Below are 115,343 nucleotides of genomic sequence, written 5' to 3' on the forward strand. Positions count from 1 at the left end.
AGGAGATCGTGAACGCGGTATCGTAATGAGCTTTCGTCACCACCGGCAGCCGAACGACTGCCTGGCCCACCGGTAGTTCCAAAATGGCCTCGACAACCATCACAACGGACATGGCGATCGCGACGAGACCAAAATCCGCCGGCGACAAAAGACGTCCAAGAACCACGATTGTTGCGAGATCAAGACAACGCGCGACCAATTTCGACGCAATGAGAACCGTCGCCCCGGCGGCGGTGCGACCACTTACCTTGTGAGGAGAAGCGTCCAATACTTGAATTTCCTTAATCGCAAGGCCGACGGCAAAACCCATGAGAGAACTTGAGCGAAGTCAATATCGACGCCGCCCGAGTGATTGGGCTCAATAAGCGCGCCTGTCGACACTTGAGTAGTTATCCTTGTCGCCCGTTGGTCGCGCGGCGTCACGCCACATTGCATCGCGCGCCAATGGCGAGGTGCTGATTCGTGCCCGCTCGCTCGGTCCGGGATCCTCTTCCGCCATTATCGACGTGCCGGCCGGTTCCGCGATGACCGGTCGCGGCCTTACCACGGAGAAGGGCCTTTCGAAGACAATGCGGTTAATCCCAACTGGCAACGCGCTGCTTTTGCGTACAACGTGGTATCCAGGAATGGCCAGCGGCATTGGTTCACCCATCCCAGGAGTTTGAACGCCGGAAGACACCGTTGGCACCACAGACGGGGCACGAACCGAAGTTTAACAGCCAGTGTAGCGAGAATCTGGCGCTTCGCGCAACGCACGCAAGTAAGCCAGGCCGTATTCGATAAGTTCATTGGCATCGCTCTTCCCGGCTGATGAAAGCGTTCCGATATAATTGGCAATTTTCGCTCTAATTTCTTCTCGACTCTTATTATCCAAAATAGCGCCAATTTCCGTAGAATTCATAATTCGATCAATAATTTGGTCCATTGAATTGCTCCAAACTAAATCCCACGTTTACAGCGTACCATTTTTATGCATTAAATGTGCCGGTTTTTCGTTCGGTTCAGCGGACCGGTGCGTGCGAATTATAAGTTCGTTTTTTATGCCGTTGTTGACCAATTCCTGATATTTTACACGGGACGAAGCTCTCGACCTGATCAAGTTCATGCATTGTTACGGAAGTGCTGCTTCGCGGCGCCAGCGATTTTGCCGGTCGTCTAGGCTGCCTCTCCATTAAATTGGCAAGCTTCCATGGAACGGCTTTTTGAAGAGACGGTGTTGGTGCTAGGCGGCGCGGGCTTCATCGGCCAGATGCTCGTCCCATATCTCCTCGCGGCGGGTTATCGTGTTCGCGTTATGGTGCGCGGACCGGCGGCGGCGCTAGCCTCCATTCAGAACGATCGTCTGGAAATCGTCCGCGGCGATATCCTCAACGAAACGGACCTCGAGGCAGCCTTTCGCAACGTCGCCTCCGTTGTCCATCTCGCCCATGTCTGGGGTTCGACTTGGAATGAATTTTGGCGCAACAACGTCGAGCCGACGCGCAAGATCGGAGAACTCTGCATCGTTCACAACGTGAGGCGGCTGGTCTTCGCCGGCACCATCGATTCCTACTATGCGGGCTCCAATGCAGGAACAATCACGGAGAAGACGCCGTTCGACCGCAATCTCAAGCGGCGCAACTACTACGCGCGTTCGAAGGCTGCGGCTGAGCAGATCCTCACCGAAATGTACAAGCAGCAGCAATTGCCGCTGGTCATCGTCCGCCCCGGCATTGTGATCGGTCCAGGAGGGACTCCTTTTCACGGAGCTGTCGGGCGCTTCTCGGGCGACCTTTGTGAGGTGTGGGGAGAAGGGACCAATGCCTTGCCACTCGTCCTGGTGTCAGACGTCGCTGCCGCAATGGTGCGCGCGCTTCAAGTCGACGGCATCGAAGGCGAATCCTTCAACCTCATCGATCGTCCCCTGCTGACGGCGCGCGACTATCTGGACGAACTGCAAAAGCAGACAGGCAAACCCCTCAAAGTCGTCCATCGCCCGATATGGAAATTCTTCCTCGCCGACCTGATCAAATGGTTCGTGAAGGCCGCGACCCGTCATTCCGATCGTGCGCGCATGCCATACTATTATGACTGGGAAAGCCGCACCCAGAAAGCGGCTTTCAATTCCGACCATGCGCGCGTCCGACTGGGGTGGCAGCCCGCATCAAACCGGCAGCGTCTCGTCGATGAAGGGATCGGCAGCGCGGTTCGATACTGGCGATCATCGCCGCGACGCGGGGCCGGAACAAGGATCGAGAACCTGGAAACCCGACCGGCCGGCTCGCTGTTCGAGGCGGATGTCGCGATCATCGGCGGTGGCGCGGCCGGTTTGACCATCGCCCGCGAATTCATGAACACCGGGGTGGATGTCCTCATTCTTGAGAGCGGTCTCGATGGCGAGAGTCCCGTCCATGCCGAACTCGATCGCCTTGAATGGCTGAACGATCCGAAACGGGAGGCATCCTTAAACTTCCGCAGAACGTTTCATCAGAAAAGCATGCCCTGGTTCGATCCGGACGTTCAGCCCTATGGCGTTCGCTGCCGGGGGCTCGGCGGCTCGACGGCCTGTTGGGGCGGAAAATCGGCGACCTTCGACGATATCGATTTTGCCAAGCGCGACTGGGTGCCGAATTCGGGCTGGCCGTTCAGCCGAGCGAGCCTCGAGCCGTATATCGAACGCGCGGCCGAGGTCCTGAACCTCGGCCCCAACATATACGATGAAAAACTGTGGCCGCTGATCGGCAAGAACATCAAAAGGCCGCGGCTGGACAGCACGAAGCTGCGGTCGTTTTTCTGGCAGTTTGCCCGCTCGCGCCTGGTCGCCGTCTCGGTCATGAATCTGGCCAACGAATTCAGAGCGCAGCGCGCCGACAACGTCCGCACGCTGATCAACGCCACGGTCGTGCATGTCGACACCAATACGGAAGGGGACAGGGTCACGGGTCTCGAAATCAGCACGATCGACGGTGCGAAGTCGCATGTGAGGGCGAAGGTTTTTGTCCTCGCGGCGGGCGGCATTGAAAATGCGCGCATCCTGCTGAATTCCAACCGACAGCAGAAGAACGGTCTCGGCAACACTTACGACAATGTCGGCCGATATCTGATGGATCATCCCGGCGGGCGCATCGGCTATTTCAAGAAAAGCGATGTCAAGCGCGCCAGGTACCTCGGCTTCTACTCGATCGTTCCGAAAAACGACAGCATCATGTATATGCACGGCCTGGCTCTCTCCCCGGCCGTCCAGGCCCGGATGAAGCTGCTCAATACCGCCGTGTACGTGCTGCCGGAAATTTCCCCGCGGGATCCGTTCGGGGCCGTCAAACGTCTCTTGACGTTCCAGACCACAAATCTCGGCGGCGACCTCTGGCTCCTGGTCTGCAGCTTGCCGCTTCTCGCCAAGGGATTCGCCATCAAACTGTTTTACAGTCCGGTCTTCCCGGAGCGTCTGAAGCGGAAAACTGTCAACCTGCTGATGGCAATCAATCCCGGCTTCGTTGTCCGCGAGTTTCTGAGCATGCGCGTGCCGCATCGGCTGGACCGGATGGGCGTCCATGTCATCGTTGAACAGCCGCCGGACCGCGAAAATTGTCTCGTCCTCTCCGAAAGCACGGATGCCCTCGGAATGCGGCGCGTCACCGCGCATTGGCGGATTTCAGCGAATGAGCGCCGCAGCGTGGCGGCGATCGGGCAGTTCCTTCATGATGAGTTGCCGAAAGCCGGCATGCCTGCGCCGGCTATCGACGAATGGATCATGCAGGATCGGCCGGACGATGCCGTGCTGGTCGACATGGCGCACATCTTCGGAACGACCCGCATGTCTGATGACCCGCGAACCGGGGTCGTCGACAGCCAGGGCAAGGTCCACGGTGTTGGCAATCTGTTCGTCGCCGGCAGCTCGATTTTTCCGACGAGCGGTCATGCTAACCCGACGCTCATGATATTGTCCCTTGCCATCCGGCAGGCCGACGAAATCAAGCGGCGGTTCTTCGCGGACACCTATTGTGGCGCTGAGCAACCGCAAGATTTGAGGAAGGCGTTCTCATCGGTAGAATAACCGCCGCTTGGGTGCTCGCGGGAACCCTTTGGCGTTGGAATTCATTGTTTCGGAGCAAGGAGGCTTCAATGCGATCAATCTCTCTTTCTGTCGCGGCGTCGCTCGCACTCGTTTCCTCGGTGGCGTTCGCGCAGCAAACGCCGCCTGACACTGGCGCACCGCCGCCAGCCATGATGCCGCCAACCGCCGGTGCTGCGCCCCAAGTCGGAGGTCCGCTGATTTCGGAGTCGGACACTGGCTTGAACAAGGTTGCCGCAGACGGCGTTTCGACACAGTCCGTAAGAGCCGTTGGCTGCAGCGTCGCGGCCAGGGAGACTGACGGAACGACTACCTGCATCGGAATTCCGGGGCCGGTTGGGAGCCTAAGAGCAAAAGCCAGTGTTGCTCGGTAACCAATGGACTTTCGACAGGAATTCGTTGACGGCTTCAACGTTCCTGACGGACCGGAAGGGCGCGTCAGCCGAGAGTTGCGGAACGTCCTCTTCGGGCATGGAAACAACGGCAAGCGATCTTTTTGATGGGTGTTTGGAACCTTGCGCGGTTGTCCGCGTTCCCGTTGGGAGATCTCACCCTAGTCAATTCGCTTCGGTCCTCATGTCCACACCAAGATGTCCTCACTGCGATCGGCCGATGTCGCTCGCACCGCAATCCCTCCGGCCGATCTTCGGCGATATTTGCGCATTCGAGTGCTCGCCTTGCGACCATACTCTCCTGCTAAAAGTCCCGCTCGATCCGACACAGCATGCAGGACAGATTTCATTACAAGACAATTACCCCGACAAGCGGTCTTGATTTAAACCCTTTGCTGTCCCGGGGGAGTCACTTTCTTCGCAAAAGTGTCATCAGACGCACCGGAACGCTATTGCATGGGCAACGGATCGCGCAGGAGTGCGCACAGCGCCACCGTCATTTCCACTGTGATGATCCATTCGTCGCTTGGCGTTTGCCCCGCTATGCGCCAAGTGCCGTCTTCGACTCTGCTGAAAGTGCGTCAACCTGGAAGCACTAAGGTTGCTTCATATTGACTTCCAACGCCGTAAACGGCGTAAATGAGTGTCCCAATCAGCTCGTAGCCGCGACATCTATTGTTACCATCACCAGCTCCGCACTTTTTCTGGAGGTGATCGTATGTATGAATTTGAGTGGCACAAGACCCATGGCGACCAAACGATCGCCTCCGCCAACGTTATTGTCCCGCTTCTAAAATCGATCATTGATGTTAGTTCTGTATTGGACGTCGGTTGCGGGGATGGGCGTTGGCTTGCTTGTTTCGAGTCATCCGGCGTGCGCTCAATTTGCGGGGTTGACGGCGCATGGACTGACCAAAGCCGCCTTTTGATCCCCCAGCGTTGTTTTACGGTGCAAGACCTGGCGAAGCCTTTTGATCTCGGCCAACGGTTCGACGTCGCCATAAGCCTCGAGGTCGCAGAGCATGTCGCCTCGGAATATTCCATCCAGTTCATCGAGAATTTGACAAAGCACAGTGACGTAGTTTTGTTCGGCGCGGCAATCCCTTTTCAAGGAGGTTTCAGACACATCAATGAGCGCTGGCAGTCATATTGGGTAAGTCTGTTCGATTCCCAAGGGTACCATTGCTTTGATCCGTTTAGATCGCAAATTTGGCAAAGACAGGATGTCTCCGTGTGGTACAGACAGAACATGCTATTGTACGTGAGACGCGAACGGCACGATCTGACATCGCGCATAAAAAGCCATCTGAATTTGAATCACATTGCGGAGATGCCGATCGATGTCGTCCATCCGGAACGATATGAGGCCATCGCCTCTTACTCGCAAATAGCCTTCAGACCCCTTATGCGGAAGCTACCGAAATTAGCTGCGAAAAAGCTTGCGGATGTAATAAATCGCAGAATTTAGGGATCTCATCAGTTTTGCCGGCGTCTTCGATCGGAAAGAAGCCCGGATCAGTGTTCTTGACGCCTTGCGACGGCTATCAACGGCGGATTCAAGGTTCGGATTTAGACGCCGGGCTTTCCTGCGGACCAGGATCGTCCTCGGCAAGACTGAAATAGTGTTGCGCCCGCTCTACGATCGTCTCCAACGCTTGACCGGCCTTGTCCCGATCAGCTCTGCCGAACCGAACACCACGGACGGCCCAGTTCGCGTCGAGACGCGACTTGGGGGTTTCACGCTTGATGACCACGCCCGCGAAAGCCTCGCAACCGAGGTCGGCCTTCTTGACAGCCTCTGTGATTGCGGACTGCAAAAGATCGCGCGAAACCGAACTTCGGTCATCGGGCGGTTTCCCGCGTTGCCATATGTTCATACGTCACACCCGAAATATATCGTTACAATTATATGCGAAAATCTCCATAAAATCTAGGTTAGAGCGCTGTCAATTCGTGCGTTCCGATGGGAAGCTTAGTTTAAATTTTGGTTAATACCGTATTCTTCCGGCTTTTCTTGGGCCTTCGGACCGTCGAGCCGCTCGCAATGTTGCATTCATCGGTCTACCAACGCGCTGCTGCGATAAGGTGCCGCATTTCTACGACCCCGCGGCCGAACAGATTGATCGCGGCGATGCCGTCGGCATGATTGCGGAGGAACGTCTTCCACCCTTGGGACGCCGGACCTCTCCGCTTGGCCATATATTTAGCCACGCTCGTCTGTCCGATCGCGATGTCGAGCTTGAGTAGCTCTCCATGGATCCGTGGCGCTCCCCAAAGTGGGTTGGCGGTGCTCATCTCGCGGATCAGTCTGCGTATTTCCAGCGGAACTGGCGGCCGACCACCACGAGGTCGCGACTTCGAGCGCCAGTGCAAACTCCAGTGCAAACGGAAACCCGCACGGTGCCATCTGATTACGGTCCCCGGGCCTAACAATCGCAAGCGCATCAAGAACACGAGGGAAGGCGATAGAGACCAACGAACACCAATCGGTCGATGGCCCAAAAGTGTGTTTCTTGGGGGCAGTTCGTCGCAGAACAATGATCTGTTGCAGCAACGTTAAAATCTCTGCCTCGAGCGCTGCCCGCGGCCGAAAACAGATCGACAACCGCCCAGCGCCCAGAGTGCAGTTGGCCAAGATAATAGTCGAGCGGTGGCGGAATATCGAAATTGTCTTGCTGCCAACCCGTCACGCGTGAACACCTGCGACGGACTGCATCACATCATGGATGCGGATGCGCAGGTCTTATCGGGTTCTGCTTTGCCCCAACAGAACAGCGCCGATACTACCCAGGGTCGCTAGACCCTAAAGGAAGTCGAACTGGGCACCGCATCAGTTTCCCGCCGCTTCGCTACGTTCGCTTCAGCAAGTTTTTTGATGTTCACCACGCCACAGCCCTTCATGATGTTATACTTCATGTCTGAAATCGGAGGCTGCCATGTTGAATTGGCGTTATCTCATGCTTGCCATCGCATTTGCCCTTGTCAACACCGCTTCGTCGACAGACGCCGCGCGGGCTGACGAGAGTGGCTTGTTCAGTCCCGGATTTCCACCGTGGCCGACGCCGCCGAACGCATCCTCATGGTGCCATCGTGTGTGGCAATGCGACCGCCACGGCTGTGCTTGGCAGGGGCTTTGTCCGCCGCAGACTTTCGCCACCTCGTACATTTGGCAGGTCCAGGATCATTGGCCGGCGCAAGCTCTCGCAGGCTACGATGATGCCTGGTGCCGCATCTACGGACCGCGCACTTCGCCCGATTATCGGCAATGCCGCGTGAACAACTATTACACGCGCCTGTTAGTCCCCATTCGGGCGACCAAGTAGAGTCTACTCGTCGCGGCGGCGCGATTTGGATGACATCCTTTCAAGGATCAATTGGCGTGCTGCGATCGGATCCCATCAACCAACGAGTTTGAGAACGATGATTGGGCGCTGGCTACCTGTCGGCATTTGCACAGTTTTGGCACCTTGTTCGGCGATGGCCGCCAACGGCATTCCCGAAAATGCCGCGAACGGTGATCCTTGTGGCGGCATTCGGCCTTGCGATCTTGGCGGAAACTTCCCATCGACGAGATGCTGAAGCAAAAGCCCTACCCGATACGGGGTGTTTGTGAGTCGCGCTGCTTTTGGCAAGCGGTGGTGACCAATTCGCGCTTTTATCCAGACGCAGTCATCGACATCCATGCCCCCGTCAATGCAAGCACCGGCCAGCTCAACCGATTGGCGGCCGATATCCTCATTTCGGAGACGAAATCACCCGGCGTCCAGCACTATCTCAAGGACAGCGGGGCTGGCTATCGCGTCTCATTCACCCGATTGACCGGGCAAGATCTCATCAACATGGGCGTGCCCGCCTGTCGCTAGTAAAGCATTGCGCTCGAGCAAAAAAGGCGTGGAAGAAGCCGTTCGGCAACTTCCCCGCCGGTCCACGGGGTTCAGGGTCACCAGAAGAAAGTAGTTCCGGCCACAATCGCGCTGTTGTGGATTCTTTGACCGATCTGGTTTTCGGCTGTCGTGTAGACGTACTCAGCCTGCAGGTTGACCCACTTCGTCAGCTTGTAGCGGGCGAAGCCGATCCAGGACGAGTTGTCTTTGACGAGGCAACTTGTCCCTGCCGATGTGTTTGGCGGCATTGGTGAACCTAGCGGGCCTGTTGATGTGCATTGCTCGAACACGAAGGTGTTGTCGACTGCATTGGCCGTTTCTAAGCGGCTCACGCCCCAGCTGCCGCCAACAGTGAGAACGTTGTTAAACGTATAGGCAGCCTGCAAGTATCCGCCGTCGGACCTGCGAGCATCGCCAAATGCATCGATTCCGTTGAAGAAGAGACCCGTGGTGCCGACGGCTTTGCCGGTGTAGCCGTAGGCGACGAAATTCCATCCCCACAGGTCGAGCATGGCGAACCCGTCCACGGCCCAAGAGTCGACGACAGCATTGGGATTCAATACTGGTGAAGCTAAACCCGAACCAGTTACGACGGGATTCAACACACAAAGTCCGCCAGACAAGTTGGCACCCGTGCAGTCAGCCAGCTGCCTCTGCCAAAGCCCGCTGGTTGAAAGAGTCAGCTTGGTATCAGGCGAAAAGGCGTTCACGTATGACAGCTTGCCCTGGACCATAGGCGCATCATGTCCGGTGAACAGCGCGTTGGTCGTCGGGTCGCCGCTCGAGGCGCTCACGAGGCAGGGGACGGCGGTGCAGCCGGAGCCTGTTGCCGTAACCGCCGCAAAAAATGGGTTCGTGGCGTGTGTGTCTAATGGCGTCATCACACTAACATAGCCCGTGAACCCGCCGATGGTCGGACTTTTGTAGGTGATCTGAGGAATCCAATCGGCGTAGATATAGCCAAGTCCGATCCGGCCAAGCGAGGTGTTGCTGGGCGCGGCGTTGTCTGGCACCGACCCAACGCCGAACAGAGTAAGATCGTTGAGGATGGCATCGGAAGCGAAGAGGCCGATGTCGCGACCGACCTTGACCGTGCCCCAGGTGGGGGTCCCAATCGTGCCATAGAACTGGCGAAAGTCGATGCCCGGGGTACCGAGACCGATCGGCGAGCCGCTGCTGTTGGCATTTGCGGCCTGGGGAAACACATCGTTGCCGGCGGTATAAACACCCAAATAGGCGCCGATATCCATGCCCGCTTGATGGGTGGCAAGGCTGAGTTGAATTGAACTCGGCAACAAGCCGGCCCGGATGGCAGCGGCGTTATGTGGATCGGCGTTGGCCAAGCCGCCCGTGATAGTCGGCGCAGCAGGGTTCTTGTCCGGGAAATTTTCTACACCGAAGAAGTCGAGGTCGCCCTTGGTGCAGATATCCACTTCACCGACGCGAATGCCGATGCAATTAGGAAGAACGGTCACGTATTCGACCGGAGACTTGAGCGCTTTCGTCGGTACCGCTTCGTCGGCCGCGCTCAACGTCATTGCGCGCGTTTGGGCCTCCGTCAGAGTATTGTTCGACGCCGGCTGGCCATTGGCTTGCGCCACCGCATTGCGACCGGTCGCAGGCTTGGGCGCGGCTTCCACTGCGCGGAGCTTCGCCTCCGCTTCGCGAGCCTTAGCTTCCGCTTCGCGGGCTCTTGTTTCCGCGGCCTGCAGTTTTTGAGCGCTATTTTTCGCTTCGACCTGTTGGCGCGCTTTGATATTATCGTATTCCGAGGGAGTGATAGCTCCCTTCGCCTTCAGCAGATCGAGCAGAGCGTTCGTGGTTTCGTCCGCTCTAGCGTGCGACCATGCCAACGTCAGCGCAGAAAACGCACATACTGCGCATAAACGGTTGATGGTACTTGCCATCTGCTGCGGGAAGTTCATAGCCCCTCCCAAGAAAACCGTTTTGATTTGAGTATCACAGCGCCGTCGCGAGCTATCGGACAGGCGCTCGACTCGAACCGGCAATATTAACAACGCGGAACGCCAAAGCGGGGGCGGCTTCCAGCAGCGTGTCACAGCCCAAGCAGGACGAGAGATGCGTTGATTGCTCTCTGCCCAATTCCCCGACTTCCGAAAAAGATGCCAGCGCTCACCCGTGCTGACACCTCTAGAGGCCCAGAAGCCAGCGGTGATGGTAACCTGACTCCGCGGAGCTCGCATCAGAAATGAAAGGTGTCAACATATTTCTGGGCATCGTGTGACTCAAAAGACACAAAGCTTTATTTATTTGATCAAGCGTTTGGCGGAATGGATCGCAAACCAGATGACAGAAGCCTGCGGATGGGAACAGCTTCCCCGCTATCTGGATCCGCGATCGGGATGGCGCGTATGGTGAAGTTTTCATCCGGCGGATTCGATCAATGGGCATTCGCGATCAGCCGACATCGCCGCGTTCCCCATGGCAAAACGGATACGCCGAACGCCTGATCGGTTCGATCCGACGGGAATGCCTTGACCACGTTGTCGTGCTCGGCGAGGCGGTGTTGTGCCTGTCGACAATCAAATCCGGACATATTGGTGGTGCAGCCCGCCGAGAATTGGGCGGCAAAGAAGATCCAAGATTGCCTGAAGCGGGTTGGGCATCGGTACACATCCAGCGAACGTGGTGGGCCCGGCAGGACTCGAACCTGCAACCAGACCGTTATGAGCGGCCGGCTCTAACCATTGAGCTACAGGCCCCGCCGGAACTGGCGCGCAAGCGCCAGGCAACGGTGCCGACACCCCTTACAATGCGGCTCGCGATCCGGCAATGCCGGGCTGCCGATCGGTAATTCGACGTTAGTGGACGTTAGTCATCGTCATTCCGGGATGGTCCGAAGGACCAGACCTCAGATGCGCAATTGCGCATCGGGGAATCTCGAGATTCCGGGTTCGCGCTTCGCGCGCCCCGGAATGACATATCAAAGCAACGCTCACTCCACCGACACCCCGGCAAACTCCACCACCTTGCGCCACTTGTCGGTTTCGTCGGAAATCAGCTTGCCGAACTCGGCCGGCGTCATCGGCTTCGGGATGCCGCCGGCATCGGTCAGCCGCGCGACCAGCTTGGGATCCTTCAGCGCCTCGCCGACCGCCTTGTTGAGGATATCGACGATCTCGGGCGGCGTGCCCCTGGGCGCGGAGATGCCGTAGAACCCGACCGACTCGAATCCCGGCACGGTCTCGGCGATGGCGGGGACATCCGGGACTCCGGGCCAGCGCTGCGGCGAGGTGACGCCGAGCGCGCGCACGGTGCCGGCGCGCGACTGTTCCAGCGCCGACGGCAAATTGTCGAAGATCAGCTGCACCTTGTTGGAAATGATGTCGGGAAAGGCGATCGCCGATCCGCGATAGGGCACGTGCACCATCTCGCATTTGGTCATTGCCTTGAACAATTCGCCGGACATGTGCACCGAGGTGCCGTAGCCCGACGAGGCATAGGAAACCTTGCCCGGATTGGCCTTGCAGTAGTCGATGAACTCCTGGACGGTTTTGACCGGCATGGCGTTCGACACCACGAGCATGTTGGTCAGCTGCATGATGCTGGCGACCGGCACAGTGTCGCGCATGAAATCATAGGACAAATGCTTGTAGAGCGAGGTCGAGATCGCGTTGTTGGGCGCGACGAACAGCAGCGTGTAACCGTCCGGCGGCGAATTGATTGCGGCTCCCGCGGCGATATTGCCGCCGGAGCCGGCGCGATTTTCCACCACGAACTGCTGGCCGAAATGCTCCGACAGCCACTGGCTCATGATCCGCGCCACGATATCGACCGGGCCGCCGGCGGCGAAACCGATCAGCCACCGCACCGGGCGGTTCGGATAATCGGCCGCCGATGACGGCGCGATGCCGGCCATAAGGCCCAGAAGGCAGACCAGCCCCGTTATCGCCGCGCGCCCTAATCCAGTCATGAAACGCTTCCTCCAAAATGTTTTTTTGAGCCCGTTCGCACATGCTTTCATACAAATCGGAATTTGCCTACATTGCCGTTTGCCGACTATCTTCCCCTGGTCCGCACGTCAGTTGCTTGAGGGCAGTCAATGAATATCGCTCGGGTCGTTTGCGCCGGCGTCCTGTTGCTGGCGGGCAGCGCTGCGGCGCAACAGGGAGGCGAGGCCATTCAAAAGACCACGATTAAGCTGGGCACGGCGACGCCGGGCGGCGGTTTCCCGCTCTACGGCAACAACTTTGCCGAAATCATGAATGCGGCCGATCCGACGCTTCTGATCGAGCCGCGCAACACCAAGGGCAGCAACGAGAATATTCCGCTGCTGGAGAAGGGCGAGCTCGATATCGGCCTGGTCGCGGGCGAGCCTTCTTACGAAGCCTTCATGGGGATCGGGCGGCCTCGCACCAACGTCAAGATCCTGACCGCGATCTATTCGAACCCGGGCATGTTCGTGGTGCGCGCGGACAGCCCGTACAAGACCATTCGCGATCTCGTCGGCAAGCCGATCGCGTTCGGTGCGAAGGGATCCGGTCTTCCGATCCTGTCACGCTACATGCTGGATGGGCTCGGACTAAAGCAGGACGAGGATTTCAAGGCGATCTATCTCGACCATGCCGGTGACGGCCCGGCGATGGTGCTCGATGGGCGCGTAGCCGCGCTGTGGGGCGCCGGCATCGGCTGGCCCGGATTTGGGGCCGTGGCGGCAAGCCCCGGCGGCGCCCGGTTTATCGCGCCCGACGCCGACGAGATCGCGTACATCAGGGCCAAACATGCGTTTCTCAAGCCGCTGACCGTGCCGGCCGGCAGCTATCCCGGCCAGAACAGTCCGATCAATTCGGTCGGCTCATGGAGTTTTGTACTGGCGCGCGCGAGTTTGCCCGACGACGTCGCTTACCGGCTGGCGCGCACGCTGCATGGCGCCGAAACCGCGCTGTGTGCCAAACTCGCGCAGGCCTGCGAGACCACCGCCGCGAACACGGTCGCCGCGGCGCCGAGCCTCGATCTGATCCATCCCGGCGTGCTCAGGTATCTGCGGGAGATTGGGGTGGTGAAGTAAAGAGGCGAATAGCGAGTAGCGAGTAGAAAATGATTCGCTATTCGCCACTCGCCATTCGCTCACTTCACTTCTTCACCATCGGACACGCCGGATCGGGCGGGCCGAACGCGTCCTCGCCCGGAATCTTCGCGAGGACCTTGTAATAGTCCCACGGATATTTGGACTCTTCCGGCTTCTTGACCTCGACCAGCATGAGGTCGTGAACCATCAGATTGTCCTCGCGCAGTCTGCCGTTGCGGGCAAAGAAATCCTCGATCGGCTTCTCGCGCATCTTCGCCGCCACCTTGAGCGGCTCGTCGGTGCCGCTGTCCTTGACGGCGTTGAGGTAGTGCACGACCGAGGAATAGACGCCGGCCTGCCACATCGTCGGCATCCGGTTCATCTTGGCGAAGTAACGCTTCGACCATTCGCGGGTCTTGTCGTCCATGTCCCAGTAGAACGAGGTCGTCAGCATCAGGCCCTGCGCGGCCGGAAGACCGAGCGAATGAATATCGGTGATCAGCGCCAGCAGCGCGGCCATCTGCTGGCCACCCTTCAAGACGCCGAATTCGCCGGCGGTCTTGATCTCGTTGATGTTGTTGGGCGGGCCACCGGCGATGCCGATGATCTTGGCCTTGGAGGCCTGGGCCTGCAGGATGAACGACGACAAATCGGGGGTGGCGAACGGCGGCCGCACCGCGCCGATCACCTTGCCGCCGTTCTTGAGGATCACGGCGGAGGCGTCTTTTTCCAGCGAGTGGCCGAACGCATAGTCGTCGGTGATGAAGAACCAGCTGTCGCCGCCGCGCTTGACCACCTCCTGTGCGGTGCCGACCGCGAGCGCGCGGGTGTCGAACACCCACTGGATCGCATAGGGCGAACAGAACTTGCCGTGGAAATCGGCTGCCCCGGTCGAATGCGCGATGAACATCTTCTTCTTTTCGTTGGCGATGTTCTGCACCGCGAGCCCGACCGCCGATACCGGCACGTCGACGATCAGGTCGACCTGTTCGGTGTCGTACCAGCGCCGCGCGATGCCGGCGCCGATATCGGGCTTGTCCTGATGGTCGCCGACGATCACGCTGATCGGCTTGCCCAGCACCTTGCCGCCGAAATCGTCCACCGCCATTTGCGCGGCGGTCACCGAGCCCTGGCCGGTGGGCGTCGACGCCGGCCCGTTCATGTCGGTGAGAACGCCGATCTTGACCATGTCGTCGGAGATTTGGGCCAGGGCGGCCGGCGACGACAGCATCGCGGCCGCGAACGCCCCGAGCACGGATATGGTTCTGGCTGAAATCACAGATGTCCTCCCATTGCGATCAGGCGCATTGGCCGTATTGCTTGGCCGGGAGCTTAGCTCAGCCGGCCGCTGTTCTTGCAATTATCTAGAGCCGCCGTCAAACCAAGCCGATCAAGCCGCGAACCGGATTTGGCCGGCGGGCGCCGGATCGTAACCGCTGAGCTCGGCGGCGCGCTGCTTCAGTCGTTTCTGCCCCAGAAAGCCGACCAGCGCCTGAATCGACGGCTTGAAATAGCTGCGCTGCCGCATCAGCAGATCGAAGTTCTCCGACAGCAGCGGTACAAAATCGAGCCCCGCCGACTTGGCCGCGGCACGGGTGGCGATGCCGCAGTCGGCGTTGCCGGCGCGGATCGTGGCTGCCAGATCGGGACCGGTGAGGCAGGGCGGATCGAGCCGGCGCAGTTCCTTATGACCGGCGCCGGCGCGCGCCAGCAACACTTCGAGCAGCATCTGCGCCCCGGCGCCGGGCTGCCTGACCGCCATCTGTGCGCCGGACGCAAGAACGTCGGCCATGCTGTGCAGTTGTTTCGGATTGCCGGGGGGCAGCAGAAGGCCCTGTTCGCGCCGCGCCAGTCCGACCAGCACGGCGTCATGCAGTCCCGGTGTGGCACGTACGGCCGAGACATTGGCGTCGGAGGCCGAATCGGCCTCGCTGTGGAAATGGACGGCCGCAGCGATCACCTCGCCCTGTCGCAGGCGCTCGACGCCGCGCGCGGTGCCTTCGGTCAGCGACGCGAGACCGGAGCCGGATTCGCGCAAGGCCCATTCCAGCAGATCGTCCTGGCTGCCGCCGACGATGGGCGGAGGGTCCGCAGCAACCATGCCGGCCGGCCGCACCAGCCCTGAAAGTATCCAGAGATCCAGCTCGTGACGTGGAAACAGCCACTTGCCGGCCACCTTGCTGCAGGGGATCGCGCCTGATGTCACCAGTTCATAGAGCTTGCGCTCGCCAAGCCGCACATAATCAGCAGCCTCGCTGGTGGTCAAAAACTCCATCTGCATTTGTATGCATATTTTTATGCTTGTATTCAATCAATTGACAGTTGTGTAATTCTTGCCGCACCAAGCGGGCGGAGGCGGAGATGTCGAGCCAACTCAGCGCCTGGCAACTGATCATCACTGGCGATGCCGCGCTGTTTGCGATCGTGGGGCTTTCGCTAGCGGTCAGCCTTTCCGCGGTCGCGCTGGCCGCCATCGCAGGCATGCCGCTCGGTGCGCTGCTGGCGCTGACCCGGTTTCCCGGGCGGTCGGTTTTGGTGGTGCTGCTCAATGCCTTGATGGGATTGCCGCCGGTGGTGGTTGGACTGGCGGTTTATCTTTTGCTGTCGCGGTCCGGGCCGCTCGGGGAACTCGGCATTCTGTTCACGCCATCGGCGATGGTGATCGCCCAGACCATCCTGATCGTCCCGATCATCGCGGCGCTGACGCGACAGACCGTCGAAGACCTCTGGGCCGAGTATCGCGACGAACTGACCGCGATGGATGTCGGTCCGGCCAGCCGGATGATGACGCTGCTGTGGGATGCGCGCTACAGCCTGGTCACGGCGCTGCTGGCGGGCTTTGGTCGCGCCGCGGCCGAGGTCGGCGCGGTCATGATCGTCGGCGGCAATATCGACGGCTTTACCCGCACCATGACCACGGCGATCTCGCTGGAGACCTCCAAGGGCAATCTGCCGCTGGCGATGGGACTGGGGCTCATTCTTGTCGCGATCGTGCTTGCGATCAACGCCGCCGCATGGGGCACCCGGGTCTGGTCCGAGCGGCACGCGGGCTGACGATGCGCGCACCCATCAGCGATCTTCCTTTGGTTCTCGATCAGGTCTCGTTGCAGGCGGGCGCCACCACGATTCTCAACCGTCTGAGCCTGACGATAACGCCCGGCGCGCCGACGCTGATCGTCGGGCCGAACGGCGCCGGGAAGACCAACCTGCTGCGGGTGTGCATGGGGCTCGCGGCGCCATCGAGCGGGCGCGTGACCTGGGGCGGCCGGGCCGACCGCGCACCGCTGCGCCGCGCGATCCTGTTTCAGCGTCCGGTGATGTTGCGCAGGACCGCCGCCGCCAACGTCGCATACGCGCTGGCGCAGGCCGGTATTCCGCGCAACCGGCGCGCGCAGCGTATCGCCGGATTGCTTGAGAGCGTTGGCCTTGCCGATCTGGCGCAGCGGCCGGCGCGACGGCTTTCGGGCGGCGAACAGCAGCGGCTGGCGCTGGCGCGCGCTCTGGCACGCGATCCGGAAATCCTGCTGCTCGACGAGCCCACCGCCAATCTCGATCCCGCGGCGACCCGCAGCGTCGAAGAGATCGTGCTGGCGGCGGCGCAGTCCGGCATCAAGATCGTGATGGCCTCGCACGATCTCGGCCAGCTCCGCCGGCTCGCGGGAGATGTGATTTTTCTGGTCCGCGGCGCGCTGTGCGAGCAGGGCGCCGCGGCGGATTTTCTCGACCACCCAGCGACACCGGAAGCCGCCGCCTTTGTGCGCGGCGATCTCGTGATTTGAATCGACAGGAGAGCACCATGCCGAACCGTTTGTTGTCCGTGGTAATGGCGCTTTGCCTCGGCGCCATCGCCGGTTACGCGCCTGCGATGGCGCAGGACCGATCGATCGTGGTGGCGTCGACGACATCGACGCAGGATTCCGGGCTGTTCGGCTATCTGTTGCCGATCTTCAAGGCCAAAACCGGCATCGACGTGAAGGTGATCGCGCAAGGCACCGGCCAGGCGCTCGACACCGCGCGGCGGGGCGACGCCGACGTCGTGTTCGTCCACGCCAAGGCGCAGGAAGAAAAATTCCTCGCCGAGGGTTTTGGCGTCAAGCGTTTCGACGTGATGTACAACGATTTTGTCCTTCTCGGACCGAAGGGCGATCCGGCCGGCATCAAGGGCAAGGACATCGAGACTGCCCTGCAGACGATAAAAGCCAAGGCGGCACCATTCGTCTCGCGCGGCGACCGGTCGGGCACGCATTCGGCGGAACTCGCGCTATGGAAACAGGCCGGCATCGATATATCGGCCAGCAAAGGTCCCTGGTATCGCGAGATCGGGCAGGGCATGGGAGCGGCGCTCAACACCGCGGGCGCGATGAACGCCTACGTCCTGTCCGACCGCGGTACCTGGATATCGTTCAAGAACCGCCGCGATCTCGACATCATCGTCGAGGGCGACAAGCGGCTGTTCAATCAATACGGCGTCATGCTGGTGAACCCGGAAAAATTTCCGTCCGTCAAGAAAGAACTCGGCCAGACCTTCGTCGACTGGCTGATCTGCGGGGAAGGCCAGGCTGTGATCGCCGGCTACAAGATCGACGGCCAGCAGCTGTTCTTTCCAAATGCGGAAAAGAAGGCGAGTTGAGCGAGGCTTGAGATCCAGCCCGGACGCTAAACTTGAGGCGCGTACCTAAATCAAGTTGAGTGGTACGGCTTCGATGTCCGATATGCCCCGACAGCGACCCATATTTGCAGCGCAGCGTAATGTAGCGATGTGCCGGAAGCGGATATCGCCGTCCAACCCGATCATGGGTGGATGCAGCGATGAGCAACCAACGGTCTAAGCCGACGAGAATGCGCCCTGTGGTAAGGGCCACGATACGATTTGGAGGATGGATCAAGTGTCAGAATTGCTGACATGCCTCAGCAAAGGCGTTCTCGGCGCTTTCGAATGCCGATTGGGAAAATGCATAGCCGGCCTCAAAAAATCGGTCTAGTCTGGCCGACGCTCGGTCGAAATTCGATACTGACCTGGAGCTAAATCATGATGAAAACGTTATTCGCAACCGCTGCTACGACCGCGGTAGAATTTGCGATCGCGCAAGCGGCGTTGAGACCACCCGGCGACATCAAGACCGGCATCATGAACTTGGAAACGTCGTGCAAACCGGAAGCGGAGAACCTTTTTCAACCACGAGATGCTGTTCCAGCACACTCCCGCTGAATACCTCGGCTTCGCCGACTGGAGCCCACTTCAATACGTTACCACGTTTGACATCGTTGCATGCGGACTGCCAGCGGCCTGTCGAGAAGAAACAGGATGGAACTTGTCCAACTTCAATGGAGAAACGGCGATGAGTAACAACTTGAGAAGCACATGCGACGGAATTTTGCAGAAGGTCGCAACCGTTAAGGACCGTGTTCCGGGCGTGGTGGCGATGATCACGGACCGCTCGGCCAACATCTACGAAGGCGTTGCCGGCGAGCGTATGCTTGGCGCCGGTCAGGCAATGACGACCGACACCGTCTTCGCCATCTTCTCGACGACAAAGGCAATCACCGGAACGGCGGTCCTGCAATGCGTCGAGGACGGCAAGCTCGACCTGGATGCGCCGGCCAAAACCTACGTCCCCGACATCGGCAAGCTCGAGGTGCTCGACGGGTTCGACGCCGACGGCAAGCCGAAGCTGCGGGCGCCGAAGCGCGACATCACTACCCGCATGTTGATGCTGCACACCGCCGGCCTCGGCTACGACTTCTTCAACGCCAATTACCTGCGCATGGCGCAGGAACACGGCCAGCCAAGCGTGATCACTTGCTCGAAGGCATCACTGCAGACGCCGCTCCTGTTCGACCCCGGCGACAAATGGGAATATGGCAGTAACATCGACTGGTGCGGCCAGATCGTCGAGAGCATCCGCGGCCAGCGCCTCGGCGAGGTGATGGCGGAGCGGATCTTTGCGCCGCTCGGCATGGAGGACATCACCTTTTCGCTGACCCCCTCGATGCGCGCCCGCCTCGCCGTCATCCACCAGCGCGAAAGCGATGGCTCGCTGACCCCGCTTCCCGATCTGCAATTACCTCCTGATCCGGAAGTGCACATGGGCGGCCACGGACTCTACGCCTCGATCGGCGAATACATGAAGTTCATCCGCATGTGGCTGAACGACGGTGCCGGGCTGGGCGGCCGCGTGCTCAAGAAAGAGACAGTCGAGGCCGCTGTCCGCAACGGCTTGCGAGCGGACCAGGCGGTCACGATGCTGCCCGGTGTCATTGCGACCCTTTCGAACGATGCCGAGTTCTTCCCCGGCCTGAAGAAATCCTGGAGCTACACCTTCATGGTCAACGACGAGGATGCGCCGACGGGCCGGCCCGCCGGAGCGATCGGCTGGGCCGGGCTCGCCAATACGTTCTTCTGGATCGACCGAAAGAACGGGTTCGGCGGGTATTGGGCGACCCAGATCCTGCCGTTTGGCGACCCGACTTCGTTCGGCGGCTACGTGGATTTCGAGACGGCCGCCTATGCGACCGGTGAGGCACGCGCGGCAGCGTAGTGCTGGCGAGCGATGCGGTGATGCGCTTTGCGATGCTAACGGCAGAGATCGACTTCTCTGCCGTTTGCGCCGGCTGACTGGCGCTGGCGCAGCCGCGCCCGGCGCAAAACCGGATTGGCAAGACAATTGAACCGAAGATGCACGGAGAATTTCACAACGGGAGGAATGTCATGACGAATGTGCAAGTTCAGTCGCAAGGCTCTGGCGGGAAACCCGACTTCGACGCGGTCATCATCGGCGCCGGCTTCTCGGGCATGTACATGCTGCATTCGCTGCGCGACAAGCTCGAATTGAACGTCACCGTGTTCGAGGCCGGCGATGGCGTCGGCGGCACCTGGTACTGGAATCGCTATCCCGGCGCGCGCTGCGACTCCGACAGCTACATCTACTGTTACACCTTCGACAAGAACCTGCTGCAGGAATGGAGCTGGTCCGAGCGCTATCCGGAGCAGGACGAAATTCTGCGCTACCTCGAGCATTGCGCCGAGCGCTTCGACCTCAAGCCCGACATCCAGTTCGGCAAGCGCGTTGTCGAGGCCGTCTTCGACGACGAGAGCGAGCTCTGGACGGTGCGCACCGACAAAGGCGACGTCGTCACAGCGCGCTACGTCATCAGCGCGGTCGGCGCCCTGTCGACCGCCAACATGCCGCCGATCAAGGGGCTGAGTTCGTTTGCGGGCAAGCTTTACCACACCAGCCAATGGCCGCACGACGGCGTTGACTTCACCGCCAAGCGTGTCGGCGTCATCGGCACAGGCGCCACGGCGGTGCAGGCGATCCCGGAGATCGCGCAACAGGCCAAGCACCTCACGGTGTTCCAGCGCACGCCCAACTTCTGCGTACCTGCGCGCAACGGGCGTGTCGATCCCGAGTTGACCAGGGCGCGCAAGGCCGATTACGACGGAGTCCGCAAGCGCATCAAGGACTCGTTCTTCGGCTTCGATCTGAACTTCATACCGAAGGCGGTGCTCGAGACGACGCCCGAGGAACGCGAGCAGGAGTTCGACAAGATGTGGGACGCCGGCGGCTTCTCCTTCTGGCTCGCCAACTACCAGGACATGTTTTTCTCCAAGGAGGCAAACGATGTCATTGCCGACTACCTCAAGCGCAAGATCCGCTCCATCGTCAACGACCCCGTGACCGCCGAGAAGCTGATCCCCAAGACTTACCCCTATGGCACCAAGCGCCAGCCACTGGACACCAACTACTTTGAGACCTTCAACAAGAAGAACGTGGAGCTCGTGGATGCGACCGCCGACGGCCCGATCGAGGAGATCACGCCGAACGGCATTCGCGCCGGCGGCAGGGAGTACCCGCTCGACATTATCGTCGTCGCCACCGGCTTCGACGCGCTGACCGGCCCGCTGAAGAAGCTTGGCATCAGGGGGCGCGGAGGCCGGGCGCTGGCGCAGGAGTGGGAGGACGGCCCGCAGACCTATCTCGGCCTGGCTATCGCCGGGTACCCGAACCTGTTTACGATCACCGGCCCGCAGAGCCCCTCGGTGCTGTCGAATATGCCGGTATCGATCGAACAGCACGTCGAGTGGATCACCGAATGCATCGCCCACATGCGAAGAAACAAGCTTGCAACGATCGAGGCGAGCCCGCAGGCGCAGGACGCGTGGGGCGCCCATGTCGCCGAGGTCGTGAACGCGACGCTGATGCCGGTTGCCAATTCCTGGTACATGGGAGCCAACATCGCCGGCAAGGCGCGCCGCTTCCTGCCCTACCTCGGCCCGGAAGGGGTCGGCGGATACCGCCGGAAGTGCGCCGAGGTCGCCGAGAAGGGCTACGAGGGCTTCGTGTTCGCAAGCCGAGGTCAAGGCGGGACCGTGCACACAATTGCGGCCGAATAAACCTGGCGAGCCGTGACCGGGAGCCGCGTCCAATGTCGCTGCTCCCGGCATGGCAGTCGCCGAAAAAGCTCGGGCACACGTCGAGGACTTTGCGGGAAGCTCCTTGCGCGCCCTGCTGCGACTCAATCTAACTGCGTTGAAGCGCAACCATCTTGTGTTTCTTCGATTTCGCCACGCTGTGATCGTGCCGCGCAGCCAGCCGGTTGCGCTTCTTCATATGCGATTCCGCATGTTGAACTTTTGTCCCGCGCTGGTGAGCGGCATATTCTTTGCCGTCGATCGGTGCCAGATGCGGCGGATCTCTGTCGAGATACGGTCGCCCGATTCCAAACTCCGTTCCGTGCGCATCGATCCATTTCCACAAGCTTTCAGTGGAGACCCATCGCCGTGCCCGTGTCGCGCCATTGACGCTCACGACATCGGCCGCAAGGCCGTGGCCATAGCCGCCGCGGAAGCTCCCGCCATGGTATGACCTGTCAGTCGCCGCCTTCAGGCCGCTTGCGATCGATTGACGGTAGTCATCGCGGAACGCGCTGGTTATGCCAGGCGACAGCCCCGCCTGCTCCGCCGCGTGAAGCGTATGGAAGAGCTTCAGCTTGAAGCTCCGATCCATGCCTCCGATCACGTAGTCCATCATCGGCATGCCGGCTTTTTCCGCCGCCTTCGAATCCTTCCACGTGAAGTCCTCATCGACGAGCCTGGTAAAGCTTTTGGTGACAGTCACCTTTTTGCGCCTCTTCTTGACCGTCACTCTCCTCCGCTCCTCCACCTTGATGGTGTCCTCCTTGGGCGTCCGTTGGTAGATCGCCCACAGGTATCGGTCGATGCAGATCTCCGCTACCAGGCACTCGTCGAGAATTTCGACAGAGTCCAGAGTATCCTTGACGTCGTTTGGCACCGCGTCAGATGGGTTCGCTGTCGCCGCCTGCACGGGCGGTGGATCGGCCGGCAGCATCTGCGACGGATCGGGCAACGCGGCCTCGACGATCGATTCAGGCTCATATGAGGCCGCCATCTTGCCGGTAGCCATTCCCGTCACCGATTCGGCGGCCGTTGCCACATCGGTGTTGGCGACAGCGGCGCTGCCCACTGCGGTTGCCTGTGGTGGACCCGCGAGCTCGGCGTTGGCGGTGAGAGATTTTGCGCGGTCCTCGATTGGCACTGCACCGGTGTTCTCGATGCCGGCCGAACCGAAGCCAGCAAGCCAGGCGACGATCCACCCCGCGAGACCGAGCGTTCCGCACAACGCCAGCGCCACTGTCGCAGATCGCCGCGGGTTCATGATCCCGTCGCCTCCAAAAGCTCCACCTGAGCCATGCTGCACAGCCAGGCACGCGACAGCCTGATTTTTCGGATCAAGATATGTCCGCGGAATGGCGCAAACTTCAGGTCATCAATTTTTCCAAAGAGTGTTGCCCGAATGCAACGTGGCGCCGGCAAGCAATTGTTGTGGCCGATTGTCTTCTTCCAGCAAATGACCTCGCAATTGTGAATACGGTCCCATTTTCGACCAACTGCGACCAGATTTGAAGCAGAGGTTGTAGTCGGCAACGCCGCGTTTTTTGATTCGACCTCGCATGCAACTCTGCATGAGGTGCTGAATGAGGAAGCAAACTTTATTAATAACTTTCGCCGCTTTTATGCTTTCTGCAGGGATCGCACACGCTCAGTTTCTGTCGTGGCCCCAAGACAGGTCTTCGTGGGGCGATCACGCTCCATTCGAGCAGAAGCACGAACACAGGCACACAAAATCTGAATTGCCGAAGAACGCGCGGCCCGAGGACCGTCCGAAGGGCCCGCTCCAGATCATCATCTCGATCGCAGACCAACGGGTCTCGCTTTTTGACAACGGGGCTCTGATCGCACGCTCTTCGGTGTCCACGGGAGTTCAGGGGCATCCTACGCCCCTCGGTGTGTTCAGCGTGATCAGCAAACAACGATGGCACCGTTCAAATATTTATAGCGCTGCCCCCATGCCCTACATGCAGCGCATCACCTGGTCAGGGATAGCATTGCATGCCGGTGTCGTGCCTGGGCATCCGGCGTCACACGGCTGCATCCGTTTGAAAAATGACTTTGCCGTTCGACTCTGGCATCTCACGAAGCGCGGCACGCGCGTGATCATTGCACGCGACGAGGTCCAGCCGGTCGAGATAACCAATCCGCACCTTTTTGAGCCGAAAGCCGTGTCCGGTTCGCCGGAGTTTCAGACCGCCACCGTCGCGGGCAAGAGCATTGGTACAGCCGCGAGTACAGCCGCGGCAACGAATGGATCAGCAGTGTCCAACGCGGAGACTCCGGAAACCACTAGTCTCCCGGTTCCAGGCTCGGCTCCTGCTGGAGGCGCACCTAAAAAGATGGTTCCGATCTCCGTCTTCGTGAGTCGTAAGTTGAGCAAGCTCTTCGTGCGCCAGGGCTTCACGCCGTTGTTCGATGTCCCGGTCGAGATCGAAAATCCGGAGGAGCCGCTGGGAACGCACGTGTTTACCGCAATGGAATTCCAGAACGGGGCTGCGGCCATTCGCTGGACTGTCGTGTCGATCCCGGAGGAATTTCCTCGCATGTCCAGGGCTGCCACGAAAGAGCGCGCAGCGCCCGCGAAGCGAACCGCTCTATCGGTACCGTCGCCCGATAAAGCCAACGCTGCCCTCGACCGCATCGAAATACCCCAGGATACGGTTGAGAGGATCTCGGAACTACTGACGCCGGCCTCTTCATTGATTATTTCCGACAACGCACTTAGCAACGAGACTGGAAACGACACGGATTTCATCGTGGTAACGCATTGATGCGTCGCCGCATCTCACCAACACGCGATGCCGCTACGCAAGTCCGCGCTTTTCTTTCACGGGTTTCACCGACCTCGAACCGACATCGCTGACTTGGCTCGCTACTTCCGAAAAGTGCCAGAAGCAGAATCATGGCAGCGACGAATTCGCTGTTCGATAACTTCGTCGGCGAGAGCGAGTTTATCCGGAATTTGCAGGCCGAGCGTGGTGGCAGTCCGCAGGTTTATGACGAGATCTTTGCTTCAGATCCAAATCGGGCTTATCTGCCTCGGTCAGGGTCTTTGCGGCGAACGTTCGGATTTTGCCCGGAAGTATGTCTGAGCCCATTGAAATCAAATGAGACAGACCTGTGACGGGAGTTTTCCTCGCCCGCAGCAGTGGCTAAGAAGGCCCTCATGATCCCCTCCCAGCGCCTGCCGGCTTCGCTTACGCCGCTCGACGTGGCGCTCGCCGCGTTGCTGCATCGTCTTGAGCCGGTCGCGCCAAAAGCGCTTCCGCTTGCCGACGCGCTGGGCTGCGTCGCCGCCGATATGCCTCGACCTGGCGCGTTTCCGCCGCGCGACATCGCCGCCGCCGATGGCTGGGCGCTGCGCGCCGGCGACCTCGTCGGCGCGTCGTCCTATACGCCGCTGCCATTGGCCAAGCCGCCGGTCTGGGTCGAAGCCGGCGATCCCATGCCGGAGGCGTGCGATTGCGTCATCGATGCCGATTCGGTCGATCAGAGCGGCCCGATGGTTCAGGTGCTGGCGGAGGCGGTACCGGGGCAGGGCGTTCGCCGGACCGGCGGCGACATCGCGCAAGCAGGTTCCGTGATCACCCCCGGGCGCCGCGTTGGTCCGCTCGATCTCCTGATCGCGCGCACAACGGGTTTGGAGAAACTGAACGTCCGCCGCCCGCGCCTGCGCGTCGTCAATATTCCCGCGGCCACAGGCAACGCGGCGACGGCGCAGCTGATTGCGGAAAATGCGCGCGCTGCCGGCGCTGATGTTGTCCGCACCGAGGCTGCAGGGCGCGATGCGGCCTCGATCGCCGGGGCGATCGACCCCGGCGCGTGCGACGTGCTGGTCACGACGGGCGGCAGCGGTATCGGCCGCACCGACGCGGTGATCGCCGCCTTGGCGCAGCGCGGCGAGGTTGTCGCGCACGGCATTGCGCTGCAGCCGGGCCGGACTTCCGCCGTCGGCAGGATCGGAGCCATTCCCGTCATTGCGCTGCCGGGCGCGCCGGATCAGGCGCTGGCGGCGTGGTGGACGCTGGTGCTTCCCGTGCTCGACCGATTGTCCGGGCTTCGGCCGCGGCGGGTGGTCACCCGGCCGCTGGCGCGCAAGATTGCCTCAACGGTCGGCATCGCCGAAATCGTCCTGCTCGAAAAAACCGAAGACGCCTGGATGCCGCTCGCGGTCGGTGACCTCTCGCTCGAGGCCATCGCCCGCGCCGATGCATGGCTGGCAGTATCAGGCGGCTCCGAGGGGTTTGCGGCGGGCGCGCCGGCCGGTGCCTATATGCTGCGGGACTGATATGGGTTCCGACATGACCAATGTGCCCGTGCCGAAAGACCGCGACGGCGTCGATCAGGACCAGTTCCTGACCATCCTGTCGCGCGAAGATGCGCTTGAGCGGTTCGAAGCCGCGCTGTTTCCGCGCCCGATCCCGAGCGAGCCGCGGCCGGTCGCCGACGTACTCGGCTGCGCGCTTGCCGTGGATATCGTGGCCCCGATCGACGTGCCGCCGTTCGATCGATCCAATGTCGACGGCTTTGCGGTGCGCTCGGCCGATCTCGCGCGGGCGAGTGAAGCGGCGCCGGTCCGCGTCATCTTGAACGACGAAGTAATCGCGTGCGGCACCGCGCCGACGCGGCCGGTGCTGTCGGGAACGGCCACGTCGATCGCGACCGGCGGTCCGGTGCCGCGCGGCGCCGATGCCATCGTCATGGTCGAGCATACCCAGCCTGCTGGCCTCCGCGCGATCGAGATCAGACGGGCCGCCTCGCCGGGACAATTCATCTCCTATGCCGGCTCCGACATCGCGCGCGGCGAGGCGCTGCTGCGCGCCGGCACCCTGATCGGATCGCGCGAGATCGGCATGCTCGCGGCCTCCGGCATCGCGCAGGTTTCGGTCGCGCGCCGGCCACGGGTCGCTGTCATCTCCACCGGCGACGAACTGGTGCAGCCGGGCGGCCCGCTGCGGCCGGCCGCGATCTACGACACCAACGGCGCCATCGTCACCGCCGCGGTGAGCGAGAATGGCGGCGATGCGATGTTTTTCGGTGCCATTGCCGACGACGAGGAAAAACTCGAAGCCGCGATGCGCAAGGCGCTGGAAACCAGCGACATGCTGGTGCTGTCCGGCGGCACCTCGAAGGGCGCCGGCGACGTCTCCCATCGCATCATCGCGCGGCTGGGAAAACCCGGCATCATCGCCCATGGTGTGGCGCTGAAACCGGGCAAGCCGCTGTGTCTCGCGGTCTGCGACGGCAAGCCGGTGGTGATCCTGCCGGGATTTCCGACCTCGGCGATGTTCACCTTCCACGACATGATCGTGCCGGTGCTGCGCCGCATGGCTGGCCTGCCGCCGCGCTCCGATGCCAAGGTGATGGCAAGAGTTCCGGTGCGGATTGCTTCCGAACTCGGCCGCACCGAATTCGTCATGGTCTCGCTGGTCGAAGGCGACGACGGCTTGATCGCCTATCCCTCCGGCAAGGGCTCCGGCGCCATCACCTCCTTCGCGCAGGCCGACGGTTTTTTGAAAATCGATGCGCTGGCCGATCAGATGCCTGTTGGCACCGAGGCCGAGGTGACGCTGTTCACGCCGCATGTGCGGGTGCCCGATCTCGTGATCGTCGGCAGCCACTGCACCGGGCTTGATCTCGTGACCGCGCCGCTTTCGCGCGCCGGTCTCTCGGTGCGTTCGATTGCGGTGGGAAGTCTGGGCGGTCTCGCTGCAGCCAAGCGCGGCGAGTGCGATTTCGCGCCGATCCATCTGTTCGACGAGGCGAGCGAGACCTACAACACGCCGTTTCTCGCCGACGGACTTGAATTGATTGCGGGCTGGCGGCGGATGCAGGGCATCGTGTTTCGCTCGGGCGACAAGCGGTTCGAAGGGTTGAGCGCGCAAGGCGCGGTGCGCGCGGCGCTCGCCGATCCCACCTGTATCATGGTCAACCGCAACCAGGGCGCGGGCACACGCATCCTGATCGATCGGCTGCTCGGCGGGGCGCGTCCCGACGGCTACTGGAACCAGCCGAAGTCGCACAACGCGGTCGCCGCGGCGATCGCGCAGCACCGCGCCGACTGGGGCATGACGATCGCGCCGGTCGCGCATGCGGCCGGGCTCGGATTCATTCCGCTGGCGGAAGAGCATTATGACTTCGCGCTGGTGACGGCGCGTAAAAATCGCCCCGCGGTGCAGGCGTTTCTGGAGGCGCTGGCGTCCGAGGAAAGCCGCGCGGCGCTGGAAGCGGCGGGGTTTCGGAAGGCGTAACGATTTCTCTCAACGAGTCGTCCCCGCGAAAACGGGGGGCCCATTACAACCGTCGTAAGTGATAGCAAAAGGCGACTGCTACAGCGTTTCACCGAAGGGGCACGGCGTATGGGTCCCTGCGTTCGCAGGGACGACAGCGGAAATGGAGCCCAATCAAATGAACGCCAGACCGCCATTCAACACAATCGTCTGTCCGGTCATGTAGTCGTTGCCGAGCACCATCAGCACCGCCTGCGCCACCTCGTCGGGATGCCCGAGGCGGCCAACCGGAATGTTGCGCGCGAGATCGGAACGGCCGCGCATCATGTCGGTTTCGATCAGCGAGGGCGCCACCGCGTTGACCGTGATGCCTTCCTTGACCAGCCGCGCCGCGTAGCCGCGGGTCAATCCTTCCATGCCGGCTTTGGACGCATTGTAGTGCACGCCGATCGCGCCGGCGCCGCGCGCCGCGCCGGACGAGATGTTGACGATGCGGCCCCATTTTTTGGCGCGCATCGCGGGCACGACGGCCTGCGTGCAGAGAAAAGCCGATTTGAGGTTGACCGCAATGGTCTGATCGAAGTCAGCTTCGGTGAGATCGTCGATGCCGCGCACGATCGCCATGCCGGCATTGTTGATCAGGATATCGATCGGACCGAGGGCCGCTACGGTGTGATCGACCAGTTTTGCGACGGCGGCCGCTTGCGCGACGTCGGCGGCGATGGCGATCGCGCGGCCACCCAACTCCTTGATCCCGGCGACGACCGCATCGGCTTCACCGGCGCGTTCCCGATAGTTGACCGCGACCGCGGCGCCCGCCTCGGCGAGTGCGATGGCAATCGCCGCTCCGATGCCGCGCGATGCGCCTGTTACCAGAGCGGTGTGGCCGTTCAGATTAGGCTTGATGGGGATGATCGAAAGTCCTTGCTCGCGATGAAAACTACCCCCCGTCCAGCGCCGCCAGCCGCTCGGCCGCGGCGATGTCGTCCATGGTGTTGGCGTTGAAGAACGGATCGAGCTGCTCGACCGGCCACTCCACGGTGGCGAGAGGGTAGCGCGCGGTCCAGCGATCGATCTTTCTGATGTCTTCGACCACCAGCGCGTGGCGAAGTTGTTCGCGCAAGGCCACGCTCCATAGTCCGATCACCGGATGCGACTGTCCGTCGGAGGCGGCGACCGCGAGCTGCGCGTTCTCCTCCGCGCGGGCGCGATGCAGCCGTGCGACGAGATCGCGCGGCAGGAACGGGCAGTCTGCCGCGGCGCTCAGAATAAATTCAACACCGGGCCGGTTGGCCGCGGCCCAGTCGAGTGCCGCCAAAATGCCGGCGAGCGGACCCGGGAAATTCTCCACGGTGTCGGGGATCACCGGCAGTCCAAAACCTGCGAAGCGCGCGGGATCGCCATTGGCGTTGAGGATCAGCCCGTCGCATTGCGGCTCCAGCCGCGCGATCACGCGGGCGAGGATGGTGCGGCCGCCGATCTGACGCATCGGCTTGTCGCCGCCGCCCATCCGCCGCGCCAGCCCGCCGGCGAGCAGCACGCCGGGTGTCGCCGGCGCGTCACTTGACGTCGCCGGCGCGTCGCTTGACGTCGCCCGATTTTCATTCGTCACGGTCGCCGCCCTTGCGCTTGTGCCGCGCGGATTCTTCCTCGACGAAAGCGAGGTTCTGGTCGTAGACAATACGCTCCTGGCCCGACAGCGCGATGAACCGTTTGCCGCGTGCGCGCCCGATCAGGGTCAATCCGACCTGCCGCGCCAGATCGACGCCCCAGGCGGTGAAGCCGGAGCGCGACACCAGGATCGGGATTCCCATCCGCACCGTCTTGATGATCATCTCGGAGGTCAGCCGCCCGGTGGTGTATAAAATCTTGTCGGCGGGATCGACGCCGTGGCGATAGATCCAGCCTGCGATCTTGTCGACAGCGTTGTGGCGGCCGACGTCTTCGGTGTAGCAGACCGGCGTTCCCTGCTTGCACAATACGCAGCCGTGGATGGCGCCGGCCTCGAGATAGAGTGAGGGCATGGTGTTGATCGCATGCGTCATCTGGTAGAGCCAGGACGTCCGCAGTTCCGCCTTGGGAAGTGCCACGTTTTCGACCGCCTCCAGGAGATCGCCGAACGTGGTGCCTTGCGCGCAGCCCGATGTCTGCGTGCGCTTCTTTAGTTTCGCTTCGAAATTGGTGTGGTGCTCGGTGCGCACCACCACCACCTGGAGATCGTCGTCATATTCGACCTCGGTGACGACGTCGTCGTATTTCAGCATGTTCTGGTTGAGCAGATAGCCGAGCGCCAGATATTCCGGATAATCGCCGATCGTCATCATGGTGACGATCTCCTGCGCGTTCAGGTACAACGTCAGCGGCCGCTCGACGGGGACGTTGATTTCGACGGTGGCCCCGGTCTGATCGGTGCCGGCGACGCGTTCGGTCAGCCGCGGATCCCCGGGATTCGGAACGATCAGTGGGACGGGTGCTTTGTCGATCTTCATCATAGGTTACAGGGTAGCATGACATCTCCCGTTGCCCGATATAAAGCACCTCAGGACAAAGCATAGCCCGGTTCCGCCGGCGGCTCGGAGAAATCGATGAAAGTGATTGGCCTCGCCGGGTGGAGCGGCGCCGGCAAGACCACGCTGCTTTCGCGGGTCATCCCGTATTTTATCAAGCAGGGCCTTCGCGTGTCCGTGATCAAGCACGCCCATCACGAATTCGACGTCGACGTGCCGGGCAAGGATTCCTGGGTGCACCGTCAGTCGGGTGCGGCGGAAGTCCTGGTGTCTTCCGCCCGGCGATGGGCCCTGATGCATGAATTGCGCGGCGCCGCCGAGCCGCGGCTGCCGGAATTGCTGACGAAGATGTCGCGGGTCGATTTGGTCGTCGTCGAAGGCTTCAAGCGCGCGCCGCACCGCAAGATCGAGGTGCATCGCGCCGCCAACGGCAAGCCAATGCTGTTCCCGGACGATCCCGGCATTGCCGGCATCGCCACCGATACGGCGGTTGAAACCACCCTGCCGGTCGCCCATCTCGATGACATCCCGGCCATCGCGGCTATGATGCAGGGGGCGGCGATCCCAGTCGAAGACGTGCTGGCGCAAGGCGTCCCCGAAACCTGAGAGCCAAAATGGCGCAATTGTCCGACGATTGCTTTGCCTTCGGCGGGCCGATGATGTCGGTCGATGAGGCCGTAAGGATCATCGCCGCGCGGGTGACGGCGGTACGTGAGGTCGAGACCGTCCCGCTTAACCAGGCCGACGGCCGCATCCTCGCTTCCGATATTTCCGCGCCATTGCCGCTGCCGCCCTTCACCAATTCCGCCGTCGACGGTTATGCGGTGCGCGGCGGCGATCTTCCGCATCAGGAGGAAGCGGCATTTCCCGTGACCGGGCGCGTCCAGGCCGGCGCATCGGCGCAAGCGCCGGCCAAGCCAGGCCACGCCACGCGGATTTTCACCGGCGCGCCGATGCCCGATGGCGCCGACACCGTGTTCATGCAGGAAGATGTCCGTATCGACGGAGACGGCCGGGTCGTCCTCCCGGCCGGTCTGAAACCCGGCGCCAATGTGCGCCCCGCAGGCGAGGATATTCCGATCGGGTCTTCGGCGCTGGCCGCCGGCCGGCGGCTGCGGCCGCAGGATGTCGGGCTGATGGCCGCCTTCGGCCTGACCGATGTCGGGGTGATCAGGCGCATCCGGGTCGCGGTGTTTTCCACCGGCAATGAACTGGTATCGCCGGGGGCACCGCGCGCCGCGGCGCAACAGTTCGACTCCAACCGCTTCATGCTGATGGCGATGCTGGGCCGGCTCGGCTGCGCGGTCAGCGATCTCGGTATTGTCGGCGACGACCGCGCGTCGCTGGCATCAGGCCTGAAGCAGGTCGCTGGCACCCATGACCTGATCCTGACCACCGGCGGCGTATCGACCGGCGAAGAGGACCACGTCAAGGCCAGTGTCGAAAGCGCAGGCTCCCTGGTGCTGTGGCGGATGGCGATCAAGCCCGGGCGTCCCGTCGCCATGGGCATTGTCGACGGCACGCCGTTCATCGGACTGCCGGGCAATCCGGTGGCGAGTTTTGTCACCTTCGTCCATGTGGTGCGCCCGACCGTGCTGGCGCTGGCGGGCGCCGCGCCCCAGCCGCTGGTTCCGATGCCGGTCCGCGCCGCCTTCAGCTACAAGAAGAAAATCGCCCGCCGCGAATATGTCCGGGTCACGCTGCGCAAAGCGCCCGACGGCGTGCTCGAAGCGACGAAATTTCCGCGCGAGGGGGCGGGACTGCTGTCGTCGCTGGTCGACACCGACGGGCTGGTGGAACTCGGCGAAACAATCACGCGGGTCGAGCCTGGCCAGACCGTTGGGTTTTTGTCCTATGCGAGCCTGACCTGATCCTCGCCGCAACAGGCGATGTCCGTTGACGATGCCGGCCCGCTTCGCCATGTAGGTGCGCATGACCACGACCAGGCTCGATCTCACCGGACTTAAATGTCCGTTGCCGGCATTGAAAACACGCAAGGCGCTGAAGGCGTTGCAGCCGGGCGATCTCCTGGAGGTGCACTGCACCGATCCCCTGTCGGTGATCGACATCCCCAATTTGATCCGGGAAACCGGCGATAAGGTCGAGATTACCGAACGTGCGGAACGGCAGATCGTGTTCTTGATTGAAAAAGCGAATGGCCTGATAGAAAAGCCGAATGACGTGTCGCCTGGCGCCACGAGGCCGTAGCTTCCTGCAGTCGAGCCGCCGAAACTCCTGACATCGCTACCATTTGCCTATCGACACCGACCCCGGCTTCTGTCCCAATTGTCATTCTCTGCGGGGGCGGGGCAGATTCGTGCCGGTATCATGGCGCGCAATCCTGGGCAGAGAATTCTGGGCGCCCGGACGGGCCAGGGCGAACCGCATATTCCGTCCCCTCAGGTGTTGAATTTTCGACTGCGCTCCGCGATCCCGGCGCATCTCGGAATGGTGCGGAGCAGCAAGGCCCATGCTTGCACGCCGTGGCAGAACTTAAGATAACGGGATCGTGGACGGCAGACATGCCCGGCAAGGGTGGCTGTAGGGGAGGAAACGATGGCGACAATTGAACGCGCAGGAACGATGACCGGCGCCGGCGCGGGAATTCTCGACCGCGAGCACACCATTGCAAAGGCCGGCTTCAACCGGTGGCTGGTGCCGCCGGCGGCGCTCTGCATTCATCTGTGCATCGGCATGGCCTACGGCTTCAGCGTGTTCTGGCTGCCGCTGTCGCGCGCGATCGGGCTGACGGCGTCGAAGGCCTGCCCCGACATGTCGCTGATGCAGGAACTCTTCACCACCACCTGCGACTGGCGCGTCGCCAGCCTCGGCTGGATGTTTACGCTGTTCTTCGTCCTGCTCGGCGTGTCCGCCGCGATCTGGGGTGGCTGGCTCGAGCGCGTCGGGCCGCGCAAGGCCGGCGTCGTTGCGGCGCTGTGCTGGGGCGGCGGCCTGATCATCGGTGCGTTCGGCGTTTACGTCCATCAGCTCTGGATCATGTGGCTCGGTGCCGGCGTCATCGGCGGCGTCGGTCTCGGCCTCGGTTACATTTCCCCGGTTTCGACGCTGATTAAATGGTTCCCGGACCACCGCGGCATGGCGACCGGATTTGCCATCGCCGGTTTCGGTGGCGGCGCCATGATCGGCGCGCCGCTGGCGAATTTGCTGATCAACTACTTCAAGACCTCGACCTCGGTCGGTGTCTGGGAAACCTTCGCCACCATGGGTGTGATCTATTTCGTCTTCATGATGATCGGCGCGTTCGCCTATCGCGTGTCGCCGGCCGGCTGGCGTCCCGACGGCTGGACTCCGCCGAGCGAAAAAAAGACGATGATCTCCGAACATCACGTGCATCTCGACAACGCGCACAAGACGCCGCAGTTCTGGCTGATCTGGTGGGTGCTGTGTTTGAACGTGTCGGCCGGCATCGGGGTGATCGGCATGGCCTCGCCGATGCTGCAGGAAATATTCGCCGGCAAGCTGATCGGATTGCCCGATTTGAGCTTCAGCCAGCTTTCTGCTGAACAGAAAACCATCATCGCGGGGATTGCGGCCGGCTTCGCCGGCCTGATCTCGCTGTTCAACATCGGCGGCCGGGTGTTCTGGGCGTCGCTGTCGGACTATATCGGCCGCAAGAACACCTATTACTGTTTTTTCCTGCTCGGCATCGCGCTCTACGCGCTGGCGCCGACGTTCGCGGCGATCGGAAGCAAGGTTCTGTTCGTGCTCGCTTTCGGCATCATCCTGTCGATGTATGGCGGCGGCTTCGCGACGGTGCCGGCCTATCTCGCCGACATGTTCGGAACGCAGTTCGTGGGCGCCATTCACGGGCGGCTGCTCACCGCGTGGTCGACCGCCGGCATCATCGGCCCGGTGGTGGTGAACTATCTCCGCGAGTTCCAGCTCGCCGCCGGGGTGCCGCGCGACCACCTCTATGACACCACCATGTACATCCTGTGCGCCATGCTGATCGCTGGCCTGATCTGCAACTACATGATCAAGCCCGTCGACCCCAAATGGCACATGAGTGCTGACGAGGTCGCCAAGCTGCAGGCGGCGAGCGCGACGAGCGCGGCCGGCGTGCAGCAAGGGTCGTTCGGCATCGGCAGGGGCGGATTCGATGGCAAAGCCGCGCTGTTCTGGGCCTTTGTCGGCATCCCGCTGGCCTGGGGTGTGTACAAGACGCTGGAAAGCGCGATCAAGATCTTCTGACCGCCGCCTCACCGCCGCGGGACGTTCAAGTCGCGTCCCGCGGACACCGTTTTTGCCAACCAATCAACGAAAAAGAGCAGGGGATTTTGATGCGTCGCACCAGTGTTTGTCTCGCCGCCATGCTGCTTGTCGCGGGCGCCCTCCATACGGCTTCGGCCCAGACGACGGCTCCGGCAGCCACTCCGGCTCCGTCAGCTGCTCCGGCTCCAGCCCCCGCGAAACCCTCGAGGATGAAACTGACGGTTGAACGCCTCAAGGAGATGCGTACGAAATGGAAGGCGAACAAGCCCAAGCTCATGGCCTGTCGCAAAGAGGTGAAGGCGAAGGGACTGGCCGGCGACGACCGCTGGTTCTACATCGAAGACTGCATGGACAAGACCTGAGACCATGGTCGGCTGATCCGTGGCTATCGAGGGGCATGACAGCCATGGCTGCGTGCCCCTTAAATCATTCTGTGGGCGACATTATTTCTCTTGGCATGTGGCATGCCAAGAACTAGAGTCGTGCGCACCGACGGTGAGAACGAGACGTTTCAATGAGTCATGATGTGCAACAGGTCCGCTCGTTCGAACACCCGGGCGAAGGGCGAAAGCGCGCCAAATCCACGCCCAAGGGACGCCAGGTCGATCCGACCGCTGCGCACGAGATTGAAGTTCTGCTTGGCGACCGGCCGCGGCGGCGCGACCTCCTGATCGAGCATCTGCATCTGATCCAGGACACCTACCGGCAGATTTCCGCGGCCCACCTCGCCGCCCTCGCCGACGAGATGAAGCTGTCGTTCGCGGAAGTATTCGAGACCGCGACCTTCTACGCGCATTTCGACGTGGTGAAGGAAGGCGAGGCCAATATCCCGCCGCTGACCATTCGGGTCTGCGATTCCCTGACCTGCGCGATGCTGGGTGCGGAAAAACTGCTGCAGGACTTGCAGACCGAAGCCGGCCCCGGCATTCGCGTGGTGCGCGCGCCCTGCGTCGGCCGCTGCGATACCGCGCCCGCGGCCGAGGTCGGTCATCACTTTGTCGATCACGCCAGCGTGGCCAGCGTGCTGGCGGCGGCGAAGGGCGGCGACACCCACGCGCACCTGCCCGACTACATCGATTACGACGCCTATGTCGCCGGCGGCGGCTATGCGCTGTTGAAGCGCCTGCGTTCGGGCGCATTGCCCAGGGAAGACCTGCTCAAGGCGCTCGACGATGCGTCCTTGCGCGGTCTCGGCGGCGCCGGGTTTCCGACGGGACGAAAGTGGCGCGCGGTGCTCGGCGAGGCCGGGCCTCGGCTGATGGCGATCAACGGCGACGAGGGCGAGCCCGGCACGTTCAAGGATCGCTATTATCTCGAAACCGATCCGCATCGCTTTATCGAGGGCATGCTGATCGGCGCCCATGTCGTGGAAGCGCCCGACATCTACATCTACATCCGCGACGAATATCCGGCCTCGCGCGAAATTCTCAACCGTGAGATCGCAAAGCTGCCGCCGGGAGGTCCGGTGCTGCACATGCGCCGCGGCGCCGGCGCCTATATCTGCGGCGAGGAATCCTCGCTGCTGGAAAGCATCGAAGGCAAGCGCGGGCTGCCGCGGCACAAGCCGCCATACCCGTTCCAGGTCGGGCTGTTCGGATTGCCGACGCTGATCAACAATATCGAAACCCTGTGGTGGGTGCGCGACATCGTCGAAAAAGGCGCGGACTGGTGGAAAAGCCAGGGCCGCAACGACCGCCACGGCCTGCGCAGCTTTTCGGTGTCGGGGCGGGTCAAGAACCCCGGCATGAAGCTGGCGCCATCCGGCGTCACGGTGCGTGAATTGATCGACGAGTTCTGCGGCGGGATGGCCGACGGGCACACGTTCCACGCCTATCTGCCCGGCGGCGCCTCCGGCGGTATCCTGCCGGCCGCGATGGACAATATTCCGCTCGATTTCGGCACGCTGGAAAAATACGGTTGCTTCATCGGTTCCGCCGCCGTCATGATCCTGTCCGAGCAGGACAGCGTCAAAGCTGCAGCGCTGAACCTGATGCGTTTCTTCGAGGACGAAAGCTGCGGCCAGTGCACGCCCTGCCGGGTCGGCACCCAGAAGGCCGCGTTGCTGATGGAAAAACCGGTGTGGAACCGCGAATTGCTCGACGAATTGAGCCAGGCGATGCGCGATGCCTCGATCTGCGGTCTCGGCCAGGCGGCCTCGAATCCGCTGACCACAGTGATTAAATATTTTCCGGAAGAATTCGTGCCGAAAGAGGCCGCGGAATGACAAAAATCCAGTTCGAACTCGACGGCAAACAGGTCGAGGCCATCGACGGCGAGACCATCTGGCAGGTGGCCAAGCGCCAGGGCCGCGAAATTCCGCATCTGTGCTATTCGCCGGAACCGGATTACCGGCCCGACGGCAATTGCCGCGCCTGCATGGTGGAAGTCGAGGGCGAACGCGTGCTGGCGGCTTCCTGCAAGCGCACGCCGAGCGTCGGCATGAAGGTCAAGTCGGCCAGTCCGCGCGCGGTCGCGGCGCAGAAGATGGTGATGGAGCTTCTGGTCGCCGATCAGCCGGCGCGCGAAACCTCGCACGATCCCGATTCGAAATTCTGGCACTGGGCCGAAAAGGTCGAGGTGACCGAAAGCCGGTTTCCGGCGGCCGAGCGCTGGCACGGCGACGCCAGCCATCCGGCGATGCGGGTCAATCTCGATTCCTGCATCCAGTGCGGCCTGTGTGTGCGCGCCTGCCGCGAGGTCCAGGTCAACGACGTCATCGGCATGGCCTATCGCAACCACGATTCCAAGATCGTATTCGATTTCGACGATCCGATGGGTGAATCGACCTGCGTGGCCTGCGGTGAATGCGTGCAGGCCTGCCCGACCGGCGCGTTGATGCCGGCGGTGATGCTCGATGAGAACCAGACCCGCGTCACCTATCCGGACCGGAAGGTCGACTCGCTGTGCCCGTTCTGCGGCGTCGGCTGCCAGGTGACGTATCAGGTCAAGGACGAGAAGGTGATCTATGCCGAAGGCCGCGACGGCCCGGCCAACCACAACCGGCTCTGCGTCAAGGGCCGCTTCGGCTTCGATTACATCCATCATCCGCATCGCCTGACCAAGCCGCTGGTGCGGCTGCCGAACGCGAAGAAGGACGCCAACGACCAGGTCGATCCGGCCAATCCCTTCACGCATTTCCGCGAAGCTTCCTGGGAAGAGGCGCTCGATATCGCGGCTAAAGGCCTCGTCAAGATCCGTGACGAGAAGGGCGTGAAAGCGCTCGCCGGCTTCGGCTCGGCCAAGGGATCGAACGAGGAAGCCTATCTGTTTCAGAAGCTGGTACGCACCGGCTTCGGCTCCAACAATGTCGATCACTGCACGCGGCTGTGCCACGCCTCCTCGGTGGCGGCGCTGATGGAAGGCCTCAACTCCGGCGCGGTATCGGCGCCGTTCGCCGCCGCGATGGACGCCGAAGTCATCATCGTGATCGGCGCCAATCCGACCGTCAATCATCCGGTCGCCGCGACCTTCATCAAGAACGCCGCGAAGAAGGGCGCCAAGCTGATCGTGATCGATCCGCGCCGGCAGTCGCTGTCGCGTCACGCCCACCTGAATTTGCAGTTCAAGCCAGGCAGCGACGTCGCGATGCTGAACGCGATGATCAACACCATCATCACCGAAGGCCTCACCGACGAACAATATATCGCCGGCTATACCGAGGGTTTCGACGATCTGAAGGCGCGCATCAAGGAATTCACGCCGGAGAAAATGGAGCCGATCTGCGGCATTCCGGCCGAGACCTTGCGCGAAGTGGCGCGGCTGTATGCGCGCTCGCGGGCCTCGATCATCTTCTGGGGCATGGGCATCAGCCAGCATGTGCACGGCACCGACAACGCGCGCTGCCTGATCGCGCTGGCGCTGATCACCGGACAGGTCGGCCGTCCCGGTACCGGCCTGCATCCGCTGCGCGGACAGAACAACGTGCAAGGCGCCTCCGACGCCGGACTGATTCCGATGTTCCTGCCGGACTATCAGCCGGTCGGGCGCACCGACCTGCGCGAGCCGTTCGAGCATCTCTGGCATTACGACCTCGATCCGGTTCGCGGTCTCACCGTGGTCGAGATCATCAACGCGATCCATGCCGGCGAGATCAACGGCATGTATATCGAGGGCGAAAATCCCGCGATGTCGGACCCCGATCTGCAGCACGCCCGCGAGGCGCTGGCGATGCTCGATCATCTCGTGGTGCAGGACCTGTTCGTCACCGAGACCGCGTTTCATGCCGACGTGATCCTGCCGGCTTCGGCGTTCGCGGAGAAATCCGGCACCTTCACCAATACCGACCGCCGCGTGCAATTGGCGCGCGAGGTGATCAAGCCGCCCGGCGATGCGCGCCAGGATCTGTGGATCATCCAGGAAATCGCCAAACGCATGGGGCTCGACTGGCGCTACGACGGCCCCGCCGACGTCTTCGCCGAAATGACCGAGGTGATGCCGTCGCTGAAGAACATCACCTGGGAGCGGCTGGTGCGCGAGGGTGCGGTGACCTATCCGGTCGACGACCCGCATCAGCCCGGCAACGAGATCATCTTTACGACGGGATATCCGACCGAGAGTGGCCGCGGCAAGATCGTGCCGGCGCATGTAGTGCCGCCGGACGAATTGCCCGACGACGACTATCCGATGGTGCTCTCCACCGGCCGCGTGCTGGAGCATTGGCACACCGGCTCGATGACGCGACGTTCCATGGTGCTCGACCAGATCGAGCCCGAGGCGGTGGCGTTCATGTCGCCAAAGGACATGCGGCGGATGAGCGTGCGTCCGGGCGATTTCGTCCGGTTGGAGACGCGCCGCGGCGCGGTCGAGATCAAGGTGCGCTCCGATCGCGACGTCCCGGAGAACATGGTGTTCATGCCGTTCTGCTACGCGGAAGCCGCGGCCAATTTGTTGACCAATCCGGCGCTCGATCCCTTCGGCAAGATTCCCGAATTCAAGTTCTGCGCGGTCAAGGCCGAAAAAGTGGAGCAGCGCGTCGCGGCGGAGTAGGCAGTGCTAAAACCACGGCTCCTCATAGATCGGTTCGCCATCGACCAATAGCCGCTTGATGGCGGCGCGCCCTGACGGCAGGATTGCCGCGACAACCGTCAACTTGCGTTGGTTGCGGGCCTGTTCAAGCTTCCGGCCCTCGCCTTCGGGAACGAAATAGCTTTCAAGATTATAGCGAACCTGCAGCTGATCGCAGAAGGCGCGCCCACGTGAGCCGCAGGTGGCACCGGACACGACTCGCCCGCGGATCAACACATCGGGACTTGCGACCGCCACGGCATCGGCATGTACCGAGACCGCTTCGTAGAGTCCGTCGCGATTGGGCGCGAGCTTGACGAACACCATGGGGTTGCGTGTGCCGGTGGGCTGGTTCAGGAGCGAACCTGCCGGCAATCGCGAGATGTCGTAGCCGAGGACAACATAGTCACCGCGCAGGAGATCGCGCGGATCAACCGGACGGGTCTGCAGGGTTACTTCGGTGCCGTCGCGCAGGACCTGGATTCGATCGATGATCATCAGGGTCAGCAGCGCGACCTGAACAAGGGCGGTGACGCCGAACAGCACGATTTTCGGGATGTGTGCCAAAAGTTCAGCGAGGGATGTGGTGGAGGTTTTAATCATTCGCGGGTTCTCGGCAGTAAGCGATTGAGCACCAGAGAAAGTGCAATAGCGACGGCGCCGGCCACGGCGAGGAACATTGAGCGATGCAGCAGCGAGCCCTTCACCGCCCATGTGATTGCCGCAATGACACCGGCGATCCCGAGCCAGCCGGCGACGATCCGCGGGCGTGCACTATCAAGCATGCCGGAGACGACAAGGCAGAGCATGGCGCAGAGTTCGAAGGCGTAGGCGAGCCATGGCTCCCCCGCTTGTGGTGGCGTCGATACCGCCGCTGCAAGAAGGACGAGCCCAATCGCAATTCCAGCAAAGGCTGCGCCGGCCCGGCGCGTCGTCGCGGCGACCGCAAAGGCAAAGATCGCTCCCGCGACGCCGCATGAAATCGCCCAAAGCGGCTGGCTTACGGCCCCCGTGTGGATACGGAAGAGGTCGTTAGCCGTTGCCACCTCCAGGGTGGCGACGCCGGCTAGCGAAAAGGCGCCGTAGATTGACAGGACGGCGCCTGCGGAAGACGCCCTCTGCCACGGCGCCGCGGCAAGCGCGAGTCCTGCACCGAACAGCAAGGCTGCACCGTCGTCGAGAACGAATGGCGGTTCGAGTCCGACCGCGAGCGCCGTAGCGATCCACCACGGAAGCGCGGCCAGCGCGACGAGGTGGGCCGCCACGCGCGAGTTCCAGGCTAGCGCAAGGCCGGTGGCAATGAGCCAGATCGCCACGAACGAAAAATGCGGGACGTCACGAATTTCAACGACGCGCATACTGCTCCATATGCTTGCGGCGACCAGCGCAACCGCGAGCGCACCGCGCGAGCCGGTAAGCGCTGCCGCGGCGAGTGCGCCCATCGTCCACAGCAGCATACCGCCTGCAAAGTCCCCACCCAGGTGATACATCTGGCCGACCAGGGCGATCCCGGCGCCAAAGATGATCGAGCCCACGGCTGTGCAAAGGTCGGCGAGGACCGGCCGACCCGCACGGCCGAACCAGGCACCGAGGCCATGGGCACCAACGATACCGGCAAGCAGAATTGCCAAGCGCGCCAGGCGTGCCAGTTCCGTCCAATGGGCAGCGACGAAAGCCAGGAACGCAGCCGCAATCAGCAGGCCGCCGACGATGGCTACCACCACAGGGATTTTGATGCCGGGACCGAGTGGCGGAAGCGCAACGCGGATGGTGGCGAGGGCCGCAGGCGTAATCACGCCATCGGCCTCCCATTGCGCAAGATCAGCTTCGAGGCGCTGCCGATAGGCTCGGTCAAACATCGTCGTGATTCACTGGCGCATGCACCGGCCGGTGGCGTCAAGGTAGGGCAAGCGGCGCGCGACACCCAGGCGCGGCGCCCCCAGCTTCAAAAACAGTTTCCGACGCAGCATTGTGGTCCCTCGCTTGTTAAACAGCCTATCACCGTGCCGGTTGTATTGGAACAACGTTGCTATCTTTTGATGCGAGGCCTCATCCGGCTGCAAACCCGCCGCGGCGCGGTCGAGATCAAGGTGCGCAGCGATCGCGACGTGCCGGAGAACATGGTGTTGATGCCGTTCTGCTACGCGGAAGCCGCGGCCAATTTGTTGACCAATCCGGCGCTCGATCCCTTCGGCAAGATTCCCGAATTCAAGTTCTGCGCGGTCCGCGCCGAGATGCGCCGAGACGCGCAGCGCGGCGGAGTGAACGGATACCGACCGTGCAGCCGCGGCGATCACGCTTCGAGCAAGATGGTATTGGATTGAATCGGTCTGGACACTTGGGTTCACCTCTCCCCAGCGGGGAGAGGTCGATTTGCGCAGCAAATCGGGTGAGGGGGGTGCTGCATCAACGATAGACCGTAACCCCTCACCCGGCGCTACGCGCCGACCTCTCCCGATGGGAGAGGTAAAGTTTCCGTTGCGTCGTAGCTCAATCTAACCTCATCTCATCGCGCCTCGGCGTCAGCCGGGCGTGGCGGCAGCCTGCGGCGCGATCTTGGCCTGCGCAATAATTCCTTCGAGCCGCGCGATGTTTTCCAGCAGGCGCTGGCTGGTCAGGACCAGGAAGTAATAGCCGAACTGCGGGTTCTGAAAGTAGATTTCGAGCAGCTTTTCGTAAGTGATGGTCAGCACATGGCCGGCCTCGATGCATTCGATCGTCGCGGTCCGGCGGTTATCGGGGGTGAGAAACCCGAGTTCACCCATCAGACGTCCCGGCGGAAGTTCGACGCCGATTTCCTTCACCAGGAATTTTCCGGTGACAGTCAGCAGCATTTCGTTCGCGGCATCGTCCTTCCTGAACAGGATATCGCCCTTGCGATATTTTCGCTCGGTCATGAACGGTTTGAGCCATTCCATCGAGGTGTCGCCCTGCGTGGCGCCGCGCGCCTTTTTGACGAGAACGAGCATTTGGCGGAGGCGAAAAGCATTGATGGGGACCATCAGGAGATACAAGAGAAAGGTCGTGACGGTTCCGCTGAGCGCGCCGAAGCCGGCGAAGAATACGCAACCGATCATGTTGGCGACGCGCAGCGGCACCATCGTTTGCGTCAGCAGCGTGGCGACGAAGAAGATCGCCCCGACCAGGGCGAACATGTTGGCAAGCGTGATATTGTGCAGGACAATTTCCAGAAGACGGTTGGCTAGTGCGTCATAGGTGATGTTGTTGGGGTCGAGGCCCAGTTGAACCAGAATTTTTGCGAATCTGAGGTTGTCCGCGGCGGTGTTGAGAATGCGGTCTAGCGTGGTGGACAGGTCTGCGCTGCTCATCGGATCCCCCCAAGCGCCTCGGCGAAACAGGACGCGCGCTCACCTCCCGCCATCCGGGCCGCGCAGAATCGCCATTCAGAACCGTCTGGATACCCGATCCTGCACCCGGCGTGTGTCAATAATTCAAGCGCGACAGGTAAATTGTGGCCTTGAGGGCGATGATGGCGGCGAACACGCCCCCTGCCGCCAGGACGGTAAGGGCGCAGATACAGAAGCGTTTGATGGTCGCCAGGTGCGCTTTTGCGGCAGCCGTCCCGACGGTATCCAGCCTGCCCGATGAATCGGCAGCCTGCTCGAGCGGCCCCCGGGGGTGCGTCAGCATGGTCATGGTCGAAATCCTCGCTCAGAGAAGCCGAGCGGTGTCTGTTGCTGCCGTTGTGCGGCCGCTTCGATTCAAAAGGCGTGAAATCGATTCAAAAGGCGTGAAAATCGCCCAGCCGGCGTTTGACCGCTTGCCTCATTCTGGCGATGAGGGCGGCTATTCGCCGCCGAGGACGCTTCGTAAGCCGCAGCATGGATACGAGGTGCACGGCAAACGGATTACCCTTGTTTTCCAGGTCGAGTTCGATCCGACCGTGCGGATAGATCGTTGCGCATCCAGCCGGCCGGCTATTCCGTCTTGCAAACGATACCGCGGAGTTCTCGAGCAGGAAAATTCCGCCGATCTGTCCCTTGACGTCACGGGCGACCCAGAAGCCTTCCTTGTTGCGGCCGATGAAAAATGCCGGGATCGCGTCATTGACGATACCGGGATCGAGCGGCTGAAATTGAGCGGTGACGGTTGCGGGCCCCTCGGGTGCGGTTGGGGGCTGGTCGGGCGGCAACATGCCGGAGCGCTGGCCGTCCTGATCGATCGCAGCGGTCGAACGTCCCGGCGCCTGCCGTCGTGAAAGATCCGGGCTTGTGAGCTGCATGGCGATCATTGCGCGTTGACCGATGACGGGTCCGGGCGTGGCCACGGCGGCCTCCCGAATCCAATGCGCATGATGTGCCGACGATGCCATAGGAATGCGAGAGGGATCGGCGCTGCGTCGCATAGGAGAGATATAAAGACGCGGGCAGAAGCGATGCCGCCGCCTCCGGGTCTGGAGCGGCGTTTATAGCGTGGCTATGAGACAGCGCAGCCGACCGCCTCGATTTCCTATGCACCCGTCCGCATCTTCGGACCAACGGCTCGCACGATGAGCTGCGGTGGAGAATCGAAGATGGCTCATTTCCTGACAGGCGATGAAAAAGATCCCGAACTGATCTACGACGATGATTATCGGTCGTATCTGATGGCGCGAAACCGCTCATCGGGCGGCTACCGGTTCGGCAGAACGCTAGGAAAGCACGTTAGCGTCCACGCGCGTACCGCCGTAAGCCGCGTCAACGGCTTCCTGAAGAACATGATCGAGGCCATCGCCAGTGCAAAATTGCGCCGGATGGAGCGCGAACTCGAGCTTCGCGGTGTTCGCTACGATCGGCCCGATGACGGCCGGACGGCGCGCACGTCCGAGCCGACAGAGCGTTAGCGCCAGCCCATTCCAACTTTTTCCGGGGGAGCACCACATGTCACGGCTTTCGCTCGCCGCATCCATTCTCCTTTCTGTTCTCCGCGGCGCCGCCAGCGCCGTGGTGACGTTTCTGGGCCCATCCTGGGACGGGCCGGTCAGGAAATACCGGCCGGAGCGATATTATATGCGTGGTCCCGGACCGAAGTGGCGCGAGAAGCACCGTTTTGACGGCGCTTCCGCGAAGGGCACGTGAGACGGCGATACCATCAGGCGCAGCCCGCGTATTAGCGGATTAATGATTGCGTCGCGACGAAAGCCCTTTCCACAAGTCATTGACGCGTTTGACCGGTCTCCTGATCGGGACGACCGCCGGTCGGTCCGCTTCAATGGCTGCCGCGAAGACGCGTTTGAGACGGTCGTCGTCAATTCGCGCCAGATATTGCCGCAAGACAGCAGAACCAGGCTCGCCCGGCCGCAGGATTGCAGCGCAAAGCTCCGCACTGGTTGTGCGAAAGAAGCTGAAATCCGGGTTGCCGTGCTGCCGTGGATCAAGCCTGTCGATTTCACCGGCGATTCTGAACACGGCCAATCGGTCGGCATTGTCCAGCGTCACGGCGAACCGCAGTATAGCCAGCTGCCAGGCACGCAGCGTTTTAGCGTGCCACTCCATCCCTTGAACGTTCGAATTCATCGACAATGACGCTTCTACGACGTTGCGGCCGAAACCTCGGGCAGGCGAGGCCCGTGACGACGTTCGATCGGGCAGGCGAGATCTTCATCATCGCCAATCTCCGCGATCGCGTCGGCGACTTCTCTTTTCGCCAGCTCGTCCAATTCGACGATCGGCAGGCGGGTGTCCGGGCGCATCAAGCCGAGCAGGCCCAGGGCATATTTCAGCGCCGCCGGGCTCTCTCTGACGAGCGAGGCCGTCAGCGGCGCCAGCCTGCTTTGCAAATAGCGCGCGGACGGCAACCGTCCCTTCCGGCAATTCAAGTAAACCGCCTGACACAGTCGTGGCGCGACGTTCGACACCAGGGATATCGAGCCATCCCCGCCACCCGCAACAAACGCCAGCGCGGTGGCGTCGTCGCCGGACAACAGTCGAAATCCCGTCGGCAGCCGCTGCCGCAAGCGCGCAAGACGCGCGATGTCGCCGGTTCCATCCCGCAACCCGATGAACTGCCTCGATTCCGCCAGCCCTGCGAGCGTGTCGTCGGATAATTCGCGGATCGTCCGGGAGGGAATGTCATGCAGGATGATGGGCAGCGCGGTCGAGATGGCGATTGCCCGAAAGTGCGCATGAATGCCGGCCTGCATCGGCTTGTTGTAGTAAGGCACCACCGAAAGCACCGCATCGGCGCCGGCTGCTTCGGCGCGCTGCGTCAATTCGATAGCCTGGCTGGTTGAATTCGATCCCGCTCCGGCGATGACGCGGATGCGGCCTCGCGCCACCTCGACGGCCGCGCGGATGATGCTGTCCTGGTCTTCGGGCGTTAGCGTAGAGGCCTCGCCGGCCGTTTCGCAGACCACGATCGCCGGGACATCAGCTTTGATCTGGCGTTCGCAAAGTCTTGCGAAGGCCGCCAGATCGACCGCGCCCCTTTCATCGAAAGGCGTGGGAAGATCGGGTATGCAGCCTGCCAGCCAGGCGGCGGGGTTTGCATTGTCCGGCATCGGATTTCAGGCCGCGATTTCCATTGGGGCGAAGCCTTGCCGAACCGCTGACAGCACGAGGCCTTCCTGGCATCTGGCCCCCGCCTCGATCCGGAAGCCCATCTGCTCCAGCTTCGCGCGAATTCTGAGGCTGAAGCAGCCCTCGCGGGAGTCGATCAACACCGCAATGGCCGCGCTGGCGTTGAGGTACTGCGATATTTCGGCAAGCGCAGCCTCAATGGCCTGAATGGAATTCTGACCTGTGATCAGGCCGACCGCGTGCTGCCCCTTTGGGATACGGCATGTTGCCGTGGTGGCTACCCGCATGAACCCGCGCCGTCGCAGCGCAAGATAGAGATCCAGGCTGCCGTTGCCGGCGACGATGGTGCGACGCAGGCTGGACAGGCGCGTGAGCTCGATCATGGTATCGATGACCTGCTCCCGGTTTGAAACGGAATGAGGTTGAAGCATTTTGCTCTCCTTGCGTGGCGCCCGCTCGGTGTGTCACGCGACACGCCGGGCAGGGCGGTCGGCGACAACGGTTTCGAGTTCGGAGGAGGGGAGCTTGCCGCCCATGTCGAGTTCGATTTCGCGCGCCAGCTCGACGATTGTTTCGGGGTGACGGCCGTTCTCGAACAGCGCGTATTTGACGGCTTGCGCGCGATTGACGAACAGGCCGCCGTAAAGGCCGTTCTGTTCTTGGGCGACCCAGTCGCCGCGGCTGTTCTTGCCGATAAAGACGATGTTAGATGCTGAACTGCACGATGGAGGTTCGACGAGCTTCACGGTGGTATTCCTTCTGATGACGGGCAAGGCCGCCTTGAGGCGGCCTCACGCACGCGCCCAATATCTTCGCGGCCGGGTATGAATTCGAGGGAGACGGTGCGGCGATCTCATAGGCGCGGTATAAGATCGCGCGGTTTTAGACCGGGACGGTCTGGCTGACAGCGCCGACCAGGGCGTACACGGTCGCGTACGCCACGGTTTCATCCCAGTAATTGAGAACTCCGCCGAACGGCGACTCGCGCCGGATGGAGCCCATGACTGCGCTGAAAATGATGGACATCCATAGCAGCATGGCAAGGCTTCGGCCGAAGCCGATGCCACCGAAGGTCGCGAAGGCAACGAGGACGAGCATTCGCAGGCAGAAGCGAACCAGCATCTGGCTCGATCCCAGTTCTCGCGGCAGATTCGGGGGGTGCGCCAACATTCGAAATTCTGACGATCGCTCGTTCGTGGCGTTACGCGAAATTGTCGCAGCAGAGCGGCTGGTAGAGCGCCTTGACGTCGCGCCGCACGCTGGGAACGCTCGGTCGGCTTGACGGCGCATCGAGCTGCTGGGCGTCGACGAACGCGGTCAAAACGGCCAGCGCCAGATCCGCATGATGGGCTTCGATCGACTGATCGAGCCAGTCGGGAAGCTCGCGCTCGCGCGACAATGCGCAATACCACTCGCCCTCGTCATAGGCGATGCGGCGAACCTGCCAGAGCGGCAGTTCAAGGTCGATCAGCGCCAGCGCGGCATCGGTCCAGGCCTCGGATTTCAGCAATCGTTCGATCCGCGCCGTCTTCTCGCTCTGCCCCATTGACGGAAAGCGCCGGCAAGCCTCGCCGAGAATCTCCGACATCAGCTCGGCCGTCGCGGTATCCGCGTCGCGCAGCCGGTCGTTGAGTTCGCCGGGATAGCGATGTTTGGAAAGGAAGGGCATGGCGGTATCCCACATCAGGCACGGCCGCGATCGGCGGCTGCATCGCGCAAGATGGTCAAAACGCCATTTGAAAACGAGATGGGGCGGCCCCCAAAGATATAGGGATTTCATAAGTACCGGCGGGTGGGCCTGTCCGCTGCCTCCCAGTCCTCCCGGCGGCCTTTATGAGATTCCTATAACATTGTCGTTACTCCCGCCTCGAAAACCTATGCGCCGGGTGGCACTTCATATCCGCCAAAGCGAGCAGGTCCCTCTCGCTCCCCAGATTACTGCGCATTAGGAGCATCTCATGCTGGACGTCTTCATGGTGGCCCTCGCGTTGGCCTTCTTCGCGGCGGCGATCGGCTACACCTACGCCTGCGAACGGCTTTAATTTTTGGCGCGTTTTCTTCCTCACCCGTTCCCACCCCGCATCAGTTGCGGGGCAGGCTTCGTTCGAAAGCTCTCCAGAGGACAACGACCATGATCTTCGATTATTCGCTCGCCGGTCTCGTCTCGTTAGGCCTGCTGTTTTACCTGACCTACGCCCTGCTGCGGCCCGAGCGATTTTAACACCGAAACCACCGCCCCGGATTTTTAACCGGGGCGGTAATCCGTTCTCGCAAGAGACACCGTGCAAACTTAGGGCACACGACCATGACCGCCATCGGCTGGATTCAAATCATTCTGTACTGCGCGATCATCGTCGCGCTGGTCAAACCGCTCGGCGGGTACATGACCCGCGTCTTCAGCGGCGAGCGCACATTCCTGTCGCCGGTGCTGCGGCCGGTCGAGGTCGGCGTGTACTGGATCGGCGGCGTCGACGAGCGGCGCGAGCAGCATTGGCTTACCTATGCGGTCGCGATGCTGCTGTTCCATGTCGGCGGCTTCCTGATCATTTACGGATTGATGCGGCTGCAGGCGGTATTGCCGTTCAATCCCGCGGACCAATCCGCGGTCGCGCCGGACTTGTCCTTCAACACCGCGATCAGCTTCATCACCAATACCAACTGGCAGAACTACGGCGGCGAGAGCACGCTGTCGTACCTCGTGCAGATGCTGGGACTGACGCATCAGAACTTCCTGTCGGCGGCGACCGGCATCGCGCTCGCGGTGGCGCTGATCCGCGGCTTCTCCCGTTCCTCGATGCGTACCATCGGCAATTTCTGGGTCGATGTCACCCGCTGCACTCTCTATGTGCTGCTGCCGATCTGCGTGGTCTACGCGCTGTTCCTGGTCTGGCAGGGCATTCCGCAGACGCTCGGCGCCTATGTCGACGCCACCACGCTGGAAGGCGCCAAGCAAACCATCGCGGTCGGGCCGGTGGCCTCGCAGGTCGCCATCAAAATGCTCGGCACCAATGGCGGCGGCTTCTTCAATGCCAACGCCGCGCATCCGTTCGAAAACCCGACCGCGCTGTCGAACTTCGTCCAGATGATCTCGATCTTCGCGCTCGGCGCGGCGCTGACCAACGTGTTCGGCCGCATGGTCGGCAACCAGCGCCAGGGCTGGGCGATCCTGGGCGTGATGGGCGTGCTGTTCCTCGCCGGCGTCATCGTCACCTATTGGGCGGAAGCCGACGGTACCACCGCGCTCCATGCGCTGGGACTGTCCGGTGGCAATATGGAAGGCAAGGAAGTCCGCTTCGGCATTGTTGCCTCTTCGCTGTTCGCGGTCATCACCACGGCGGCATCCTGCGGCGCGGTCAACGCCATGCATGACAGCTTCACCGCGCTCGGCGGCATGATTCCCCTGATCAACATGCAACTCGGCGAAATCATCGTCGGCGGCGTCGGCGCCGGCCTCTACGGCATGCTGCTGTTCGTCGTGCTGGCGATCTTCGTCGCCGGCCTGATGGTCGGCCGCACCCCGGAATATGTCGGCAAGAAGATCGAGGCCCGCGAGGTCAAGATGGCGATGCTGGCGATTCTCATCCTGCCGCTGAGCTATCTCGGCTGGACCGCGGTCGCCGTTGTGCTGCCGTCGGCGGTGGCATCGATGGCCAATGCCGGCCCGCACGGATTCACCGAAGTGCTCTATGCCTATACCTCGGCGACCGGCAATAACGGCTCGGCCTTCGCCGGCCTCTCCGGCAACACCTTCTTCTACAACCTGACGCTGGCGAGTTCGATGTTCATCGGCCGCTTCTTCATGATCGTGCCGGCCATGGCGCTTGCCGGTTCGCTGGCCGGGAAGAAATTGCATCCCGCGTCGGCGGGTACGTTCCCGACCACGGGCGGCCTGTTCGTCGGCCTCGTCGTCGGCGTGATTCTGATCATTGGCGGTCTCACCTTCTTCCCGGCGCTCGCGCTCGGGCCGATCGTCGAGCACCTCGCCATGACCACCAACACTCTGTTCTGATCGCTCTCACATTTCGGAGTTACGTTCATGGAAACGTCGAAACTGCAAAAACGGGCCCCGGTATCGACCATGCTCGATCCGAAGATTGTGATGCCCGCCATCGCTTCCTCCTTCGTCAAGCTCGATCCGCGGCAGATGATCAAGAACCCCGTGATGTTCGTGGTCGAGGTCGTGGCCGCGCTGACCACGGTGATCTTCCTGCGTGAACTGGTAACCGGCGCCGAGAGCCTCGGCTTCACTTTCCAGATCATCGTGTGGCTGTGGTTCACGGTGCTGTTCGCCAACTTCGCCGAAGCCGTCGCCGAAGGCCGCGGCAAGGCCCAGGCCGAGTCGCTGCGGAAGACCCGCACCGAGAGCCAGGCCAAGCTGCTGGCGGGTTCCGACAACACCTATCGGCTGGTTTCCGGCACCAGCCTCAAGGTCGGCGACGTCGTTCTGGTCGAAGCCGGCGACAACATTCCGTCCGACGGCGAGGTGATCGAAGGCGTCGCTTCGGTGAACGAAGCCGCGATAACAGGCGAATCCGCGCCCGTGATCCGTGAATCCGGCGGCGACCGCTCGGCAGTCACCGGCGGCACCCAGGTGCTGTCCGACTGGATCCGGGTCCGGATCACCGCGGCGCAGGGATCGACCTTCATCGACCGCATGATCAAGCTGGTCGAAGGCGCCGAGCGGCAGAAGACGCCGAACGAGATCGCGCTCAACATCCTGCTCGCCGGCCTAACAATCATCTTCGTGTTCGCAACGGTGACGATCCCGAGCTATGCCTCCTACGCCGGCGGTTCGATCTCCGTCGTCGTTCTGGTGGCGCTGTTCGTGACGCTGATCCCGACCACCATCGGCGCGCTGCTGTCGGCGATCGGCATCGCCGGCATGGACCGGCTGGTGCGCTTCAACGTGCTGGCGATGTCGGGCCGCGCGGTCGAGGCCGCCGGCGACGTCGATACGCTCTTGCTCGACAAGACCGGCACCATCACGCTCGGCAACCGGCAGGCGACCGAGTTTCGTCCGGTCCGCGGCGTAACCGAGCAGGAACTTGCCGATGCGGCGCAACTGGCCTCACTGGCCGACGAGACCCCCGAAGGGCGTTCGATCGTCGTGCTGGCGAAGGAGAAATACGGCATCCGCGGCCGCGACATGGCCGAACTCAACGCCACCTTCATTCCGTTCACCGCGCAAACCCGCATGAGCGGCGTCGACGCCGGCGCCTCGTCGGTCCGCAAGGGCGCGGTCGATGCGATCCTCAACTACATCGGCGGCGGCACGTCGCAAACCATGGCTTCCGGAAACACCGTCCGGGCGATTCAGTCCTCGGTCAATTCCGACGTCGCCCGCGAGATCCAGGCGATCGCCGACGAAATCGCCAAGGCCGGCGGGACGCCTCTGGCCGTTGCCAAGGACAGCCGTCTGCTGGGCATCGTCCACCTGAAGGACATCGTCAAGGGCGGCATCCGCGAACGCTTCGCCGAATTGCGCCGCATGGGCATCCGCACCGTGATGATCACCGGCGACAATCCGATGACCGCGGCGGCGATTGCCGCCGAAGCCGGCGTCGATGATTTTCTCGCCCAGGCGACGCCCGAGGACAAATTGAAGCTGATCCGCGACGAGCAGGCCAAGGGCAAATTGGTGGCGATGTGCGGCGACGGCACCAACGACGCGCCGGCGCTGGCCCAGGCGGACGTCGGCGTCGCCATGAACACCGGCACGCAGGCGGCACGCGAGGCCGGCAACATGGTCGATCTCGACTCCAATCCGACCAAGCTGATCGAGGTGGTGGAGATCGGCAAGCAGCTGTTGATGACCCGCGGCGCGCTGACCACGTTCTCGATCGCCAACGACGTCGCGAAATATTTTGCGATCATTCCCGCGATGTTTCTGGCCTTCTACCCGCAGCTCGCCGTGCTCAACGTCATGCATCTGGCGAGCCCGCAAAGCGCCATCCTGTCGGCCATCATCTTCAACGCCCTGATCATCATCGCGCTGATTCCGCTGGCCTTGAAGGGCGTGGCGTATCGGGCGATCGGCGCCGGCGCGCTGTTACAGCGCAACCTGATGATCTACGGCGTCGGCGGCATCATCATTCCGTTCATCGGCATCAAGGCGATCGACCTCGTCGTCAATGCCTTGAACCTGGTTTAACCCCCTGGCGTCATTGCGAGGAGCGAAGCGACGAAGCAATCCACATTTCCCCGGCAGCCATGGATTGCTTCGCTTCGCTCGCAATGACGAAAATACTGGAGACCTGACATGTTGAAAGAAATTCGCCCCGCGATCCTCGTCCTTGTCGTGCTCACCTTGATCACCGGCCTGGCCTATCCGCTCGCGATGACCGCGATCGCGGGCGTGATCTTCCCGAAGCAGGCGCAGGGAAGCCTGATCGAAAGGGATGGCAAGGTGGTCGGCTCCGCTCTGATCGGGCAGGAGTTCAAGGACGACAAATACTTCCATGGCCGCCCCTCCGCGACCACGGCGCCGGACCCCGCGGATGCCACCAAGACCGTTCCGGCGCCGTACAATGCGGCCAATTCCGGCGGCTCCAACCTCGGCCCGACCAGCAAGGCCCTCAATGACCGGGTCAAGGAAGACGTCGACAAGCTGAAAGCCGAGAATCCCTCCGCGCCGGTCCCGATCGATCTCGTGACCACGTCCGGCAGCGGCCTCGACCCGGATATCTCGCCGGAGGCCGCGCTATTCCAGGTGCCCCGCGTCGCCAAGGCCCGCAATATGCCGGAAGATCGCGTTCGAGAGCTGGTCACGGAGAACACGGCAGGCCGGCTTGCCGGATTGTTCGGCGAACCCCGGGTCAACGTCCTGGAGCTCAATCTGGCTTTGGACCGTGCCGCATCGAAGTGAGCCCCGCTAGGCTTCGCGCGGCCTGAGGACTATATTTGTCATATGGAGCACCAGCGCCGCGACCCCCAGAAAAGACCCTCGCCGGATGCGTTACTGGAAGCCGCCCGGCGAGAGAACGATCAATCCGGCCGGCTCAAGATATTCGTCGGTGCCGCGCCCGGCGTCGGCAAGACCTACGAGATGCTGCAAAATGCCCATGCCAAACTGAAGGCCGGCGCCGATGTGGTGGTGGGCGCGGTTGAGACCCACGGCCGGGCCGAGACCGAGGCGCTGCTGCAAGGCCTCGAGGTTCTCCCGCGCAAACGGATTATCTACAGGGATCAGACCATCGAGGAGATGGATCTCGACGCGCTGATCGCACGCCATCCGCAGATCGCGCTGGTCGATGAACTGGCGCACACCAACGCGCCGGGCAGCCGCCATCCAAAGCGGTATCTCGACGTCGAGGAACTGCTGTCCCGCGGCATCGACGTCTACACCGCGGTCAATATCCAGCATATCGAAAGCCTCAACGACGTGGTCGCCCAGATCACGCATGTGCGGGTGCGCGAGACCGTGCCGGACTCGGTGTTCGACCGCGCCGATGCCATCGAACTGATCGACCTGACGCCGGACGACCTGATCCAGCGGCTGAAAGAGGGCAAGGTCTACGTCCCCAAACAGGCCGAGCGCGCGCTCGAGCATTATTTCTCGCCAGGAAATCTGACGGCGCTGCGCGAGCTGGCGTTGCGGCGGACCGCCGAGCGCGTCGACGAACAGCTTTTAACCCACATGCAGGCCAACGCGATCGCCGGTCCCTGGGCCGCGGGCGAGCGCATCCTGGTTTGCCTCAGCGAGGATCGGCGCGCGGCGGGGCTGGTGCGCTATACCAAGCGGCTGGCGGACCGCCTGCACGCGCCGTGGACCGCGATCGCCATAGAGACGCGGCGGAGCCTGCAATTGAGCGAAGAGGAACGCGACCGGCTTGCCGACACGCTGCGGCTGGCGGAAGCGCTGGGCGGCGAGGCGCTGACCATTCCCGGTGTCGGACGCCGTATTGCCGATGATCTGATCGGTTTTGCCCAAGCCAACAACGTGACCCAGATCATCATCGGCAAGTCGGCCCGTTCCTGGTGGTTCGAGATCATGCGCGGCTCGGTCGTGCACGATCTGGTGCGGCGGGCCGGCAATATCAGCGTTAATGTCATCGCCGGCGAGGAACTCGCAGCGGGGCCCGTTCCAAAGAAGACGGTGCGCACTGCCGAACGACCGGAGCCGTTCGACGCGCGGCCCTATCTGATGGCGCTTGTGATCGTCGCCATCGGCCTCGGGGCCGCCAGACTGATTCAGCCCGTGTTCGGGATCGAGAATGTCGATCTGGTATTCCTCACGGCGGTGGTGAGCGTGGCCGTGCGTTTCGGGCTGTGGCCTTCGTTGCTGGCGAGCGTCGCTGCGTCGCTGTCCTACAACTTCTTCTTTTTGCCGCCGGTTTACACCTTCACGATCACCGACCCGACCAACGTTGCCGCCTTCTTCTTCTTCATGCTGATCGCGATCCTGGTTTCCAATGTCGCGGCGCGCGTGCGCACCCAGGCCGTCTCCGCGATCGGCAGGGTGCGGACCACGGAATTGCTTTACGCCTTCAGCCGCAAGCTCGCCGGCACCGCGACGCTGGACGACGTGTTGTGGGCGACCGCCTACCAGACGGCGTTGATGCTGAGGGTGAGAGTGGTGCTGCTGTTGTCCGAGGACGGTGTCCTGACCGTGAAAGCGGGCTACCCGCCCGAGGACGAACTGGACAAGGCCGATCTGGCCGCCGCGAACTGGGCGTGGAATAACGATCGCCCGGCCGGGCGTGGTTCGGAGACGCTGCCGGGCGCCAAGCGTCTATTCCTTCCGATGCGAACCGGCCGCGGGCCGATCGGCGTCATCGGCATCGACGATGACAGAACCGGGCCGCTGCTCACCCCGGATCAGCGCCGGCTGCTCGACGCCCTGATGGATCAGGGCGCACTGGCGATCGAGCGGGTGCTGCTAGTCGAGGACATGGATCGCGTCAAGCGCACCATGGAGTCGGATCGGTTGCGTTCGGCGCTCCTGACCTCGATCTCGCACGATCTCAAGACGCCGCTGGCGTCGGTTCTCGGCGCCGCCAGCACCATGCGGGATCTTTCCAGCGGACTGTCTGACGCCGAAAAGCGGGATCTGCTGGCCACCGTGATCGACGAGTCCGAGCGGCTCAACCGCTTCATCGCCAACCTGCTCGACATGACCAAGCTGGAATCCGGCGCCATCGTGCCGAATACCGCGCGGCACGATATCAGCGAGATCGTCGGCAGCGTATTGCGGCGCGCCAGCAAGATCCTCGCCCATCACAAGGTTTCGCTCGAACTCGCCGCCGATCTGCCGATGCTGGAACTCGATGCCGTGCTGTTCGAGCAGGTGCTTTTTAATCTCTTGGACAACGCGGCGAAATATGCCCCCGCCGATACCACGATATCGATCCGGAGCATGCGGGACAGGGATCATGTCACCTTGCAGATCATCGACGAAGGCGACGGCATTCCACGATCCGAGCTGGACAGTATATTCGACAAATTCTATCGCGCGCAAAAGGGCGATCATGTCCGCCCCGGCACCGGCCTCGGGCTTGCGATTTCCCGCGGCTTTGTCGAAGCGATGCGCGGCACGATCACAGCCGCCAACCGCATCGATCGAAGCGGCGCCGTGCTGACCATCCGGTTGCCGATTCCCGAAGCCACCGCCGCGCTGGATACCGCCGCATGAGTGCCGCCCCTATCAAGGTACTCGTGATCGACGACGAGCCGCCGATCCGCAAGCTGCTGCGGATGGGATTGAGCACGCAGGGTTACGAGATCCTGGAAGCCTCCAACGGCAAGATGGCGCTCGAACTGCTGGCCCAGAATCCCGCGCTCATCGTTCTCGACCTCGGCCTGCCGGATATCCAGGGCCATGAGCTGCTGCGCATGATCCGCGGGCGCAATGACGGCGTCCCCATCGTGGTGCTGTCGAGCCGCGGCGATGAGGCCGGCAAGGTCCAGGCGCTCGATCTCGGCGCCGACGATTACCTGACCAAACCGTTCGGGATGGACGAACTGCTCGCCCGCATGCGCGCGGCGCTGCGGCATCAATTGCAGGTCCATGGCGAGCGTCCGGTGTTTAGATCCGGCGATCTCTCGGTCGATCTGGTGCGCCGCATCGTCAAGGTCGGCGACAAGGATGTCAGGCTGTCGCCCAAGGAATACGAATTGCTGCGCGTGCTGGTGCAGCACGCCGGCAAGGTGCTGACCCACCGGTTTCTCCTGAAGGAGCTGTGGGATGAACTGACCGACGCGCAATATCTGCGGGTCTATGTGCGCCAGCTCCGGCAGAAGATCGAAGCCGATCCCGAGCGCCCGCAATTCGTCCTCACGGAAACCGGGATCGGCTACCGGCTGCGCGCCCCGGATTAAATCTCCAACCGCCGTGCCGGATGAGATATCAATGCTGCTAACGATGCGGTCTGCTGGAGCGACCATGAAAATTGCCGATCTGCTGTCGCCGGCCGACGTCATGATCGACGTGCGGGCCTCGAACAAGCGGCTATTGTTGCAGGAACTCGCGGCCAAAGCCGCGGCCAGTCTCGGCCTGGCGGGCGATCTGGTCGCGTCCTGCCTTCTCAAGCGGGAAGACCTGGGGTCGACGGGAATCGGCCGTGGCGTCGCCATTCCCCATGCCCGGCTGCCGGATCTGCAGCGGCCTTACGGGTTGCTGGCGAAACTGAAGAACCCGATCGAATTCGACGCCATCGACGGGCAACCGGTGGACATCGTATTTGTTCTGTTGCTGCCAGCTTCGGACGAGAGTGGGCAGATCGGGGCGCTGGCGCTGGTGGCCCGGACGTTGCGACCGCCGGAGAATCTCGTCCGATTGCGCGGCGCAAGGAATTCGTCCGAGCTTTATTCGGCGGTCGCCTGACCGCCGGGAATCTCAAGAGCCGATCGGCGGCGAGAAACCCAAAACGGGAACCATCTCCCTCCGCGAAGATTATTTTCCCGCAACCGGGAGAAAAATCATGGCACGGAAATATTCAAAGAAAGCATCTGCCAAGGTCGGACGCGCGATGAAGAAGCGCAAGGCCGGGACTCTGAAGAGCGGACGGTCCGGCAAGAAGGTCAAGAGCCGCAAGCAGGCGATCGCCATCGGCCTTTCCGAGGCGCGAGCGGAAGGCCAGAAGGTGCCGAAGAAGGCCGCGAAGAAACGGAAGACGGCGAAGAAGCGGAAAGCGAAGAAGTAGCGGCTGCGTCTACACAGCACCATGCGTCGTCCCTGCTTTCGCATCGGTTTCGCGGGGACGACAGCGAAAATTATCGCGCAAATCCGTCGAGTGACGAATCGCCTCGATCGCCGCCCGGTTGTGGGCGCGGTTAAACCGGGCGGCCTGTTCGCAGCGGGATTGCGAACGGCGCAGAGCTTTGCGATCGGGCGCGCACCCCGCTATCCCGCTTGCGCCAAACGGCGAATTTATTGAGCCGGCCAGGTCAGCTGATTTGCTCAGCTGATTTGCCCGACGGGCTCCGGCCCAGGAAGTCTGTCCAGCCCCCTTTGAAAAAATATTCTGTTTTTCCGAAGACCCAAATCAGTTGTATGTCTGTTGCCGTCCCGTCCCACTCAGAGGGGCGGCTCGCGACGTCACGGACGCGGGGCGGGATGCGGTGGACGCGGCGGCGCGCTTGACGGGCGTTGCTTGCAGCGGACGGCGAAGACGTGTGGTCCTGACACCCCGACGCTGGTGTCAAGTTGGCGGAGGTAACTCCGCAAACGACGGTGGCAAGAAAGCCGATCACCGGGGAGAGCACGGTATAAGCCGTAAACCATTGCGTGCGGGAATGTCGGGTGATTTCCGATGGCTCGCTGTGAATACTCGTGTGCATACTTACTACCAATAGTGCACACGAGGCTGCGGGTGCATCGGGCGCCCGGCATTCCCCACGCCCTCTGTTTTCAGGGCGGACGTTTTTGGCAAACCTCGGACGCATCGCGCCGCGAGATCGCGGTGGTGTGTCTGGCATTCGCCGTCATTGCGAGCGAAGCGAAGCAATCCACTCTTTCTTTCTTGCTTTACTATGGATTGCTTCGCTTCGCTCGCAATGACGGTCTTACAATCATTTGCGCCTTGGATGTTTGAGAAATTGAATCCGATATCGGCGGTGCAAAAAGCCGGGCGGCCTTCACCTCTCCCCTTGTGGGAGAGGCATAGGCCGCGTTCGCGGCCGTTTTTCGAAGAGAACGCCGAAGCTATGCTTCGGCTATGTCGCATCGTCAGATGCGATCCGGGTGAGGGGTTACGGACTATCGATAGACCGCAACCCCTCACCCCAACCCTCTCCCGCAAGGGGAGAGGGAGCTCACCGCCGTTGCCGGGACATAATGCGTCACTTCAGCTCGATTGGTTTAGCCTCTCGCAGACCTGTCTTTCACCCCGCCTTGCGCGCCCGCGCATTCGACCGATGTGCTTTCTTCGCCGGGCGATGCGCGGCTCGGCGGGCCGGGGCCGATCGCTTGGCCGGCGCCCTGCCTTTCAGGCTTTGCTTGAGCGCGTCCATCAGGCTGATGACGTTGTCCGGCCGCTCTTCAGGCTCGACGGCCTTGACCGGCTTGCCGGCGGCCTTGCGCCTGACCAGGGTCTTCAGCGCATCCTCGTACTGGTCCTTGAACTTACCGGGATCGAAATGCGCCGCCTTGGAATCCAGAATGTGGCTGGCGAGTTCGACCATGTCTTTCGAGATCTTCGGGTTCTTGATGTCGTCGAAATATTCGTCTTCGTCGCGCACCTCATACGGATATCGCAGCGTGATGCCGAGCAGGCCCTTGCCCAGGGGCTCGATCGCAATGATATGCTCGCGGTTGGTGAGAACGATGCGCGCCAGCGCGACGCGATCCTTATCCTTCATGGCGTCGCGGATCACGGCGAAGGCGGCGATGCCGGCCTTGCCGTCGGGCGCGATGTAATAGGGGTGATTGATGTAGCGCTTGTCGATTTCATCCCTGGGCACGAAGCCGTCGATGTCGATGGTGTGGTTGCTTTCGATCTGGACGGCTTCCAGCTCCTCCTTGTCGACCTCGACATACTCGCCCTTTTTCAACTCGTAGCCGCGGCCCTTCTGGTCGCTTTCGACCACGTCGCCGGTCTCGGCATCGACCATCTGCTGCTTCAGCCGGTTGCCGGTTTCCTTGTTGATCATGTGGAAGCGGGTTTTGTCGACGGACGTCGAGGCCGGATAGAGCAGCACCGGGCATGACACGAGGGAAAGCTTCAGGGACCCTTTCCAATAGGCGCGGACGGCCATTACAATCTCCGGCTCGTTATGGGTAAATGAATTCGGGAACTTTCAACGGCCGCCGGGGGTTTTGGTTCCGGACCGTTGCTGTCGCGCGAAGCGGCGTTTCATTCGTGGGATTTGACCGTGTCTCTTAGAAACCTTTCCACCTACCGGAAAAAACGCGATTTCGAAAAGACCGCGGAGCCGAGCGGCGAGGTGGCGGTGGCACCTTCGAAGCAGCGGCGGTTCGTGATCCAGAAGCACGACGCCACCCGGCTGCACTACGATCTCAGGCTGGAATTCGACGGCGTCTTCAAATCCTGGGCGGTCACCAAGGGGCCGTCGCTCGATCCGCACGACAAGCGGCTGGCGGTGGAGGTGGAGGATCATCCGCTCGATTACGGCGATTTCGAAGGCACCATTCCAAAGGGTCAGTATGGCGGCGGCACCGTGCAGCTGTGGGACCGTGGCACCTGGGAATCGGAATCCGGCAGCCCGGAACAGGGCTTCAAGAAGGGTGATCTGAAATTCACTCTGTACGGCGACAAGCTGCATGGCAGCTGGGTGCTGGTGCGCATGCGCCATGACCGCACCGGCGGCAAGCGCACCAACTGGCTTTTGATCAAGCATCGCGACGATTTCGCCAGGGAAGGCAAGGCCAACAACGTCCTTGATGCCGACGAATCCGTTGCTTCGGGCCGGACCATGGCCGAGATCGCCGCCGGCAAGGGCAAAGCGCCAAAGCCGTTCATGACGGCGAAGTCCGGCCTTGCCAAGCCTGACGCGGTGTGGAATTCGAACCGCGGCGATGCCGCGGAGGCGCGGGCCGAAAACAAGAAAGCCGCGTCGCGCCCTATGCCGCCGCGGGCTTCCGCAAAGGCGGCCAAGGGCAAGAAGGTCGCGGCGATGCCGGATTTCGTTGCGCCTGAACTCTGCATCTCGGTCGATCGTCCGCCTATCGGGGAGGGATGGTGCCATGAGATCAAGTTCGACGGCTACCGGGTGCAATTGCGCGTCGAGGACGGCGAGGCCACGCTGAAGACCCGCAAAGGGCTGGACTGGACCGACAAGTTCCAGGCCATCGCCAAGGAGGCAAGCGCGCTGCCGGATGCCCTGATCGACGGCGAGATCGTTGCGCTCGACCATAACGGCGCGCCGGACTTTTCAACCCTGCAGGCCGCGCTTTCCGACGGCAAGACCGACGGTCTGATCTTCTACGCCTTCGATCTGCTGTTCGCCGACAAAGAGGATATTCGCCGCGTGCCGCTCGGCGAACGCAAAGCGCGACTGAAAAAGTTGCTGGAGGCGCGCTCCAAGGCCAAAGCCCGATTGATCCGCTATGTCGAGCATTTCGAAACCGGCGGCGACGCCGTCTTGCAATCGGCGTGCAAGCTGGCGCTGGAAGGCATCGTGTCGAAAAAGCTCAGCGCGCCCTATCGTTCGGGCCGGTCGGAAAACTGGACCAAGGCCAAATGCCGCGCCGGGCATGAGGTGGTGCTGGGCGGGTGGAAAACCACCAACGGAAAATTCCGCTCGCTGATGGCGGGCGTCCATCGCGGCGATCACCTGGCCTTTGTCGGCATGGTCGGCACTGGCTTCGGGCAGGACAAGGTCAGGCGTATCATGCCGGCGCTGAAGGCGGCCGCGTCGGACAAAAGCCCGTTCGGCGGCAAGGACGCGCCGCGCAAGACCCGCGACGTGCACTGGCTCAAGCCCGAACTGGTCGCCGAGATCGAATTCGCCGGCTTTACCGACGGCGGGAATATTCGGCAGGCTGCGTTCAAGGGCCTGCGCCAGGACAAGCCGGCCGATGAGGTGAAAGCGGAAGAACCGGCCATGACAGGGATCGCCAAACCCGCTGCGAAGACCGCGGCGAAATCCGCCAAGACGAAAGCCGGCACTTCGGGCAAGACGCCTGCGAAACCGGCGGCGAATAAATCCGCCGAGGTGATGGGCGTGATTATCTCAAAGCCCGACAAGGAGCTGTGGCCCGACGCCGGTGACGGCGAGGGCGTGACAAAACTCGATCTTGCGCGCTATTTCGAGGCGGTGGGCGGCTGGATGATCGGCCATTTGAAGGGGCGGCCGTGCTCGGTGGTCCGCGCGCCCGACGGTATCGGCGGCGAGACTTTCTTTCAACGCCACGCGATGCCCGGCACCTCGAACCTGCTGGAACTGGTCAAGGTTTCCGGCGACCGCAAGCCTTATCTGCAGATCGATCGCGTCGAGGGCCTGGCGGCGGTGGCGCAGATCGGCGGCCTCGAACTGCATCCCTGGAATTGCGCGCCGGATGCGCCTGATATCCCGGGGCGGCTGGTGTTCGATCTCGACCCGGCGCCGGAGGTTGAATTTTCGGATGTCATCGAGGCCGCCAAAGACATGCGGCAACGCCTCGCCGATGTCGGCCTGGAAAGTTTCTGCAAGACCACGGGCGGCAAGGGACTCCACGTGGTGACGCCGCTGCTCTATGGCGCCAAGGACAAGATGACGTGGAAAGAAGCAAAGGCTTTCGCGCAAGGCGTTTGCCAGTGGATGGCCAATGAGGACCCCGAGCGCTATCTGCTCAACATGTCGAAGAAGCTGCGCAAGGGAAAGATCTTCCTCGATTATCTGCGCAACGACCGCATGGCGACCGCGGTCGCGGTGCTGTCGCCGCGGGCGCGCGAAGGCGCGACCGTCTCGATGCCGCTGACCTGGGCGCAGGTGCGCGGCGATCTCGATCCCAAACGCTATACGGTTCGCACCGTGCCGGCGCTGCTCGCCAGGACCAAGGCGTGGGAGGGCTATGATGACGCGGCGTCTTCGATCAAGGCCGCGATCAGGAAATTGGCGACACGCAAGTGATGCCGGTGATCATCACGAGACGGAAGCCGTCATACTCCGCGAAAGCGGAGTATCCAGTGCTCCAGAGGAGTTGCGATTTAAAATCGGCGCCGCGGAGTACTGGATCACCCGCTTGCGGGTGATGACGACATTAACTGGGACTTCTAATAAGACGCCGAAACTTACAGCCTCCCGAGCAAAAGCAGAATCAACAGAATGACGATGACCAGGCCGAGGCCACCGCCGCCGTAATATCCGGTGCCATAGAACGGACCGCCGCCGACGCCGCTGAAGCCGCCGAGCAAGGCAATAACGAGAATAATGAGAATGATAGTTCCGATAGACATGTATCGTCTCCTCCAGCCCGGCAGTGGGCACCTGCTGCTCTGCCTTCAGCCGAAAAAACAAACCGGAACCGATAAGGTTCCATTTTTGCAACCATAAATTACCGCGCCCTTCCTTTTCGATAGTGTGGAATTACATGTGCTTGGGTCAGCTTGAGGATTCCGCAAATGTCAGCACCGCTTGTCGTTTCGATTCCGCATCGCCTGGGCCGCGAGGAAGCAACGCGTCGCCTCAAGGCAGGACTGACCCGCGCCGCCTCCAGCATCCCGGTGCTGAAAGTCGACGAGGAGCGATGGGACGAGAACCGCATGATCTTTCGCGTTCGCGCGCTCGGGCAGGCGGCGTCCGGTCATCTCGACGTCGCGGACGATCACGTCCGGCTGGAAGTGACGCTGCCCTGGCTGCTGCAGCGCTTCGCGCAAGCCGCCCAGCTCGCGATCCGCAATCGTGGCCATCTGCTGCTGAGCAAGAAGGGCTGACAAGAATTCATCGATATTGCCGCGCAGCACAGAGCTGTATTGCCCTGCAACAACAACACTATGAAAAACCCGGCCGCCGCCGTCCGGACGTCGATCCCGGGTGGCCTTTGTTTTCAAGCGCGCTTCAGGCCGGGGCTGCGTTTGCGCGCGCGCCTCGCGGTACCTACGAAGCTCGCCTTCAACACCGCGGTGGGCAGATGCTGAAACAAAGCGGACAGCGGCACTTCGGTTGCACCTCTTTCGCCGCTGATGCCCGCGACGGAATAGCCTTTCAGGTTGAGCGTGCCTTCAAAAACTTCTGCGCGCGGCCAGGCCCGCCCGCCTTGCGACAATGGCGCGAAGGATTTCGCAACGGCGATGATCGCTGCGTCGCGGCCGCGGCGCCGCGCGAAGGCGATGACATGGTCGCGGTGCGGGCCGCTAACCTGCAGCGGCTCGTAATAGCCGTGCGCGAACACCTCGGCCAATTCGGTGCGAACCTTGAGCAGATCTCTGGTCCAGGCCAATTTCAAATGGCCATTGCACCAGTTCTGCGCCAGGCATTCCCAATCCGGCGTTTGCAGCGATGCCAGCACGGCGGCGCGTTCGGCAAAATCCACCGGGCGCCGGTTATCGGGATCGACCAGCGACAAATCCCAGAATTCCGTTCCCTGATAGAAGTCGGGCACGCCGGGCATGGTGGCCTTCAACGTGATCTGGCTGAGCGAATTCAGCGCCCCCAGCAGCGAGACGCGACGCGCCAGATTTTCCAGCGAATTAAGAAATTCGGCGGAGGCCGAGCGGTCCAGGATCCGCGCCAGGAACGTCCGCAGACCCGCCTCATAGGCTTCGTTGGGATTGAGCCAGCTGGTTTCCTGCTTGCCCTCGCGCGCCGCCTTCAGCGCGTAGGCCTGCAACCGCTCCAGCAACGAATCGTCCTGCCCTTCTGCGGGCCAGGCGCCAAGCAGCGCCTGATACAGCATGTATTCGAACGCCGCCGACGGTGCGCGCATCTCACCCTCGATGACGAGATGCGGCGCGTTCAGGATTTTCCACCGGGCAACCGCACTGGTCCATTCGCCGGGAATTTCGCTCAGCGCCATCAAACGCGCACGCGCGTCCTCGCCGCGCTTGGTGTCGTGCGTCGCCGTCGCCGTCATGCCGTGCGGCCACTCTTTGGCGCGAATGGTCATGGCTTCATGGAAGGCATCGATGGAAAGCGCTCTGGCTGCGGGATCGCCGCCGACCTCGTTGAGCGCCAGCAGGCGGTGGTAGCGATAGAAGGTCGTATCCTCCAGCGACTTCGCCATCATCGGTCCGGTGAACTGCTGCACCTTCATTGCGAAACGGCGCACGCGGGGCGCGCTGTGCGCAGGACCGCCTGGCTTGATCAGGTCCATGGTCAGGGTGTCGCGGAGAAAGTCGAAGATGCCCTCGTCGGCGGCGAACCAGTCTGCGCGCGCCTTTTCGATCGTCTCCGAGATCAGCGCGCGGTCGTGCTCGGTCGGACCCGCCGCGGTCAAATAGGTGCGGTAGACCGGAAAATGCAGGATATAGAGTTCGAGCGCCTGCCGCAGGCTGTCTGCGGAAAAGTCGCGGGTGGTGTAATGCCCCCCGGCGATACGCGCGAGCAGGCGCGCCAACACCGTGAACTCGCTGGTCAGCAAGGTCTCGAGCACCCTGCGCTTGGCCTGTTTCAGGACCGGCTCGAGTTTCGGCGACGTATTGCTGATCTGGCGCCACACTTCGTCGAGCGGCTCAAGGCCTTTGCCGTCGACCAGCGCCTGGGTAATGGTGTTCAGCCATTCATAGCCGGTGGTGCCGTGGACGCCCGCGAAGGAATGCAGCTTTTCGCCTTCGCCGAGAATTTTTTCGATCAACATGTAGAACGGCGTGGCGTCCGTTCCCTTCGCGTCCCGAATCAAGCGGCGCAGGCGATGAAAATATTGCGCGGGATCGCGCAGGCCGTCGATATGATCGAGCCGCAGGCCCTCCAGTTTGCCTTCCGTGATCAGTTTCCTGACCAGGCGGTGGATGGCCTCGAAAGTGCCGGCATCCTCGACCCGCAATCCGGCCAGGGTATTGACGTCGAAAAAGCGCCGGTAGTTGATGTCGCTGGAAGCCAATCGCCAATGCCCGAGCCTGTAGTGCTGGCGCTCGAGCAGATGATGCAGCGCCAGGATCTGCGCCGGGCGATCCGGTCCGGCCCGATAGGCGTCGAGCCCGCGCGCGATGATCTCGGCGCTTCCGGCGATGTCTCGCAGTTCCGTCTTGAACGCGGGCGCTTCATTGCGATTGGGATGTCGCAATCCCCTTTGGCGCGAGGCGAGGTCGAGAATGCGTTTTCCTGTCGCGCTGCCTTCAGCCCCGGCTTCTCTGACGATCGCGCGCAGGATTTCGCTGTAGCGCTCGGGTGCGATCGGCAGGCGATGTTCGAAGTACCAGGCAGAAAAACTTCCCTCATCCGCATCGTAGCGAAGTTCGATATCGCCCTTTTCCAGAGCTTCGCCGTAGGACGAACCGATGATCGGCAGCAGCACGCCGCTACGCGTCCGGTACGGCAACAGTTCCCAGTCGATGTCGAACGACACCGCGTGCGACGAGGCCGGACCCCATTCCAGCACATCGAGCCACCACGGATTGTCGGCGAAATGCACGCCGACATGGTTGGGAACGAAATCGAGGATCAGGCCCAGATCGTGCGCCTTCAGCGCGGCGCTCAATCGCTCGAAGCCGTCTTCGCCGCCGAGCTCCGGATTGAGCCTGGTGTGATCGACGATGTCGTAACCGTGGGTGCTGCCCTTGCGCGCCTTCATGAAGGGCGATGCATAGAGGTGCGTGACGCCCAGCGCCTTCAAATAGGGGACTATCGCAGCGGCGGCGTCGAAATCGAAATTGGCCGTCAGTTGCACGCGGTAGGTCGCGATCGGAATGGCCGGCGGCATCAGCGGGTGTCCAGACGCCAGAACACCGACCATGCCGGAATCGTCTCGTCCGGCGTGCCGCCCCAGATGGGAGTGCCGGCCGTTTCCCCTGACTTATGGGCGATCTCGCTGGCCGACAGGTTAGCCGATAGCCGGAGCGTCGCGCCGTCGCCCATGCGCCAACCCGCCGTCAGCAAACCATTGTCCGCCGCATGCGCGTCTCCAAAGGCCGCGCCGGCAAGCCGCGGCACGATCTTCCGCCGGCGTACTGCGAGCAGTTGCCGCACCAGCGCCAGCCGCTTTTGCCCCGCCGGTTCATTGCGCGATGGCCAGTCGAGTATCGTCGATCGAAGGGTCGCCGGATCAAGCGGATCGGGAACCTCGTCGCCATATTTTGCATAGGCGCCGGCGAACTCCTTGTGGCGGCCGTTGCGTACGGCGTCGGCGAGGTCGCCGTGGAAATCGCAGAAAAACGGAAATGGCGTCCTTGAGCCCCATTCTTCGGCCATGAACAGCATCGGAATCATCGGGGCCAATAGCGTGATCGCCAGCGCCGCTTCGACAGCTTTGGTGTCCGCCAGGCTTTCGAGCCGGTCGCCGAGCGCGCGGTTGCCGATCTGGTCGTGGTTCTGCAGGAAATTGATGAAGGCGGTGGGCGCGAGTTTGCCGCTCGGCTCGCCGCGCAATTGCCCCTTGCGATGCGCGGAGGCCTCGCCCTGATAGACAAATCCCGACGCAAGCGCACGGGCTATGTCGGCCAGCGGCGAACGCTGATAGTCGCGGTAGTAGCCGTGACTTTCCCCGGTCAGCAGCACATGCCAGGCGTGATGATAATCGTCGTTCCACTGGGCGCGGTATTTGCCCTGCGGCGGATCCTGCCCGGCATCCAGCGCGCTCGCGGCGTTGTCGTCGTTTTCGAGCACCAGATGAATGAGACGGCCGGTTTCCGCGGCAAGCTTACCCACGGCGACGCTGAGGTCATGCAGCATCGAGATTTCGCCCTGCTCGGGAATGGCGTGCACCGCATCCAGCCGCAATCCGTCGAAGCGGTATTCGTCCAGCCAGTACAGCGCATTCTCGATGGCGAAGGCGCGGACCTCGCGGACCCGGTAATCGATCGCGCTGCCCCAGGGCGTCTGCGCTTCGGTAAAGAAGCTTGGCGCGTAGCGGCCGAGGTAGTTCCCTTCGGGGCCGAAATGGTTATAGACCACGTCGAGAAAAACCATCAGCCCGCGCTGATGCGCTTCGTCGATCAGGGCCTTGAGATCGTCGGGCCGTCCATAGGCGCTGTCGGGCGCATACCACAACACGCCGTCATAGCCCCAGTTGCGCGCGCCTGCGAAATCCGCAAGCGGCATCAATTCGAGCGCGGTGATGCCGGTCTCCACCAAATGATCGAGCTTGCCGATCATGGCGCGGTAGGTGCCTTGCCGGGTGAAGCTGCCGACATGGGTCTCGATCACGGCGGCTTCCTGCCACGGGCGTCCACGCCAGTCCGTGGCGCGCCAGGGGTAGCTGGCGTGATCGATCACCTCGCTAGCGCCGGCGACGTCATCAGGCTGAAACGCGGAGGCCGGATCGGGCACGTCGATGTCGTCGTCGATCCGGAATTTGTAACGGGCCCCGGCTTTGACGCCCGGTATATCGGTCGAAAACCAGCCGTCTTCGCCGCGCCGCAGCGGATGAGGCTGGTCCAGCAGCAGGTCGACCCGTCTGGCCGCCGGCGCCCAAAGCCGGAATGACGTGCCGTCGGATGTCAGCCTTGCTCCGAATTGCCGCTCATTCATGCCGAACCCGCAAAGGCAAGGACCGAACGGGGAGGCGCCTTTGCCCCGCTTCCCGATGCGAAGTCCGTGACCCCTGGTTTAACGTCGGCGGTGTTCAATAGTTGCTGCCAGCTCTTGTATTCCGGCATCTGCGGCAGTTTGAACGCGATCTCTTCCGGCGCGGCGTTCAGCACGATGAAAATCGGCGCCTTCCCATGCTCGATCGGCCCCAGCACGTAAGAGAGAAACCGGCCTTCCGGAAAATTCCAGTCCTCTTCCTTCATTTCGGCGGCCGCCGGGGTCAGCCACAGCACGCCGTAGGATCCGTCCGCACGCCGCCCGTCGAGCCAGCGACGTGAACGGATTTGCGGGAAGCGCTTCCTTAGCTCGGTCATGTGGCCGACGAAATCGGTGAGGTCATCGCCTTCGCGGCCGAGGTTCTCCCAGCCGATCCAGCCGATCTCGTTATCCTGGCAATACGCATTGTTGTTGCCGTTCTGGGTGTTGCCGACTTCATCGCCGGCCAGAATCAGCGGCAGGCCCTGCGCCAGCAACAAGCACGCGAGCTGGTTTTTTCGAAGCTGGCGGCGCAATGCGACAATGGCCGGATCGTCGGTTGGGCCTTCATGGCCGCAATTGTTGCTCTGGTTGTCGCTGGAGCCGTCGCGATTGTCTTCGCCGTTAGCTTCATTGTGTTTCTCGTTGTAGCTGAACAAATCCTGTAGAGTGAAGCCGTCATGCACGGTGACATGATTGATGCCGGCGCGGGGCGTGCGGCCATCGTGATGATAGACGTCGGACGAGCCGGTCATGCGGCTCGAGACTTCGCCGATGAGGCTGCCTTCGCCGCCCCAGTAGCGCCGCATCGCGCTGCGATACTTGTCGTTCCATTCCGACCACTGCGAGGGAAACGCACCGACCTGATAGCCGCCGAGTCCGAGGTCCCAGGGTTCGGCGACGAGCTTCACCGATGACAGCACCGGGTCTTGCCGGATCGCGGTGAGGAATGCGGTGTTGCGGTCGAATCCGTTCGGCCCGCGCGCCAGCGTGGTGGCGAGATCGAAGCGGAAGCCGTCGACGTGGCAGACCTCGACCCAGTAGCGCAGCGAATCCATCACCATCTGCAGCACGCGCGGATGGGTGAGATTGACCGAACTGCCGCAGCCGGTGAAATCATCGTAATATCGCGGATTATCCGGCTTCAGCCAGTAATAGGAGGCGTTGTCGATGCCGCGGAACGACAGCGTCGGGCCCATATGGTTGCCCTCGGCGGTGTGGTTGTAGACGACGTCGAGCATCACCTCGATGCCGGCGTCGTGCAGCCGTGCCACCGTGGTGCGGAAGGCGTCGAGCGGGTTGTCCTGCGAGTAGCGCGGCTCCGGCGCGAAAAACGACAGCGTGTTGTAGCCCCAGTAGTTCACCAGCTTCTTTTCGACCAGTATCCTGTCGTCGACGAGGCCGTGGATCGGCAACAGCTCGATGGTGGTGACGCCAAGGCGCTTGAGATGACCGATCATCGCCGGCGATGACAGCCCGCCATAGGTGCCGCGCAGGTTCGGAGGGACGTCGTCGCGCTTCTGCGTCAGGCCTTTGACGTGAGCCTCATAGATGATGGTGTCTTCCCAGGAAATGTTGGGACGCATTTCGCGACGACCCCAATTGAATGTTTCGTCGACGACGACGGCCTTCGGCATGCCGCGGGCATTGTCACGCCGGTCGAACGAAAGATCTTCACGCGGGCTTCCGGTGCGATACGCGAAATGCGCATCGCTCCATACCAGCCGTCCGGCCACCCGCCTGGCATAGGGATCGAGCAGCAGCTTGTTGGCGTTGAAGCGGTGACCGTGTTCGGGCTCATAGGGGCCATGAACGCGGTAACCATAGAGCTGTCCCGGCGAAACGTCGTTGAGGTAACCGTGCCAGACATCTTCGGTGCGCTCCGGCAGCTCGATGCGTTCGAGTTCGCGGCGGCCCTGGCCGTCGAACAGACATAGCTCGACCTTTTGTGCATTGGCGGAGAACAACGCAAAGTTGGTCCCCCGACCGTCCCAGCTTGCACCGAGGCGCGAGAACGTTCCGGCCGACAGTCGCATGTTCAGCTTTCCGGTACGAGAAATATAGCGGCCAAAGGCGGGATGGTGAGACTGAGCTCGGGCACCAGGCCATCCAACGTTCGGACTTCGCCGACGTTCCCGACATTGCTGCCGCCGTAATGCGCGGAGTCAGAGTTGAGAACTTCGTGCCACTTGCCGGCGAACGGCACGCGGACGCGGTATTCGCGATATACATTTGGAGAAAAATTGATCACGACGAGACAGCGCGCGCGCGCTTCGTTGCCCTTGCGAATCCAGGCGAACACGTTGCCGCCGGCGTCGTCGGTTATGATCCATTCGAAACCGGATTGATCGCAATCCAGCTCGTGCAGCGCCGGCAGCGCGCGATAGAGTCCGTTCAGATCGCGGATCAGGGACTGGATGCCGGCGTGCTTCTTTTCATCGAGCAGATGCCAATCAAGCCCGTGATCATGGCTCCATTCGCGTTCCTGGGCGAATTCGCAGCCCATGAACATCAGCTTCTTGCCGGGATGTCCGAACATGAAGGCGTAATAGGCGCGCAGATTGGCAAAGCGCTGCCAGTCGTCGCCCGGCATCCGCCCGATGATCGAGCGCTTGCCGTGGACGACTTCGTCGTGCGACAGCGGCAGGATGAAATTTTCCGAAAACGCGTAGTGCAGGCCGAACAGGATGTCGCCGTGATGATGCTTGCGGTGGATCGGATCCTTGCTGATGTAATTCAGCGTGTCATGCATCCAGCCCATATTCCATTTGTAGCCAAAGCCCAGTCCGCCATATTCGACCGGCTGTGACACTTGCGGCCATGCGGTCGATTCTTCCGCCGCCGTGGTGGCTTGCGGAAAACGGGCGAACACTTCGGTATTGAAGCGGCGCAGGAAATCGATGGCTTCGAGATTTTCGCGACCGCCATATTTGTTCGGAATCCAGCCGCCCGCGGGCCGGCTGTAGTCCAGATAGAGCATCGACGCCACCGCATCGACGCGCAGGCCATCGATGGCATAACGTTCCAGCCAGAACAGCGCGTTCGATACCAGGAAGTTCACGATTTCAGTGCGACCGTAATTATAAATCAGTGTGCCCCAGTCCATGTGGCGGCCCTGCAGCGGGTTGGCGTGCTCATAAAGCGCGGTGCCGTCGAAATGGCCGAGGCCGTGCGGATCGTCGGGGAAATGTCCGGGCACCCAGTCCAGCAACACGCCAAGACCTTCGTGATGACAGGCGTCAACCAAAGCGGAAAAATCCTCGGGCCTGCCGAACCGGCTGGTCGGCGCGTACAGGCCGGTCGGCTGATAGCCCCAGGAGCCGTCGAACGGATGTTCGCTGACGGGCAGAAATTCGACATGGGTAAAGCCGAGATCGCGGGCATAACGGGGAAGCTGCTCGGCGAGCTCACGATAGGTCAGCCATTCGTTGTTGTTCTTGCGCCGCCACGAGCCGAGATGGACCTCGTAGATTGACATCGGCGCGCTTAGCGCATTCACCCTCTCCGGTGCCGGGCGCGGATGCGGCAGCTTGGTCTCGTCGAAAACAATGGACGCGGTGCTCGGGCGCACTTCCGCGGCAAATGCCATCGGATCCGACTTCAGCGGCAAATGTTGGCCCTGCGGGCCGATGATATCGAATTTATAATGATCGCCCGCGGCCGCGTGCGGCACGAACAGCTCCCAATAGCCGACGCCGCGCACGCGCATCGGATGCCGCCGCGGGTTCCAGAAATTGAAATCGCCGACCACGCTGACTCGCCGCGCGTTGGGGGCCAACACCACGAACGCTACGCCATCGACGCCATCCAGCGTCATCGGATGCGCGCCAAGCTTGTCGTAAAGCCGCTGATGGGTACCCTCGCCCAGCAGATACAAATCGAAGTCTGTCAGCACCGGTGGAAAGCGGTAGGGGTCGTCGAGATCGACCACGTTCTCGCCGAAGCGGGCGCGCAGCTGGTAGCGCTTGGACCCGTTCGGAAGCGTCCCGGCGAACAGCCCGGCGTCGTGAATCCGCGCCAGCACCGCGGTTTCGCCATGCTCCCCGACGGCCTCGACGTTCGACGCCTCCGGTAAGAACGCGCGGACCACGGTTTTGCCGCCCTCGGTATGAACGCCGAGATAACGAAAGGGATCGGAGTGGCGGCCTTCGACAATCGCATAGGCCTCCGCGGACAGTTTGGTCATGAGGCCTCGTTGCTATGCTGGGACAATATTCGAAGCATCCCGGTCAGCGGGACGCGCAGCCATTCAGGCCTGTGGGCCAATTCGTATTCGATCTCGTAAAACACTTTTTCAAGCAGAAAGAAATTCAGCATCTGCTCGGCGGCCGCCTTATCGGCCGGCCACAGAGGTTGATTTGCCATGATCTCGCGATAGGCGGCAAGAAACGCCGCGGCCGAGCGCTCGCGCCACTCCGCAAGTGCCGCGCCGAGCTTGCCGTGCTCGTCGGGCGCCACCTTGAGCGCGCGCTCCATGGCGGAGGTCGCCGAATAATCGATCGAACGGATCAGGCCCGCGACATCGCGCGCGGCAGGCGCCTTCTGCCGCCGTTCGGCCTGGGTACGGCGCGGCTCGCCCTCGAAATCGATGATGAAGATATCGTCCTTGACGATCAATATCTGACCGAGATGGAAGTCGCCGTGGTGACGGATGTTGAGGCCGTCGATGGTTCCCGGAATCAGCGCGCGGAGGCGGTCATGCAAGGTGTCGCGCTGCGCCAGCGCTTGATCGATCAGCGGACGATCGGCTTCCCTGACCGTATCGCGCCGCTGCCTCAATACCTCGAAGACGCGTTCGGCGCGGGCCACCACATCGTCGATCCAGCGCTGCACGTCCTCCGATCGGGTCGGTTCCGGCACAAAATCGGCAAACTCGGTGCTGCTGGCGAGCGCGAGGTGCATCTCGGCGACGCGTCTTCCGATCTGCGACATGTAGCGCAGATACGGGGTCTGCCCCTCGCTTTCGCTGGGGTGTTCACTGGCCGCCAGCAGGCGCTGTTCTTCGACGAAGCGATCGAGATAGGCCGAGGTTACGGTCCAGGCGTCGCCCTGATTTTCGACGAAGGTATGGACGATCGCAATCGCGCTTGTGCTATTGCCCTCGGTCAATTCCACGCTGCCGAGCAGGGCGGGTGTATTGGCAAAGCCCGCGACTTCGGTCAGGAACCGACCGACTTCGATCTCGGGATTGATACCGGATTCGAGCTTGCGATAAACCTTGACCACATATTTATTGTCGACCAGCGCGGTACTGTTGGACTGTTCGGTTTCGACCGCACGGACATGCTCGGGCGGCTGGATCGGCTTGTCCGAAAACCGGCTGGTCGGCCTGAATTCCAGGCGCAGCCCGTTTTCTTCCAGGGTCAGGGATTCGCGCAGATTGCGCAGCAAAAGCGCGATGAAGATATGGTCGGTGGCAACGTCGAGCAGCGTTCCTTCCCGCGCGCCCTGACGCACCGCCGCCAGCGCACGTGGATTATAGCGCTCGCGATCGAATCGCATCCATTCGATCTGCATCGGCAATACATAGCGCGTCGTCAAGCCACGCTGGGTCGTTTCGAAGAAGGCGAGCCAGGGGCGGTTGTCGCCGATATCGCAGAACGGAATCGCGGAAATCAGGGTCGGTTGAACCGCTTTCGCCGAACGCTCCGGGTACCAGCGGGTTCGCGCCAGATGTCCGGGCAGTACGTCGCGTTCGAAGACGCCGCGGGTGCGCGCCAGCGACACCCAGGTGGCGCCGAGCGGTACCACGAGGGTTTCGAATTCGGGAACCAGCGTCGGCGAGGTGTGCTCCGACTTGTCGCGCTCCTGGAGCTGAAACCAGTAAAACCCGTAGGGCGCCAGCGTGATCATGTAGGGCAATTCGCCGATCGGCGGAAAGCGGGTGCGGCCGAGCATTTCCAGCGGGACGCGTTCTTTCCAGGCCGAGAGATCGAGTTCGGTGGCTTGCGCGGAGCGCGACAGATTGGCGACGCAGAGGATCACCTCGTCGCCGTATTGCCTGACATAGGCGAGCACCGCGCGATTGACCGGGCGGATGAAGGCTATGGTGCCGCGACCGAACGCCAGGGTGGATTTGCGCACCGAGATCAGCCGCTTGGTTGCGCTCAGCAGCGAAGACAGGCTGCGCGACTGCGCCTCGACATTGACCGCCTCGTAGCCATAGACCGGATCCATGATGGTCGGCGCGTAAAGCCGCGCCGGATCGGCGCGCGAGAAACCGCCGTTGCGGTCCGGCGACCATTGCATCGGCGTGCGAACGCCGTTGCGGTCGCCGAGATAGATATTGTCGCCCATGCCGATTTCGTCGCCGTAATAGATGATCGGCGTGCCCGGAAACGACAGCAGCAGCGAGTTCATTAGCTCGATCTTGCGGCGGTCGTTGTCCATCAGGGGCGCCAGCCGGCGGCGAATGCCGACATTGATGCGCGCGCGCGGGTCGTTGGCGTAGGTCGACCACAGATAGTCGCGCTCGACGTCGGTGACCATTTCGAGCGTCAGCTCGTCGTGGTTGCGCAGGAACAGCGCCCACTGGCAATTGCCCGGAATATCCGGGGTCTGGCGCAGGATGTCGGTGATCGGAAAGCGATCTTCCTGGGCGATCGCCATGTAGATCCGCGGCATCAGCGGAAAATGATAGGCCATGTGGCATTCGTCGCCGCTGCCGAAATATTCCTGCACATCCTCCGGCCATTGATTGGCTTCCGCCAGCAGCACCTTGCCCTTGGCGTAAGCGTCGAGTTCCCGGCGCAGCCTCTTGATGATGGCGTGGGTCTCGGGGAGATTCTCGTTGTTGGTGCCGTCGCGCTCGCACAGATAGGGGATGGCATCGAGCCGGAACCCGTCGACGCCGGTGTCGAGCCAGCGCTTCATGACCTGCACTAGCGCGCTGACCACGCGCGGATTGTCGAAATTGAGATCCGGCTGGTGCGAGAAGAAGCGGTGCCAGTAGAATTGCCCGGCTTCCGGATCCCAGGTCCAGTTCGATTTCTCGGTGTCGGTGAAGATGATCCGCGTACCCTGATATTTCTGATCGGTGTCGCTCCACACATACCAGTTGCGCGCGCTGGATTTGGGATCGCTGCGGCGGGCGCGCTTGAACCAGTCGTGCTGGTCGGAGGTGTGATTGATGACGAGTTCGGTAATGACGCGCAGACCGCGCCGCTTGGCCTCGACGATGAAGCGCTTGAAATCCTTCATGTTGCCGAAATCAGGATTGATGGCGCCGTAGTCGGCGATGTCGTAGCCGTCGTCACGGCCGGGCGACGGATAGAACGGCAACAGCCACAGCGCGGTGACGCCGAGGTCCTGCAGATAGCCGAGCTTCTCGGTCAGGCCCGCGAAATCGCCGATGCCGTCGTTGTTGCTGTCGGCAAAAGCCTTGACGTGAAGCTGATAGATGATGGCATCCTTGTACCAAAGCTCGTCGCCGTCGAGGTCGGTGACGGGCAGTTCGGTTGCATCGATGGATGACAGCAGGTTCATGGCGCCACTCACGCCAGACAGCGAAACAGCAAAGCGGGATCGCGCACCGGATCGATGCGCAGACGGATGCCGCCCCACTCGACCGGGTAGCGTTCACCGGTGATCAGGTTCTCGACCGCGGCGACGTTGCGGCGGTCGCCGGGCATGCCGACCTGGACATCGCCGAGCGGAAACCAGAATTCGTGCACGTCATGCGACAGGGCAATGGCGACGACGACGCTGTTGGTTTGATTGACCGACTCCTTGACGAAGCCGATGACGTTGCCGTCATCGATCGGAATAAAACGAAGGTTGCTGGTCTGCTGCAACGCCGCGTTTTCCCGGCGGACCCGATTGAGGTCATGGATGTAGGGCTTGATATTGCCCGATTTGTCCCAGTCCCGCACCTTGATCTCGTATTTTTCGGAATCGGCATATTCCTCGCGGCCGGGAATCGGATCGTGCTCCAATAACTCGAAACCGTTGTAGATGCCGTAGGTGGCCGACAGCGTCGCGGCCAGCGCGACGCGCGACTTGAACATCCAGGTCTCGCCGCCTTGCAGATGATAGGGCAGGATGTCAGGGGTGTTGGCGAAGAAATTCGGACGATAGTAATCGCGCTCCGGATAGCCCGTCAGCTCGCTCAGATACTGCTCCAGCTCCCACTTCTGGGTCCGCCATGTGAAATAGGTGTAGGACTGGGTGAAGCCGAGCTTTGCCAGGCCCTTCATCAGTTTCGGCCGCGTGAAGGCTTCCGCGAGGAAGATCACGTCGGGGTGGCGAAGCTGAATTTCGCGGATCAGCCATTCCCAAAATCTAAACGGCTTGGTGTGGGGGTTGTCGACCCGGAAAATCTTCACCCCCTGGTCGATCCAGAACAGCACCACATCGCGCAGGGCATTCCACAGCGCGCCGGCGTCTTCCGACGAAAAATCGGGGTTGACGATGTCCTCATATTTCTTGGGCGGGTTTTCCGCGTAGCGCATCGAGCCGTCCGGCCGCCGCCTGAACCATTCCGGATGGTCCTTGAGCCAGGGATGGTCGGGCGAACACTGAATGGCGAAGTCGAGCGCGACTTCGATGGCGAGCAACTCGCATGCCCCGACAAAACTGCGGAAATCCTCGATCGTGCCGAGTTCAGGATGCACCGCGTCGTGGCCGCCTTCGGCCGAGCCAATGGCGTACGGGCTTCCGGGGTCGCCTTCCCCTGCCGATACCGCGTTGTTGCGCCCTTTGCGGTTGGTATGCCCGATGGGGTGAATAGGCGTGAGATAGACCACGTCGAAGCCCATCGCCGCGATGTCAGGCAGGCGCGCGATAGCGTCCTTGAAGGTGCCGTGCTGGCCCGGCGTCTTGCCCTGGCTTCGTGGTACCATCTCGTACCACGCGCCGGCCCGCGCCCGCGGCCGGTCGATCATCAAGGGAAACAATTGCGATCGCGTCAGATCGGGCCGCAACTGGCTTTCGGCCATGGCGTCCTTCAATTCGTCGGTCAGCAGGGGCGCAGCCTCGCCGGTCTGCAGATATTCCTCGCATTGCCTCAGGATTACGGCAGCGGCGGCCGGGCCGCCGGCCTGCGCCTTGGTCAGCATGCCTGCGCCCTCGATGGCGTCGAGGGTAACGTCGTTTCCGGCTTTTTGCTTGAGTTCGAATCCGCGCCGCCAGGTCGCGAATTCGTCGGTCCAGGCCTCGATCGCATAGACGTAGCGTCCGGGCTGATCCGGGACGAACGATCCGCCCCAGCGGTCATTGCTGGAATGGGTCATCGGCGTGCGGTGCCATTCCCGGTCGCGCTCGCGGCGCCAGACCAGCGCCGCAGTCACGATATCATGGCCGTCGCGATAAATGTCCGCCCAGACCTCAATGCGCTCGCCGACGATGCGCTTGACCGGAAAACGGCCACCGTCGATCAGCGGATAAACGTCTTCAATGTGGAAAGCGCCTGCTGCGGTGCTCGCGACAGTTTGAGTTGTTTTGTTCACGGTGATGCCATTGACATGGGAATGACGTCCCGTTCCGATTAGGGGAAAGGAGACGTTCCGAACATATATACAAAGCCGCTGGCCGGGCATTGGTTCCCGGGGAACGCCGGGGACGCCACAGAGTTAAACACGGCTATCCTCTTCCCTTATCTTGAGAATTTCGCGACGGTCCACACCGTTGCCTGCAAACTGTGTGCCGAATGGACCCTTTCACCAAAGCCAAAGACCTAGGAATCCAGACCGAATATATCGACGGTCAGGGTCACCGCCATGTGACGGATGCCAAGGCCTTAAAAGCCATCCTCGATGCCCTGCCGGCCCGGGTGCCGCACCGGTTTCTCGGGGAGGCGGTGGTGATCCGGTCCGGACGGCCCTCGCAGACCGAACTCCGCCAGACTGCCACGTTTCCGCTGCGCTGGAAAATCGTTGCCGGTCTTAGGGTTATCGCGGAGGGCGAGACCCGCGATCGCGTCATCGCCTGGCCGGCGGATTTGCCTGAGGGCGCCCATCTGCTGCATCTGACCGATGCTTCCTCTTTCACCGAGGATGCGCCGCTGATCGTCGCCCCACCCAAGGCCTTCGGCGGCGATTTCGACCGCTGCTGGCTGCTGGCGGTACAACTCTACGGCATCCGGTCGGCGCGCAACTGGGGGATTGGCGATTTTACCGACCTCGAAGCGCTGATCGAATTGGCAGGCCATCTCGGGGCCGATGGTGTCGGCCTCAATCCGCTGCATGCGCTGTTCGACGACCGGCCGGCCGATTGCAGCCCCTATTCGCCGAACAGCCGGCTGTTTCTCAATGCGCTTTATATCGACGTTGAAAAACTTCCGGGATTTCAGCCCAGCGTTTTGGCAGAGGCCAGCAACACGCTCGCCCGGTTGAGAGCGAGCGATATCGTCGATTATGTCGCCGTGGCCGAACTGAAATGGCATGCGCTGCGGGCGGCGTTTGATGCCTTCCGGGCTAATCCCAAAACCGAACATCATGCGGCTTTCTCGAAGTTTCGCGCCGAGCGCGGGGCCCTGCTGTCGCGGTTCGCCTGTTTCGAGGTCCTGCGGCACAAGTTCAACGGGCCGTGGTGGGAATGGCCGGCGGAGTGGCAACAGCCGGACGACGCCCGAAGCGCGGCCCTTCACGCGGGCCCTGATGCTGCGGAGATTGAGTTCGTCAAATTCGTTCAATGGGCGGCTGATCAGCAGTTACGGTCTTGCAGGGACCTCGCGACGCGGCTGGGCCTGAAGGTCGGTCTCTATCTGGATGTCGCGGTGGGCGTGCAATCCGATGGGTTCGATGCCTGGAACGAGCAGGCCGCGATTTCCCGCCATCTCGCCGTCGGCGCGCCGCCGGATGCGCTCAATACCGCCGGCCAGAACTGGGGCCTGGCCGGCTTCAACGCCGCCGGCCTCGAAATCCGGTCCTTCGAGCCGTTTCGGGAGATGCTTCGGGCTTCGATGCGCCACGCCGGCGCGATCCGGCTCGACCATGTGCTCGGTTTGAAACGGCTCTACCTGGTGCCGCACGGTTTTGCCGCCGACAACGGAGTCTATGTGCAAATGCCGTTCGAGGCGCTGCTGGCGGCGACCGCACAGGAAAGCATAGCGCACCGTTGCGTGGTGATCGGCGAGGATCTCGGCACCGTGCCGGAAGGCTTTCGCGAACAGATGGCCGATTGGGGTATCTGGTCGTATCAGGTGATGATGTTCGAGCGCGACGATCACGGCAAGTTTTGCGATATCGACCATTATACGCCCAACGCGCTGGTCACCTTCAATACCCACGATCTCTCGACCTATGCCGGCTGGCGCTCATTCAGCGACCTCGCGCTGAAACGTTCGCTCGGAATCGATCCCGGCGAGAGCGACGAGGCGCGATGGCATGCTTTGACGATGCTAAACGACGTGCTGCGTCATCATGCCATCCACCGCCACGATCTTTTTGCCGTCGTGGGTTTTCTGGCGCGGACCAGGTCCCGTCTGCTGGCGGTATCGCTGGAGGATTTGCTGGGCGTGCTCGACCAGCCTAATATTCCCGGCACCGTGAACGAACATCCGAACTGGCGGCAAAGGCTGCCGCTTGCGATCGACGAGATTGCGTCGGCGATCGACGTTGCCGCGCTCAAGACAGCGACCGGGACGCGAGCCCCGGTTTGACGAATAAACACTTTCAGGGGTGACAGAACGTGCCCTCAGCAATCGAAGACTATGGCTTGATCGGCGATTGCGAGACGGCGGCATTGGTCGGCCGCGATGGATCGATCGACTGGCTGTGCTGGCCGGCGTTCGATTCCGATGCCTGCTTTGCAGCCTTGCTCGGCACCCCCCGGAACGGCCGGTGGCTGATCGCGCCGGCGGAAGAGGTCACGAACAGGTCCCGCCGCTACTGGGACAATACGCTGATTTTGGAGACGCGTTTTGAGACGGCCAACGGCACCGTCGCCCTGATCGATTTCATGCCGCCGCGCGGCCACGCTTCCGACGTCGTGCGGCTGGTGCGCGGGGTCAGCGGCCGGGTCAAGCTGCAGATGGAGCTGGTGTTCCGGTTCGGCTTCGGCGTTGATGTTCCCTGGGTCAAGCGAACCGAGGATGGCGCGCTGCTGGCGATTTGCGGCCAGGACATGACGGTGCTGCGAACGCCCGTCGAGTTGCGCGGCGAGAACCTCACCACGGTGGCCAATTTCGAAGTCGGCGAGGGCGAAACCATTCCCTTCGTGCTCACTTACGGACCTTCGCATCTGCGGGTCCCCAAGCCGATCAACCCGGCCTATGCCTTGCAGGCGACCGAGGACTTCTGGACCGACTGGAGCAGCCATTGTACTTACGAGGGTGAGTACCGCGATCTGGTGATGCGATCGCTGATCACGCTGAAGGCGCTGACCTATGCGCCGACCGGCGGCATTGTCGCGGCGCCGACGACCTCGCTGCCGGAAAAACTCGGGGGGCAGCGAAACTGGGACTACCGCTTTTGCTGGCTGCGCGACGCCACCTTTACGCTGCTGGCGCTGATGAACTCGGGTTATACCGAGGAAGCGTCCTGTTGGCACAACTGGCTATTACGCGCGGTGGCGGGATCGCCGGCCGACATGCAGATCATGTACGGCATTATGGGCCAGCGCCGGCTGCTGGAATGGGAGGCGGGCTGGCTGCAGGGATATGAAGGCGCCCAACCGGTGCGGGTCGGCAACGCCGCGCATGCCCAGCTGCAGCTCGACGTCTATGGCGAACTGATCGATGCGTTTCATCAGTCGCGCGTCGCCGAACTCCGGCTCGACGAAGGCTCCTGGGCGCTCGAATGCACGGTGCTCGACCACCTGGAGGAGGTCTGGAACCATCCCGACCACGGCATCTGGGAGCGGCGCGGCGACGGCAAGCACTACGTCTCGTCAAAGGTCATGACCTGGGTCGGGTTCGATCGCGGCATCAGGAGCGCCGAAACGTTCGGCTTCGACGCGCCGCTTGATCGCTGGCGGACGCTGCGCGAGACCATCCATCGCGATGTCTGCGAAAACGGCTTCGATCCCCGGTTGAACACGTTTGTCGAATCCTATGGTTCGCAATTGCTCGACGCCAGCATCCTTTTGCTGCCTGCGGTGGGCTTCCTGCCGGCCTCGGACCCGCGGGTTCGCGGCACCATCGAGGCGATCGAAAAATACATGATGCGGGATGGATTCGTGCTGCGGCACGATCCCCGCGAGATCTCGGATGAAAAGCAGCCGATCGAAGGCGCATTTCTCGCCTGCAGCCTTTGGCTCGCCGACGCCCATGTGCTGGCCGGCGATATCGCCAAGGCGGAGGCGCTGTTCGACCGCGTGGTCGCCGTCGCGAACGATCTCGGCCTGTTGGCGGAGGAGTTCGATTCCGGGGTAGGGCGCCAGACCGGCAATTTCCCACAGGCACTGACGCATATTGCGCTGATCAACACCGCGCATAATATCAGCGCTGCCAGGAAGCCGGTGGAGCAGCCAGCGATGCAGCGGTCGCAGGCGTAAGCCATTTTACGTCGTCTATCGAAGCTCGTTATCCTTCAAAATCATATCGATCGCGCCGGCAAAACCTTCCTCCTCGTTCGAGGCCGTGACATGGGTCGCGACTTTCTTGACGTCGTCGGTGGCGTTGCCCATCGCGATCGAGAGGCCGCTCTTTCGAAACATCGCCAGATCGTTCTGCATGTCGCCGATGGTGGCGACGGCTTCGGTCGAAATGCCAAGGCGCCTCGCCATCGCTTCGACGAAGGTGCCTTTGTTGTGGCCCGGCGGGGTAACGTCGAGATAATAGGTTTGTGAGCGGACCGCGGTGGCTTCCGCGCCCAGTGCCTGCTTCATCGCGGCTTCGCAGCGTTGCAGCAGCGCCGCATCGGAGCTTGAGCCGACGATTTTGCAGGCGGTCGTCAGATACGGCGTGAAATCCCCGACGATGGTCGGATCGGCCCTGATCGCGCGTTTCTCGTGCGGGACGTATTCGGCGTCGGGATGGCGGGTGAGCCACTTCTCGTTGGTAAACAGCCAGATATCGACGCCGAATTCGTTGAGGACATCGAGACTGCGCCGCGCCGCGGCCTCAGGGATCAGATGCAGTTCGACCGGCTTGAGTTGCGGATCGACGATCGAACTGCCGTTGAAAGGCCCAACCGGGAGCGTGATTGCAAGCGGCTCGATCAGAAAGCTCATGCCGATGGCCGGACGGCTGGAGGTAATGGTAAACCCGATGCCGGCCTCGTGCAGCCGCCGCGCCGCGCGAATGGCGCCGTCGGTCAGGGTCTTGTCCCTGGTCACGAGCGTGCCGTCGACGTCGGAAACAACGAGCGCGATGCGGGTCATGAGTGGTTCCTGTGCGGCGCACCGCCTTGAGCGGGACAAAACCCGAGTTGGCGGACGATGTCATCGACGATGGCGTCGACCGTACCGTCGATCGATACCGTCACGGGATTTTCGCTGGCATCTGGCGGCTCGAGGGTTTTGAACTGGCTGGCCAACAGGCCCGGCGGCATGAAATGCCCTTTGCGCTGGTCGAGGCGGTTTGCGATCAATTGCTGCGTGCCCTTGAGATAGACAAGGCCGACATCGTTCCGCCCATGCATCAGGATGTCGCGATAGGTGCGCTTCAGCGCCGAGCAGGCGATCACGGCACGCTGGCCGGCCTTGCACGCCCTGTCGATCTCCTCGGCAATCGCCTGCAGCCAGGGCCGGCGGTCTTCGTCGGTCAGCGGCTGACCGGCGCTCATCTTGGCGACATTGCTGGCGGGGTGAAACTTGTCGCCATCTTCATAAGTCCAGTTCAGGCGTTCGGCGAGCTTGTCCGCGATGGTACTCTTGCCCGAGCCGGAGACGCCCATCACCACCAGCGCGCACAGCATTTCGCCTGTTTGATCACCCACGAAAGTTCTCCGGCAGCGCCGCCGTATCCACCAGCCAGATCGTCTCGCCTATGGATTGCGCGCGGTTCGCTGGCAGGTTCCCGCCGTCAAGCACGCGCGTCAAGATCGCGCGCTTTTCCGCGCCCGCCACCTCGAACAGCATTTCGCGGCAGGAGTTGAGCGCCGGCAGGGTCAGGGTCACCCGCGGCACAAAAGGTTCGACATGCGCCTTGGGCACGCCAACCACCCAGTGTTCGGTCTCTTCGATCGCCGGATAATCCGGAAATAGCGATGCGGTATGGCCGTCGGGCCCGACGCCCATCAGCACGACATCGAACAATGGCCGGGCGGGATCCAGCGCATTCGCGCCATAGAACGATTGCAACTCGCTCTCATAGCGGCGGGCCGCGGCGTTGGGATCGGAGGTGTCGGTCGGAATCGGGTGGATATTGGCCGGCGGCGCCAGGCGATCCAGGAAGATCCGCCGCGCCGTACCCATGTTATTGAGCGGATCGTCCGGCCCAACAAAGCGCTCGTCGCCGATGAACCAGTGCACGCGGTCCCACGGGATCCGGCTTCGATAGGCGTCGGTGGCGAGTAATTGATAGAGCTGCTTCGGGCTCGATCCGCCGGTCAGGCAGATCGCCACCCGCGCTTTGTTTGCTGCAATCCTTGCCATGACGCGCTCGGCGGCAGCTCGTGCCAGCGCCACGGGATCGGAAACCGCGATCACTTGGCGCTGGTCGCTCCGAGTCATCCCGTTAACCGAGCTTGCGCCAGTTGCGGCCGTCGCGTTTCAGCAATTCCTCGGCGGCGGCCGGACCCTCGCCGCCGGCCTTGTAACGCTCCAGACCCTTGGCGCCGGCTTTCTTCCACGCATCCAGGAACGGCTGCACCGCCTGCCAGCCGGCCTCCACGCTGTCGGCGCGCTGAAACAGGATGTTGTCGCCGATCATGCAGTCGTAGATCAGCGTCTCATAGCCGGTGGCCGGCTCGACCTTGAAGTAATCCTTGTAACGGAACTTCATCTCGACGCCGTCGATCGAAATCACGGGCCCCGGCACTTTGGTGTTGAACTGCAGGGTAATGCCTTCGGTCGGCTCGATGCTGATGACGAGGTAGTTCTGCGACAGCCGGTCCACCGGCGTGTCGCGGAACATTGCGAACGGCGCCTGCTTGAACTTGATCGCCACCTCGGTGCGCTTGACGCCGAGCGCCTTGCCGGTGCGCAGGTAGAAGGGAACGCCGGCCCAGCGCCAGTTGTCGATGACCAGTTTCAGTGCGGCATAGGTTTCGGTCGTGCTGCCGGCTTTGACATCCTCGGTTTCGCGGTAGTCCTCGATCTCGGTGTCGCCGATCTTGCCGGCCTGATACTGGCCGCGCACCGAATTCTGCAGCGCCTCTTCCTCGCTCTGGGTCTGGATCGCCGCCAGCACTTCGGCCTTTTCCGTGCGCACCGAGTGGGCGTCGAATTTGGCCGGCGGCTCCATTGCGACCAGCGACAGCAGCTGGAACAGATGGTTCGGCACCATGTCGCGCAGCGCGCCGGTGGAATCATAGAAGCTGCCGCGGTGACCGACGCCGAGCTTTTCGCCGACCGTGATCTGGATATGATCGATGTGGTTGCGGTTCCAGATCGGCTCGAACATGCCGTTGGCGAAGCGCAGCACCAGGATGTTCTGCACCGTCTCCTTGCCGAGGTAATGATCGATGCGATAGATCTGGTGTTCATCGACGATTTTCAGGATTTCGGCGTTCAAGGCTTTGGCCGAGGCGAGGTCGGTGCCGAACGGCTTTTCGATCACCAGTCGCCGCCACGCGCCGCCTTCTTCCTTGAGCAGCCCGGCGCGGCCGAGTCCGCGGGTGATCGGCGCGAAAGCGTTTGGCGGGGTGGCCAGATAAAACAGCCGGTTGCCCCCGGTGCTTCGCTTGGCCTCCAGCTTCTCAAGCTGCTCCTTCAGTCTATCGAACGAGTTGGGATCGCTGGTGTCGGCCGCAACGGGGGTAAGGCATCCCAGCAGCCGCTTGGCGATCGCATCATCGACCGGACGGGTGGCGAATTTGCGCAGGCCCGTCATCAGGCTTTCGCACAAATCGTCATGCGACATGGCCGTGCGGGCGATGCCGACCACGCAGAATTTGTCCGGCAAAAGGTCGGCCGCCGCAAGATTATAAAGCGCAGGGATCACCAGCCGATGCGTCAAGTCGCCGGTAACGCCGAAAATGACGAATGTGCAGGGATCGGGTTTTTTCTGTTTTGAAACATCTGTCACGGGCGGCCGGCCTTTGGCTTGATGGTTTCGGGCGCACTCTGACGTGCCGGATCCGGATGCTGCTGCGGTTCCTTGTGACCGCCGAAACCGTCGCGCATCGCGGAAAGAATTTTCTCGGCGAAGGTATGTTCCTTGCGCGAGCGAAAACGCGCGAACAAGGCCGCGGTGAGCACTTCAGCCGGCACCGCCTCGTCGATCGCGGCGTTGACGGTCCAGCGGCCCTCCCCGGAATCCTCGACGAACCCCGAATAATTATCCAGCGTGTCATTTTTGGCGAGCGCGGACGCCGTGAGATCGAGCAGCCATGACGGGATCACGCTGCCGCGCCGCCACACTTCGGCGATATCGGCAATGTCGAGATCGAAGCGGTGCTCTGGGGGTAGCGCCTCGATTTTGGCATTCTTCAGGATGTCGAAACCCTCGGCATAGGCCTGCATCAGGCCATATTCGATGCCGTTGTGAACCATCTTGACGAAGTGGCCGGCGCCCACGGGGCCCGCATGGATGTAGCCCTGTTCGATCCTGACGTCGCGTCCCTCGCGCCCGCCGGTGCGCGGGATATCGCCGATACCCGGCGCCAAGGCGGCGAAGATCGGATCGAGCCGGTCGACCTCCGCCTTGTCGCCGCCGATCATCATGCAATAGCCGCGGTCGATTCCCCAGACGCCGCCTGAGGTCCCGACGTCGATGTAATGGATGCCGCGCTCCTTCAGCGCCTTGCCGCGACGCACGTCGTCCTGCCAGAAGGTATTGCCGCCATCGATGATGACGTCGCCGCTTTCCATCAGCTTGGACAGCGCGTCGATCGTGGCTTCCGTGATCTTGCCGGCCGGCAGCATCACCCAGGCGGTTCGCGGCTTCTCGAGCTTCCTGACAAAATCGTCAAGCGCGCCCGCGCCGAGCGCGCCGTCGGCAGCGATGGCTGCGACCGCCTTCGTATCCTTGTCGTAAACGACGGTGGTGTGTCCGTGTTTCATCAGCCGGCGGACTATATTGCCGCCCATCCGACCGAGGCCGATCATGCCGAGCTGCATTTTCTATATCCTCAGTTCAACGCATGGTGGATTGCGCTGTCGAGCATCTTCAAACCTGCTTCGAGATCGCCCTTGAGATGTACGCGCAGGGCGCGGCGGCCGCGCTCGGTCAGGACGTCGAAATCGCCGCGGGCCTGCGCCGCCTTGATGACGCCGAAGCTGGCCTTCTGACCTGGCACCGCCAAATCCCTGGCATCGTCCGCGGTGATCTGCAGGAACACGCCGCTGTCGGGCCCGCCCTTATAGGCCTGTCCGGTGGAGTGCAGGAAGCGCGGGCCGAATTCGGCGCAGGTTGCGACATGACGGTTGTCACGCACCTCCAGCCGCATATGCTGCAGCGCCTCGATATGCGCGGGATCGCGTTCGATATAGGCGAGCAGCGCTACATAATCGTCGGCCCCGGAACGGGCGAGATGGGCTTTCAGCCAGGAGCCGAGATCGCCATCGGCGCCGGCCTTGCGCAAGGCGGCGGCATTCCTGTCGTCGGTGTAGAGATCGGCCTCCGCGGTGGATATCACAGGCTTTTCCGGTGGCAGCTTGCCGGATTTCTCGAACGCCGCGGTCAATTCCCGGGTCTTGATCTTGGCAGCCTCGACGTCGGGCTGGTTGAACGGATTGATGCCAAGAATTGCGCCTGCGACCGCGGTCGCCATCTCGAAGCGAAAGAATTCCTGGCCGAGATGGTCGATGGATTTCATGACAATGCGGACCGCGGGATGCCCGGCCTTTTCCAGCGCGGCCAGTTTGTCGTCGTGCGCGGCGTCGGTTTCGCCTTCGATACGGATGTCGATGAAGAAACGGTCGTTGCCGTAGACCGCGGGCTCTCCGAGTGGCTCGCCGTCGATCGGAACCAGGCCCTTGCCGTCCTTCCCGGTGGATTCCGCGATCAGCTGCTCGGCCCAGGCGCCAAAATCCGCGACCTTCTTCGACGACAGGATGGTGACCTTGTCACGGCCTTCGAGACCAGCAAGCCCCATGGCGAGGCCGAGCTGCACGCCCGGATTTTCGTGCGGCGGCACGTCGGGTCCGCACGAGCGCACCATCGTCAACGTGTGCTGGAGCAGGGTGCGAAGGTCGATGCCGGCGGTCGCGGCCGGAACCAGTCCGAACGGCGACAGCACGGAGTAACGCCCGCCGATGCTGGGATCACCATGGAAGATGCGGGCAAAACCTTGTTTGGTGGCGACCTTTTCCAGCGACGAGCCGGGATCGGTCACCGCAATGAACCGGTGGCCGGCCTTGTCGGCGCCGATCGCCTCGGAAACGCGGGCGAAGAAATAATCCTTCATCACGTTGGGTTCGGTGGTGCCACCGGATTTGCTGGAGACGATGAACAGCGTGTTGGCGATGTTGATCGAGGCCTGCATGCTGCGGACCTGCGCCGGATCGGTAGAATCCAGCACGTGCAGCTTCGGGAAGCCGGGCTTTTTCGGAAACGTCTGCGCCAGCACTTCCGGCCCAAGGCTCGATCCGCCCATGCCGAGCACCACGGCGTCGCTGAAGTTCTGTCCTTTCACGCGTTGCGCAAAGTCCTCGTAGTCGGCGATGGCGGCGGCGGCCGGGCTGTTCAGCCAGCCCAGCCACTTGTCCTCATCGGTCCCTGTCCAGACCGATTTGTCGTGCTGCCAGAGCCGGCGTACCCTGGCTGCCGCGCGCCATTCCTCGCTGGCTTGCTCGACCGCCTTGCCGATGCCACTTCCGAGCGCCAGCTGCTGGTGGTCGATGCCGGCGCCGAGCACGGTGGCGCGCTTGTGCGCGACCGCGCCGTAAAGCTTGTCGGCGGCGTCGGCAAATTGCTTGACGCCGTCCTTGACCAGATCGGCGGTGATCGCATCGAGCGAGACGCCGGATTTCTCGAGTTCGGCGAGCACGCGTTTGGCATCCTCGATGTTTTCCTCGAGGCTGTCGCGCGGCTTGCCGTGATCGCGGAAGGCGTCGAGCGTCGCCGGCGGCACGGTATTGACGGTGTTGGGACCGATCAGCTCCTCGACATAGAGCACGTCGCTATAGTCCTTATTCTTGGTGCCGGTCGAGGCCCACAGCAGGCGCTGCGGTTTTGCGCCCTTGGCCGCAAGCTTGTCCCAGCGTGCGCCGGAGAACAGCCGCTTGTATTCCTGATAGGCAAGCTTGGCGTTGGCGATGGCGACCTTGCCCTTCAGCGCGGCCAGCCGCTCCTTCTCGGTGGGATCGTTCGCCCTTGCGATCTTTTCATCGAGCTGCTTGTCGACCGCGCTGTCGATCCGGCTGACGAAGAAGCTGGCGACGCTGGCGACGTGGGAGGGATCGCCGCCGCCTTTGACGTATTTTTCGAGCCCGGCGAGATAGGCCTCGGCGACCTTCACGTAGACCTTTTGGGAGAACAGCAGCGTGATGTTGATGCTGACGCCTTCGCCGATCAGATGCTGGATCGCGGGCAGGCCTTCTGCCGTCGCCGGCACCTTGACCATCAGATTGCGGCGGTCGACCTCCTTCCACAGCCGCTCGGCCTCGGCGATGGTGGCCTTGGTGTCCAGCGCCAGATAGGGCGACACCTCCAGGCTGACGAAACCATCGTGTCCCCTAAGCCGGTCATAGACCGGGCGCAGCACATCCGCCGCATGCTGGATGTCCTCGACGGCGAGCGCCTCGAACAGGTCGGCGACCGGTCGGTCGCCCGACTTCAACGCCTTGCCGATCGGGCCGTCATATTCGTCCGAACTGCCGATCGCCTTCTCGAAGATCGACGGATTCGACGTGACGCCCTTGACGCCGTCGGTATCGATCAGTTTTTGCAGGTCGCCTTTGGCGACGAAGCCGCGGGCCAGGAAATCCAGCCAGACGGCTTGGCCGTGATTTTCGAGTGCTTTGACGGGATTCATGATGCCTGCTTCTGTTCGAAGGGATCCATTTTCGGGTTCCCCGCACCTTCCGGCGGGAAGCCAAATCTTGTCAACATATCCGTGAGCGGACGCCGACAGGGGAATATGCGTATCCCCCCGACATAACGCCATTCACGGCATATCGATCCCCAGGGAAATCGGCTAATCGGGGTGATCTCGGCGTCATTTGTGACGGCGGAAAGATGGCACGCCGATATTTTTTTGAGTTATCTGGATACCCTATGGTGGGGATCGGCATTTGCCGGGGCGATCCTGCTGAGCTGCCCACTTAGGCAAGCGAGATCAATGAGCTATTCGAAATCCTTTCGGTGTTTTGGGGCGGCCGTCCTGCTGGCGTTCATTTTGGCAGCGTCGGCCGAGGAAATCCGTTTGGATGCGCTGAAAATCCCGGTGGTCATTTCGGGATCAAGCGGACCGGCATCGGTTGCGCTGGAAGCTATCGTGGTACGGGCGGACGACGGGCTGCCCCATCCGCTGGCCGTGCTCAACCACGGGTCACCGCGAACTGCGGGCAACCGCCCAACGATGAGCCCCTATCGCATGTGGGCACAGGCGGTTGCGTTTGCGCGGCGCGGCTGGGTCGCTGTAGCTTTTATGCGCCGTGGCTATGGCCGGTCCGAAGGAGGGTGGGCCGAAAATTATGGTTCCTGCTCCAACCCCGATTACGCAACCGCTGGGCGCGCCGGGGCCAGCGATATCGCGGCCGTTGCCCAATTCATGACCACGCAACCTTATGTCAGCAAAGGCAAATGGATCAGTGTCGGGGTCTCGGGCGCCGGACCATCGCTGAAGCGCGCAAGGATGCGCTGGGTTTTTGCTTACCCGGCGCGCTTGTCAGGTGCGCGATCGTCAACGTCAACGACAAGCTGACCGAATGAGTGCCGTTAAATGCACGCGCCGCCGGTGCGGTACAGGGCAAGTCATGGCGATGGTTGTGACAACGCTGGCGATAGTCTCGTGAACCGAGCGCAGGGCGAAGCAGCCGCGCCGGAGCAGCCGGATCGTGTCATTCCGCGGCGCAAGTCGGATATCATCGAGCGGCTCGTCGCCGAAGGCGGCCTTGACGAAACCGGGCAGGCGAGGCTCAGGCAGCTCGCTCGCATGCTCGGCGCCATTTTTCATTACCAGTATTTCGAAGAACTCGACCGGCTGCGCGAGGCGTATTTTCACTTCGACCCGGAGGTCGATCCGCGGGCTTGCGGCGAGAAGAAGGATCTCGAGGCGGCCTACCGCGGCCTGAGCGAGGAATTCGTCCGTATCCTGGCCGACGCCAATTTCGTCGAGATTACGCATGACGAAATCACCCGCGCCTTTGCCGAGCGGGCCCTGGTGCGGGTGAAGATCAAGGCGCCGGTCGAGGACTATCGCGACGTCCGCATGTTCCGCCGCGGGCATCATACCGAGACCATCGATATTCCCGTCTGGTTTGGCCTGCGTCACCGTCCACTCGAGGTCGTGGTCTATGACGACGTGGTGCTGATGGTCGCGACGTGGCCGGACGGCATCAAGCCCGCCAAAGCCCGCAAGGCATTTGCGCGCGCCAGGCGCGGCGCAAGGAAAATCCGCTGCGGCGCGGTGCTGTTCAAATATTTCCGTCACATCGCCCGCGCCGATCTCGAGGCACTGTTCCCCAATGTCCGCGTGGTGATGAGTCTGTCCGACCACTTCACGCTGGGCGTCCCGGCGATCGTGGGCGGCGTACCGATCCTGATCAAGCTCGCCTCGACCATGACAGTGTTGTTCGTCGTCGCCGGCTTCTATCTCGGTCTCACCGGCACGATCGGCGATAGCGACACGGAGCGGGCGCTGGCTGCACTCAGCGGCCTGTTCGCGCTCGGCGCCTTCCTGCTGCGGCAATGGGGAAATTTCCACCGCCAGTCGCTGATCCATCAGAAACAGCTCACCGACAATATTTACTATCGCAACGTCAACAATAATTCCGGCATCTTCAATTACCTGATCGGCGAGGCCGAGGAGCAGGATTGGAAAGAGGCGCTGCTCGCTTATTACGGCTTGCTGACGGCAGCACAGCCGCTCACACGCGAGGCGCTCGGCGCAGGCATCGAGGAACTGCTGGCGCGGGCGTTCGGTGTTTCCGCCGACTTCAAGATCGACGACGCGCTGGCGCGCCTGAAACGTCTCGATCTCCTGGCCGAGAGCGACGGCCGCTTCTCGGTATTGCCGCTTCCCGCTGCGCTGGCGCAGCTCGACAAGGAATGGGCGCAGCTTTGCAGGGCTGGAGCGGAAGCGCCCTAGCGCAGGCTGGCGTTGATCTTGTCCAGCGCGGAGGAGCCGGGGCACAGCGCTTTCGCGTCAAGCTGGTTGAGCGGCGTATCCACCGTGTCGAGATGGTTGTGCAGGTCTTCCGATTCCGGATCGACGTAGAGCAGGCCGGTGACGATCTGGCCCTTGGCGGCGTGCCGCTGCAGGAAGGTCATCGCCGAAAGGCGGTCGTGGGCGTCATAATCGGCATCGATCTTGCGCAGCGTCAGCCGGGTGCCGTCGTGCTGTTCGACGACCTGCACCGTGCCCGGCGCGTAATCGACCGAGATCGGGTCGCGGCCGGTGATCACGTCCAGCCGGTTCACCGCATCATTGTGCTCGCGCACATAGTCGAAACTCTTGGTCGAGCCGGCATGGTTGTTGAAGGCGACGCAGGGGCTGACGACGTCGATGAAGGAGGCGCCCTTGTGCTGGATGGCAGCGGCGATCAGCGGCACCAGCTGGGTCTTGTCGCCGGAAAAGCTGCGCGCCACGAAGCTCGCGCCGAGCTGAAGCGCGATCGCGACGAGGTCGATGGCGTTGTCGGAATTCGTCACGCCCTTCTTGGACTTGGAGCCGCGGTCGGCGGTGGCCGAGAACTGCCCTTTAGTGAGCCCGTAGACGCCGTTGTTCTCGACGATATAGGTCATGTTGACGCCGCGCCGGATCGAATGGGCGAACTGGCCGAACCCGATCGAGGCGGAGTCGCCGTCACCGGAAACGCCGAGATAGATCAGGTCGCGGTTGGCGAGATTGGCGCCGGTCAACACCGACGGCATGCGGCCATGGACCGAGTTGAAGCCATGCGAATTGCCGAGGAAATAATCGGGTGTTTTCGACGAACAGCCGATCCCGGAAATCTTGGCGACGCGGTGTGGCTCGATCGAAAGCTCGTAACAGGCCTCGATGATCGAGGCGGTGATCGAGTCATGGCCGCAGCCGGCGCACAGCGTCGAAACCTTGCCCTCGTAATCCCGGTGGGTATAGCCGAGATCGTTCTTGGGGAGGCCGGGATGCTGGAATTTCGGTTTGGCGATATAGGTCATGACTTCACCTTGCGGAGCCGGGTCACCTGGAGCTGATCCTGATGGTCGCCGATGGCGCCGGCGATGAAGCGCGCGGTAATCGGCGTGCCGTCATAGTGCAGGATCGGAATCAGGCGGACCGGATCGATGCCGTTTTCGTTGACGATCAGCGAGCGAAGCTGCGCATCGCGGTTCTGCTCGACCACGTAGACGAAGTCGTGGTCGGCAAGGAAGCTTGCGACGCTGGAATGGAACGGGAAAGCGCGGATCCGCAAGCGGTCGAGCTGATGCCCGCGCGCCTCCAGCAATCCGATCGCCTCGTCCATCGCCGGCGAGGTCGAGCCGAAATAGATCACGCCATATTTGGTCGGCTTGGCGGCGTTGGCCTGCAGCGGCCGCGGCACCATGTCCTGGGCGGTCTCGAACTTGCGCACCAGCCGCTGCATGTTGTCGGCGTAAACCGAACCTTCCTCGGAATAACGCGCGTAACGGTCGCGCGAGGTGCCGCGGGTGAAGAACGAGCCCTTGGTCGGATGGGTGCCGGGATAAGTGCGGTAGGGGATGCCGTCGCCGTCGACGTCGAGGTAGCGTCCGAAGTCGCGTCCGTCGTCCAGCATCTCCTCCGTCATCACCTTGCCGCGGTCGTATTGCCGGGCGTCATCCCACCGCAGCGGTCGGCACAGCCGGTGATTCATGCCGATGTCGAGATCGAGCATCACAAAGATCGTGGTCTGCAGCCGCTCGGCGAGATCGAAGGCAGCGGCTGCGAATTCAAACGCTTCGGCCGGGTCTTCCGGAAACAGCAGGACATGCTTGGTGTCGCCATGGGACGCATAGGCACAGGCAATGATGTCGCACTGCTGGGTGCGGGTCGGCATCCCCGTCGAAGGACCGGCACGCTGCACATTCATGATCACGGCCGGGATCTCGGCGAAGTAGGACAGGCCGATGAACTCCTGCATCAGCGAAATGCCGGGTCCGGAGGTGGCGGTGAAGGCGCGGGCGCCGTTCCATGACGCGCCGATCACGATGCCGATCGAGGCCAGTTCGTCCTCGCCCTGGACGATGGCATATTTCGCCTTGCCGGTTTCCGGATCGTGCCGCAGCTTCTTGCAATAGCTGCCGAAGGCGTCGGCCAGCGATGAAGACGGTGTGATCGGATACCATGCGCACACGGTGGCGCCGCCATAGACCGCGCCCAGCGCGGCGGCGCTGTTGCCTTCGATGAAGATGCGGTCGCCCACCTTGTCGGATTTCTTGACCCGCAGGCCGGTCGGGCATTTGAGATTTTGCAGCGCCCAGTCGCGGCCGAGATGCAGCGCGTGGACGTTGGACGACAGCAGCTTTTCCTTGCCCTTGTATTGCTCGGCGATCAGTTGCTCGACGAGCTTCGGGTCCATGTCGAGCAGCGCGCACAGCGCGCCGAGATAGATGATGTTCTTGAACAGCTGGCGCTGGCGCGGATCGGTATAGGTCGAATTGGTGATGGCGGTCAGCGGCACGCCGATCACGGTGATGTCGGCGCGGAACTTCGACTGCGGCATCGGCTTGGTCGAATCGTAGAACAGGTAGCCGCCGGGCTCGATCGAGGCGAGGTCCTTGTCCCAGGTCTGCGGATTCATCGCCACCATCATGTCGACGCCGCCACGGGCGCCGAGATGGCCGTCCTCGGTGACCCGCACCTCGTACCAGGTCGGCAGCCCCTGGATGTTGGAGGGGAAGATGTTGCGCGGCGAGACCGGGACGCCATGGCGCAGGATCGAGCGGGCGAACAATTCGTTGGCGCTCGCCGAACCCGAGCCGTTGACGTTGGCGAAGCGGACGACGAAGTCGTTTACGCTGCTGATCGGCTTTTGGACGAGCATGATGAACCTGCGTAAGTCATATCGATGAGATATTTCTGCATGTCCCAGGCGCCGGTGGGACAGCGTTCGGCGCACAGCCCGCAATGCAGGCAGACGTCTTCGTCCTTGATCATGACGCGTCCGGTCTTGAGGCCGTCGGCGACATAGAGATCCTGGTCGGGATGCGGCGACGGCGCCTTCAGCCGCTGCCGCAAATCGGCTTCCTCGCCATTCTCTGTAAACGTAATGCAATCCATCGGGCAGATATCGACGCAGGCGTCGCATTCGATGCAGAGCGGTGCCGTGAACACGGTCTGGATATCGCAGTTCAGGCAGCGCTGGGCCTCGCCGAGCGCGAGCTTGACGTCATAGCCGAGCTCGACTTCGGCGCGGATGTCTTTCAGCGCGATCACTTTGTCGCGGTGCGGCACCTTGTAGCGCTTGTCGGCCGAGACGTCGTTGTCATAGCTCCATTCGTGGATGCCCATCTTCTGCGAGGATATCTCCACCTCGGGCAGCGGACGCTCGGTGATGTCTTCGCCGGACAGAAGCTTGTGGATCGAGAGCGCGGCGTCATGGCCGTGCGCCACCGCCCAGATGATATTCTTGGGGCCGAACGCGGCGTCGCCGCCGAAAAACACCTTCGGATTGGTCGATCCCATGGTCTTGGCATCGACCTTGGGCATGTCCCACTTGTCGAATTCGACGCCGCAGTCGCGCTCGATCCAGGGAAACGCGTTCTCCTGGCCGACCGCGACCAGCACGTCGTCGCAAAGGACGGTCTCGTCCGGTTCGCCCGAGGGCACCAGATTGCGCCGGCCGTTGGCGTCGTACTCGGCCTTCACCTTCTGGAAGATGACGCCGGTAAGCTTGCCATTGTCGTGCGTGAACGCCTTCGGCACCATGAAATTGAGGATCGGAATGTCCTCGTGAAGCGCGTCCTCTTTTTCCCAGGGGCTCGCCTTCATCTCCTCGAAGCCGGAACGCACGATCACCTTGACGTCCTCGCCGCCGAGGCGGCGCGCGGTGCGGCAGCAGTCCATCGCGGTGTTGCCGCCGCCCAGCACGATCACGCGCTTGCCGATCTTGCTGGTATGCTCGAACGACACGCTCGAGAGCCAGTCGATACCGATATGAATATTGGCGGCTGCTTCCTGGCGGCCGGGAATGTCGAGTTCGCGGCCGCGCGGCGCGCCGGAGCCGACAAAGATCGCGTCGTAGTTTTCGCCCAGCAGCTTCTTCAGGCTGTCGATGCGCTGGCCGCCCTTGAACTCGATGCCGAGATTGAGGATGTAATCGGTTTCCTCGTCGATCACCGAATCCGGCAGCCGGAATTTCGGAATCTGCGTGCGCATCATGCCGCCCGCCTTGGGATCGGAATCGAATACGGTGCAGTGGTAGCCGAGCGGGGCGAGGTCGCGAGCCACGGTGAGCGAGGCTGGGCCGCCGCCGACGATCGCGATACGCTTGCCGTTCTTCGCCGAGGGCCGCGGCATGCGGCCTTTGACGTCGTCCTTGAAATCAGCGGCGACGCGCTTCAACCGGCAGATCGCGACCGGGGTTTCCTCGACACGGCCGCGGCGGCATGCCGGCTCGCAAGGTCGATCGCAGGTGCGTCCGAGGATTCCCGGAAACACGTTCGACCTCCAATTGATCATATAGGCGTCGCTGTAGCGGCCCTCGGCGATCAGGCGGATATATTCGGGAACGGGTGTGTGTGCGGGACAGGCCCACTGGCAGTCGACCACTTTGTGAAAGTAGTCGGGCGCCGAAATATCAGTCGGTTTCATTCCTACCTTGTCCGCGCAAACAGAGAGAACGGCGCGGCCTTGCTTTCCTGCGAACGTTCAGAAGGCGTTCTTGTGGTTTTTGAATTGGATCATAGGCTTATCTTATTAAAGACATTCAGGACGATCCACAAAGGCATTTTTGCCCAGTCGCCCGCTTTCATGGCGCATAACATTAATATCAGCAATATCAGCGCCTTATTTGCGGCGCTGCAACATGCGGGTGGCGGCATCACGACAAGTTCAGACCGCCGAAAGGTCGCCTTTCGCCAGATCCCACATTAGGACATAGCTGCCCGACGATATCTGTGTTCCGCCCTTGAACGCCGCGGGGCCCGTGAAGCGCGCCGTGATGACTTTGGAGACCGCGTTCACATCCGTTCCGTCAATCAGCACAAACCAGTCGCCGGCACCGGGAGCTGAAACCCCGGCGGCGGCGTTGATCGGTCTGGAAAGCCCGGGATCGCTCTCGATCAGATGCATCGAGATTATTCCGTCGTGCTGTTCCGGATCGAGTTTCTCTCGCAGCGCGGCGCGCAATCTGTTCTCAGCGCCGGTTTCGGGACGGATGCGGATGATGCCCAGCGCGGCGCCGCGGCCCTTTCCGCGGCTGATGGTGATGCGGGCGACCGCTCGGATCATGTTCTTGAAACGCGCCATCGTGGTCTTCGACCAATCGGTGGGATTGGCCAGCGCAGCGCGATAGGCCGCACTGTCGAGCACGTCGAACGTTTCGGTGGAATAGAGACAAAGATATTTCGGCGCGCCCTGGTGTGCGATGTAGCGGCGGGCTTCGAGGAAGGCGTCGATGGCCACGCGCTCTTCGAGATGCTCGCGGTCGTACCATCGGTTGAAATTGGTTTCGTCCGATGGATCGATGTCCATCGACGTCAGCAGCATTCCTTTTCCGGCCAGCGGCATTTTCGGCAGTCCTTATGTGGTAATTTTCGAGGCTAGATCCGCGATCGCCCTCATCACGGCATCCCGGACGCCGGGATCGTACAGCGAATGGCCGGCGCCCTCTACCAGGCGAACGTCTGAGTCGGGCCAAACCGCGCAAAGCGCGTACGAGGTTGCCGGCGGACACAGCAAATCGTAGCGGCCTTGCACGATGAGGCCTGGGATCCCATTGAGCTTTCCGGCTTCGGCCAAAAGCTGGCCCGCTTTCATGAAGCAGTCGTTCTGGAAATAATGCGCTTCCATGAACGGCGTGGCGGGCAGTGTTCCTGTCGAGTTCAGCGTAGCGGGATCGAGCCGGACCCGCCCTGACGCGTGCTCGGACAGTATCCGCTCGGTGTCATGCCAGGCACGCGCGGCCGGGCCATGTATCGCGGGATCGGCATCGAGAATGCGGCGCCAATAGGAATCGAGCGGCTGGGTGCGTTCTTCTTCCGGCAACGCCCCGAGAAAATCATCACTGAGATCGGGATAGAACCGCGGCAGCGCGTCGAGAAATGCGTTTTCCAGTTCGGCGCGGGTGCCAAGGAAAGTCGCGCGCAGCACGATGGCAGTGACCCGATTGGGATGCGCCTGCGCATAGGCCAGCGCCAGCGTCGCGCCCCAGGATCCCCCGACAATCATCCAGCGCTCGATGCCAAATTTCTCGCGGATCAACTCCATGTCCGCGATCAGATGCGGCAGCGTATTGTGGTTGCGCTGGCCTTTCGGGCGGCTTCGCCCAGCGCCGCGCTGATCGAACAAAACCGCGTGGAAGCGCTCGGGATCGAACAGCCTGCGGTGATCGGGCTGGCAGCCGCTGCCGGGCCCGCCGTGCAGATAGATAGCGGGAATACCGTCCGCCCGACCGACGCTTTCGACGTAAATCTCGTGGCCGTCGCCGACCGGCAGCAGCTGCGACGTCAGCGGCGCGAACGGATCGGACCGTCGGCTTGAGGATTTTCCCGCGTCGGCATCAGGCGCCATGGTCGCCGCCCGTCTCGGGCGTTCCCCCGGCAAAATTGCGATAGATGAAACGGTTGTTGTCGGCGGCGGCCTCCGCTTCGGCCTGCTTGAAAATCTGCTCATGCAGCGGCGACAGCGTGCAGGCCGGGTCGGTATTGCCGGCATCGCCGGTCAGCGCGAAGGCCTGGCAGCGGCAGCCGCCGAAATCGACTTCCCTGAACTCGCAGCTCTTGCACGGCTCCGGCATCCAGCCGGTACCGCGATAACGGTTGAAGGCCTCGGAGTTCTGCCAGATCCAGGCGATCGAATGATTTGACCGCACCGATTCGAATTCGAGCCCGGTGATGGACTCGGCGGCGTGGCAGGGCAGGATCTTGCCAGCCGGCGAAATGTTGAAGAACTGCCGGCCCCAGCCGCCCATGCATTTTTTCGGACGCAGCGCATAATAATCCGGCACCACATAGTCGATCGCGAGCGTGCCTTTCAGCCGCGCTTCGGCTTCCTCGACGATGCGGCTGGTTTCCTCGATCTGTTCCAGGGTCGGCATCAGCGCCGCGCGGTTTTTCAGGGCCCAGCCGTAATACTGCACATTGGCCACTTCCAGCCGGTCGGCGTCGAGATCGACCGCCATCTGGATAATGTCCGGCAACTGGAACAGGTTCTGGCGATGCATCACCGCGTTGACCGTCAGCGGCAAATCCAGTTCGCGGGTCCACTTCGCGACTTCGATTTTCTTTTGATGCGCGTGCTTGAAGCCGGCGACCCGGTCCGCGACGACGGGCTCGTTGCCCTGAAAACTGATCTGCACATGGCACAGCCCGGCATCGGCCAGCGCAGAAAGTCTCTCCCTGGTCAGCAGCACTGCAGAAGTAATGAGATTGGAGTACAGCCCGACATCGCTGGCGTGCTGCACAAGCTCGACCAGATCCTTGCGCGCGGTCGGCTCGCCGCCGGAAAAATGGATCTGCAGCACGCCGATCTCGGCGAGTTCAGTGAGGACCTTCTTCCACTCTTCGGTCGAAAGCTCGCTGCCGCCGCGCTCCAGCTCAACCGGATTGGAGCAATAGGGGCACTGCAGCGGACAACGGTGGGTCAGTTCGGCGAGCACTGCGAGCGGAATGCCGAAGGTCTCGGCGGTCGAGCCGCGGCTCTCCAGCACCGCGAGCCCGTCGGAGGGATCGCTGGCCGCCATGACGGATTCGGTAAGCGTGGGGCTCATGAGGTCTTCTCGCGCGCTTCGGTCAAAAATCCCTTGTCGGCAAGGTCCTGCAGCATGGCGATGACGTCGGTGGCGATCGCGTCGCGCTCGGCGGCGTATTTTTCGGCAAGCTGGTCGATGATATCAGCGACGCTGCGCGCGCCGTCGCAGAGCTGAAGCACTTCCACCGCGATCTCATCCGGCGCCAGCACGCGCTCCGGCGCCAGGATGACCCAGCGCTGCCGGGTCTCGTCGAACTTCAGCTTGGCGTGACGCGGCAAAACCGGCCGGCTGGCTTCGCTGACACTGATATTGCGGCCTGCCATCGGTCCGTCCTGGCTTGTTGCTACTTTTCCCCGGGAACAAACGCGCCGGGGGGCACGTGGCCATCGACATAGGCATGATACAGCGCGTCGAGCTGAACCCAAAGCACATTGGTCTTGAACAACAGCGCATTGCAGACCGCTTCCCGTTCCGCAGGCGTATTCGCATGGGTCTTGACGTAGTCGAGCGCGAAGTTGGCGTCGCGGGGCGCCTGCTGCATGCGCCGGCTGAAATAGCTCATGATGTCGGGGTTGACGAAATCGTAGTGCGCCAGCATTCCCGAGATGCGTTCTTCATGCAGGTTCGGCGCGAACAGTTCCGTCAGCGAGGAGGCGATGGCCTCGAGCGGCGTCTTGTCGCGCACGAAATGCACATAGGCGTCCACCGCGAAGCGTGTCGCGGGAAGGATGCCTTCGGCGGATTCCACGTAGGCGCTGTCCAATCCGAGCCCTTCCGTCAGTTTCAGCCAGCGTTCGATGCCGCCTTCGGTGCCGAGATCGCCGTCATGATCCTCGATCCGGTGTCGCCATTCGAGCCGGGTGCCGCGGTCGCGAAAGCGCGAGATCACCACCGCGTCCTTGATCGGAATGGTGCTCTGGTAATAGTAGCGGTTCAGCGCCCAGGCCTGCACCTGGCCCTTGTTGAGCTTGCCGCCGTGCAGCAGCCGGTGAAACGGATGCAAATTGTGATACCGCGTCGCGCCGATGTGACGCAGCGCCGCTTCCAGCTGTTCGGCGTTTTGCAGCGGCGCGCCCGCACCCAGCGAAAAGGCGCTCATCCCGGTTAGGGTCATCGCATTCAAAGCGTAATCTCCGTTCCATCAGCGGGAATTTGCCAGCCTGCGCGCTCGGCTATCTGGCGCTCGGCGGACGCGCGCAGCAGTGCCGGATTGGAATTGTTGATATGCAGAAATATCTTCCGGCCGATATCGAGACCGGCGAGGCTTTCGATCGCGCCACCATCCCCTGACATTGCGATATGTCCCATGCCTTGCCCGGTCTTGTTGCCGAGGCCGGCCTGAATCAACTCGTCATCGCGCCAGACCGTGCCGTCGAAGAAGATCAGCGGCGCGCCGGCGAGCCGGGTCTTGAGATCGTCGGTTACGCCGGCGCAGGCGGCGAGAAAATAGAAATACCTGGCCGTCGCCTTGTCGGTGATCCGAAGCCCGAGCGTGTCGCCCGCGCCATCGCCGCCGCCGGGGTGAGCCTTGCCTTCCAGATACCAGGCGCCTTTGCCGGCAACGACGAACGGCAGAATCTCGATGCCGGACGGCGAACCGTCTGGCAATGCCGGCTCGAATGCCCGGTCCGCCTCGATCGGCGCGCGACGCACGTTCTTTTCGTTCAGCACGTTGAAGATGCTGTTGGTCTTCAGGATCGAAAGCACTTTTGCGTGCGCGTAAATCGTGAACGGCGAACCCTCGCGCATCGATAAAAGGCCTGCGACCGCATCGACCTCGCCATTGGTCAGGATCACGCCTGAGATCGGACTGTGACGAAGCTGTCCCGCCTTGGGGTGAAGCTGCGGTGTCGCGATCAGTTGCTGACGCAAATCCGGCGAGGCATTGACCAGAAACCAGTGCTCGTCATCGGCGCTGATCGCAATCGAAGCCTGGGTGCTTTGAAGTTCGGGATGCTCGGTTCGCGCGATCCGGCAAACCCGGCATCCGCAATTCCATTGCGGAACCCCACCACCTGCCGCGGCGCCCAGGACGACGACGCGAAGCATGACCCGTCTCCCGGAATTCCAAAGCTTTCAGCTCAAAAGCTTCGAAGGTGGACACCAGCACGCGCGCGCTCCGATCGAGAGCGTGTCACATCTGGAGGTCCACCTGCGTTGAAGGTGTAGTTATGGCGACCGCTTACTTGCGGGCGGCGCACGCATACATGTTGATTTCCATGCCGACCGGCACTTCGACGATTTTCGGTGTTTTCCACGCCATTTGGCTCTCCTTCTGAAACCGGACGAACTCCGCCCTGGGGATAAACTAATACCGTTCAAAAAGTTCGCCAGCGAAATCTTTTGGCCTTGCCTCCGCAGGTTTATGTTGCGTCGCAACGGGAACTCACGCTTTTGTGCGCCCTCCGGTCAAACCAAAGGCGGATCAACGGGTTCAGAGTGTCGTCAGCGTGCCGGATGCTGATTTCGTCACCACGTCGATATGTGAGTTCCTGATAAAGTTCCTGTGAGATGTCGCCGGCTCCTGCACGGGAGCCCTCAACCGAAGTGGGATTTCGGCCATGCCCCGGTATTTTTTCAACACACGGATCGGCGATGAGCTGATCTCCGATCCCGAAGGGGAAGAGCTGCGCAATCCCGATCGCGCCTGGGAAGTTGCGCGGGCCATGATCCGGGAACTGCTGAAGACCGAAGGCGCCGGACGCGGCCTGCTGAACGCGACTCTCGAAGTGACCGATGATGAAGGCGAGATCGTTCTCGAGTTTCCGTTTGCCGAGGCGATTCTCGACTTCTCAATCGAACGCGCGACAAAGCACTGACGGCACAGGCCGCCATTTCACCGACGACGTCATTCCGGGATGGTCCGAAGGAGCAGACCTCGGGTGTGCAATTGCGCATCGGGGGAACCTCGACGTGACCCAGGGGAATAACAGGACAATATCGAGATTCCGGGTTCGCGCTAACGTGCGCCTGGGAATGTCGGGGACGTTTTCCGATTGCGCATCGGTGCAAAAATATTAGAGAGTGCCGCCCGGGAAGACCACCGGCACGAGCATCGCGCTCGCCCGCGCCAGGATAAAGGCTTCCACAAAGGGGAGGATGCTATGATGAACTGCTCGTTCGCGCCGCGCAGCCTGTTGCTCGCTGGCGCTTTTATCGGTGCCTTTACGCTGGAGGCTGCCGCGCAGCAGCCGGCCAATCCGCCCGCTGCCTCGGCACCTGCCGCCGCGCCTGCGCTTCCGCCCGGCTCACCGCTGATCGGGCGGCCCGCGGACAGCGCAGCGGCGGCGAAGCTCGCCCCTGTGGCGGGGCCGCCGATTGCGACGGCGGCGGATAAATTGCCGACGGCAAAGCTCAAGGTACCCCCCGGCTTCAACATCGAGGTCTATGCGGCCGGCATGGCGAACGCCCGTTCGCTGGCGCTCGGCGACAAGGGAACGGTGTTTGTCGGCAGCCGCCTCGTCGACAAGGTCTATGCCGTCGTCAACAAGGACGGCCAGCGATCGGTCAAGGTGCTGGCTTCGGGCCTGTATCGGCCGAACGGCGTCGCATTCCACAACGGCACGCTCTACATCGCCGAACTGTCGCAGGTCTCCAAGATCGACAAGGTTGAAGACAATCTGGACAATGCGCCGAAACCGACCGTCATTTACGACAAGCTGCCCAAGGACGAAGCCCATGGCTGGAAGTTCATCGCCATCGGGCCCGACAACAAGCTGTATGTTCCGGTCGGGCAACCCGGCAACAACGTCCTGCATGATGATGCCCATGGCCAGATCCGGCGCATGAATCTCGATGGGTCAGGCGCGGAAGTGGTCGCCTATGGCGTTCGCAACTCCGTCGGGTTCGACTGGAATCCGGAAAACAAGCAGATGTACTTCACCGACAACGGGCGCGACTGGATGTCGGAGGATGTTCCCCAGGACGAACTCAATCGCGTCACCAAGGTCGGCGAGGATTTCGGCGCGCCCTATTGCTACCAGGGCAATATCTCGGATCCTGAATTCGGCTGGGGACATTCCTGCAGCGAATTCACGCCACCGGTCGGCCTGATGGGCCCGCACACGGCCTCGCTCGGCATGCGGTTCTATACCGGCAACATGTTCCCGAAGAGCTACAAGAACGCCATCATCGTGGCCCGGCACGGTTCATGGAACCGGTCCAACAAGGCCGGCGGGGATGTCGTGGTGGTCAAGCTGAACAAGGACGGCACGGTGAAGTCGATCGAGCCATTGATCACGGGCTTCCTGGAAAACAATAACTACCTCGGCCGTCCGGTCGATGTGATGCAGATGAAGGACGGCTCTATCCTGGTCTCCGACGACTGGAACGGCGCCGTCTACCGCGTCAGCTACGGCAAGCCGAAGGTCGCTGCGAAGTAAGCGAGACACATCGTTCCGGGGCGATGCAAAGCATCGAACCCGGAACCTCGAGATTCCGGGTCTGGTGCTAACGCACCATCCCGGAATGACGGAGTTTGATCGCTTCGTCCGTTGGTTGCAATAACGAAAAATCAGGACCGCATCATGCGTAAATTAATTGCGGCCGTGGCGTTCGCGCTTGTCGCTTCCTCGGCGAGTGCCGAGACCATCGAGGAGCGTGCCGTGCCCTGCCTTGGCTGTCATGGCGAGCACGGCCAGTCCGAGACCGAAAATACGCCGTCGCTCGGCGCCCAGCAGCCCGCCTACGCCCTGATCCAGTTATTCATGTTTCGCGAAAAGCTGCGCACCTTCGAGCCGATGAACGAGATGGCGAAGGCATTCACCGATGACGATCTCCGCGCCTTTTCCGACTTCATCGGCAAATTGCCGAAACCTGCGCCGCCGGCCGACGCCGGCGACCCTGCCCGTCTGCAGCGTGCCGAGGCGCTGGTGCAGCAGAACCACTGCAACTCCTGCCACAACGCCGACTTTTCCGGGCGCGACAATATTCCGCGGCTCGCCGATCAGCGCGAGGATTATCTCGCCAAGACCATGCGGGAATACAAGGACAATACCCGCCACGGCTACGACGGCACCATGGCGGAAGTGCTGCAGCCGGTGACGCCGGAGCAGATTGCCGATCTCGCCTATTATCTCGCCCGCCTGCGCTGAGCTGGCCTCTAAAGCGTTTTCGAGCGAAGTGGATACCGGTTCGCGTGAAGAAAACGCGTCAAAACAAGAATCTAGTCTAGAGCCTCGGTTCTGATTCAATCAGAACCGAGGCTCTAGGCAGGCGCGGCGGCTTCGCGATGGCGTTGCGCCGTCGGCAGCGCTACAACACCGGCGATCGAACGGAGGAAGCAATGGAAGATCTCTGGCGTCTGTCGGCTGCCGATATCGCGGCCCTGATCAGGTCGAAAAAGGTTTCGGCAAAAGAGGCCGCATCGGCCGCGCTGGCGCGGCTTGACGCGGTCAACCCCAAAATCAACGCCGTGGTCGACCATCGGCCGGAAGACGTGCTGGCGCAGGCCGCGGCGGTCGATGCCGCCATCGCGCGCAATGAAGACGCCGGTCCGCTGGCCGGCGTGCCGGTTACCGTCAAGGTCAATATCGATCAGGCCGGTTTCGCCACCACCAACGGCCTTAAACTGCAGCGCGACGTGATCGCGAAGACCAACAGCCCGGTGGTGGATAATCTGCGCAAGGCGGGCGCGGTGATTCTCGGGCGCACCAACTGCCCGGCGTTTTCCTACCGCTGGTTCACCACCAATTTGATCCATGGCGACACCAAAAATCCTCGCGACGCGGGTATCACGCCGGGAGGCTCCTCCGGCGGGGCAGGCGCGGCGGTGGCAGCCGGCATCGGCCATATCGCGCACGGCACCGATATCGCAGGGTCAATCCGTTATCCCGCCTATGCCTGCGGCGTTCATGGGCTGCGGCCGACCGTCGGCCGCATCGCGGCGTTCAATGCATCGCTGCCCGAGCGCACCATCGGACCGCAAATCAGCGCGGTGTCGGGCCCGCTGGCGCGCACCATCGGCGATCTCAGGATCGTGCTGGCCGCCATGTCCGGCAAGGACGCGCGCGATCCCTGGTGGGTGCCGGCGCCGCTCGAGGGGCCTGTCATGCCGAAGCGGGCCGCGCTGTGTCTGCATCCCGACGGTCTCGAAACGGTTCCCGAGGTGAAGGCGGCGGTCGCCGACGCCGCCAGGCGTCTGGAGCGCGCAGGATGGGTGGTCGAAACGATCGAGACCACGCCGCCGCTGCGCGAGGCCGCCGACCTCCAGACCAAGCTCTGGCTCGGCGACGGCTATGAAGCGCAACTGGACGCCGCCGAGCGCGAAGGCGATCCCGCAGCACTGGCCTGCCTGCGCGGCAACAAGGCCAAGGTGCATCCGTTCGACGCCGCCGCGTTCTCGAAAGCGCTGACGCGGCGGGCGACCTTGACCCGCGAATGGCTGCAGTTTTTCGAGACCTATTCGGTCCTGCTGATGCCGGTATCCGCGGAATTACCCTTTCCCGACGGCCTCGATCTGCGCGATGACGCCTCCTTTGCCCGGGTATGGCGCGCGCAACTTACCCAAATTGCTATTCCCTTCATGGGGCTGCCTGCGCTAACGGTCTCCACCGGATTGGTGGGACGGGTTCCCGTCGGCGTTCAGGTCGTCTCCAGCCGCTACCGCGAGGACCTGTGCCTGCTGGCAGGAGAGGCGATCGAAGCCGGCGGAACGCCATCGGCGCCGGTCGATCCGGTCAGCTGAGAATCCCGTTCAAGGCTTGAGAGACCACGATGGCTGGCGTTTACGATTTCACGGCAACGTCGCTTGCCGGCCAGGAGATTCCGCTGCAGCGGTTCGAGGGTCAGGTTCTCCTGATCGTCAACACCGCGAGCGCGTGCGGTTTCACGCCGCAATACCGCGGACTTCAGGCACTGCATCAGGCGCTTGGCCCGCGCGGCTTTTCGGTTCTCGGATTTCCGTGCAACCAGTTCGGCAGCCAGGAACCCGGCGACGCCGCGCAGATCGAACAGTTCTGCAGCAGCAACTATGCCGTCAGCTTTCCGATGTTTGCCAAGATCGACGTCAATGGCCATAACGCCCATCCGCTCTATCAATATCTGAAGGGCGAGAAGTCCGGGCTATTGGGCGCGTCGATCAAATGGAATTTCACCAAATTCCTGGTCGATCGTTCCGGCAAGGTGGTGGCGCGGCACGCGCCGACCGCGAAACCGGAAGGGCTGACCCGGGAAATCGAGGCACTGCTGTGAACGAGGGAAATGACGCCATGACCGACCCATCGCCCGACCAGTTGCCGGACCGTCTCTCGAGCGATCCGAAAAGCCCGTACTACAATGCGGATATACTGGCGCGCGATGTCGGCATTCGCTTCAAGGGCATCGAGAAAACCAACGTCGAGGAATATTGCGTCAGCGAGGGCTGGGTCCGCGTCACCGCCGGCGCCGCCAAGGATCGTTACGGCAACCCGCTCTCCATCAAGGTCCACGGCCCGGTCGAGCCGTATTTTCGCGACAAGCAATCGTCCTGAGATCTGGACTCGAAATGCCGCCAATGGAAAAGCCGTCATGGCCGGGCTTTCCCGCCGCGACACTGTCAAGACGTGGATGCCCGGCACAAGGCCGGGCATGATGAATAATAAATAGATCGCCTCCCGAAAGCCAAAACCATGTCCGTACGCATCGTCGACGTCCGCGAAGTCACCAAACCGATCTCCTCGCCGATCCGCAACGCCTATATCGATTTTACGAAAATGACGACCAGCCTGGTCGCCGTCGTTACCGATGTCGTCCGCGACGACAAACCGGTGGTCGGCTACGGCTTCAATTCGAACGGCCGGTACGGGCAGGGCGGATTGATCCGCGAGCGTTTCGCGCCGCGGCTGATGGAAGCCGATCCGAAGACGCTGCTCGACGAGACCGGCGACAATCTCGATCCCGACAAGGTCTGGGCGACGCTGATGTCGAACGAAAAGCCCGGCGGCCATGGCGAGCGCTCGGTCGCGGTCGGCACCATCGACATGGCGGTATGGGACGCGGTGGCGAAGATCGCGGCCAAGCCGCTGTTTCGACTGCTCGCCGAGCGTCACGGCCGTACCGCCAATCCCCGCGTGTTCGTCTATGCCGCCGGCGGCTACTATTATCCCGGCAAGGGCTTGTCGATGCTGCGCGGCGAGATGCGCGGCTATCTCGACCGCGGCTACAATGTCGTCAAGATGAAGATCGGCGGCGCGCCGATCGAGGAAGACCGCAAGCGCATCGAAGCCGTGCTCGAGGAGATCGGCAACCAGGCGCAACTCGCCGTCGACGCCAACGGCCGGTTCGATCTGGAGACGGCAATCGCCTACGCCAAAATGCTGCGCGACTATCCGCTGTTCTGGTACGAGGAGGCCGGCGATCCCCTCGATTTCCAGCTGCAGGCCGCGCTGGCTGAATTCTATCCGGGGCCGATGGCCACCGGCGAGAATCTCTTCAGCCATCAGGACGCGCGCAATCTGCTTCGCTACGGCGGCATGCGGCCCGACCGCGACTGGCTGCAGTTCGATTGTGCCTTGTCCTATGGACTGTGCGAATACCAGCGCACGCTCGAAGTGCTGAAAATCCAGGGTTGGTCGCCGAGCCGCTGCATTCCGCATGGCGGCCATCAGATGTCGCTCAATATCGCGGCCGGCCTCGGCCTCGGCGGCAATGAGAGCTATCCGGATTTGTTCCAGCCCTATGGCGGCTTCCCCGATGGCGTCCGGGTCGAGAACGGCCACATCACGATGCCGGATCTGCCGGGTATCGGTTTTGAAGGAAAATCCGATCTCTATGCGGAGATGAAGGCCCTGGCTTCGTAGCTCCTCGTCATGCCCGGCCTTGTGCCGGGCATCCACGTCTTCACAGCATTTAGGAAAGAAGACGTGGATGGCCGGGACAAGCCCGGCCATGACGGAAAGAAAGCGCTGAATGCTTCCCGTTCAGGAGCTCACGACAGCCGCATATCCAGCAAGCGCCGGCCTTCGCCCTTCAGCAATTTCTTCACCGCACTGGAAGCGGCGACCTCGTCCTGGTTGGCGTAGGCCTCGTGGTTCTTCTCGATGTCCTCGAGACGGTAGAGATAGTTGACCATGATCCCGGCGGATTCGCGCAGGCCCTTCGCAGAGAGATCGCCGAGCCAGTCGATCCGCTCCAGCCGCGCGCCGTTACCGAGATGGAACCGGGCCACTGAATCGATCAGCCGGCCTTTCGCCGTGCGCGCCTTCAGGAAATAATATGCCGCGAGCGGTTCGAGAATCGAGCGCAGCTGCGCCGCCAGTTCGACATTGTCGAACCAGTCGGGCTCATCGAGATGAACCAGCAGCGCCCGGTCCTCGTCGGAGACCGGAACGTCCGGCCCCTGCTTCAGCCATTGCATGAAGCCCGGCACGGGCGACAGCGTCACGAAATTCTCCAGTTTCGGCAATTCGCGCCGTAGTTCCTCGACCACCTGCTTGATCAGGAAGCTGCCGAAGGAAATTCCGCCGAGCCCGCGCTGGGTGTTGGAGATCGAGTAGAACACCGCAGTGCGGGCGCGCTCAACCGGCACCGGCTTGCGGTCTTCGGCCAGCAGCGGCGCGATCGCGCCGGGGATCGATTCGGTCAGCGCTACCTCGACGAAAATCAGGGGTTCGTCGACCAGCGCGGGGTGGAAGAAGGCGTAACAGCGCCGGTCGATGGGGTCGATGCGGCGGCGCAGATCGTCCCAGTCGCGGATCTCATGCACCGCCTCGTAGCGAATGATCTGTTCCAGAATGTTTGCGGGCGTCGACCAGTCTATCCTGCGCAGCACCAGAAATCCCCTGTTGAACCATGACGACAGCAAGTGCACGACGTCGCGGTCGAGCGCGGCAAGGTCCTTGTGGCCGTTCATGAGGTGAAGCAGATCAGCGCGCATCGCCACCAGCTCGCTGGTGCCGCCCGGCGCGCGGTTGAGCCGGCGGATCAATTCCTGCCGGCGCGGTTCGGACGCAAAATGCAGGTCGCTGGCGTCATCGTCGTTTGGCTGTGCGCGCCAGCTCTCGATGGCCTGCGCCAGCTTTTCCCGGTCCGGACCGTAACCGGAGGCCAGCATTCGGAAGAACGAAAGCCGGCCGGCCTCGTCGAGGTGATGATAGCGGTCGAGCACCTCGCGCGCCATCGCCGTCCCGGACGCCTCGCCCCGGCCCGACAGCAGCGCCTCGCATAATTCGATCAGTTCGGATCCGTCCTGTTTGGGTTCCGATGAGCCCGCGCGGCGCAGCAGGGTGCGGCCGCGCTCGGAAATCGAGGCCAGCAGGTCCGAAAAAAAGGCGTTGTTCATGGCGGGCAAGTTGGTTCCAGACCGGACGGAATGTTACATGGATTTAAGGCGGAGCGGATCACAATCAAGCGGGCAATTTTGGCTAGCGTAGCGCAAAAAAGAGTTATGCCTCCGCAAAAGAGCTGTCATGCCCCGCGAATGCGGGGCAAGCAGTACTCGCCGGCGTTTACTGGATTACCCGCCTTTGCGGGTAATGACGGCCTTGCCTGGTGTGGCGCTTCGCTATTGGTCACGACCTGTCGATTTCTATTTCGCTTCCGAAAATTCCGTCGGCGTCTTGCCGGTGACCTGCCGGAAGGCGTGCGAAAACGCGGGCACGCTGGCATAGCCGAGGTCGGCGGCGAGCTGCTTGACCGAGACATTTGCCTCCATCGACAGCCGTTCGATCGCCGCCGCGATGCGTGCGCGCTGGTACCAGCTCTTGAAGCTCAATTGCGTCTCCGACGAGAACAGCCGTGACAGCGTCCGCGCCGAGGTTCCGACCTCGCGCGCCAGCGTCTCGATCTCGTGCATGCCGGTGGGATCGCCGAGCACGATATCGGCCGCGCGCCGGCAGCGCGCCTCATGCGGCAGCGGAATGAAGGTCGTGGAATCCTCGGCGTGATGCAGTTCGAGCATGGCCAGCCGGACCAGAAGATCGTTGCGATCGGGGTCATTGCGGCCATCGAACAGTGCGAGGATGGTTTGGTGCAACAGCTGCGATACCCGCACCACGAATTCCGCCCCGAGGCTGTCGCTGCGCCGCTCGCGCGCCAGCCACGCCAGGTCGAAATAAAGCGTGCGCATCTCGATATCCGCCAGCACATCGATCGAATGTTCAAGACGCGGCGGCACCCATACCGCGCGGTCGGGCGGCACCAGCCAGCGCCCCTTCGGCGTGGTGACCTGCATGGTGCCGCGGGCGGCATAAACCAGTTGCGCCTCGCGGTGCATATGGGTGCCGAGCCGCACGCCCTTTCGGTAATGCCGCGCCACCAGATGGACGCCGCCGGTCGCGGGGCGATTCCCCCCGAAGGCTGCGATTGGCGTGTCAGCGATACTCATTGGCGACATCCCGTCAGGACAAGCACCTATAACCTAACCCAGGTGACCAGAGGATTCGACCCATGAACAGCCCTGCGCGGGTGATCGGTTTCGTCAACGCCGCCCATTTTATCGATCATTATTCGATGCTGATCTTCGCCGCCGCCGTCATCGTCATGGGGCCGGCGCTCGGCATGGCCTATTCCGAGCTGTTGCCTTATGCCACCCCGGGCTTCATCGCCTTCGGCGCCGGCTCGCTGCTGACCGGTTGGCTCGGGGACCGCTGGAGCCGCCGCCACATGATGGCGATCTACTTTGCCGGCATCGGCGTCTCGATGATCGCGGTCGGCCTCGTGCAGACGCCGCTGCAGCTCGGCGCGGCGCTGCTGTCGATCGGCCTGTTCGCCTCGATCTATCATCCCGTCGGCACCGCCATGATCGTGTCCTATGCCGACCGGCTCGGCCGCGAGATGGGCCTCAACGGCGTCTGGGGCAATCTCGGCGTGGCGTCGTCGGCGCTGGTCACCGGCGTGGTCGGGCAATTTCTGGGCTGGCGCTGGGCCTTCATCATCCCCGGCATCGTCACCATCCTGATCGGTGTCGGCTTCATACGCATGGTGGTTCACGAAGACCGCTCGGGCGTCAAGCAGGCGGCGGCACAGGCGCGGGTGGCCAAGAACGACATGTGGCGGGTGGTGGTGGCGCTGCTGATCGTGGTGATCGCGATCTCCACCACCTTTAACGCGGTGACGGTGGCGCTGCCCAAGCTGTTCGCCGAGCGGCTCAGCGACCTCACCAAGAGCCCGGCGCTGCTCGGCGTGATCGCGGCCTGCGTCTACGTGTTCGGCGCGATGACGCAATACACCATCGGCAAATTGATCGACCGGCACTCGCTCAAAGCCGTCAGCCTGCCGCTGTCGTTCATGCTGGCGCCGTTTTTGTATCTGGCGGCGACGCTGTCGAACCTGCCGCTGATCCTGGCCTCGATCGGCATCGTGATGGGAGCGTTCGGCCAGGTGACGGTCAATGACGCGATGGTCGGCAAATACACCAGCGAGGAATGGCGCTCGCGCGCCTATGCGGTGCGCTATTTCGTCGGCTTCACCGCCGCCGGCGCGTCGGTGGGGTTGGTCGCGTGGCTGTACCAGCAGGGCGGCTTTGTCACCATGCTGCACGCGTTCGCGGGGCTATGTTTGCTGGTGATTGCGGCGGCGATCATCCTGCCGGCGGAGATCAAGGTGCCCGCGGCGGGGACGAACTGACGGCGACGAGTTGCCGCCGCGCCTGGATAGCGCAAAGACCATTGCTAGAATTCGACGCATTCCGTTGCCGGTGCGGTAACCCGCCTGCGTTACTGTTGCTCAATATCTCGAAAGGTAAAAACGGGGAGCGCGAGAAGCGCCTTTTTCTTCTCCCTCGGAGACGTTTGTAAAAATGCGTACGGTTCTAACTGCCTTGATCATAGTCGCCGCCGGTGTCTCGACGGCGTCGGCGCAACAAGCTGCGACGGACCACAGAGGCGGTGCGGGTGCCTCGCAACCCACAAATGCCGCCGCGCCGGCATCGGGCAACGCGGCGGCAGCCGCCGGGGGCCCGCTTACGCCCAGCCAATCCACCGACTTCGTCATCAATGGCAGAAACGTCATTCGCGCGGCGCCGCCGCGGACACCGGAGCAGCAGAAGGCCGACGCGGAGGCGAGCGCTGCCTGGCAAGCGCGTTGCCGTCCGAGCGTCATTGAAGATCGCGAAGGGATTCGCCGCCGGCAATATGCCGAACCCGATTGCGACCTCTCCCGCTACAATACCGCCGGAGCCGAGTAGGCCCAGCAGATCGGGTCCGGCGAAGCTCGGATCGTCAATGGACCCGATATCCTTTGCGATTTTTTTCATTTCTCAATCGAATCGCGATACCTGCCGCAAACAAATTTCTCGATTCGGTCCGGAAATTGGGTTTCAACGCCTCCCGCAATCGACCACAATGGCCGGTGAAGGCTCGACCATAACGAGCCGATGGGAGGAAGAAATCGATGTTCAATCAATCCTTGCCGCGCATTGCCGGCCTCATTCTCGGTGTCTCCGTCCTGATGGCCGGTCCGGCCAGCGCCGATGGCCTGAAGGACGAAATGGCGCCGACCGGCAAGCTGAGGGTGGCGATTGCGATCAGCCCGGCCGGCGGCGCATTCTGGTCCACCAAGCGCGAAGGCGGTTATGCCGGGGTGCCGGTCGATCTCGGCAAGGAAATGGCGGCGCAGTTGGGGGTGCCGGTCGAATATGTCGTGCACCAGAACTCCGGAGAGATCACCGACGCCGCCTCGAAAGGCACTTGGGACGTCACGTTCCTGCCGAAAGATCCGGAGCGCGAGACCAGGATGTCGTTCGGGCCGGTGTATGAGGTTGCGGACGCGACCTACATCGTGAAAGCGGGCTCAACGGCGACGAACTTCCAAACCCTCGACCAGCCCGGCGTCAAGGTCGCCGCAGTCAACAACACCACCACCATGCGCGGCGCGGTCGCGCATCTGAAGAACGCCAAGGTCACGGGCTACCAGACCTATGACGAAATCGTCGGCCTGCTGAAAAGCGGCGAGATCGATGCGTTCGCGCTGTCGCGCGACCAACTCAATGCCATGGCCAAGAAAATACCGGGCACGCGCGTACTGGATGAAACCTTCAAGAAGACCATCACCGCCGTGGCGGTGCCGCTCAACCACCCGCTGGCGCTGGCGTTCGTGACCAAGTTCATGACCGACGCGACGTCAAACGGCATGCTGCGCAAGGCCTATGACAACAACGGCCTGAAGGACACGCCGATCCGGACGAAGTAGCTATTCTGCTTTTTCGTCATGGCCGGGCTAAAGCGCGAAGCGCGTCTTCGCGCTAGACGTCCCGGCCATCCACGTCTTGCTTTGGCATAGCATCAAGAAGGACGTGGATGCCCGGCACAAGGCCGGGCATGACGAACCTTGCTGGAAGGCGCCTGTACGTGGATTGATAATGCGCCTAATTCGTCACCTTCGCCGGGATCGGCTCCAGGCCGCTCTTGACGAGGGCGTCGTGGGCGGCCGGAGAGGCGAGAAACTTGATCAGCGCGCGGCCGGCGTCGGGCTCCTTCGAGACGGTAGCGATGCCCGCGGAAAACACCGTGATCTTCTGCAGGTCCGGCGGCAATTGCCCGACGATATCGATGCCGGACACCGGACGAAGCTCGGCAATCTGCTGAAAACCGAGTTCGGCGTCGCCGCGCGCGACGATTTCACCTACCGGCGTGGCGGGAATCTTTTTAGCCTTGTCCTTCATGGCGTCGGCGATGCCGAGCTTCTCGAACATCTCGGTCGAGACATAGACCCCGCTGGCGCTGTCGGAATAGGCGACCGATTTCGCCGCCAGCAGCGCGCGCTTGACCGCGTCGGCGGAAGCAATATCCGGTTTCGGCGCGCCGGCTTTCACCGCGATGCCGATCGGCGATTTGACGAGATCGACGCGGCTGTCGGCGATCACCTTGCCCTGCTTGGCGAGGTCGCCGAGCGCATAGCCGACCATGATCAGGACATCGGCGGGCTCGCCCCGCTCCAGCCGGACCGGGATCGCGTTCACCGTGGTCCCCATCGAGGGCCCGTAGGCGGTCAGCACCTTGTTGCCGGTCTGGCGTTCGAACTCCGGCACCAGCGCGTTATAGGCCGCCGTCAGGCCGCCCGAAATCATCACCCGGACCTCGGCGGCGTCGGCCGAGCCAGCGAGCAACAGCGCGCCGGCGATGCCGAGCAGGAGCGCGCGAAAATGTCCGGATATCGATCTCATGGCTATTCCTCCCGGGACGGCTCTTGAGCGGCCGTATGTGAATATGCGGGCGATCGTATCCGGCAAATCGGGGTTAGCCTAGGGCTCCTCCCGCGTCTTCGTCATTCCGGACGGTCCGCGACGCGGACCGATCCGGAATCCCGAGGTGATGTGCGCTTGAGTGTCCTCGAGATTCCGGGTTCGCGCGTTTCGCGCGCCCCGGAATGACGCCGAATGGGATCGGCTCCTCCCGCGTCTTCGTCATTCCGGACGGTCCGCGACGCGGACCGATCTGGAATCTCGAGGTGATGTGCGATTGAATGTCCTCGAGATTCCGGGTTCGCGCGTTTCACGCGCGCCCTCAGACGCGCCAATTGGCGCCGCATGGTGGTCACCGACAAGGTAGCGCGGGTGATGCCTGGAAATATCCGGCAATGGCGGCCCGATCGGCCGGCACTACCATTAACCATTGAGGCTTGGCACCTGCCGCCGCGAAAGCGGCGCTGCGCTGGATGTGGTGGACCGTCCACCGAGGCCGCCGAAATCTAGCCGTGAACGCAACCGCACCCGGTGTTCCCTTCCGATTCGGACGCGTTTCGTTCGTCGCGCGTTCCGGACCTTAATCCTGACCTCCGACGCTCGCCCGATCCGTTGCATTTTGGGACAGTGCCGCCAAGCCATGCCGTTGAATCGCAACTAAGGCCGGTGCAGCCGCCAGCCGACCACAGTCGCCTCGACCGCGCCGCCCGACTCATGATTGCGCCACGCGCCATCGATGAAACGGCACGCGAACGGCAGTTGATAGGTTCCGCTGTGGTCCTCGCACAATACCTGAACCGGCTGATCCGGCGGCGGTTCTCCTGCGCTGTTAAACTCCGCGAGCCGTCGTTCACGCGTTGCCATTCCTTGATTCTCCGTAACACGCGCAAAGTCGCCGCTTGCGTCCCGCGCCCTCTTGCTAGCTGGGGTCCTGTTCGCGAAACCTCAACGCGCGAATGAGGTTTCAGTGTGATATCTTCGCCGCCTTGCAGTTAGCTCGCGACAAATTGACCGTGTCTTGCGCTCTCTAAGATGAGGATTTTTGATGATAGGCCGAATCGCTCTCATGGTGTCGCTTGTGCTGGTGCCGTGCATACCGACATCCACCCGCGCGCAGGACGTGCCCGGCATCGAAATCTGTACCGTCGAAAAGACCATGGAACGGCGCACCAGCTGCCTGCAGAGCAACGTCGACTTTCTGCAAAAAACCATCGGCAAGCTCGGCGCCGATCATCAGCAGAAGCTTGATGCCGCCAACCGGCAGATCGAAGGCTTGAAAGCGACCGTTGCCGGTTTGCAGAAGATCGTCGACGACCTGCAGGCGGCGCAGAAAAAAGTGGCCGAGGATCAGAAGAAGAAGGCCGAGACACCGCCGGCCAAGGATGGGGCGCCGGCCGCCGCGAAGTAAGACGCAATTGTCTAAATCGATATTCGCTTCTC

The 115,343-nt window shown here is 62.3% G+C and carries 96 protein-coding genes, 1 tRNA gene and 3 pseudogenes (1 of these 100 only partly in view); 50 read left to right on the plus strand and 50 right to left on the minus strand.

The annotated features are described in order from the left end of the window. Nucleotides 1-310, minus strand: the 5' portion of a protein-coding gene (locus B5527_RS05180; RefSeq protein WP_079600329.1) for a lipopolysaccharide biosynthesis protein. It extends 1,247 nt beyond the left edge of the window; the window shows 310 of its 1,557 coding nt (coding positions 1-310); the start codon lies at nt 308-310; its stop codon lies beyond the left edge, outside the window. A gap of 402 nt (nt 311-712) precedes the next feature. Continuing rightward, the gene (locus B5527_RS43455) at nt 713-925 is read right to left on the minus strand and encodes a hypothetical protein (protein ID WP_154072026.1); all 213 of its coding nucleotides are present in this window, start codon (nt 923-925) and stop codon (nt 713-715) included. Nucleotides 926-1,189: 264 nt separating this feature from the next. On the opposite strand from B5527_RS43455, the gene B5527_RS05185 reads away from it, so the two are divergent. The 3 genes from B5527_RS05185 to B5527_RS05210 all read left to right on the plus strand — a co-directional run bounded on the left by B5527_RS05185 (nt 1,190) and on the right by B5527_RS05210 (nt 8,306). Continuing rightward, nucleotides 1,190-4,033, plus strand: coding sequence for an NAD-dependent epimerase/dehydratase family protein (locus tag B5527_RS05185; protein WP_079600330.1), 2,844 nt, complete (start codon nt 1,190-1,192; stop codon nt 4,031-4,033). 1,128 nt (nt 4,034-5,161) lie between these two features. Next, on the plus strand, nt 5,162-5,911 hold the full coding sequence (locus B5527_RS05190) for a class I SAM-dependent methyltransferase (RefSeq protein ID WP_079600332.1): 750 nt from the start codon (nt 5,162-5,164) through the stop codon (nt 5,909-5,911). 2,104 nt (nt 5,912-8,015) lie between these two features. After that, nucleotides 8,016-8,306, plus strand: coding sequence for a hypothetical protein (locus B5527_RS05210; protein ID WP_079600337.1), 291 nt, complete (start codon nt 8,016-8,018; stop codon nt 8,304-8,306). Between the two features lie 77 nt (nt 8,307-8,383). On the opposite strand, the gene B5527_RS05215 is transcribed toward B5527_RS05210, so the two are convergent. Next, a complete protein-coding gene (locus tag B5527_RS05215) occupies nt 8,384-10,252 on the minus strand; it encodes a hypothetical protein (RefSeq protein WP_079600339.1) in 1,869 nt (622 codons plus the stop codon). 479 nt (nt 10,253-10,731) lie between these two features. On the opposite strand from B5527_RS05215, the pseudogene B5527_RS47530 reads away from it, so the two are divergent. Continuing rightward, a pseudogene (locus B5527_RS47530) lies at nt 10,732-10,785 on the plus strand (transposase); the annotation flags it as partial. Nucleotides 10,786-10,974: 189 nt separating this feature from the next. Here the strand turns inward: B5527_RS47530 and B5527_RS05220 are convergent. Together B5527_RS05220 and B5527_RS05225 are read right to left on the minus strand one after the other, a co-directional pair. After that, a tRNA-Ile gene (locus B5527_RS05220) sits at nt 10,975-11,050 on the minus strand. Nucleotides 11,051-11,283: 233 nt separating this feature from the next. After that, entirely contained in the window at nt 11,284-12,261 is a 978-nt protein-coding gene (locus B5527_RS05225) for a Bug family tripartite tricarboxylate transporter substrate binding protein (protein WP_079607083.1), read from the minus strand. Nucleotides 12,262-12,390: 129 nt separating this feature from the next. Here B5527_RS05225 and B5527_RS05230 point away from each other — a divergent pair, with 129 nt between their 5' ends. Continuing rightward, nucleotides 12,391-13,356 (plus strand): TAXI family TRAP transporter solute-binding subunit, encoded by a 966-nt coding sequence (locus tag B5527_RS05230; RefSeq protein ID WP_079600340.1) that lies wholly within the window; start codon nt 12,391-12,393, stop codon nt 13,354-13,356. Between the two features lie 64 nt (nt 13,357-13,420). Here B5527_RS05230 and B5527_RS05235 read toward each other — a convergent pair whose 3' ends face one another. Further along, on the minus strand, nt 13,421-14,587 hold the full coding sequence (locus B5527_RS05235) for an ABC transporter substrate-binding protein (protein WP_079607084.1): 1,167 nt from the start codon (nt 14,585-14,587) through the stop codon (nt 13,421-13,423). Between the two features lie 159 nt (nt 14,588-14,746). Beyond that, complete coding sequence (locus B5527_RS05240; protein ID WP_079607085.1) at nt 14,747-15,631, minus strand: helix-turn-helix transcriptional regulator; 885 nt, start codon at nt 15,629-15,631, stop codon at nt 14,747-14,749. 86 nt (nt 15,632-15,717) lie between these two features. Here B5527_RS05240 and B5527_RS05245 point away from each other — a divergent pair, with 86 nt between their 5' ends. From B5527_RS05245 to B5527_RS05265, 6 genes are all read left to right on the plus strand, one after another. Beyond that, nucleotides 15,718-16,410 carry an ABC transporter permease gene (locus B5527_RS05245; protein ID WP_079600341.1) on the plus strand — a complete coding sequence of 231 codons (693 nt, stop codon included), beginning with the start codon at nt 15,718-15,720 and terminating at the stop codon, nt 16,408-16,410. A gap of 2 nt (nt 16,411-16,412) precedes the next feature. After that, a complete protein-coding gene (locus B5527_RS05250) occupies nt 16,413-17,135 on the plus strand; it encodes an energy-coupling factor ABC transporter ATP-binding protein (RefSeq protein WP_079607086.1) in 723 nt (240 codons plus the stop codon). Nucleotides 17,136-17,179: 44 nt separating this feature from the next. Beyond that, entirely contained in the window at nt 17,180-17,986 is an 807-nt protein-coding gene (locus tag B5527_RS05255) for a substrate-binding domain-containing protein (RefSeq protein WP_154072835.1), read from the plus strand. Nucleotides 17,987-18,385: 399 nt separating this feature from the next. Then, nucleotides 18,386-18,565, plus strand: a complete 180-nt coding sequence (locus tag B5527_RS43465) for a hypothetical protein (protein ID WP_154072027.1) — start codon at nt 18,386-18,388, stop codon at nt 18,563-18,565. Between the two features lie 130 nt (nt 18,566-18,695). Beyond that, nucleotides 18,696-19,895, plus strand: a complete 1,200-nt coding sequence (locus tag B5527_RS05260; RefSeq protein ID WP_079600345.1) for a serine hydrolase domain-containing protein — start codon at nt 18,696-18,698, stop codon at nt 19,893-19,895. Nucleotides 19,896-20,065: 170 nt separating this feature from the next. Next, on the plus strand, nt 20,066-21,751 hold the full coding sequence (locus tag B5527_RS05265) for a flavin-containing monooxygenase (RefSeq protein WP_079600347.1): 1,686 nt from the start codon (nt 20,066-20,068) through the stop codon (nt 21,749-21,751). 127 nt (nt 21,752-21,878) lie between these two features. Here the strand turns inward: B5527_RS05265 and B5527_RS45685 are convergent, their stop codons facing one another. After that, nucleotides 21,879-23,033, minus strand: coding sequence for a peptidase M15 (locus tag B5527_RS45685; protein WP_079600349.1), 1,155 nt, complete (start codon nt 23,031-23,033; stop codon nt 21,879-21,881). A 319-nt stretch (nt 23,034-23,352) separates the two neighbouring features. Between B5527_RS45685 and B5527_RS05275 the strand changes: the two genes are divergently transcribed. The 4 genes from B5527_RS05275 to B5527_RS05285 all read left to right on the plus strand — a co-directional run bounded on the left by B5527_RS05275 (nt 23,353) and on the right by B5527_RS05285 (nt 28,020). Next, on the plus strand, nt 23,353-24,540 hold the full coding sequence (locus B5527_RS05275) for a L,D-transpeptidase (RefSeq protein WP_079600350.1): 1,188 nt from the start codon (nt 23,353-23,355) through the stop codon (nt 24,538-24,540). 131 nt (nt 24,541-24,671) lie between these two features. After that, nucleotides 24,672-24,893, plus strand: coding sequence for a hypothetical protein (locus tag B5527_RS43475; protein WP_154072028.1), 222 nt, complete (start codon nt 24,672-24,674; stop codon nt 24,891-24,893). Between the two features lie 42 nt (nt 24,894-24,935). Beyond that, on the plus strand, nt 24,936-26,057 hold the full coding sequence (locus B5527_RS05280) for a molybdopterin-binding protein (protein ID WP_079600351.1): 1,122 nt from the start codon (nt 24,936-24,938) through the stop codon (nt 26,055-26,057). Between the two features lie 13 nt (nt 26,058-26,070). Further along, nucleotides 26,071-28,020, plus strand: a complete 1,950-nt coding sequence (locus tag B5527_RS05285) for a molybdopterin biosynthesis protein (RefSeq protein ID WP_079607087.1) — start codon at nt 26,071-26,073, stop codon at nt 28,018-28,020. Nucleotides 28,021-28,173: 153 nt separating this feature from the next. Here B5527_RS05285 and B5527_RS05290 read toward each other — a convergent pair whose 3' ends face one another. The 3 genes from B5527_RS05290 to fdhD are packed head-to-tail and all read right to left on the minus strand — an operon-like array spanning nt 28,174 to nt 30,491. Then, complete coding sequence (locus B5527_RS05290; protein WP_338065124.1) at nt 28,174-29,013, minus strand: SDR family NAD(P)-dependent oxidoreductase; 840 nt, start codon at nt 29,011-29,013, stop codon at nt 28,174-28,176. Then, nucleotides 28,940-29,611, minus strand: a complete 672-nt coding sequence (mobA, locus tag B5527_RS05295) for a molybdenum cofactor guanylyltransferase MobA (RefSeq protein ID WP_079600353.1) — start codon at nt 29,609-29,611, stop codon at nt 28,940-28,942. The genes B5527_RS05290 and mobA overlap by 74 nt, the downstream gene beginning before the upstream one ends. Then, on the minus strand, nt 29,601-30,491 hold the full coding sequence (gene fdhD / locus B5527_RS05300) for a formate dehydrogenase accessory sulfurtransferase FdhD (RefSeq protein ID WP_079600354.1): 891 nt from the start codon (nt 30,489-30,491) through the stop codon (nt 29,601-29,603). The genes mobA and fdhD overlap by 11 nt, the downstream gene beginning before the upstream one ends. 93 nt (nt 30,492-30,584) lie before the next feature. Between fdhD and mobB the strand changes: the two genes are divergently transcribed. The 7 genes from mobB to fdhF all read left to right on the plus strand — a co-directional run bounded on the left by mobB (nt 30,585) and on the right by fdhF (nt 39,725). Beyond that, nucleotides 30,585-31,112, plus strand: coding sequence for a molybdopterin-guanine dinucleotide biosynthesis protein B (gene mobB, locus B5527_RS05305; protein WP_079600355.1), 528 nt, complete (start codon nt 30,585-30,587; stop codon nt 31,110-31,112). Nucleotides 31,113-31,120: 8 nt separating this feature from the next. Further along, the gene (gene glp / locus B5527_RS05310; RefSeq protein ID WP_079600356.1) at nt 31,121-32,377 is read left to right on the plus strand and encodes a gephyrin-like molybdotransferase Glp; all 1,257 of its coding nucleotides are present in this window, start codon (nt 31,121-31,123) and stop codon (nt 32,375-32,377) included. A 61-nt stretch (nt 32,378-32,438) separates the two neighbouring features. Next, nucleotides 32,439-32,714, plus strand: coding sequence for a sulfurtransferase TusA family protein (locus tag B5527_RS05315; RefSeq protein ID WP_079600357.1), 276 nt, complete (start codon nt 32,439-32,441; stop codon nt 32,712-32,714). Between the two features lie 348 nt (nt 32,715-33,062). Then, nucleotides 33,063-34,718, plus strand: coding sequence for an OFA family MFS transporter (locus B5527_RS05320; RefSeq protein WP_079600358.1), 1,656 nt, complete (start codon nt 33,063-33,065; stop codon nt 34,716-34,718). 89 nt (nt 34,719-34,807) lie between these two features. After that, nucleotides 34,808-35,101, plus strand: coding sequence for a hypothetical protein (locus B5527_RS05325; protein ID WP_079600359.1), 294 nt, complete (start codon nt 34,808-34,810; stop codon nt 35,099-35,101). 152 nt (nt 35,102-35,253) lie between these two features. After that, nucleotides 35,254-36,963: an NADH-ubiquinone oxidoreductase-F iron-sulfur binding region domain-containing protein gene (locus B5527_RS05330; RefSeq protein WP_079600360.1), complete on the plus strand. Its 1,710-nt coding sequence runs from the start codon at nt 35,254-35,256 to the stop codon at nt 36,961-36,963. Further along, entirely contained in the window at nt 36,960-39,725 is a 2,766-nt protein-coding gene (fdhF, locus tag B5527_RS05335; RefSeq protein ID WP_079600361.1) for a formate dehydrogenase subunit alpha, read from the plus strand. Before B5527_RS05330 ends, fdhF begins: the two co-directional genes overlap by 4 nt. Before the next feature lie 6 nt (nt 39,726-39,731). On the opposite strand, the gene B5527_RS05340 is transcribed toward fdhF, so the two are convergent. Together B5527_RS05340 and B5527_RS05345 are read right to left on the minus strand one after the other, a co-directional pair. Further along, complete coding sequence (locus tag B5527_RS05340; RefSeq protein WP_079600362.1) at nt 39,732-40,346, minus strand: GDYXXLXY domain-containing protein; 615 nt, start codon at nt 40,344-40,346, stop codon at nt 39,732-39,734. Further along, nucleotides 40,343-41,602, minus strand: coding sequence for a DUF2157 domain-containing protein (locus tag B5527_RS05345; protein ID WP_079600363.1), 1,260 nt, complete (start codon nt 41,600-41,602; stop codon nt 40,343-40,345). Before B5527_RS05345 ends, B5527_RS05340 begins: the two co-directional genes overlap by 4 nt. 192 nt (nt 41,603-41,794) lie before the next feature. On the opposite strand from B5527_RS05345, the pseudogene B5527_RS05355 reads away from it, so the two are divergent. Next, nucleotides 41,795-42,008, plus strand: a pseudogene (locus B5527_RS05355) (molybdopterin dinucleotide binding domain-containing protein); the annotation flags it as partial. A 257-nt stretch (nt 42,009-42,265) separates the two neighbouring features. On the opposite strand, the gene B5527_RS05360 reads toward B5527_RS05355, so the two are convergent. From B5527_RS05360 to B5527_RS05370, 3 genes are all read right to left on the minus strand, one after another. Then, the gene (locus B5527_RS05360; RefSeq protein ID WP_079600366.1) at nt 42,266-43,072 is read right to left on the minus strand and encodes a Crp/Fnr family transcriptional regulator; all 807 of its coding nucleotides are present in this window, start codon (nt 43,070-43,072) and stop codon (nt 42,266-42,268) included. 115 nt (nt 43,073-43,187) lie between these two features. Further along, the gene (locus B5527_RS05365; RefSeq protein WP_079600367.1) at nt 43,188-43,400 is read right to left on the minus strand and encodes a hypothetical protein; all 213 of its coding nucleotides are present in this window, start codon (nt 43,398-43,400) and stop codon (nt 43,188-43,190) included. A gap of 85 nt (nt 43,401-43,485) precedes the next feature. Next, a complete protein-coding gene (locus B5527_RS05370; RefSeq protein WP_154072031.1) occupies nt 43,486-44,031 on the minus strand; it encodes a hypothetical protein in 546 nt (181 codons plus the stop codon). A gap of 246 nt (nt 44,032-44,277) precedes the next feature. Here B5527_RS05370 and B5527_RS05375 point away from each other — a divergent pair, with 246 nt between their 5' ends. Then, nucleotides 44,278-44,586 (plus strand): hypothetical protein, encoded by a 309-nt coding sequence (locus B5527_RS05375; protein ID WP_079600369.1) that lies wholly within the window; start codon nt 44,278-44,280, stop codon nt 44,584-44,586. 37 nt (nt 44,587-44,623) lie between these two features. Beyond that, entirely contained in the window at nt 44,624-44,821 is a 198-nt protein-coding gene (locus B5527_RS05380; RefSeq protein WP_079600370.1) for a hypothetical protein, read from the plus strand. Between the two features lie 39 nt (nt 44,822-44,860). On the opposite strand, the gene B5527_RS05385 is transcribed toward B5527_RS05380, so the two are convergent. The 6 genes from B5527_RS05385 to B5527_RS05410 form a co-directional block, all read right to left on the minus strand. After that, entirely contained in the window at nt 44,861-45,259 is a 399-nt protein-coding gene (locus B5527_RS05385) for a hypothetical protein (protein WP_154072032.1), read from the minus strand. A gap of 14 nt (nt 45,260-45,273) precedes the next feature. After that, a complete protein-coding gene (dapA, locus tag B5527_RS05390) occupies nt 45,274-46,242 on the minus strand; it encodes a 4-hydroxy-tetrahydrodipicolinate synthase (protein WP_079600372.1) in 969 nt (322 codons plus the stop codon). Nucleotides 46,243-46,248: 6 nt separating this feature from the next. After that, complete coding sequence (locus B5527_RS05395; RefSeq protein ID WP_079600373.1) at nt 46,249-46,692, minus strand: hypothetical protein; 444 nt, start codon at nt 46,690-46,692, stop codon at nt 46,249-46,251. 33 nt (nt 46,693-46,725) lie between these two features. Beyond that, on the minus strand, nt 46,726-47,007 hold the full coding sequence (locus B5527_RS05400) for a hypothetical protein (protein WP_079607088.1): 282 nt from the start codon (nt 47,005-47,007) through the stop codon (nt 46,726-46,728). A 136-nt stretch (nt 47,008-47,143) separates the two neighbouring features. Beyond that, nucleotides 47,144-47,383, minus strand: coding sequence for a hypothetical protein (locus B5527_RS05405; protein WP_245332508.1), 240 nt, complete (start codon nt 47,381-47,383; stop codon nt 47,144-47,146). A 79-nt stretch (nt 47,384-47,462) separates the two neighbouring features. Continuing rightward, entirely contained in the window at nt 47,463-47,930 is a 468-nt protein-coding gene (locus B5527_RS05410) for a hypothetical protein (protein ID WP_079607089.1), read from the minus strand. A gap of 462 nt (nt 47,931-48,392) precedes the next feature. Between B5527_RS05410 and B5527_RS05415 the strand changes: the two genes are divergently transcribed. The 8 genes and pseudogenes from B5527_RS05415 to B5527_RS05450 form a co-directional block, all read left to right on the plus strand. Then, on the plus strand, nt 48,393-48,482 hold the full coding sequence (locus B5527_RS05415; RefSeq protein WP_016846764.1) for a K(+)-transporting ATPase subunit F: 90 nt from the start codon (nt 48,393-48,395) through the stop codon (nt 48,480-48,482). An 84-nt stretch (nt 48,483-48,566) separates the two neighbouring features. Then, nucleotides 48,567-50,270, plus strand: a complete 1,704-nt coding sequence (kdpA, locus tag B5527_RS05420; protein WP_079600375.1) for a potassium-transporting ATPase subunit KdpA — start codon at nt 48,567-48,569, stop codon at nt 50,268-50,270. A gap of 27 nt (nt 50,271-50,297) precedes the next feature. Continuing rightward, nucleotides 50,298-52,412, plus strand: a complete 2,115-nt coding sequence (gene kdpB / locus B5527_RS05425; protein WP_079600376.1) for a potassium-transporting ATPase subunit KdpB — start codon at nt 50,298-50,300, stop codon at nt 52,410-52,412. A 108-nt stretch (nt 52,413-52,520) separates the two neighbouring features. After that, nucleotides 52,521-53,126: a K(+)-transporting ATPase subunit C gene (locus B5527_RS05430; RefSeq protein ID WP_079600377.1), complete on the plus strand. Its 606-nt coding sequence runs from the start codon at nt 52,521-52,523 to the stop codon at nt 53,124-53,126. 42 nt (nt 53,127-53,168) lie between these two features. Continuing rightward, nucleotides 53,169-55,892, plus strand: a complete 2,724-nt coding sequence (locus tag B5527_RS05435) for a sensor histidine kinase (RefSeq protein ID WP_079600378.1) — start codon at nt 53,169-53,171, stop codon at nt 55,890-55,892. Next, the gene (locus B5527_RS05440; RefSeq protein WP_079600379.1) at nt 55,889-56,578 is read left to right on the plus strand and encodes a response regulator; all 690 of its coding nucleotides are present in this window, start codon (nt 55,889-55,891) and stop codon (nt 56,576-56,578) included. The genes B5527_RS05435 and B5527_RS05440 overlap by 4 nt, the downstream gene beginning before the upstream one ends. A gap of 64 nt (nt 56,579-56,642) precedes the next feature. Then, the gene (locus B5527_RS05445) at nt 56,643-57,083 is read left to right on the plus strand and encodes a PTS sugar transporter subunit IIA (RefSeq protein ID WP_079600380.1); all 441 of its coding nucleotides are present in this window, start codon (nt 56,643-56,645) and stop codon (nt 57,081-57,083) included. Between the two features lie 97 nt (nt 57,084-57,180). Next, a pseudogene (locus B5527_RS05450) lies at nt 57,181-57,399 on the plus strand (DUF6496 domain-containing protein); the annotation flags it as partial. A gap of 1,183 nt (nt 57,400-58,582) precedes the next feature. Here B5527_RS05450 and B5527_RS05455 read toward each other — a convergent pair. Next, entirely contained in the window at nt 58,583-59,455 is an 873-nt protein-coding gene (locus B5527_RS05455) for a Ku protein (protein WP_079600382.1), read from the minus strand. Nucleotides 59,456-59,572: 117 nt separating this feature from the next. Here B5527_RS05455 and ligD point away from each other — a divergent pair, with 117 nt between their 5' ends. Continuing rightward, nucleotides 59,573-62,272 carry a DNA ligase D gene (ligD, locus tag B5527_RS05460; protein ID WP_079607090.1) on the plus strand — a complete coding sequence of 900 codons (2,700 nt, stop codon included), beginning with the start codon at nt 59,573-59,575 and terminating at the stop codon, nt 62,270-62,272. Between the two features lie 161 nt (nt 62,273-62,433). On the opposite strand, the gene B5527_RS05465 is transcribed toward ligD, so the two are convergent. Then, nucleotides 62,434-62,598 (minus strand): DUF3309 family protein, encoded by a 165-nt coding sequence (locus B5527_RS05465; protein ID WP_079600383.1) that lies wholly within the window; start codon nt 62,596-62,598, stop codon nt 62,434-62,436. A gap of 165 nt (nt 62,599-62,763) precedes the next feature. Between B5527_RS05465 and B5527_RS05470 the strand changes: the two genes are divergently transcribed. After that, nucleotides 62,764-63,075, plus strand: coding sequence for a polyhydroxyalkanoic acid system family protein (locus B5527_RS05470; RefSeq protein ID WP_079600384.1), 312 nt, complete (start codon nt 62,764-62,766; stop codon nt 63,073-63,075). Nucleotides 63,076-63,188: 113 nt separating this feature from the next. Here B5527_RS05470 and treY read toward each other — a convergent pair whose 3' ends face one another. Genes treY through B5527_RS05500 form a run of 6 tightly spaced genes read right to left on the minus strand, consistent with a single transcriptional unit; the run spans nt 63,189 to nt 77,247 of the window. Then, the gene (treY, locus tag B5527_RS05475; protein WP_079607091.1) at nt 63,189-65,999 is read right to left on the minus strand and encodes a malto-oligosyltrehalose synthase; all 2,811 of its coding nucleotides are present in this window, start codon (nt 65,997-65,999) and stop codon (nt 63,189-63,191) included. After that, complete coding sequence (treZ, locus tag B5527_RS05480) at nt 65,999-67,765, minus strand: malto-oligosyltrehalose trehalohydrolase (protein ID WP_079600385.1); 1,767 nt, start codon at nt 67,763-67,765, stop codon at nt 65,999-66,001. The genes treY and treZ overlap by 1 nt, the downstream gene beginning before the upstream one ends. Continuing rightward, nucleotides 67,762-69,837: a glycogen debranching protein GlgX gene (gene glgX / locus B5527_RS05485; RefSeq protein WP_079600386.1), complete on the minus strand. Its 2,076-nt coding sequence runs from the start codon at nt 69,835-69,837 to the stop codon at nt 67,762-67,764. The genes treZ and glgX overlap by 4 nt, the downstream gene beginning before the upstream one ends. A gap of 2 nt (nt 69,838-69,839) precedes the next feature. Further along, entirely contained in the window at nt 69,840-71,987 is a 2,148-nt protein-coding gene (gene glgB, locus B5527_RS05490) for a 1,4-alpha-glucan branching protein GlgB (protein WP_079600387.1), read from the minus strand. After that, nucleotides 71,984-75,286: a maltose alpha-D-glucosyltransferase gene (treS, locus tag B5527_RS05495; protein WP_079600388.1), complete on the minus strand. Its 3,303-nt coding sequence runs from the start codon at nt 75,284-75,286 to the stop codon at nt 71,984-71,986. Before treS ends, glgB begins: the two co-directional genes overlap by 4 nt. An 8-nt stretch (nt 75,287-75,294) precedes the next feature. Continuing rightward, nucleotides 75,295-77,247, minus strand: coding sequence for an alpha-1,4-glucan--maltose-1-phosphate maltosyltransferase (locus B5527_RS05500; RefSeq protein ID WP_245332509.1), 1,953 nt, complete (start codon nt 77,245-77,247; stop codon nt 75,295-75,297). A 200-nt stretch (nt 77,248-77,447) separates the two neighbouring features. Between B5527_RS05500 and malQ the strand changes: the two genes are divergently transcribed. Together malQ and B5527_RS05510 are read left to right on the plus strand one after the other, a co-directional pair. Further along, entirely contained in the window at nt 77,448-79,400 is a 1,953-nt protein-coding gene (gene malQ / locus B5527_RS05505; protein WP_079600390.1) for a 4-alpha-glucanotransferase, read from the plus strand. A gap of 29 nt (nt 79,401-79,429) precedes the next feature. After that, nucleotides 79,430-81,235 carry a glycoside hydrolase family 15 protein gene (locus tag B5527_RS05510; RefSeq protein WP_079600391.1) on the plus strand — a complete coding sequence of 602 codons (1,806 nt, stop codon included), beginning with the start codon at nt 79,430-79,432 and terminating at the stop codon, nt 81,233-81,235. A gap of 15 nt (nt 81,236-81,250) precedes the next feature. Here the strand turns inward: B5527_RS05510 and B5527_RS05515 are convergent, their stop codons facing one another. The 6 genes from B5527_RS05515 to B5527_RS05540 are packed head-to-tail and all read right to left on the minus strand — an operon-like array spanning nt 81,251 to nt 88,764. Beyond that, entirely contained in the window at nt 81,251-82,063 is an 813-nt protein-coding gene (locus B5527_RS05515; RefSeq protein WP_079600392.1) for a Cof-type HAD-IIB family hydrolase, read from the minus strand. Then, complete coding sequence (locus B5527_RS05520; RefSeq protein ID WP_079607092.1) at nt 82,060-82,578, minus strand: gluconokinase; 519 nt, start codon at nt 82,576-82,578, stop codon at nt 82,060-82,062. Before B5527_RS05520 ends, B5527_RS05515 begins: the two co-directional genes overlap by 4 nt. 34 nt (nt 82,579-82,612) lie before the next feature. Then, nucleotides 82,613-83,356 (minus strand): 6-phosphogluconolactonase, encoded by a 744-nt coding sequence (pgl, locus tag B5527_RS05525; RefSeq protein ID WP_079600393.1) that lies wholly within the window; start codon nt 83,354-83,356, stop codon nt 82,613-82,615. 4 nt (nt 83,357-83,360) lie between these two features. Next, on the minus strand, nt 83,361-84,872 hold the full coding sequence (gene zwf, locus B5527_RS05530; protein WP_079600394.1) for a glucose-6-phosphate dehydrogenase: 1,512 nt from the start codon (nt 84,870-84,872) through the stop codon (nt 83,361-83,363). Further along, entirely contained in the window at nt 84,869-85,906 is a 1,038-nt protein-coding gene (gnd, locus tag B5527_RS05535; RefSeq protein WP_079600395.1) for a phosphogluconate dehydrogenase (NAD(+)-dependent, decarboxylating), read from the minus strand. Before gnd ends, zwf begins: the two co-directional genes overlap by 4 nt. Before the next feature lie 11 nt (nt 85,907-85,917). Beyond that, entirely contained in the window at nt 85,918-88,764 is a 2,847-nt protein-coding gene (locus B5527_RS05540) for a bifunctional transaldolase/phosoglucose isomerase (protein ID WP_079600396.1), read from the minus strand. A 306-nt stretch (nt 88,765-89,070) separates the two neighbouring features. On the opposite strand from B5527_RS05540, the gene B5527_RS05545 reads away from it, so the two are divergent. Then, nucleotides 89,071-89,655, plus strand: a complete 585-nt coding sequence (locus B5527_RS05545) for an alpha/beta hydrolase family protein (RefSeq protein ID WP_079600397.1) — start codon at nt 89,071-89,073, stop codon at nt 89,653-89,655. Nucleotides 89,656-89,742: 87 nt separating this feature from the next. After that, the gene (locus B5527_RS05550; protein ID WP_245332510.1) at nt 89,743-91,041 is read left to right on the plus strand and encodes a TMEM143 family protein; all 1,299 of its coding nucleotides are present in this window, start codon (nt 89,743-89,745) and stop codon (nt 91,039-91,041) included. On the opposite strand, the gene B5527_RS05555 is transcribed toward B5527_RS05550, so the two are convergent. The 10 genes from B5527_RS05555 to pqqA form a co-directional block, all read right to left on the minus strand. Next, nucleotides 91,038-92,093 (minus strand): 2-oxoacid:ferredoxin oxidoreductase subunit beta, encoded by a 1,056-nt coding sequence (locus tag B5527_RS05555; RefSeq protein ID WP_079600399.1) that lies wholly within the window; start codon nt 92,091-92,093, stop codon nt 91,038-91,040. The two genes, B5527_RS05550 and B5527_RS05555, sit on opposite strands and share 4 nt — an antisense overlap. After that, nucleotides 92,090-93,937, minus strand: coding sequence for a 2-oxoacid:acceptor oxidoreductase subunit alpha (locus B5527_RS05560; protein ID WP_079600400.1), 1,848 nt, complete (start codon nt 93,935-93,937; stop codon nt 92,090-92,092). Before B5527_RS05560 ends, B5527_RS05555 begins: the two co-directional genes overlap by 4 nt. Further along, nucleotides 93,907-95,706 (minus strand): FAD-dependent oxidoreductase, encoded by a 1,800-nt coding sequence (locus tag B5527_RS05565; protein WP_079600401.1) that lies wholly within the window; start codon nt 95,704-95,706, stop codon nt 93,907-93,909. The genes B5527_RS05560 and B5527_RS05565 overlap by 31 nt, the downstream gene beginning before the upstream one ends. A 240-nt stretch (nt 95,707-95,946) precedes the next feature. Then, the gene (locus tag B5527_RS05570; protein ID WP_079600402.1) at nt 95,947-96,624 is read right to left on the minus strand and encodes a DUF4286 family protein; all 678 of its coding nucleotides are present in this window, start codon (nt 96,622-96,624) and stop codon (nt 95,947-95,949) included. A gap of 12 nt (nt 96,625-96,636) precedes the next feature. Then, entirely contained in the window at nt 96,637-97,626 is a 990-nt protein-coding gene (gene pip / locus B5527_RS05575; RefSeq protein WP_079600403.1) for a prolyl aminopeptidase, read from the minus strand. Then, the gene (gene pqqE / locus B5527_RS05580; RefSeq protein ID WP_079600404.1) at nt 97,616-98,824 is read right to left on the minus strand and encodes a pyrroloquinoline quinone biosynthesis protein PqqE; all 1,209 of its coding nucleotides are present in this window, start codon (nt 98,822-98,824) and stop codon (nt 97,616-97,618) included. Before pqqE ends, pip begins: the two co-directional genes overlap by 11 nt. After that, complete coding sequence (gene pqqD, locus B5527_RS05585; protein WP_079600405.1) at nt 98,821-99,129, minus strand: pyrroloquinoline quinone biosynthesis peptide chaperone PqqD; 309 nt, start codon at nt 99,127-99,129, stop codon at nt 98,821-98,823. Before pqqD ends, pqqE begins: the two co-directional genes overlap by 4 nt. Before the next feature lie 20 nt (nt 99,130-99,149). Continuing rightward, nucleotides 99,150-99,920: a pyrroloquinoline-quinone synthase PqqC gene (gene pqqC, locus B5527_RS05590; protein ID WP_172842824.1), complete on the minus strand. Its 771-nt coding sequence runs from the start codon at nt 99,918-99,920 to the stop codon at nt 99,150-99,152. A 5-nt stretch (nt 99,921-99,925) separates the two neighbouring features. After that, nucleotides 99,926-100,855: a pyrroloquinoline quinone biosynthesis protein PqqB gene (gene pqqB / locus B5527_RS05595; protein ID WP_079600407.1), complete on the minus strand. Its 930-nt coding sequence runs from the start codon at nt 100,853-100,855 to the stop codon at nt 99,926-99,928. A 133-nt stretch (nt 100,856-100,988) separates the two neighbouring features. Next, entirely contained in the window at nt 100,989-101,069 is an 81-nt protein-coding gene (pqqA, locus tag B5527_RS05600) for a pyrroloquinoline quinone precursor peptide PqqA (RefSeq protein ID WP_009031067.1), read from the minus strand. Between the two features lie 298 nt (nt 101,070-101,367). On the opposite strand from pqqA, the gene B5527_RS05605 reads away from it, so the two are divergent. The 7 genes from B5527_RS05605 to B5527_RS05635 all read left to right on the plus strand — a co-directional run bounded on the left by B5527_RS05605 (nt 101,368) and on the right by B5527_RS05635 (nt 107,583). Continuing rightward, nucleotides 101,368-101,625: a DUF6894 family protein gene (locus tag B5527_RS05605; RefSeq protein ID WP_079600408.1), complete on the plus strand. Its 258-nt coding sequence runs from the start codon at nt 101,368-101,370 to the stop codon at nt 101,623-101,625. A 285-nt stretch (nt 101,626-101,910) separates the two neighbouring features. Next, a complete protein-coding gene (locus B5527_RS05610) occupies nt 101,911-103,188 on the plus strand; it encodes a PQQ-dependent sugar dehydrogenase (RefSeq protein WP_154072036.1) in 1,278 nt (425 codons plus the stop codon). A 144-nt stretch (nt 103,189-103,332) separates the two neighbouring features. Further along, nucleotides 103,333-103,899 (plus strand): c-type cytochrome, encoded by a 567-nt coding sequence (locus B5527_RS05615; RefSeq protein ID WP_079607094.1) that lies wholly within the window; start codon nt 103,333-103,335, stop codon nt 103,897-103,899. 191 nt (nt 103,900-104,090) lie between these two features. Further along, nucleotides 104,091-105,491 carry an amidase family protein gene (locus B5527_RS05620; RefSeq protein ID WP_079607095.1) on the plus strand — a complete coding sequence of 467 codons (1,401 nt, stop codon included), beginning with the start codon at nt 104,091-104,093 and terminating at the stop codon, nt 105,489-105,491. Nucleotides 105,492-105,520: 29 nt separating this feature from the next. Beyond that, nucleotides 105,521-105,997 carry a glutathione peroxidase gene (locus B5527_RS05625; RefSeq protein ID WP_079600409.1) on the plus strand — a complete coding sequence of 159 codons (477 nt, stop codon included), beginning with the start codon at nt 105,521-105,523 and terminating at the stop codon, nt 105,995-105,997. A 17-nt stretch (nt 105,998-106,014) separates the two neighbouring features. Beyond that, a complete protein-coding gene (locus B5527_RS05630; RefSeq protein ID WP_079607096.1) occupies nt 106,015-106,275 on the plus strand; it encodes a DUF3297 family protein in 261 nt (86 codons plus the stop codon). A gap of 138 nt (nt 106,276-106,413) precedes the next feature. Next, complete coding sequence (locus B5527_RS05635; protein ID WP_079600410.1) at nt 106,414-107,583, plus strand: mandelate racemase/muconate lactonizing enzyme family protein; 1,170 nt, start codon at nt 106,414-106,416, stop codon at nt 107,581-107,583. A gap of 128 nt (nt 107,584-107,711) precedes the next feature. Here B5527_RS05635 and B5527_RS05645 read toward each other — a convergent pair whose 3' ends face one another. Further along, the gene (locus B5527_RS05645; RefSeq protein WP_079600412.1) at nt 107,712-109,064 is read right to left on the minus strand and encodes a malonyl-CoA decarboxylase; all 1,353 of its coding nucleotides are present in this window, start codon (nt 109,062-109,064) and stop codon (nt 107,712-107,714) included. A 246-nt stretch (nt 109,065-109,310) separates the two neighbouring features. After that, the gene (locus B5527_RS05650) at nt 109,311-110,108 is read right to left on the minus strand and encodes an AraC family transcriptional regulator (RefSeq protein WP_079600413.1); all 798 of its coding nucleotides are present in this window, start codon (nt 110,106-110,108) and stop codon (nt 109,311-109,313) included. A 62-nt stretch (nt 110,109-110,170) separates the two neighbouring features. On the opposite strand from B5527_RS05650, the gene B5527_RS05655 reads away from it, so the two are divergent. The 3 genes from B5527_RS05655 to B5527_RS05665 all read left to right on the plus strand — a co-directional run bounded on the left by B5527_RS05655 (nt 110,171) and on the right by B5527_RS05665 (nt 112,912). Then, a complete protein-coding gene (locus tag B5527_RS05655) occupies nt 110,171-111,349 on the plus strand; it encodes an MFS transporter (RefSeq protein ID WP_079600414.1) in 1,179 nt (392 codons plus the stop codon). Nucleotides 111,350-111,521: 172 nt separating this feature from the next. Further along, the gene (locus B5527_RS05660; RefSeq protein ID WP_154072038.1) at nt 111,522-111,908 is read left to right on the plus strand and encodes a hypothetical protein; all 387 of its coding nucleotides are present in this window, start codon (nt 111,522-111,524) and stop codon (nt 111,906-111,908) included. Between the two features lie 263 nt (nt 111,909-112,171). Then, nucleotides 112,172-112,912 carry an ABC transporter substrate-binding protein gene (locus B5527_RS05665; protein ID WP_079607097.1) on the plus strand — a complete coding sequence of 247 codons (741 nt, stop codon included), beginning with the start codon at nt 112,172-112,174 and terminating at the stop codon, nt 112,910-112,912. 175 nt (nt 112,913-113,087) lie between these two features. Here the strand turns inward: B5527_RS05665 and B5527_RS05670 are convergent, their stop codons facing one another. Both B5527_RS05670 and B5527_RS05675 read right to left on the minus strand, forming a co-directional pair. Then, nucleotides 113,088-113,885, minus strand: coding sequence for an extracellular solute-binding protein (locus tag B5527_RS05670; RefSeq protein WP_079600416.1), 798 nt, complete (start codon nt 113,883-113,885; stop codon nt 113,088-113,090). A gap of 675 nt (nt 113,886-114,560) precedes the next feature. Next, nucleotides 114,561-114,767 (minus strand): hypothetical protein, encoded by a 207-nt coding sequence (locus tag B5527_RS05675; protein ID WP_079600417.1) that lies wholly within the window; start codon nt 114,765-114,767, stop codon nt 114,561-114,563. A 202-nt stretch (nt 114,768-114,969) separates the two neighbouring features. Between B5527_RS05675 and B5527_RS05680 the strand changes: the two genes are divergently transcribed. Continuing rightward, nucleotides 114,970-115,311 (plus strand): hypothetical protein, encoded by a 342-nt coding sequence (locus B5527_RS05680; protein WP_079600418.1) that lies wholly within the window; start codon nt 114,970-114,972, stop codon nt 115,309-115,311. Nucleotides 115,312-115,343: the final 32 nt, after the last annotated feature.

Source organism: Bradyrhizobium erythrophlei, assembly GCF_900129425.1.
In the GTDB taxonomy this organism is placed as follows: domain Bacteria; phylum Pseudomonadota; class Alphaproteobacteria; order Rhizobiales; family Xanthobacteraceae; genus Bradyrhizobium; species Bradyrhizobium erythrophlei_C.

Coding starts and splice junctions, on each gene's coding strand:
- B5527_RS43455 (WP_154072026.1), bottom strand. CDS start 925: ATGGACCAAATTATTGATCGAATTATGAATTCTACGGAAATTGGCGCT.
- B5527_RS05185 (WP_079600330.1), top strand. CDS start 1,190: ATGGAACGGCTTTTTGAAGAGACGGTGTTGGTGCTAGGCGGCGCGGGC.
- B5527_RS05190 (WP_079600332.1), top strand. CDS start 5,162: ATGTATGAATTTGAGTGGCACAAGACCCATGGCGACCAAACGATCGCC.
- B5527_RS05210 (WP_079600337.1), top strand. CDS start 8,016: ATGCTGAAGCAAAAGCCCTACCCGATACGGGGTGTTTGTGAGTCGCGC.
- B5527_RS05215 (WP_079600339.1), bottom strand. CDS start 10,252: ATGAACTTCCCGCAGCAGATGGCAAGTACCATCAACCGTTTATGCGCA.
- B5527_RS05225 (WP_079607083.1), bottom strand. CDS start 12,261: ATGACTGGATTAGGGCGCGCGGCGATAACGGGGCTGGTCTGCCTTCTG.
- B5527_RS05230 (WP_079600340.1), top strand. CDS start 12,391: ATGAATATCGCTCGGGTCGTTTGCGCCGGCGTCCTGTTGCTGGCGGGC.
- B5527_RS05235 (WP_079607084.1), bottom strand. CDS start 14,587: ATGCTGTCGTCGCCGGCCGCCCTGGCCCAAATCTCCGACGACATGGTC.
- B5527_RS05240 (WP_079607085.1), bottom strand. CDS start 15,631: ATGGAGTTTTTGACCACCAGCGAGGCTGCTGATTATGTGCGGCTTGGC.
- B5527_RS05245 (WP_079600341.1), top strand. CDS start 15,718: ATGTCGAGCCAACTCAGCGCCTGGCAACTGATCATCACTGGCGATGCC.
- B5527_RS05250 (WP_079607086.1), top strand. CDS start 16,413: ATGCGCGCACCCATCAGCGATCTTCCTTTGGTTCTCGATCAGGTCTCG.
- B5527_RS05255 (WP_154072835.1), top strand. CDS start 17,180: ATGGCGCTTTGCCTCGGCGCCATCGCCGGTTACGCGCCTGCGATGGCG.
- B5527_RS43465 (WP_154072027.1), top strand. CDS start 18,386: ATGATGAAAACGTTATTCGCAACCGCTGCTACGACCGCGGTAGAATTT.
- B5527_RS05260 (WP_079600345.1), top strand. CDS start 18,696: ATGAGTAACAACTTGAGAAGCACATGCGACGGAATTTTGCAGAAGGTC.
- B5527_RS05265 (WP_079600347.1), top strand. CDS start 20,066: ATGACGAATGTGCAAGTTCAGTCGCAAGGCTCTGGCGGGAAACCCGAC.
- B5527_RS45685 (WP_079600349.1), bottom strand. CDS start 23,033: ATGAACCCGCGGCGATCTGCGACAGTGGCGCTGGCGTTGTGCGGAACG.
- B5527_RS05275 (WP_079600350.1), top strand. CDS start 23,353: ATGAGGAAGCAAACTTTATTAATAACTTTCGCCGCTTTTATGCTTTCT.
- B5527_RS43475 (WP_154072028.1), top strand. CDS start 24,672: ATGGCAGCGACGAATTCGCTGTTCGATAACTTCGTCGGCGAGAGCGAG.
- B5527_RS05280 (WP_079600351.1), top strand. CDS start 24,936: ATGATCCCCTCCCAGCGCCTGCCGGCTTCGCTTACGCCGCTCGACGTG.
- B5527_RS05285 (WP_079607087.1), top strand. CDS start 26,071: ATGACCAATGTGCCCGTGCCGAAAGACCGCGACGGCGTCGATCAGGAC.
- fdhD (WP_079600354.1), bottom strand. CDS start 30,491: ATGATGAAGATCGACAAAGCACCCGTCCCACTGATCGTTCCGAATCCC.
- mobB (WP_079600355.1), top strand. CDS start 30,585: ATGAAAGTGATTGGCCTCGCCGGGTGGAGCGGCGCCGGCAAGACCACG.
- glp (WP_079600356.1), top strand. CDS start 31,121: ATGGCGCAATTGTCCGACGATTGCTTTGCCTTCGGCGGGCCGATGATG.
- B5527_RS05315 (WP_079600357.1), top strand. CDS start 32,439: ATGACCACGACCAGGCTCGATCTCACCGGACTTAAATGTCCGTTGCCG.
- B5527_RS05320 (WP_079600358.1), top strand. CDS start 33,063: ATGGCGACAATTGAACGCGCAGGAACGATGACCGGCGCCGGCGCGGGA.
- B5527_RS05325 (WP_079600359.1), top strand. CDS start 34,808: ATGCGTCGCACCAGTGTTTGTCTCGCCGCCATGCTGCTTGTCGCGGGC.
- B5527_RS05330 (WP_079600360.1), top strand. CDS start 35,254: ATGAGTCATGATGTGCAACAGGTCCGCTCGTTCGAACACCCGGGCGAA.
- fdhF (WP_079600361.1), top strand. CDS start 36,960: ATGACAAAAATCCAGTTCGAACTCGACGGCAAACAGGTCGAGGCCATC.
- B5527_RS05340 (WP_079600362.1), bottom strand. CDS start 40,346: ATGATTAAAACCTCCACCACATCCCTCGCTGAACTTTTGGCACACATC.
- B5527_RS05345 (WP_079600363.1), bottom strand. CDS start 41,602: ATGTTTGACCGAGCCTATCGGCAGCGCCTCGAAGCTGATCTTGCGCAA.
- B5527_RS05360 (WP_079600366.1), bottom strand. CDS start 43,072: ATGAGCAGCGCAGACCTGTCCACCACGCTAGACCGCATTCTCAACACC.
- B5527_RS05365 (WP_079600367.1), bottom strand. CDS start 43,400: ATGACCATGCTGACGCACCCCCGGGGGCCGCTCGAGCAGGCTGCCGAT.
- B5527_RS05375 (WP_079600369.1), top strand. CDS start 44,278: ATGGCTCATTTCCTGACAGGCGATGAAAAAGATCCCGAACTGATCTAC.
- B5527_RS05380 (WP_079600370.1), top strand. CDS start 44,624: ATGTCACGGCTTTCGCTCGCCGCATCCATTCTCCTTTCTGTTCTCCGC.
- B5527_RS05385 (WP_154072032.1), bottom strand. CDS start 45,259: ATGAATTCGAACGTTCAAGGGATGGAGTGGCACGCTAAAACGCTGCGT.
- dapA (WP_079600372.1), bottom strand. CDS start 46,242: ATGCCGGACAATGCAAACCCCGCCGCCTGGCTGGCAGGCTGCATACCC.
- B5527_RS05395 (WP_079600373.1), bottom strand. CDS start 46,692: ATGCTTCAACCTCATTCCGTTTCAAACCGGGAGCAGGTCATCGATACC.
- B5527_RS05405 (WP_245332508.1), bottom strand. CDS start 47,383: ATGCTGGTTCGCTTCTGCCTGCGAATGCTCGTCCTCGTTGCCTTCGCG.
- B5527_RS05410 (WP_079607089.1), bottom strand. CDS start 47,930: ATGCCCTTCCTTTCCAAACATCGCTATCCCGGCGAACTCAACGACCGG.
- B5527_RS05415 (WP_016846764.1), top strand. CDS start 48,393: ATGATCTTCGATTATTCGCTCGCCGGTCTCGTCTCGTTAGGCCTGCTG.
- kdpA (WP_079600375.1), top strand. CDS start 48,567: ATGACCGCCATCGGCTGGATTCAAATCATTCTGTACTGCGCGATCATC.
- kdpB (WP_079600376.1), top strand. CDS start 50,298: ATGGAAACGTCGAAACTGCAAAAACGGGCCCCGGTATCGACCATGCTC.
- B5527_RS05430 (WP_079600377.1), top strand. CDS start 52,521: ATGTTGAAAGAAATTCGCCCCGCGATCCTCGTCCTTGTCGTGCTCACC.
- B5527_RS05435 (WP_079600378.1), top strand. CDS start 53,169: ATGGAGCACCAGCGCCGCGACCCCCAGAAAAGACCCTCGCCGGATGCG.
- B5527_RS05440 (WP_079600379.1), top strand. CDS start 55,889: ATGAGTGCCGCCCCTATCAAGGTACTCGTGATCGACGACGAGCCGCCG.
- B5527_RS05445 (WP_079600380.1), top strand. CDS start 56,643: ATGAAAATTGCCGATCTGCTGTCGCCGGCCGACGTCATGATCGACGTG.
- B5527_RS05455 (WP_079600382.1), bottom strand. CDS start 59,455: ATGGCCGTCCGCGCCTATTGGAAAGGGTCCCTGAAGCTTTCCCTCGTG.
- B5527_RS05465 (WP_079600383.1), bottom strand. CDS start 62,598: ATGTCTATCGGAACTATCATTCTCATTATTCTCGTTATTGCCTTGCTC.
- B5527_RS05470 (WP_079600384.1), top strand. CDS start 62,764: ATGTCAGCACCGCTTGTCGTTTCGATTCCGCATCGCCTGGGCCGCGAG.
- treY (WP_079607091.1), bottom strand. CDS start 65,999: ATGCCGCCGGCCATTCCGATCGCGACCTACCGCGTGCAACTGACGGCC.
- treZ (WP_079600385.1), bottom strand. CDS start 67,765: ATGAATGAGCGGCAATTCGGAGCAAGGCTGACATCCGACGGCACGTCA.
- glgX (WP_079600386.1), bottom strand. CDS start 69,837: ATGCGACTGTCGGCCGGAACGTTCTCGCGCCTCGGTGCAAGCTGGGAC.
- glgB (WP_079600387.1), bottom strand. CDS start 71,987: ATGACCAAACTGTCCGCGGAGGCCTATGCGATTGTCGAAGGCCGCCAC.
- treS (WP_079600388.1), bottom strand. CDS start 75,286: ATGAACCTGCTGTCATCCATCGATGCAACCGAACTGCCCGTCACCGAC.
- malQ (WP_079600390.1), top strand. CDS start 77,448: ATGGACCCTTTCACCAAAGCCAAAGACCTAGGAATCCAGACCGAATAT.
- B5527_RS05515 (WP_079600392.1), bottom strand. CDS start 82,063: ATGACCCGCATCGCGCTCGTTGTTTCCGACGTCGACGGCACGCTCGTG.
- B5527_RS05520 (WP_079607092.1), bottom strand. CDS start 82,578: ATGGGCGTCTCCGGCTCGGGCAAGAGTACCATCGCGGACAAGCTCGCC.
- pgl (WP_079600393.1), bottom strand. CDS start 83,356: ATGACTCGGAGCGACCAGCGCCAAGTGATCGCGGTTTCCGATCCCGTG.
- gnd (WP_079600395.1), bottom strand. CDS start 85,906: ATGCAGCTCGGCATGATCGGCCTCGGTCGGATGGGCGGCAATATAGTC.
- B5527_RS05540 (WP_079600396.1), bottom strand. CDS start 88,764: ATGAATCCCGTCAAAGCACTCGAAAATCACGGCCAAGCCGTCTGGCTG.
- B5527_RS05545 (WP_079600397.1), top strand. CDS start 89,071: ATGAGCTATTCGAAATCCTTTCGGTGTTTTGGGGCGGCCGTCCTGCTG.
- B5527_RS05555 (WP_079600399.1), bottom strand. CDS start 92,093: ATGACCTATATCGCCAAACCGAAATTCCAGCATCCCGGCCTCCCCAAG.
- B5527_RS05560 (WP_079600400.1), bottom strand. CDS start 93,937: ATGCTCGTCCAAAAGCCGATCAGCAGCGTAAACGACTTCGTCGTCCGC.
- B5527_RS05565 (WP_079600401.1), bottom strand. CDS start 95,706: ATGAAACCGACTGATATTTCGGCGCCCGACTACTTTCACAAAGTGGTC.
- B5527_RS05570 (WP_079600402.1), bottom strand. CDS start 96,624: ATGCCGCTGGCCGGAAAAGGAATGCTGCTGACGTCGATGGACATCGAT.
- pip (WP_079600403.1), bottom strand. CDS start 97,626: ATGGCGCCTGATGCCGACGCGGGAAAATCCTCAAGCCGACGGTCCGAT.
- pqqE (WP_079600404.1), bottom strand. CDS start 98,824: ATGAGCCCCACGCTTACCGAATCCGTCATGGCGGCCAGCGATCCCTCC.
- pqqD (WP_079600405.1), bottom strand. CDS start 99,129: ATGGCAGGCCGCAATATCAGTGTCAGCGAAGCCAGCCGGCCGGTTTTG.
- pqqC (WP_172842824.1), bottom strand. CDS start 99,920: ATGACCCTAACCGGGATGAGCGCCTTTTCGCTGGGTGCGGGCGCGCCG.
- pqqB (WP_079600407.1), bottom strand. CDS start 100,855: ATGCTTCGCGTCGTCGTCCTGGGCGCCGCGGCAGGTGGTGGGGTTCCG.
- pqqA (WP_009031067.1), bottom strand. CDS start 101,069: ATGGCGTGGAAAACACCGAAAATCGTCGAAGTGCCGGTCGGCATGGAA.
- B5527_RS05605 (WP_079600408.1), top strand. CDS start 101,368: ATGCCCCGGTATTTTTTCAACACACGGATCGGCGATGAGCTGATCTCC.
- B5527_RS05610 (WP_154072036.1), top strand. CDS start 101,911: ATGATGAACTGCTCGTTCGCGCCGCGCAGCCTGTTGCTCGCTGGCGCT.
- B5527_RS05615 (WP_079607094.1), top strand. CDS start 103,333: ATGCGTAAATTAATTGCGGCCGTGGCGTTCGCGCTTGTCGCTTCCTCG.
- B5527_RS05620 (WP_079607095.1), top strand. CDS start 104,091: ATGGAAGATCTCTGGCGTCTGTCGGCTGCCGATATCGCGGCCCTGATC.
- B5527_RS05625 (WP_079600409.1), top strand. CDS start 105,521: ATGGCTGGCGTTTACGATTTCACGGCAACGTCGCTTGCCGGCCAGGAG.
- B5527_RS05630 (WP_079607096.1), top strand. CDS start 106,015: ATGACCGACCCATCGCCCGACCAGTTGCCGGACCGTCTCTCGAGCGAT.
- B5527_RS05635 (WP_079600410.1), top strand. CDS start 106,414: ATGTCCGTACGCATCGTCGACGTCCGCGAAGTCACCAAACCGATCTCC.
- B5527_RS05645 (WP_079600412.1), bottom strand. CDS start 109,064: ATGAACAACGCCTTTTTTTCGGACCTGCTGGCCTCGATTTCCGAGCGC.
- B5527_RS05650 (WP_079600413.1), bottom strand. CDS start 110,108: ATGAGTATCGCTGACACGCCAATCGCAGCCTTCGGGGGGAATCGCCCC.
- B5527_RS05655 (WP_079600414.1), top strand. CDS start 110,171: ATGAACAGCCCTGCGCGGGTGATCGGTTTCGTCAACGCCGCCCATTTT.
- B5527_RS05660 (WP_154072038.1), top strand. CDS start 111,522: ATGCGTACGGTTCTAACTGCCTTGATCATAGTCGCCGCCGGTGTCTCG.
- B5527_RS05665 (WP_079607097.1), top strand. CDS start 112,172: ATGGCCGGTCCGGCCAGCGCCGATGGCCTGAAGGACGAAATGGCGCCG.
- B5527_RS05670 (WP_079600416.1), bottom strand. CDS start 113,885: ATGAGATCGATATCCGGACATTTTCGCGCGCTCCTGCTCGGCATCGCC.
- B5527_RS05675 (WP_079600417.1), bottom strand. CDS start 114,767: ATGGCAACGCGTGAACGACGGCTCGCGGAGTTTAACAGCGCAGGAGAA.
- B5527_RS05680 (WP_079600418.1), top strand. CDS start 114,970: ATGGTGTCGCTTGTGCTGGTGCCGTGCATACCGACATCCACCCGCGCG.